Raw genomic sequence first — 103,702 nt, 5'->3', positions numbered from 1 at the left:
CAGGGTGCCCGAAGCGAAGCGAGGGCGGGTCCCCTGTAGGAACAAGGAGGGCACCATCCCTCCTAAACCAAAACTAAAAAGTTAAACACAAAAGCCCTGATTCCGAAGAATCAGGGCTTCATTTGTGCGCGATACTGGGATCGAACCAGTGACCTCTTCCGTGTCAGGGAAGCGCGCTACCGCTGCGCCAATCGCGCTCACAAAACAGTTGTTTTGTTGCGAGGTGAGGACGGGATTCGAACCCGCGTACACGGCTTTGCAGGCCGCTGCCTAACCACTCGACCACCTCACCGCATACGCTCCACGAGGGAACGCGTTCGAACTCTTGGAGTCCTTACGAGCGGTTGACGAGACTTGAACTCGCGACATCCACCTTGGCAAGGTGGTGCTCTACCAACTGAGCTACAACCGCATATCAGCGTATTCAATTTGAATCATGACGAGGAGTTTTTCGCTCCGTCGTGCTGACAGGTAAATACTATACGGGGTTTTTGAGTGTTTGCCAAATCCTTTGCAGAATGCCTTGTGTTCCGCATGTTTCCGGGGCAGAACGGGGTATTTGGGCTCGTTTTTGAGGTGCGCGAGCAAAATTTATTTTCATGGTGCCGGTCACATTTTTGGGGTTTTGGGGTGGTTACTGTTCCCGTGAGGGCAGCAGCGGGCACACGATGTCCTCCACGATGTCTGCAGAACGTCCGCAAAATTTTTTCAAAAGAGAACGAAAAAGAGAGGCGGGGAGCCAAAATTGGTTCCCCGCCCCTCCCCCATGAATTCCGCGCCTGTGATTTTTAGAGTTCTTCGAAGAAGAGGCGTTCGTAGACCTTGCGGGCGTTGCGGGTTTGGCGCAGGTAGTCCTCTTCGAGGGCGCGTGCACTGCCGGCCGGGTATCCGCACCAGCGGGCGATTGCTTCCAGGTCGGCGCGTCCCGAGGGTAGGGTGTCGGATTGGCGCACGCCGCGCAGTACGTTGCCGCCGCGGATCTTCGTGGCGAGCAGCCAGGCGCCACTGAGGATTTCAGCGTCCGCGGCTTCGACCAGCCCCGCCTCAACCGCGGCGTTCAGCGCCTTCAGGGTGGAGGTGGTGCGCAGCCCGGGCACGGCGTGCGCGTGGCGCAGCTGTACGAGCTGGACCAGCCATTCCACGTCGGAGAGTCCGCCGCGGCCGAGCTTGAGCTGGCGGGTGCGGTCGGCGCCGTGAGGCATGCGTTCGTTTTCCACGCGCGCTTTCATGCGGCGAATCTGCTGTACCTGTTCGGGTTCAAAAGCTGCCGGGTAGCGGTACGGGTCGATGAGCTCCACGAAAGCACGTCCGAGCGCCTCGTCGCCCGCGATGGGGCGGGCGCGGGTGAGCGCCTGGAATTCCCAGGTTTCCGCCCAGCGTTCGTAGTAGGAGCGGTAGGAGTCCAGCGAGCGCACGATAGCGCCCTGCTTGCCTTCGGGGCGCAGGTCGGCGTCCACTTCGAGGGGCCGTTCGGCGCGAATGGCGGGCTTGACGGGCTGCTTGAGGAGCGTCAGGGTGCGGTTGACGATTCGTGCCGCCTGTTCCTGTGCGGCGTCTTCGTCGGGCCCGTCGAGGGGTTCGTGGACGAACATGACGTCCGCGTCGGAGCCGAAGCCGTTCTCGGCGCCGCCGAGGCGGCCCATGCCGATGACGGCGATGCGGGTGAGTAGCTTCTCCCCCGCTGTCTCCTCAGCTTCGGCGGGTTCGGCGCCTTCCGGTGCCGTTTGGAGTTCACGCAGGGCAATCTGTAGCGCCGCACCGATCGTGCACTCGTCAATGGCGGCAAGACCGGCGCAGGTGTCCTCAATGTCGACGATGCCCAGGGTCCAGCCCATGGCGGTGCGCAGGGTTTCGCGGCGGCGCAGGTAGCGCACGGCGCGCATCGCCTCGGCGGCGTCCGCGTGGCGTGCCAGCAGGGAGGAAATTTCGGAGGCGAGCGCTTCTTCCCCCAGTGGTTTGAGGTCGGCGACCTTGTCCAGCCAGGCGATGGAGGCGGAGGCGTCCTCAAGCAGGTCGGTCATGGGGCGCGAGCTGGAGAGTAGCTGACTGAGGCGTTCGGCGGCTGCGGGTGAGTCGCGGAGCATGCGCAGGTACCAGCTGGTGCTGCCGAGCGATTCGGAGACGATGCGGAATCCGAGCAGGCCGGCGTCCGCGTCCACGCCGCGGGCGAACCAGCCCAGTAGCACGGGCATGAGGTGCCGCTGAATGTCTGCACTGCGGGAAAGGCCCGTGGTGAGTGCCTTGATGTGGCGCATGGCGCCGCGCGGGTCGCGGTAGCCGAGGGCGGCGAGGCGGTCCTGTGCAGCCTGCTCGCTGAGCACCACTTCGTCGCGGCTGAGCGTGGAGACGGCGGCGAGCAGCGGGCGGAAGAAGATCCGCTCGTGGAGCGAACGGACGTTCCGTTTAATTTTCTGCCACGCCTTGAGCATCTGCTCGGCGGAGAGCGTGCCGTTGCGTTCCGGGGAGAGAATCGAGCGGGCAAGAGCGCGCTGTTCGGCTTCCTTCTCGGGCATCAGGTGGGTGCGGCGCAGCTGCTGCAACTGGATGCGGTGCTCCAGTACGCGCAGCTTCTTGTAGTCGCGGCTGAACGCTTCGGCGTCGGTGCGGCTAATGTAGCTGACGGCGGTCAGCGCCGCGAGAGAATCCACGGTGGACTTGGTGCGCACGGCGGGGTCAGTTCGACCGTGCACGAGCTGCAGCAGCTGCACGGTGAACTCAATATCGCGCAGGCCGCCCGGACCCAGCTTAATCTGGCGGTCTACCTGGTGTGAGGGAATGTTGTCGGTCACGCGGGCGCGCATCGCCTGCACGGATTCCACGAAGGATTCACGGCCGGCGGACTCCCACACGAAGGGGTCAATTGCGCGGGCGTAGCGGGCACCCAGCTGCGCCGAACCGGCGATGGGACGCGCCTTGAGCAGCGCCTGGAACTCCCAGTTTTCCGCCCAGCGCTTGTAGTACTGAACGTAGGATTCGACGGTGCGAACGAGCGGGCCGTCCTTGCCTTCGGGGCGTAGGTTCGCGTCGACTTCCCAGAGGGCGGGTTCGGGTGCGGGGCCCATGATGGCGCGGGTGAGGGCGTGCACGAGTTCCGTGCCGATGGTGGAACATTCGTTCTCGGTGAGCTTGAGCGGGGCGCTCTCCCCCTCTGCCCCGGCATGAGGCGCGGCGCCAGCGGCGGCGGGTTCCACGGGCGCAACCACATACACCACGTCAACGTCAGAGATGTAGTTCAGCTCGCGGGCACCGCACTTACCCATACCGATAATCGCCAAGTCCAGGGCGTCTACGGCTTCGCCTCGGCGAGGAGCCGCCAGACCGGGCCCCAGTCCCTCCGCTACTTCGGTGCGCGCAATAGCGAGCGCGCCCTCCAGCGCGGCGGCTGCCAAATCGGCGAGGTGACGACCGATGGTGGGCATCATTTCGACCGGGTCTTCACAGCACACGTCGAGCAGGGCGATGCGCGCCAGGGCGGCGCGGTAGGCAACGCGCAGGGTCACGTAGCCGTCTTTGCCGGTCTGTTCGGCGGCAGCGCGCGGACGCTCCGCGTGGGGGTCGGCGCCGAGGGCGGTGAGGATATCGCGGCGGTAGGGGGTATCCAGCGGTGCGATGGGGGTCAGGAATTCCCCGTCGGTTTCCGGCAGGATTGACGCCGGGTGCTGGGAGCGAATCAGCGCGCTCTCAGCCGGGTACACCTGCGTGTCGAAGAGCGGATCGATGAGCTCGGGGCGGCGGTAGAGAAAATCGCCAATCGCCTGGGATGCGCCGAGCAGTCGGTACATGCCGAATTCTTTGTCGCCGCGGTTGGCGCGTTCGGCGACCGCCGGGTGCTTCTCGATGAGACGCACGAGGGCGGGCAGGGCAATATCCGGTGAGGGTGCGAGGCGCAGCCCGGCAAAGAGCGCATCCTGCGAGACGTGCTTCAGTTCGGGTGCGTTGAGCCAGCGTTCTGCCTTGGACGGGTCGTGGAAGCCGGTGGCAATCATGCGGGTGTGCAGGCGCAGCTGTGCTTTGCGTTCGGCTTCGGCGCGCTGTTCGTCGTCGAGCGCATCGGGGGCGATGTCGGTCAGCGGCTTGGGTTCTTTGGCGGGGTCAACAATGCGGATGAGCCCGGTGACCGGGTAGTGAGAGCTGTCAGTCATAGCGTGAGAACTGTGGGTAGAGAGTATAAATTTCGGCGGGATAAAAAGCGATGCTGATACACCTGTGGGCGGTACCCGCCGGCGTGTTACCGGTAGCGGGTACCGCCCTGAGGCTGTCAGCGCTCACTCATCCTGTGAGGAGGTGAGAGGATCCAGCCGTTAGAGGATTCCGAGGTTGTGCTTGAGCTCGTAGGGGGTCACCTGAGCCTGGTACTGGTCCCAGTCGGCGCGCTTATTGCGCAGGAACTGCTCGAAGACCTGCTCGCCCAGAACCTCCGCCATGAACTCGGATTCTTCGGTGATATTGATGGCTTCACGCAGGGACGCGGGCAGCGGGTTGTAGCCCATGGCGCGGCGTTCGGCGTTGGTCATGGCGGCGAGGTCTTCGGTCACGGCGGGCATGAGCGGGTACTCGTTTTCGATACCCTTCAGACCGGCGGCGAGAATCACCGCGTAGGCGAGGTACGGGTTCGATGCTGAGTCCAGGCCGCGGTACTCGATGCGGGCGGACTGCATCTTGTTCGGCTTGTACAGAGGCACACGCACGAGGGCGGAGCGGTTGTTGTGGCCCCAGGAGACGTAGGAGGGTGCCTCGCCGCCGCCCCAGAGGCGCTTGTAGGAGTTGATGAACTGGTTGGTGACCGCGGTGAATTCGGGGGCGTGCTTGAGCACACCGGCAATGAAGTGGCGTGCGGTCTTGGACAGCTGGTATTCGGCACCGGCTTCGAAGAATGCGTTGGTGTCGCCTTCGAAGAGGGAGAAGTGGGTGTGCATGCCGCTGCCGGCGTACTTGGTGAAGGGCTTGGGCATGAAGGTTGCGTACATGCCGAGCGAGTAGGCGACTTCCTTGATGACGGTGCGGAAGGTCATGACGTTATCGGCGGTCTGCAGGGCGTCGGCGTGGCGCAGGTCGATTTCGTTCTGTCCGGGGCCGGTTTCGTGGTGGCTGAATTCGACGGAGATGCCGACTTCTTCGAGCATGGTCACTGCCTTGCGGCGGAAGTCCTGCACGATGCCGCCGGGGGTGTGGTCGAAGTAGGATTCGTGATCCACGGGCACGGGGAATCCGTCGGCGCCGAGCTTGGAGGATTCGAGCAGGTAGAACTCAATTTCAGGTGAGGTGTAGCAGGTGAAGCCCATCTCCGCTGCCTTGTTGAGCACGCGCTTGAGCACGCCGCGGGTGTCGGAGGCGCTAATCTCACCGTCGGGGGTGAGCACGTCACAGAACATGCGGGAGGTGTAGTCTTCCTCGCCGCGCCAGGGCAGGATCTGGAAGGTGGAGGGGTCCGGCTGCAGCAGCATGTCAGATTCGTAGATGCGGGAGAAACCCTCAATCGAGGAGCCGTCAAAGCCCAGGCCCTCATCGAAGGCGCTTTCTACTTCAGCCGGTGCGAGCGCAACGGATTTGAGGGTGCCGACCACGTCGGTGAACCAGAGGCGGATGAAGCGGATGTCGCGCTCTTCGATGGTGCGCAGTACAAATTCCTGTTGGCGGTCCATGAGTTGCCCTCTCGGTGCGGGCGCGCATCCGCGTGGTACCCGTCTGCGGGTGGCGGAGGCGCGCTAAATTTGCTGCCGAGGTGAAGAAGACCCTGTTGCGGAAGGCCCTGCATGTCCCTTGGGGTTCCAAGGGGGTTGCGGCGGGTTGTGTACCAGCGGTGCTGGCGCCTCCTTGCCCCGGCGTGTGTCCTGTTGTTATCTAGCCTATCGGGTTCTGCTGTGCGTCGCGCGGGTGGAAGGTTTCGTTTGTGTAAATTCTCTTTTCGTGCGCCTCGGTAGATCAGATTCTGGGCGATGCGAGGAGGGGCGCTCCCCCACTTTTTCTGCGGTGTGGGTTTTACTCAGATGCCAAGCAGGTTCAGATACCTAGCATATGACGGTTCTCGGGGCGGGGAGCGGGGTCGCCTTGCGATAATGGGAGTATGCTACATTCCATTCTTCCCTCGACTGTGCAGTTTCCGTCGGAGCAGTTTCCATTGGCGCAGCTTCCGTTGGCGACCAGCATCGTGGCGGCTGACCCCACCGGTTTAGAGTGGCTGCTACTCATTGCGGCACCGGTTGTTTTCTGCGTTGTTTACCTGGCGTGCATTATGGCGATTGCGGCATTTGGCCCGCTGGTCATGAGGAACAACAAGTCTGGCGGCACAACCTATCTGCTGGACCGCCCCTCCCGTGTGGCGTTTAGGACTCGCACCGTGGCGCTCTTTGCGGTGGTGGGTGCGTTTGTAGAGCTTCTTTGGCTCGGTTATACAGGTCGTTTGGGGTCGAGCGCGGCTATTCCGGTCATTATTTTTAGCTGGTCGTGGAAGTACACTTTCTTCTTCTTGCCGCTTCAGGTAATTCGTTCCTGGTATGTTCACGCAAGCCGCGGCAAGTATGATGCGCTGTCGGCTGAGGGTGCTCAGCGCCGTGAGAAGCTGAACCGTAAGAGCGCCTACGAGGTGTCGAAGATGATGCAGCGTAACCCGCAGCAGTTCGCGATGAGCAAGGAGCTGCATACGCTGGCGCGCGGTCAGAAGATTGCGGGTGTACGTCCGTTCCAGAATCTTGACGAGGCGGGCAAGAAGCGCCGCACGAACTATACGGTGGAGCTGGCTGTGGCGCTCATGCAGGCGCGTGCCATGAACCCCGGCAAGCTTCCTTCGGAGGCGTTCGGTGAGAGCATCCTGGGTATGGGCGTTGGCATTGCTTCTAATCGGGCGGTGGAGCAGACCTGGCTGACTCTGTGCACGGAGCGTGTCAACGCGCCGGATGCACCGAATTACCCGGATTCGCTGTACCCGGTTGCGGCTCGTTTTTCGCTGTTTACCACGATGTCGCTGTTGCATCCGGTGATGGGCCGCCCCTATTCACCATTTACTGCGCCGAATGCGCGCCGTTTCGTGCCCCGTGATTTCTCGGCGGATACTGTGCTGTTGAAGACTGAGGAGCTGGGCAAGAAGGCTCTGGCGCAGAGCGCTATTTTCCGTCAGATTCATGAGCGTCTTTTGCCGTTGCATCGGCAGCAGCCCCAGCTGGTGGATGGCCGCGCCCTGGCGTATTGCGGTGCCCTGCTGGTGACTGTGGCGAAGGCGGAGGCGGAGAGCCAGCGGTTGACGAGCCAGATTCTGGCGGCGGCTGCTTCTGAGCGTGGCATCCTGTCCTTTGGCGTGTTCTCGCAGATCTCTGAGGATTATCAGTGTGTTCAGCGTCTGCTGAATCTGATGGTGAAGGCGACCGCCGACGTTGAGCGTTTTATCAACGCTGTGGAGGCGCTGGTGCAGATGCATTCTGGTCCGGTTCAGCCTTCCGGTATCGCGTACGAGAAGGTGCAGATGGAGTACATCGCTGCTCTTCTGGACGTTATTGTCTTCTCTTCGCACGCCCCGCTTGCCGGTTCTATTCAGGCGTCTTACGCCCTGCTGAAGGCAGACTATGAGGCGTTTACTTTCAACACCACCGATGAGCTGAGCCGTAGCTACTGGTTGCAGTACGCGAAGAACGCGGTGAGCGCCTGCGATACGGGTCTAGCTCAGGGCTACGAGGGTTTCTTCGGCGCTGATGATGCAACAAAGACGGCTGATGCGGCGAGGACGGCGTGGGAGTCCTACGCGGAGGACGTCGTGAAGGAAGTCTGCACCTACTCGATTACGCAGCTGTATTGGGATGCGCTGGTGCAGCAGGCGCTCATTCAGCGCGATTTGCCGCGTGAGTTTAGTGATGCTTCTTCCGCTATTCCGGAGCTGATGAATAAGAACGCCGCTGCGTCGTTCCCGACCTACTACATTAACCTCATCTGGAACTAGGCATAGTTGTTCCCTCGTGGTGGGCGGTACGCCAGGTTGGAGCCGTGCAGGGTTAGAATAGTCAGCATGACTACTGAGCGTTCTTCCGAGATCTCTTCGCCCTACGCGGCACAACCTGCCGCTACCTCCGCGGCTGCTCCCGCGACTGCTTCTGCATCGAAGCCTTTTGACCTGGACACCGTCAAGAAGGTGCGTACCGTTCACCTGGCTCAGGCTAAGGCGACCGGTCAGAAGTTCTCCATGCTGACCTGTTATGACGCTCTGACGGCGCAGATTTTTGATCGCGCCGGCGTCGACATGCTGCTGGTGGGTGATTCAGCGGCGAATGTGGTGCTCGGCTACGAGTCCACCCTGACCATTACCCTGGATGAGATGATTCCTCTGGTTGCGGCGGTTTCCCGCGGTGCATCCCGCGCCATGGTGGTCGCTGATCTGCCGTTTGGTTCCTATGAACGATCCCCACAGCAGGCGGTGGCGAGCGCTGTTCGCCTGATGAAGGAGGGCGGCGCGCACGCGGTCAAAATTGAGGCGGATGCCTCGATGGCTGAGTGGGTTCGTGCCCTGGTGCGTACCGGTATTCCGGTGGTGGCGCATGTTGGTTTCACCCCGCAGTCGGAGCATGCCCTGGGCGGTTTCCGTGTGCAGGGCCGCGGTGATGCGTCTGAGCGTGTTCGTGAGGATGCGGTAGCGCTGGCTGAGGCTGGCGCTTTCTGCGTGCTCATGGAGATGGTGACCGCTCAGACTGCGCAGCTGGTGGATGAGGCTGTGGGCGCTGTGCCGACTATTGGTATTGGTGCATCGAATGTGACGACCGGTCAGGTGCTGGTGTGGCAGGACATGATGGGTGTTCGTTCCGGTCGCGTGCCGCGTTTTGTGAAGCAGTTTGCGCAGGTCGGCCAGGTCATGGAGGATGCTGCGCGTGCTTATCGTGAGCAGGTTCGTTCGGGTGAGTTCCCGGCGGCTGAGCACACTTTTGAGTAGGCTTTAGCCTGAGAAAAGGCTTATGAAGAAAGCTTGAGAAGAAAGACCCCCGTATCCGGTGCTCCGGGTGCGGGGGTCTTGCTGTATCTGTTTTTCTGCCTCTTTTAGATGCCTCTATTAGAGGCATACGTGCAGAACGTTCGCTGGGCTTTAGAGCAAGGCTTTAGAGCAGGCCGCCGTCCTTTTCCCAGGCGTCGTTGCGTTCGCGGGCGCGGTCCATGGCGTGTGCCGCCTCCTCGTAGGTTTTGAAGGGGCCCCACAGGGAGGTGACGGCGCTCTGCTGGCCGCGTTCAACCTCGCCGGTTTTGAGGTTGTACCAGTACTCTTCGGGGTGCGGGCTGGTGGCTTCGGTCGCGGAGTTCAAGGTCTTTTCGACCGCCGATTCGATGGCTTCGCTCAGGCGGTTTTTCTTCTCGCTCACGGGTTCTCCTTCGACGGTGAGGGGTTGGTGTTTCTAGCTTCTCACGCGCCCAGGTTCGTTGCAATGAGGCGGGCGAAGCTTCTCGCGGTGTTCCTCCCCTTTTCTCATGTCTTCTCCTCCGCTTCCCGCCGCGCGGTTTTGCCGCTAGGGTGTATGGAATTTTATTCACAATCTGGGAAAAAGGTACGGCTTATGTATCCGCCGCTTTTTAGCGCCCCCGCAAGGGACACAACCCGCCCACGCCCGGTAAGATGAAACTATGTCTTCAACCAAAACGAATACTTCGCATAATCTTCCCGCAGAGCCCGGTCGAGCACCCGTCGGTTGCCTGACCCCCGGACGCGTCACCCCCATGCGCCCGGTCCCCTCGCACATTGTTCGCCCCGAGTACGTGGGTAAGCCCACCGCCAACGAGGGTAACGACTCGAACATGTACACCCCCGAGGAAGTTGAGCGGGTTCGCGCAGCCGGCAAGATCGCGGCAGGCGCCATCGTTGAAGCATCCAAGATTTGCGTACCCGGCACCACCACCGACGAAATTGACGTGCTGGTCCACGAGTACATTTGCGACCACGGCGCGTACCCCTCCACCGTGGATTACCGCGGCTACCCCAAGTCCGTGTGCACCTCCCTGAACGAGGTCATCTGCCACGGCATCCCGGACTCCACCGTGCTGGAGGACGGCGACATCCTCAACCTGGACGTCACCGCATACCTGGACGGCATGCACGGCGACACCAACAAGACCCTGCTCATCGGCAACGTGGACGAAGAGTCCCGCCTGCTAGTTGAGCGCACCGAGGAGTCCCTGAACCGTGCGATTAAGGCTGTGAAGCCGGGTCGCCAGATTAACGTGATTGGTCGCGTCATTGAGAAGTACGCGGCACGTTTCGGTTACGGCGTGGTTCGCGACTACACCGGTCACGGTGTGGGTCGTGAGTTCCACTCGGGCCTCATCATCCCCCACTACGATGCGGCACCCGCCTACGACACCGAGATTCGTGAGGGCATGATTTTCACCATCGAGCCCATGCTGACCCTCGGCACCATCGAATGGGACCTGTGGGATGACGACTGGACCGTGGTCACCCGCGACCGCAAGCGCACCGCGCAGTTCGAGCACACCCTCGTGGTGACCGCTGACGGCGCGGACATCCTCACCCTGCCCTAAGTTGTTGTCTTAGGCATCTAAGTTTTACGGCTAACCTGCCGGACCATCTATTCATTATCACTCGATAGCGCAGATATGTTCCTCCGCTCAGGCGAAGGAAAGAAAGGAAATCATGGCTAACTACGCTGAGCCCGGCCTCATCAACGACCTGCCCGAACCCACCCCCAAGGACCTGCAGATTGGTGTGGACATTGGAGGCACCGGCATTAAGGGCGGCATCGTCGACCTGCGCACCGGTAACCTCGTTTCGGACCGTTTCCGCATTGACACCCCCAAGCCCGCAACCCCCGCCGCTGTGGCTGAGGTTGTACGCCGCGTAGTCGACGAGCTGCAGGGTCGCGACCTGGCACCGGACCCCGAGTCCGCTGTCGGCATCGACTTCCCCGCAGTGGTGAAGAACGGCATGGTCTTCTCCGCAGCTAACGTGGACGATTCCTGGATTAACACCGACCTGGAGCAGGTCATGAGCGAGGCGCTGGGCGGCCGTACCGTCTACGGTCTCAACGATGCTGACGCAGCCGGTCTGGCTGAGGCAACCTACGGTCAGGGCCGTAACCGTGACGGTCTGATTGCTGTCATCACCCTGGGCACCGGCATCGGCTCCGCCCTCATCAACAACGGCGTGCTGATCCCGAACACCGAACTGGGTCACCTGGAGATTGACGGCCACAACGCCGAGTCTCAGGCTTCCGCGCGTGCCCGCGAGGTGCACGAGCTGTCCTGGAAGAAGTACGGTAAGCGCCTGTACCGCTACTTCGACCACGTTCAGATGCTCTTCTCCCCCGACCTGTTCATCATTGGCGGCGGCATCTCCAAGAACCCGGAGAAGTTCATGCCCTACTTTGAGGACCACATCCGTACCCCTATGGTCATGGCTGCCCTGCGCAATAACGCCGGTATTGTGGGCGCGGCGCTGTGGGCTGGCGGTATGCTGCCTGAGCGTCAGCGCCGCGGCGAAGCGTAAGATTTACTTCCCGCTTTACCCGCGGCCGCGTCAGCGCTGCGGCGAAGCGTAAAGTGTAGCTACGGCTAAAGGGGCTGTTCCTGAGATAGTTATCTCGGGAACAGCCCCTTTCTGTGTGCCAACCGCGCGTATAGCAGCGGCTGAGCTCATGAGCTACTGGGCTAGATAGTTACTCATCTAGCTAGTTACTGGGCAATGCGGTCCTCACGCAGACGGGCAATTGCCTCTTCAAAGTCCTCAAGGTTCTCGAAGGCCTGGTACACGCTCGCGAAACGCAGGTAGGCGACCGCGTCCAGCTTCGACAGCGGCTCCAGAATGGTCAGGCCCACCTCGTGAGCGTTAATTTCCGCTAGGCCGCGGGCACGAATCAGCTCCTCGACCTCCTGGGCCAGCTTGGCGAGGTCGTCCTCCCCCACGGGGCGGCCCTGGCAGGCCTTGCGCACGCCGGCGGCAATCTTGGAGCGGTCGAAGGGCTCGGTCACGCCCGAACGCTTAATCACCGAAATGGTGGTGGTTTCGACCGTGGTAAAGCGGCGAGCGCAGGAGGTGCACTGACGGCGGCGGCGAATGGCGGCGCCGTCATCGGTGGTGCGGGAGTCGACAACGCGCGAATCGGTGTGCTTGCAATAGGGGCAGTACATGCGTTTCTCCTTGGCTGGGCGCTCGGTGTGGCGCCCGTATATACAGCGCTCAAGAATATTTATACCCATTCTAACGCGATAGACGGCGGTTGAGCCGAATAGTGACGTTGAATATACGCAAATATACGCTCAGGGTGGACTCCAACGTTTAAGAACGTTCGGAATCCACCCTGAGCGTTGCCCGCCCCTCGCGGAGGTCTTCTTCTTTTAGCGTCGAATACAGCTCGGGCCGAAAATCGTCTTGATTTCGCCGAAGAGGCTCGGGTTCGGTTCCACGCGCACGCTCGAATCCAGCAGCACCAGCTGTTCCTTATCGCGGGTACGGATGAGCATGCGCACGTCCGCAGTACCCTTGTGGTCGCGCAGGGTCTCCTTCAGCTCGCGCAGCTTCGCCTCGGTCACCAGGTACTCGGGCACCGCAATCGTGATGGGTGCGGCGCGGCCGTCATCGCTGATTTCCAGGATCTGCAGTTCCTGGGCGCTCATGTTCACGCTGCCGTCGTCGCGGCGCTGCACGCGGCCACGAATCGAGCAGATGAGGTCGTCCGCCAGGGCGGCCCCCATCGTCTCGTAGGCGCGGGAGAAGAACATGACCGTGATGGTCGCGCCCGAGGGGTCCTCCAGCTCCACCGAGGCGTACTGGTTACCGCTGGACTTGGCGATGCGGCGCGAAACGCCGGTGAGCATGCCGGCAATCGTGACGGTTTCGCCGTCGCGCACGTGCGAGTCCTCGCTGATGATGTCGTGCACCGAGTGCGAGGCGGCATCCGAGAGGGCGCGCTCCAGGCCGCGCAGCGGGTGGTCCGAAACGTACAGGCCCAGCATATCGCGTTCGAAGTTCAGCTTCTCGCGGCGATCCCATTCGGGCACGTCCGGGATGGTCACGGTCAGCTCGTCGCCCAGGGCGTCGTCCATGCCGAGGGAGCCGAAGAGGTCGAACTGGCCCGCCGCCTCCTTGCGCTTGACGGCCACGGCCGCATCCACCGCCGCCTCATGGATGAGGGACAGCGAACGGCGGGTGTGGCCCAGGTCGTCAAAAGCGCCCGCCTTAATGAGCGATTCGATGGTGCGCTTGTTGCACACCTGTAGCGGCACCTTCTTCAGGAAGTCGTTGAAGGACTCGTAGCGGCCCTTCTCCTCGCGGGCGGCGACCATGCCCTCGACCACGTTCGCGCCCACGTTGCGAATCGCGCCCATGCCGAAGCGGATATCCTCACCCACGGGGGTGAAGGTCAGGGCGGATTCGTTGACGTCCGGGGCGAGCACGGTGATGCCCATGGCGCGGCACTCGTTCAGGTACAGCGCGAGCTTGTCCTTGTTATCGCCCACGCTGGTCAGCAGCGCGGCCATGTACTCCTGCGGGTAGTGCGCCTTCAGGTAGGCCGTCCAGTAAGACACCAGGCCGTATGCGGCGGTGTGCGCCTTGTTGAACGCGTAGTCCGAGAAGGGCAGCAGAATATCCCAGAGGGCCTTCACGGCGCCCTCGGAGTAGCCGTTAGAAATCATGCCGTCGTGGAAGGTGGCGTACTGCTTATCCAGCTCCGCCTTCTTCTTCTTACCCATCGCACGGCGCAGCAGGTCTGCCTCACCGAGCGTGTAGTTCGCGACCTTCTGGGCAATCGCCATCACCTGCTCCTGATACACGATCAGGCCGTAGGTGGTGTCGAGGATGTCCTTGAGCGGCTCGGCCAGCTCGGGGTGAATCGGCTCGATCTCTTGCTTGCCGTTCTTACGCAGCGCGTAGTTGGTGTGCGAGTTCGCACCCATCGGGCCGGGTCGGTAGAGCGCGAGCACTGCCGAAATGTGCTCGAATTCCTCGGGCTCCATGAGCTTGAGCAGCGCGCGCATGGGGCCGCCGTCGAGCTGGAACACGCCGAGGGTGTCGCCTCGGGCCAGCAGACGGTAGGATTCCGGATCGTCCAGCGAGAGGGACTCCAGCTCCAGGTCGATGCCTCGGTTGTTCTTAATGTTCTCGATGGCATCGGAAATAATCGTCAGGTTACGCAGACCCAGGAAGTCCATCTTGATCAGGCCCAGGCCCTCGCAGGTGGGGTAATCGAACTGGGTGATGACCTGGCCGTCAGCCTCGCGGCGCATCACGGGAATCACGTCCACCAGGTTCTTGCTGGACATAATCACGCCCGCGGCGTGCACGCCCCACTGACGCTTCAGGCCCTCCAAGCCCTTCGCGGTTTCGAACACCTGGCCGTAAACCTTATCGACCGGATCCTCGATGAGGGCGCGTAGGTCGGCGGCCTCGGCGTAGCGCTTATCCTCTTCGTTGTACACGTTCGCCAGGGCGATGTTCTTACCCATGACGTCCGGCGGCATCGCCTTGGTCAGGCGCTCGCCCACCGAGTACGGCTGGTCCATCACGCGGGAGGCGTCCTTGAGCGCCTGCTTCGCCTTAATGGTGCCGAAGGTGACGATCTGCGCGACCTTGTCCTCGCCGTATTTATCGGTCACGTAGTCGATGACCTCGCCGCGGCGACGATCGTCGAAGTCCACATCGAAGTCGGGCATGGAGACGCGGTCGGGGTTAAGGAATCGCTCGAAAATCAGGTCGTGGTCGAGCGGGTTCAGCTCGGTGATGCGCATCGCGTACGCCACCATCGAGCCCGCACCCGAACCACGGCCAGGGCCCACGCGAATACCGTTGCGCTTGGCCCAGTTGATGAAGTCCGCCACGACCAGGAAGTAGCCGGGGAAGCCCATGGAGGTAATGACCCCCACCTCGTACTCGGCCTGCTTGCGCACCCTATCGGGAATACCCTGCGGGAATCGGTAGTGCAGGCCCTTCTCGACCTCCTTCACGAACCAGGATTCCTCGTTCTCGCCCTCGGGCACGGGGAAGTTCGGCATGTAGTTTGCCTTGGTGTTGAACTCCACGTTGCAGCGCTCGGCAATCTCGAGGGTGTTCTCGCAGGCGCCGGGAATGTCACCAAAAATGGAGTACATTTCCTCGGGCGAGCGCAGGTAGAAGTTATCCGCGTCGAACTTGAAGCGCTTGGGGTCGGTCAGGGTCGATCCGGACTGCACGCACAGCAGCGCCGCGTGGGCGGTGTGGTCTTCCTGCCGGGTGTAGTGCAGGTCGTTGGTGGCCACGTAAGGCAGGTTCAGCTGCTTGGCCAGGCGGTGCAAATCCTCCTGCACGTTGCGTTCAATGTCGAGGCCGTGGTCCATGACCTCGCAGTAGAAGTTGTCCTTGCCGAAGATATCGCGGAAGTCGCTGGCGGCCTGCAGCGCCTCATCGAACTGGCCCAGGCGCAGGCGGGTCTGAATCTCGCCGGAGGGGCAGCCGGTGGTTGCAATCAGTCCCTTCGAGTAGGTCTGCAGCACCTCGCGGTCCATGCGCGGCTTGTACAGCTGCCCCTCGAGCGAGGCGAGGGAGGAGGCACGGAACAGATTGTGCATGCCCTCGGTGGTTTCAGCCCACATGGTCATGTGGGTGTAGGCGCCACCGCCGGACACGTCATCGCGCGAGCCATCGCCCCAGCGCACGCGGGAGCGGTCGGTGCGGTGCGTGCCGGGGGTCAGGTACGCCTCCACGCCGATGATGGGCTTAATGTCGTGGGCCTTGGCCTGGCGCCAGAAGTCGAAGGCGCCGAAGAGGAAGCCGTGGTCGCTGGTGGCCATGGAACTCATGCCCAGCTCCTTGGCGTAGCTGAAGAGGTCGCCCAGGCGCGCGGCACCGTCCAGCATGGAGTACTCGGTGTGTACGTGCAGGTGCGCAAAGTCTTTGGTTGCCACGGATATCTCCTGAAGGTGTAGGGGGTGTTCCGGCCGATTCGTTTGACGGTCGGCGGGGCGGGGCGGTCCCGGGGTAAGCCGTGCGGCCCCGGGGTGAGCCGTGCGGCCCCGGGGTGAGCCGTGCGGTACCGGGGCCCGGACGGCTCTCTGACTGAGCTAGGTATGCGGTACCTACCCGAGCTGCACGCGGCCCTCGCGCAGGGCGTCAAGCGCGTAGGCCAAATCCAGCGGGTACTCGCTGGTGAAGCTCACACGCTCACCGGTGGCAGGGTGGTCGAAGCTGAGGCGGTGGGCGTGCAACCACTGGCGGGTCAGGCCCAGCTCGGCGCTGAAGCGCGGGTCGGCACCGTAGGTCAGGTCGCCGCAGCAGGGGTGACGCATCGCCGAGAAGTGCACGCGAATCTGGTGGGTTCGTCCGGTCTCCAGGTGCACCTCCACGAGGGAGGCCGGGCCGAAGGCCTCGATGACGTCGTAGTGGGTGATGGAGTTACGGCCGCCCTCAACCACCGCGAACTTCCATTCGTTGCCGGGGTGACGGCCAATCGGCGCGTCAATCGTGCCGCGCAGCGGATCGGGCAGGCCCTGCACCAGCGTGTGGTAAATCTTGTCGACCGTGCGTTCCTTGAAGGCGCGCTTGAGCTCGGTGTAGGCGCGCTCGCTGCGGGCCACGACCATCAGGCCGCTCGTGCCCACGTCCAGGCGGTGCACGATGCCCTGGCGTTCGGCCGCGCCAGAGGTGGCCACGGAGATGCCCTCCCCCATCAGCGCGGAAATCACGGTGGGGCCGTGCCAGCCGGGTGAGGGGTGCGCCGCCACGCCGGCGGGCTTATCCACCACGACGATATCGTCGTCCAGGTATACGATGCCGAAGCCGTCCACCTTCTCGGGGCGGATGTCCGCCAGATCGCGCGGTGCGGGTGCGTCCACGACGACCTCGTCCCCTGCGGACAGCTTGTAGGACTTGCCGATTTTCACGGCCTTGCCGTTGTTGGTCACGGTCACGTGGCCGTCACGAATCCACCCGGAGGTGCGGGTTCGGGGCGCGTCGAGGGCACCGGCGAGTGCGGCGTCCAGGCGCATACCGGCGAGCGCGCCTTCAACGGTGAATTCGGCGCGGATGCGTGCCGTATCTTCGGCGGCGTTGGTGGTTTCGCTCATGCGGCTCTCCTTCGGGTGGTGTTTGCTTAGGTTTTCTGTGTGAGGGGTCGTCTGTGTGAGAACGGCTATAGGCACGTGTAACGGCGATGCAGCCGGGGCGGGGAGCTACTTGGCGTTCTTCTCTTCCGCGTTCTTGTCGTCAGCCGGGGTTTCGTCTGCGAGCGCCTGCGCGCGGGTGCCGTTGAGGTTCAGGCCCTTGAAGTTCAGCAGCACGATGAACGCCATGCACACGCAGATTGCGGAGTCTGCAATATTGAAAATTGCGAAGTTCGGTACGGAAATAAAATCGACCACGTGGCCGGAACCGAAGCCGGGCTCACGGAAGAGACGGTCGAAAAGGTTGCCGCAGATACCGCCGAGCAGGCCGCCCAGCGCGAGGGCCCATGACAGCGCTCGGGTGCGGCGCAGCAGGTAGAGTACAACAGCCGCGGCGGCGACCATGACGAGGGTGAAGATCCAGGTGACGTTCTCACCCATGCTGAATGCGGCGCCGGAGTTACGAATCGAGTACCACCACAGAAGCCCGTCAATAACGGTGATGCGCTCCCCCAACTGCATCTGAGTAACAACCAGGTATTTGGTGCCCTGGTCAATAGCGAACACGACGGCGGCGAGCACGAGCGCGAGAATACCCGCGGAGCGAGCCGAAAGGATGCGCACGCGGCGACCAGTAGATTCTTCGGCGGTGTTTTCAGCGGCGTTATCGCTAGCCTGTGCGACTGAGGATTCAGCAGTCTTGGGGGTGTTGGTCATAGCTCTCCTCTAGTCTGTGCCGGTTGCTGCGGTCTGTTCCGGTTGTTGCGCCTACGGTGCGCCGGCCCTATGGCGCGGAGGCCCCATGGTACGGAGGCCCCATGGTACGGAGGCGGAGTGCGCTCGCGTTCGATAGTGCCCCTCTAGCTTAGCAAATAGGGGTAGCGCATCGAGTATTCGGCGGTGATGTGGCGGGTGCTCTCCCCCGCTTTGCACGCTGGGTTTTTAGGCCGTGCCGGGCGGGCATGAGAATACCGCCCGGTTCTTTCGATCTTCCCCGGTGAATAGCGGTGGAAGAGAAAGAATCCGGGCGGCATACGCTTCAAAGCGTCGTTAGCTTATTTAGGCACGCTGATTTATGCGGAAGCCTCGATGGACTTGAGGTTCTTCAGCTCCTGAACCTGTGCATCCAGGTGCTGCAGCAGCTTGGAGCGGTAACGGCTCTCGAAGCCGCGCAGAGCCTCAACAGCGATCTCCAGCTCTTCCTTCTCGTCGGTGAGGCGAGAGAGAACCTCTTCGCGCTGCTGCTGAGCTTCGCTCACCATAGCGTCTGCCTTCCTCTCTGCCTCTTCAATCAGTTCAGCCTTAGCCTTCTCGCCCTGTGCCACGTAGTCGTCGTGAACCTTCTGTGCCATAGCAAGCAGTGCTGCTGCATCCTGAGGTGCTGCTGCCGGCGCTGCCGAGGACTGTGCGGGTGCCACAGCCGCTGCGGGGGAATCGGGAGCGTTTGCGGAGAGCTGCTCGACCTGACGCTCCAGAGCGTCACGCTCGGAGTACAGTGCGCGCAGTTCGACAACGAGCTCGTCCAGGAAGTCGTCGACCTCGTTGCGGTCGTAACCGGACTCTTCGGTGACGATCTTGAAGCTCTTAGTGATCAGGTCTTCGGGGGTGATTGCCATGGGCTTCTCCTCTGGGTATCCCTACGGGGTTTGGTGGTGATGTTGAGTGCCGCGGATTCACCAGCCAGATAGGGCGTGGCCCCAATATTTTAGGGTCCCGATGATTCAGGGCATGGTTATGCCGCGATGCAGTCGTTGGCACCAATTCTACTATTCTTTGGTTTCTGTGCCCGGTTATACGTCGGTTGAATCGTAAAATATTCGCTCTGCGCAAGGGTGGGATTCACCACGCGCTGCGTTTATCCCTATCCCCGCCGTAATCAAGCTCGATATCTGCTCGCGGGTGCATTTCGCATGATTCGACGCCGGCTGTATTCGTCTCTCCCCCCTCGCGGGAGGTTCTTCTCGGCCCAGAAATTGGGTACAGAAAACCCCGCCAGCACGTCATCCCATGTCAGGATGCCAAGCGCAAGCGGGGCTCTCATGCCTAGTTCTCGTATCTCTCCGATGGAGGGGCTACGTTAGGACAGCTTCGCGGTAATCGTCATCATGATGTTCAGCAGGAAAGACAGCAGAACAATCAGAATCAGGAAGCCGGTGTCCAACGCAACGTTACCCACGCGCACCGGCGGGATCAGGCGGCGCAGCTGGTTCATCGGCCAGTCAGTCACCGCGTACACGCCGCTGGCGAACAGCAACACAATGCCCTTGGGGCGCCATTCCGGAGCGAACATGCGCACCCAGTCAAAGAGCATGCGCAGAAGCATCGCAATGTAGAGAACGTAGACAACAATCGTAATGAGGGCGAAAATATAACCCATCTATCAGTCCTTAGCCCTGGTCGAAGGGGAATTCGCCGTCGGTCTCGAAGCCGGCGGGAACCTCAGAGTTAGCCACACCCAGAACCTCCAGGTTGGAGGGGGTCAGCAGGAACACCTTAGCGGTGACGCGCTCAATGCGGCCTTCCAGAGCGAATGCCAGACCGGAGGCGAAGTCCACCAGGCGCTTAGCGTCTGCGTCGGGCATCTCTTCCACGTTCATAATCACGGGGATGTTCTCTCGGAATGCCTCACCAATGATCTTTGCGTCATTGTAGGAGCGGGGGTGGATAGTGGTGATACGACGCAATTCGTCCTCTTCTTCCTCGTAACCGTAGGTGTATCCGTTGGTTTCTTCGGGCTCGTAGCCCTCTTCGTAGTAGCCGTCGTTGGAGTACGTCTCGGCGTACTGCTCGGTGTATTCGGTATTCGGCACCGGGGTGTCCTCCCAATTGTCTGCGCTGGCGTCGTCCCAGGTCTGTTCGGTTTCGGCCAGGTCAGCTGTGGTTTCAGGTGTATGAGCGGTGGCGTGTGCCGCTGCATCTACGGTTGCTCGTCCGTCGGCAGGTTCTTCTGCGTCCAGATACTCGGTTTCTGTACCGTCATCGTAGCTATCAGCCTGCAGGTACTCTTCCTGTTCAGTATAGGCGGGTTCGTCCTGCGGGTGGTAGGTTTCGCTCTGCGGCTCGACTGCACTGTTGCTGTACTGTGCCGAGCCGGGCAGTGCTGAGAGCCGGTTAGAGCCCTCGGTCTTCTGCACTGTAGCAGCCTGCCCTGCGGAGGCGTTCGCCTCCTTGCGGGTGTCAGCCTGCACAGCCTGCGGGGATTCTTCCGGCGTCGCCTCGGCGTCCTGGTATCGTTCCAGGCCGAGGAAACCCGCCAGACGGCTTTGCTTCGCCATGATTCTCTCGCTGTTCTTTGCTTGTGGTGTACAGGGTCTGCCGTGGTGCTTCGTCAGAAGGTGTGCGCGTGACGGTACGTCATGCACCGGCATGTATATATTACCAGCGCCCACCCCGCGCGGGCGGTCAGGGCACCGATGATTATGCCGCCGCCAGCAGACACCCATCAGCTGAAAAGACTAACGGCTAAAGGGCCTAGAGCGCCGGGCGCTTACCCATGATGTCGCTACCCACGCGCACGCAGGTCGAGCCCCAGCGCACCGCCGCTTCCAGGTCGCCGCTCATGCCGGCGGAAATCTCGGTCGCGTGCGGCACCTGCTCACGCACCAGCGAGGCCAAACCATAGAGCTTCTCAAACGCCGCATCCGGGTTCATGCCCAGCGGTGCCACCGCCATCACGCCACCGCAGCGCAGGTGCTCGTGATTCTCGATGCGCTCCACCAGCTCCAGCAGCTCGGAGGCGCTCGTACCGCCGCGCGCGCCCTCGGCGGCGTGGCCAGCGGTCGCGACCTCCGCCAGGGACACCTGCACCAGGCAGGTCAGCGCACCATGCTCCGCCGCCGCGGGTGCGGGCGCCTCCCCCGCCTCAAAGCGGGAGAGCTGGTTTGCGTACGCCTTCGCCAGCGCATCCGCCAGGGAGGGGCGGTCCACCGAATGCACGCTGGAGGCGTACTTGACCACAGACTTCGCCTTGTTCGTCTGCAACTGGCCAATAAACGCCCAGTGCGGGGGCTGCACCTCACGCTGGGCACAGTATGCGGCAAGCTCGCGAGCCTTCGCGCTCGCCTCCTGGTCGCGGTTCTCGCCGAAGAGGGTCACTCCCCCATCCAGCAGTGCCGCCGCGTCGGAGGCGGGGAAGAACTTCGTGACCGTCACCAGCTGCACCGGGGCGCTCGCCTCGGTACGCACGGCGCTGTGGTCCTGCTCCGCGGCGCGGATACGCTCAAGCACGCGGCGGTAGTTCTGCAGCAGCTGCTCGGCGCGTTCGGGAGTGTACTGTAGGTTCTCTTCTACGTTCATTTCAGACATCTTCTCTTCTTCAGCAGCTCTATCTTTAGCGGCTATATCTTTAGCAACTCTAGGCGGTAGGCTCTGCCGCCTTCTCAATCCACACCAGACCCGCGATACGGCCCGGCTTCTCACCGCGGTTCGTGAACCCGCGATGCGAATACACCTCGGGCTCCTCAAACGTGCACTGCGCACAGTCCATGCTCACCTGCACGCCCGCCTCCTCCAGCACGGCGCGGGCACCGGCGGGCAGATCCAGGCCGGGGGTCTGCTGGCTGGTCACCGAATGCACCTGCGGAATCAGTTCGGTGGACTCAGTGCGCATCTCCTCGGGCACCTCGTAGCAGCTACCGCAAATGCTCGGACCCAGCCAGGCGGTAATTTTCTCCGCGCCGAGCTGACGCATCCGCTGCACGGTCTGCTGAAGCACGCCATCAAGCAGGCCGCGGCGGCCAGCGTGAGCCACCGCCAGGATTGGTTGCCAGTTCGCGACCCGCTCACCCACCAGCACCACGGGAATGCAGTCCGCCACCATAATCGCCAGGGGCACGCCCTCACTGCTAATCGCCGCATCGGCGACCGGGGAGTTCTCCAGCACCGCGCGGGCACGCTCAGCGGTACGCTCCTCGGGTGCACCGGGCGCGTAGGATTCCACCGCGTAGTCTTCCGGGTAGGCAATCTGCACACCGTGCACCTGGTTCAGGTAGAAGAACGGGTCGGTACCCAGCGCCTCCTCCAGGGCGGCACGGTGGTTGAGGGTACGCACCAAGGAGGCATCCATACCGCCGCCAAGCTCATCGTCCACGTGCAAGCCCAGGTTGCCCGCCACGCGGGAGGTGAAACCCACCCGCACACGCCAGGGACCCAGGGTGCGGGTATCGGCAGAGGCAAGTAGCGAAGTTTTGGGGTTATCGCTCATCTTCTATTCCTTATCAGATGTCAGCGGGTATAACGGCGGGTATAGCAAAGGGGAGCCGAGAACAGCACAATGTGCGTGTTTCTCAGCTCCCCTATAGCTTCATAAGACTCTCAGCTGTGCAACGCCTATGCGTTCACAGCCGGGCAGACTACTTCAGGAAGTCAGGGACGTCCAGGGTGTCGCGGCGAGCCGGAGCTTCCTCCACAACCGGGGGAAGGTCAACGTCGAAGCCAGCAGCGCCGGTGGAAGCCGGAGCAGCAGCGGGTGCGTTGTAGCCGTAGCCGTTAGCAGCCGGAGCGGTGGAACCGCCGAAGGATGCCTGGGTGCGCTGAGCCTGAGTAGCCGCAGCAGTGGAAGCGTTGGAGTTGGTCTCCGGGTTCACTGCGTCGAAGCCAGCAGCAATCACGGTCACGCGAGCCTCATCGCCCAGTGCGTCGTCAATAACCGCACCGAAGATGATGTTTGCGTCGGGGTGAGCAACTTCCTGAACCAGGCGTGCAGCCTCGTTGATCTCGAACAGACCCAGGTCAGAGCCACCCTGAATGGACAGCAGAACGCCGTGTGCACCGTCGATGGATGCTTCCAGCAGCGGCGAAGCGATAGCCAGCTCAGCTGCCTTCACTGCGCGGTCCTCACCGGATGCCGAGCCGATACCCATCAGAGCCGAGCCTGCACCCTGCATGACGGACTTAACGTCAGCGAAGTCAAGGTTAATCAGGCCGGGGGTGGTGATCAGGTCGGTAATGCCCTGCACACCGGAGAGCAGAACCTGGTCAGCGGACTTGAATGCGTCCAGCATGGAGACGTTACGATCCGAAATCGACAGCAGTCGGTCGTTCGGAATAACGATCAGGGTATCAACCTCATCGCGCAGAGCAGCGATACCGGTCTCAGCCTGGTTGGAGCGGCGACGGCCCTCGAAGGTGAAGGGGCGGGTCACCACACCAATGGTCAGAGCGCCGAGGGAGCGGGCAATACGTGCCACGACGGGTGCGCCACCGGTACCGGTGCCACCACCCTCACCTGCGGTCACAAAGACCATGTCTGCGCCCTTGAGGACTTCCTCAATTTCCTGCGCGTGATCCTCGGCTGCCTGACGGCCAACCTCGGGGTTTGCGCCCGCGCCAAGACCGCGGGTCAGCTCACGACCAACGTCCAGCTTAACGTCTGCATCGGACATCAGCAGAGCCTGAGCGTCAGTGTTGATAGCAATGAACTCAACGCCGCGCAGACCAACCTCAATCATGCGGTTGACTGCGTTGACGCCACCGCCGCCGATACCAACGACCTTGATGACTGCCAAGTAGTTCTGGGGAGTTCCAGCGTCCATGTATTCCTCGATTGTTCCGTGTTCCAGCTTCGGAAGACCCGCAGCTTAATCTAAGCCTGAAGGTTTCCTCTAAAGAATGACTTTATCTGCTAGGATACCAAACTGTTTTTGTCGGTTCCTAGTCACACAGCGCAATTACCCCCTCTTTTTGCGGATTTTACACAAAAAGGGAGGATAAAGCGCCTGAATGGTTCCCCTAACGGGTCACCGGTACGCGCGGGGCGGACACGTCATAGACGGTCACCTTCTGCGTCTGTGCCTCGGAAGATTTCTCCTCCTGAGCACGCTTAGCAATAGCCTGGCGCAGGGAGAGCAGGACCTTAGCCTTCAACTCGCTCTCTTCAGCGGTTCCCCACTGCACCGTAGTATTATCCCTCAAGGTTAGAGTGATACTTGAGGTTGACGTAGCGCCGGCTTCCTTAACCTGAGCTAGAAGTTCAGAGGGCATCGCCGAAAGCGCGGTAGAAATGGTGCGGAACTCAGCCGAAGTCTTCGGGTCATCACCGCTGAAACGAACCAGCGGCACCGACGTATCGGGCTGAGTCGCCGACTCCAGAAGGCTAACACCATCACTATCAACAGTATGGTACGTATCGCCCTGCTTCACAACCGCAACCGCGGTACGCTCCTTCAGAGTCACCACCAGCTCATGCGGCGGACGGCTCTCCACCTGCACGCTACGAATCACGTTATCCTGCCCGATCAGCTCACGCACCTTCTTCTCATCGATGCGAGTGAGCGGAACGCCGCGCAGAGGCTCAAGCTTCTGCTCCACCTGGGTGGTTTCCAGCAGGGACGCGCCGCGCACCGTAATCTTCTGAGTCGCCAACAGGGGCGAGAAGAAGACCAGCACCACATACAGCACCGCAATAATAGCCAGCGCCGAAGCGGTGTACAGCAGCTTACGGGCACGAGTCAGAGGTGCACGCTCCTTACGGGGGCGCTCCTCAGCACGCAGGCCGTCCAGGCCCGGATCCTGACGCAGACGCTCACGGTGAGCCTGACGGCTCGCACGCTCGCGCTCCTTCTCAATCTCCGCTGCACGCTGCTGCTCACGCTCTGCACGCCAACGACCAAAACGGCTCGCGGGGCGGGGCTCTTCAACAGCCCTCTCCCCCGCCTTATCGGCGCGTTCCTCAGCCTTCTGAGCGGCAGACTCTTCGCAAGATTCAACAGAACCGGCAGAAGACTTCTGAACAGAACTCTTCTGCGCAGCCTTCTGATCGGCTACTTCCTTTTCTGCGCTCTTCACCGACTGCGAGGATGCAGGCTGAGCAGAGGCACCCTTGGCGGATGAAATCTTCGACGAAGAATCCTCAAACGCCTCAACATCAAACAGCTCAGGCGCGTGCTCAACCTCAGACACAGTACGACCGGTCATCAGCGCAGAACGCACCGAATCCTTCAAAGACTGTGCCGAAGAATGAACCGCCGCAGCGCTCTTGGACGCCGAAGAATCAGCACCGTTCTGGCTGTGCGACTTATGCACCACCGGCTTACGCGGCATGTGTCGAACGGAGCTCGGAGGCTGAGTAGCGGAAGGCTGGGTAGCGGCAGACTGCGCGCCAGAAGGCTGAGCAGAAGCCTCCAAGGATGCAGCCTCGACAGGCTTCACGGCCTCCACAGACTTCATAGCTTCCGAGGGCTTTGCAGTCCCAGTAGCTTCTGTGCTCTTCACAACCTGAGGCTGGGTGGCCTGCGGCTGAGTCAGCTGAGACTGCGCAGATTCAGCCTGCACAGACTCGGATTTCTTAGCCTCAACCTGCGCATTCTCAGCTACCTGCTGGGCGCGCAAACGAGCACGCGAACGCGGAGCCTTCGGCGCGCGCGAGGAGGAACGCCCCTCCGAAGAGAGACCAGAACTCATCGGCACAGCCTAAGCCTCCGACTTCTTCGACTCGCCACCGTGACGGATTTCCAGGGACTCCAGCAGACGCGCGCCCAAAGCGGTCACGTCGCCAGCGCCAACGGTCATCACAATATCGCCAGCCTGAGCGCAGGTCACAATATCCTCAATAGCGTCCTCAGCGGTAGCGTAACGAACCTCAGAGAAACCAGCACCGGTAATCAGCTCACTGGTCACACCCTCAATCGGCAGCTCACGAGCCGGGTAAATATCCAGCACATGAGCACGATCAGCCATCGACAGGGCCTGCGCAAACTCCTTCGCGAACTCGCGAGTACGCGAGAACAGGTGCGGCTGGAAAATCACGTACAGGTTGTGGCCATCAGCCACGGTACGGCCGGTCTCCAGAGCGCGGAACACCTCGGTCGGGTGGTGCGCATAGTCATCAAAGACCTTCACGCCCGCAACCTCACCGCGCAGGGTGAAGCGGCGGTCAGCGCCCACAAACTCAGCCAGCGCGCGAGCAATATCGGCAGCCTCGTAACCAGAGATCAACGCCGATGCAAAAGCAGCCGAAGCGTTCAACTGGTTATGAATACCGGGCACCTTCAGCGCAAGATCCTGCTCACCCTCATAACGCACACCGTGGCACTCAAAAGACCACGACAGGTGCGACGACGAGGAAGAACCAGCGCTGGTGATCTCACTAATGCGCAGGTCTGCATCCGCCGATTCACCGTAAGTCACCACGGGCACACCCGCCGCACGAGAACGAGCCGCCAAATCAGCCGCGCCCGCATCATCAGCACAGGTCACCACAACACCGTTAGGCGCCAGCGAACCCACAAAACGGTTGAAAGCCTCAAAGACACGCTCATCCGTCTCATAGAAATCCAGGTGATCCGGCTCAACATTCGTCACCACAGCAATAGCCGGGCGGTAACGCACAAACGAGCCGTCCGACTCATCAGCCTCAGCCACAAAAATCGACTCCGGGCCCTGAGCACCCAGGTGAGCGTTCGTGCCGCGACCAGCAATCACAGTACCCACCGCAAACGACGGGTCAGCACCCAGCTGATCAAACATCACAGAAATCATGGAGCTGGTCGTGCTCTTACCGTGAGTACCGGCAACAGCAACCACCTGAGACTCACCCATCACAGCAGCAAGCGCCTCAGAACGATGCAGCACACGCAGACCCTGCGCACGAGCGGCAACAAGCTCCGGGTTATCCTCACGAATCGCAGTAGAAATCACCACGGTATCAACATCCACAATGTTCTCAGCCTGCTGAGGAACACCCACACGAGCACCCGCAGCACGCAAAGACTCAACAGTAGCCGACTCTGCACGGTCAGAACCGCTCACCGTCACACCAGCCTGCAGCATCAGAGCGGCAATAGCGCTCATACCCGCGCCACCAATACCGATGAAGTGCACACGACCCAGCTCGCTCATCTTCGCACGCTCAGGGAACGGCGGGTTCAGCGGTGCCGGCAACACCATCTCAAGATTCATCAATTCAGTCATTACTTCTCAGCTGCCTTCAATACTGCTTCAGCCATAACGCGCGCCGCGTCACGGATACCAAGTTCATACGCCGCAGCGCCCATGCGCTCCAGCTCCTCCGGGTTCGCCATAAGAGCCGGAATCTCACGGGCGAACCACTCACCGGTGACCTCTGCATCCTTCACCAGCAGAGCCGCAGACGCCTCCACCAGAGAACGAGCATTCAGAGCCTGCTCACCATTACCAATAGGAAGCGGCACAAAAATAGCGGGAACACCCACCGCAGCAACCTCACTGACGGTCGCCGCGCCCGAACGCACCAGCAGAAGATCAGCGGCAGCATACACATCCTGCATGCCGTTGCTGAACTCAATCTGGCGGTAATTCGGGGCGCTCAACAACTCGCCGTTCTCATCCAGAACAGCCTTACCCTTGCCGGTAATATGCAGAATCTGGAAGTCCCACTCCGCAAAGTGGTCACGGCACGCCGCCACCGCATTATTCAGGCTCAACGCACCCAGCGAACCGCCCGTCACAATCACGGTCGGCTTCTGCGGGTCCAAGCCCAGGTTACGGCGAGCCTTCGAACGGTGCGCCTCACGGTTCAGGTAGGCAATCTCATCCTTCATCGGCATACCCACCAGGGTTGCACGCGGGAAAGGAGTATTAGGGAACGCCACACCGGTGAACTCCGCAAACGTACCACCCAGGCGGTTCGCCAAACCGGGCTTCGCATTCGCCTCATGAATCACCACGGGAATCTTAGCGCTCAACGCCGACAGATACGCCGGCGGGCACACGTAGCCGCCCACGCCAACAACCACGTCTGCATCTGCTTCTTTGAGGATGCGGCGGGTCTTCGACAGGCCACCAAAGAACTTAGCGGGGAAAGCCAAAGCGGCACGGTTAATGCTACGAGGGAACGCTGCACGAGGAATGAACTCAATATCGAAACCAGCTGCCGGAACCAGCTCGGCTTCCATCTTATCCGCAGTGCCCAGCATCAGAATCTTAGCGTTCGGTTCAAGATCACGAACCGCACGCGCAATCGCGAGCATCGGATTAATATGACCGGCGGTGCCACCACCGGCGAAGACTATAGAGGGCGCCTTCTTCGTCATAGGTCTTTCTCCCAACACATCGGTACAGCATCATTTTACGCTATCGCACCTGTTCAAAAGAGCGCCCCCGCCATTGAGCTACAACTCAACAGCGAGGGCTTTATCTTATATTCAGCACATATTCATCACGGGTAGAGGTGCGAACCGCAGCTCACTTCCCCGATTGCCAGCCCCCGATATGCAGGCTTCGCGGAGCGGGTTCCGCGGGGTTTAGCCCTGCTTGCGGGTGCCGCGCTGAGCCGAGTTCCGAGCCGCGCCCTGAGCCGGACGCGGTGCCTGCTGAGCGCTGTTCTTCGGAGTACCCTTTGCCTGGGTGCCCTGTCGCGGCGCTGCCTGACGTTGAGCGCCCTGTCGAGGATTACCCAGTCGCTGGGCACGACGCTGACGGTCCTCCGGATGCAACGGCTGCAGACCCGCAGGTAGCGAGCCCGACGGACGGTGCTGTGCGCTACGGGGCTGAGTAGCACGAGGCTGCTGCACTCGCTTCTGAGCAGCAGGTTTCTGAGCAGTAGGCTGCTGAGCGGTACGGGGCTGAGCAGGCTTACCCTGTGCCGCTCGAGTAGAGGCAGTACTCTTCTGAGCAACACGAGTCTGCTGACCGGTACGAGGCTGAGCGGGTGCCTTCTGCGGTGCAGGCTTCTGCGAGGCCTTCTGCTTCTGAGCTTCAGCCTTCTGTTCCGCCTTCACGCGGGCAGCTTCCTCACGAGCCAGACGCGCCTCCTCGCGAGCACGACGCGCCTCTTCTCGAGCCTGCGCCGCTTCCTGGCGCGCCTGTTCCTCCTCACGACGAACCTGCTCCCGAGCCTGGCGCTCCTGCTCCTTCTGCTGCTCACGAGCCATACGAGACAACTCGCGCTGCTGATCCGGCGCAAAACCCAACCAGCGGCGCAACGTGCTCTCCGGACCGAAAACAACCTTCAAAGGATTATGTTCCTTCAACAGGTGGCCACCAGCAGCCGCACGATCTGCCTCTTCCTGATTCAGTACATCCTGCAACGGCGTACGACGCTGCCATTCAGCATTCGCACGACGAACCTCACGCGCACTCTGGGTCTCAATATTCGACGGTTTCGTCGCGCCACGCAACGGAGTCTGCCGCGCAAACGCCAACAACAAACCCGCCGCAAACAACGAGGACAACAGCGACGAACCACCATAGGAGACAAACGGCAAAGGCACACCAATCACCGGCAAAATACGGGACACCATGCCCATATTGATAATCGCCTGAGAGGTCAACCAAATCATGATGCCGCCCGTAGCCAAACGCACCAGCGGATCAGTAGTACGCAGCATAATACGAACCGCGCAATACACCAGGCCCACATACAGCAGCAGAACCGCCAGCGTACCCAGCAGACCCAGCTCCTCACCAATAATGGCGAAAATATAGTCGTTATGCGCCTCAGCCAGGTAGTTGTACTTCTGGCGCGACTGGCCCAGACCAACACCCAAGAAGCCACCGGTCGTCAGCGCCACCTCACCAGAATTCGCCTGGTCACAGTTAGCGTTCGTGCACGAACCCCAAATACCGAAAATACGAGCCACACGGTTCGCGCTACTGAGAACACCCACCAGCGCCAACACCGCAAACGCGCCGCCAATCTTCAGTAGCGAGCTGCGAGAAGCACCCGCCAGCCACATCATGCCCACAAAGATGAAGCCATACACCATGGCGGTACCCATATCGCCACCGAGCATAATCAGTAGCACCAGGGCACCCACACCATAAATCGAGGGGAACAGCGTGCGCCAAATACTGCGAGAAATATCGCCGTGGCGGCTATACACCCATGCCAGCCACATAATAATCGCCAGCTTCGAAAACTCCGACGGCTGAATCTGCACCGGGCCAAGCTTCAACCAGTTACGGTTACCGTTCACCTCAACGCCGACAACCACCACAGCAAGCTGCATGACCAACGCGACAATCAGCATCGCGTACACCACAGACTTCTTGTGGTAATACCCAACAGGGATACGCGTAATACCCGCCATCGCAATCACGCCAAGAACCAAGAACATGATCTGAGACGAAACCTGCGAGAACGGCGACTGGCCCTGCGAAATCATCGTGACGCTCGAAGCCGACAACACCATAATGCAGCCAAAAATAGCCAGACCCAGGGTCGTCACCAGCAACATCACCGGCACATCCCACAGGTCAGCCTTCAAACCACGACGGTACAACCTACCGGCACGAGCACGGAACGGCGCTGAGAAATCCTCCAAACCGGCTCGCAAAGACGCCCAACGACCACTCGCGGTCGAACGCGCCGAAGAAGCCGAACGCTCCGAAGATGCGCTGGTACTCACATGCCCTCCTATAGGCCTCAACTGCCACGGATCCGTCGTGGCGAATACACGAAAAAGGTTCAGGGGTGGGACACCGTTACCATCCCACCCCCGAGAAGAACCCGCAGAAAGCACCCCGGTCACCCAAGACACCCTCTACAGGCAATGTCCTAAGAGTCTGCCAGCTGGGCGGCAACAGCGTTCGCAAACGCATCACCGCGCACCGCATAATTCTTGAACTGGTCCATCGAAGCAGACGCGGGAGCCATCAGCACGGTATCGCCCGGATGCGCCAGCTCAGCAGCCTTCGCAACGGCCGCGTTCATCACGGCAATACCGTCCGAAGAATCAGCCACAGCGGCGGTCATATTGTAGGTCGGAACCTGCGGAGCATGGTTAGCCAACGCCGACTTCAACGCCGCAGTATCAGTACCGATAATCAGTACAGCCTTCAGGCGCTGAGCGTGAGCAGCAATCAGCTCATCGTACTCAACGCCCTTCGACAGACCACCGGCAATCCACACCAGCGAGGGGTAACCGCTCATCGACGCATTCGCGGCGTGAGGATTCGTAGCCTTCGAATCGTTCACCCACATGATGTCGTTCGCATAACCCACCAGCTGGTTGCGGTGCGCACCGGTCTTGAAGGAACGCAGGCCAGCGCCCACAGCCTTCGGGTCAATATCAGCCGCACGGCACAGCGCCGCAGCCGCCAGAGCGTTCTCCACGGTATGCTTCGCGGGCATCTTACCGGGTGCCGGAGCCAAATCCTCCAGAACCGCCAGCTCGTACGCCTCGTTGTAACGGTTCTTCAAGAAGGCGCGGTCCACCATGATGTCCTCAGCCAAGCCGAGCATAGACACGGCAGGCATCTCAGTGGAGCTGAAGCCAATCGCGCGAGCGCCCTCAATAACGTCCGCGTTCTCAACCATGCGCAGGGTGTCCACATGGTCGGTGTTGAAGATGCAGGCAACCTGAGTGTGCTCGTACACGCGAGCCTTATCAGCCTTGTAGCCGTCGAAGGAGCCGTGCCAGTCCACGTGATCCTCAGCGATGTTCAGAACCACCGAAGCGTACGGGGACATCGAGTAGGTCCAGTGTAGCTGGAAACTGGACAGCTCCACCGCGAAGAATTCATAGGGCTCATCGTCTGCAATGGCGTACACGATGGGCATGCCCACGTTACCCACCTGAATAGACTTCTTACCGGCAGCCTTCAGGATGGAATCGACCATGCCCACGGTGGTGGTCTTACCGTTCGTACCGGTCAGGCACAGCCACTTGGGAGTCGGGCGGTCGTTGCGCTCATTCAGGCGCCACGCCAGCTCCACATCGCCCCAAATCTGGATACGGCGCTCATAAGCGTCCAGCATGACCGGGTGGTCGGGACGCACGCCCGGGGAGGTCACTACAAGCTCGGGTTCCTGACCGTCCACGGGGGGTAGTGCACGCATGTGCTCGGGACCGAACAGACCCTCAACGTTGCCGTATGCGTTAGCGTACAGGTCGATGCGTTCACGCTTCTCCGGGGTATCTGCCCCGTCGATGACAACAATCTTCGCACCCAGCTGGGCGAGCACATCGGTCACAGCGTCGCCGCTGGTACCCATGCCCACCACGACCACGCGCAGGTTAGCCCAGGGCGCACCCCAGTGAGTCAGTTCCGCGAGGCGCTCGTTCTCATACACCGGGTTCACCGCAATAGCGGCGGCGTTCGCTTCAATGCGAGCTGTATCCGGCTGTTCATTAGTTGACATTAGTGAATCACTCCAGAAGTCTGCGAGAACCAGTCACCGAAGAACAGCGCCAGGGCAACGAGCACGCAGAGGGCGTTAACAACCCAGAGGCGGAACACGGAGTTCACTTCGCCGCTGCTGACGGTACCGGGGGCAATGCCTCGCTTATCAATTGAGTATTTGCCGTTGACGCCGACCTTCTCCATGTGGTGGTGGAAGGGGGTCATACGGAAGTAACGGTGCGCGTGCAGGGGCTTCTCCCCCGCTGCGACCGAACGCTTACGGCTGGTCTTGAACACGAACTTCTGCACAATCACAGAGAACACTTCCAGCACGGGAATCAGAGCGATGACCAGCAGAAGCAGCTCGGTGCGGGTGAACAGCGCGAAAGCAACCATTGCGCCACCGAGCGCCAGGGAACCGGAGTCGCCCATGAAGATCTGTGCCTTCGACACGTTCCACCAGAGGAAGCCAGCCAGCGAACCCACCAGGGATGCGGCAATCAGCGCCAGTGAACCGGGGTCGCGCACATCGTAGCAGGCGGTGCCAGCGCCAGCGGAGCAGGCGTGTACGTACTGCCAGATGCTGATGGTCAGGTAGCCGGAGAAGATGGTCATCATGATGCCGCCAGCCAGGCCGTCCAGACCATCGGTGAAGTTCACCGCGTTCGTACCGGACAGGGAGATGAGGGTAATCCAACCAACCAGCAGGATGGAACCGAAGACCGCGCCCGCCGCGAACAGGTCAATGGGCAGGTCACGTACGAAAGAGATGGCGGTCGACGCCGGACGAGCACCCGACTCATTCGGGAACTGGAACGCCAGGTACGCAAAGGGCAGGGTCACGCCCAGAAGACCAATGGTCTTCTGCTTCTCGGTCAGGCCCTCGTTGCCCTTATTGCGGAACTTCATGATGTCGTCCGCCGCGCCCACACCGAGCATGCCCAGGGTGAAGGCGATGGTCAGCCACGCGGTAGCGGTCGGTACCGGCGCGGTTCCGAAGAGCAGTGCGCTCACCGCCAGGGTCAAGAAGTAGGCGAGAATCGCCGCGGGGATGAAGATCAGACCCGCCATGGTGGGGGTGCCCGCCTTGTGCTGGTGGGCTGCCGGGCCTTCCTCACGGATGAGCTGGCCAAGGTTGAGGGCCGACATCTTCTTGATGAACACCGGCAGCGCGGTGAGGGAGATGAGGAATCCGAAGATTCCAGCAATCAGCACGGTAATCATAAAGCGCTACCCTTCGTTCGTGGTCTGTTCGGTCGAAGTACGGTCGCCATTAGCGGCACCGTCCAGGTGAGCGGCAAGGTGGTCGCTCAAATCGGTGGTTTCAACAAAGTCACCGGCAGAAAGCCAAGTCGGTGCCTGCTCTTCCTCAGCGCCGAAAGTGTACTCGGCGAAAGCAACCTGGTCGCCCAGAATGCCCAGCTTCGCCCCGTTCGAGGACTTGAAAAGCACAATGTCGCCGGGGCGAACCTCGGCGCGCAGAATCTGCTCTGCCTCCTCCGGGGTCTTCACCCAGGTCGCCTCATTACCCCAGGAGCCTTCCAGGTGAGCCGCATTGTAGGTGGGCTTCGTCTCGTCGCCCACAGCAATCAGCTTAGAAATGTTCATGCGTACCACGAGGCGACCGATGCGGTCGTGCTCCTCCAGGGAGGCGTCGCCGAGCTCCAGCATGGCGCCCAGAACAGCCCAAGTGCGGTGCGGCTGACCGGTCGCCGGGTCAACGGTGCGGCCCAGCTGCGCCAGAGTGCGCAGCGCCGCAGCCATCGACTCGGGGTTCGCATTGTATGCGTCGTTAATGACGGTCACGCCGTCGGCACGGTCGGTGCGAGCCATACGCCACTTCGAAGCTGCCGCCGCTTTGTTGAGCGCGCGAGCAATCTTCTCACCCGAAATACCGCTGTTGTAGGCGATCGTCGCAGCAGCCAGCAGGTTGTGCACGTGGTGCTCACCGATCAGCTGCGAGGAAATCTCGTACTCGCTGCCGTCGGGCAGGCGCAGAGTGAACTCGGGGCAGCCAGCGTCGGTGGTGCGCAGGTTCAGCGCCGCCACGTAGCGTTCGTAGGGCTGACCGTTCGCGTCGGTCTTCTCGCCCACGCCAAAGTAGGTAATGGGTGCAACCGAACGCGAGGCCATGCGCAGCACGCGCTCATCGTCAGCGTTCAGAGCTAGGGAGCCGGTCGGCTGAACGCCCTCAGCCAGCTCGCCCTTGGTGCGCTCAATATTGTCCACGCCGCCGAACTCGCCAGCGTGCGCGGTACCAACCTTCAGGATTGCACCGTGATCGGGGTGCGCAATATTCGCCAGGTACTCGATGTTGCCTACACGGTCCGCACCCATCTCAATGACCAGGTAGCGGGTGGACTCATCCGCACGGAAAACGGTCAGGGGCACGCCCACCTCACTGTTGTAGGAGCCGACCGGGGCAACGGTCGGGCCCTCCGGGGTGAAAATGGCGGCAAGAAGGTCCTTGGTGGTGGTCTTACCTGCAGAACCGGTAATACCGATAACGGTCAGCTCACCCTGAGCGCGCATCTGCTCAATGGAATAGCGCGCCAAATCGCCCATCGCCAGCACCACATCGGGCACCTGGATGCTCGGGTAGGGCATGCCCTGCTCGTCGAGTACTTCGCGCTCGACCAGCGCCAGGGTCGCGCCCCGCTCAAACGCCATGGGGATGAACCTGTGACCGTCAGTGACCGCACCGGGCTTCGCCACGAACAGGGTACCGGTCTGCACCTCACGGGAGTCGGTGGTGGCGAAGTCTGCGTACACCTGCTCCTCACGGCCCTCCAGGCCGATAGCGGTGCCGCCGGTTGCCTCAATAATCTGGGCGGCGCTGAGCTTAATCATTCTTCACCATACCTTCAGCGGTCTTAGAGTCACTTTCTTCGAGCATGCGCTGGTAGTCAGGCAGAATCTCGAAACCGTGCGCACGCAGGGCACGGGCGGTTTCAACGCGGTCGTCCAGGGCGATATCCACGCCGTCAACATCCTGTTCGGTTTCATGGCCGCGGCCAGCAATCAGGATGGCGTCATGCTCGCCCGCCAGGGCAATTGCCGCATCAATAGCGGCGGCACGCGGAGAAATATTCAGGATCTGGGTGGCTCGGCGGTTCTCAGCCTTCTGCGCGCCCTCCTCAACGGCGGCACGAATCGGCTCGGGCGCCTCACCGTGCGGGTCGTCATCAGTCACAACCACAATATCTGCGTACTGTGCCGCAATCGCACCCATAATCGGGCGCTTGAGCTGATCACGCTCACCGGTCGCGCCGAAAACAATCATGACCTTGCCGTCGCCGGGGCGGTCCATTGCTTCCAGGGCACGGGTCAGTCCGTCAGGGTTGTGGGCGAAGTCCACAATCGCGTGCGGAGCCAGAGAAATCAGCTGCATACGACCCGGCACCACCGGAGTCAGAGCCGAACCGGACGCCAGCTCGGGCAACAGGCGCTCACGCTCAGCGGAGTCAGTGTCCAGGTACGCCATGAGCGCCGCCAGCGCAGCATTCGAAACGTTAAAATCAGCGGGCAGACCGGTGTAGCATTCAACGCTCTCACCGGTGCCATTAGCCACGTGGAAGCGGTGGCCCAGACCCTCACGCTGAACCTTCACCACAGCCCAGTCGCGGGCACCAAACTCTGCGGGCACCTCAGCCAGACCGGCACCGCGCGCAGTCACCAGACGGTGCACCTGCTGCGCACCCATCTGCTCGCAAGCGGCGGAGAACATCTTCTCGCCCCACTCGTCATCAGCAGTAATCACAGCCAGCTCGGCACGCTCGGGGGTGAACAGCTGAGCCTTCGAGTCGAAGTAGTGCTCCATAGTGCCGTGCAGATCCAGGTGATCCTGAGTCAGGTTCGTGAAGCCAGCAACCGCGTACTTCACGCCGTCCACACGGTGGTAATCAATCGCGTGTGAGGAAACCTCCATTGCGGCGCAACGCACCTGATGCTGACCCATAATCGTCAGCAAAGAATGCACGTGAGGAGACTCCGGGGTGGTCATCTTCGAAGGAACCGACACACCATCAATCAGAATCTGAATAGTGCCAATCAGACCGGTCTTCACCCCCAGACCGGTGCGGAACACCGACTCCAGCATGTAGGTGGAGGTGGTCTTACCGTTCGTACCGGTCACAGCATAACGGTGAGTGGCGGGGAACGACGCCGAACCATAAATCAGCGCAGCCAACGGACCCACGTACTCGCGGAGGTTCTCCGTCACCAGGACAGGCACCGGCGCCTCGCCCAGCAGCTGCGCACCGGCAGCATCCGTCAAAATAGCGGAAGCACCCAGCTTCAACGCAGCCTCAGCAAACTGTGCGCCGTGCACCTTCGCACCGGGCAGAGCCACGTACAGGTCCTGCGGACGCACGCCTCGGGAGTCCATGCTAATACCGGTAACCTCAACAGAATCACCGGATTCAGAACCCTGAACGCCACTAGCCAGCTGGGAACTCACCTGAGCACCCAATCCCTGCAGATGTTCGCGAAGGTGCGCCAAACTCACCGGGCGCACAGAATTCGGGCGCAGAGTCTGAGCGTCGCCGCCCAGCAGGTTCTGGCCGGGTGCGTGAGATGCGGTATCCATCGTCCTTCTTTCCTCTCCGCTGTCCGAAGCGGTGAGCTCTGTATGGTCAATGCGCTCAAGGCACACAGGGTCATTCAATATTCTACGGGCTTTAGGCTTCGACAGGTGTTCAGTCCCGGGGCTTCTTCATCACGAATCAGCTACCGGGAACCTCTCCCCCGCTCGCCTTTAGCTCGTCTTATTGGGGCTATCCTCAGCAAAAAGCGGAATCAACTCCGGTTCACCGGTAGAACGCGGCACATTATAGGTGTGCAGGGTCTTCTCCATAATCTTGGAGAACTCAGCCGTCGTACCGTTCGCACCCACGCTACCCTCAGGACGCTGCATGGTCACCGCCACCAAGAACTGCGGGTTCTCAATCGGCGCCACACCAATAAAGGACGTCGTGTTGCCGTCGTAGCCGCCCTTCTCACTCGGAGTTTCCGCAGTACCGGTCTTACCGCCCACGCGGTAGCCGGTCACCTTCGCCGGACGGGCGTGGCCTTGCTCCACCACATTCTCCATGAGAGTCAGGCAGGAAGCGGCAGTCTCCTCGCTGACCATGCGTTCGCCAGGCTCTACGGCACGCTTATGTTCGGTACCGTCGGCGTCAATGATCGCGTCCACAATGCGCGGCTTCAGACGAACGCCCTTATTGCCCAGCGCCTGGAAAATCATGGCGGTCTGCAGCGGAGTCTGCGCAACACCCTGACCGAACAGCACAGTGTACTGCTGACGGCCATCCCAATCACGCCAATCAGCGATTATACCCTGCTCCTCACCGGTCAGCTCAATGCCGGTAAACTCGCCGACGCCGTACTTCTTCAACCAGTTGTAGCGCTCTTCCTTGCTGAGCTTCTGACCGACCAGCACCGTACCGGTGTTCATCGAGTCATGAATAATGCCCGAGAAAGTACGCCGCTGCGCCCCGTGCTCAAACGCATCCTTGAAAGTCTGGCCGTCAATCGTGAGGGTCGCGGGCACATCATACACACTAGTCGGAGTCGTCAGGCCCTGCTCAATCAGCGCCGAAGCAGTTAGCATCTTCTCGGTCGAACCGGGCTCCACGCTCTGCGAAATAGCGCGCGGGGTCATGTCCGCCGCGTCCTCAATGGTTGCCGCGCCCGGGTCCATCGTGGAGGAATCAGCAAGAGCCAAAATGGAGCCGTCACGCACATCCATAACAATGGCGGTACACCATTCAGCTTTCAGCTCCTCGGCGCGGGCACGCACCACCTGCTGCGCAAAATACTGCACATCACGGTTAATGGTTAGGCGAATATTCTTACCGTCCACCGCCAGGCGCTGCTCTTCCTTCGCTACGGGGATACGCACGCCATCAGCGCTAATCTCGTAGGTGCGCTCACCGGGGGTACCGGCAAGCTCCTTCTCAAAGACACGCTCAATGCCCACGGAGTAGTTACGGGACACCGTACCGCCCGTACCGTTGCCGTCTGCCTCTTCAACAATGTTGTACTTACCGACCACGGAACCGCCCACACTACCGTTGGGGTACAGGCGCTGAGAGAACGCCTCACCGTAGATGAAGGGCGCACCCAGGGCATCAATCTTATTGAAAATTTCCGGGGTGATATTTGCTTTGATCACCGAGTACTTTGAGGTGCCGTCCAGCTTGGACTTGATGAACTCGTCGGTAATGCCCGGGTCAACGGTCTTGAGAATATCGACCATCTCGTACACCAGCTGGTTGGGGGTGACCTCAACCTTCTGGGTGCGATCCTCGTTGTAGCGTTTGAAGGTCGCCACGGCGCTCTGGTCAGCAGTCAGGTTATAACGCTGCACAGTACGCGCCATGACGTTGCCGTTGATATCGAGAATCTGACCGCGCACAGCAGGCAGCACCTGGGAGCGCAAACGCTTCTGACGGGACGCATTCGCCACTGCACCGGGGTCAAAGCCCTGGCGGATAAACAGGTTCGCACCGATAACGCCCAGAGCGCAGGTGGCTGCGGCGCCTGCGACGAAGCCACGGCGGGTCAGATCCGGCTGACCGGATGCCGATTCGTTCGCGTTCTTACGCGCGTCGGAGCTCATGCGGTGGTCCTTTCGCTGGTCTAGTCTATCGGTGATGCTACGCATCCTGTGGTCAATATTGTTTATCGTGCAACCTGGCTTGCCGCGGGGCTAGCTGCGGGCTGCTGAGCGGCGCTCGGTGCGGCGGAAGCAGCCGGGCTAGCAGGGGCGCTATTCGCCGGTGCGGGGTTGGCCTGCTGAGCTGAGTTAGTTTGCTGAGCAGGGCTCGCCGAGGCGCTTGCAGATGCCTTAGCCGCCGCGCTCGCCTGGCCGTGGCGCTGCTGAACGGACTTGTCCGCGTCCACAATGCTCTTGGCGTAGCTTTCGTTCGAGCCAGCTGCCGGAGGCGAAATCAGATTCTCCTGCTTGTTTCCCTCAGCACCGGTCGGGCTTGCCACCGGGGCGGGGGTGCCCTCAATCGTGGAGGACTGCAGGTTCAGGGTCGCCTGCGAAGAGCTCACAAACATGCCCAGGGTACTGGCGCGTATCGCCAAATCCTGCGGGGCTTCCTTGAAACCAATCTCCTGCTGCAGCGCCTGGTTCTCCTGCACGAGGCGCTGTTCCTGCGCGCGCAAATCCACCATGTCGTACTGTCGGGTCACAATCAGCACGTTAAGCAGCAGAATAAAAATCAGGGTCAGCGGAATTGCCGCAAAAACAGCGAGCATGGTGGGCGGGCTGAGCTTACGGGCTCGGCGGCGCACAGTGGACAGCGGGTTACGCTGCTTGGGCTTCGTTTCGCGTGCTTCTTCGGTGCGTGCTGCCGCACGGACGCTCGAGGGAACACGGCTCGCGTTCGTTGAGGTGCGCTTACCACCGTGAGATGCGGCGGTGCTGACGGGGCGGACCACCGGCTGGGAGGCGGTGACCGGCTCCAGACGCGCGGTACGGGTGCGGCCGGAGTGGGCTCGGGTGGAGGTGCGGCTCGCCCCGGTAGAGCCGCCGGTAGAGCCAGTAGAGGATGCGCGGGTAGAGCCAACGGCGCCGGGGGTGCCGGCGGCAGGGCGCGAGGAACCGGCGCGTCGACTCCGCGGGGCGCCCTGGGTGCGGGTGGGGCGCTGGGATGCGTGCTGGGTGCTCACTCTTCTTCGCTTTCTGTCTTCTACTTGGCGGGGATGCGGATCTTCTCGGCGGCGCGCAGCTTGGCGCTGGCGGCGCGGGAGTTCTGTTCGATTTCCTCGTCGGTAGGCGGTTCGGCGCCGCGGGTAATGAATTTGACGGTGGGCTTGTGTTCTTCAAGCTCTACCGGGAAGCCCTTGGGTGCCTTGGAGGTTGCCTCCGCGGTCAGTGCTCTCTTGACGATTTTGTCTTCGAGGCTGTGGTAGCTCATGGCGACGAATCGACCACCGAGGTTGAGCGCCTCCAGGGCTGCCGGTACGGCGCGTTCGAGGGCTTCAAGCTCGTGGTTCACTTCGATGCGCAACGCCTGGAAGGTGCGCTTGGCGGGGTGGCCGCCGGTGCGCTGCGCGGCGACGGGCACAGCCTTCTGAATAATGCGTACGAGCTCACCGGTGGTTTCCAGGGGCGCGTTGGCGCGGGCGGTGCAGATGGCGCGGGCGATACGCGATGCGAACTTCTCTTCGCCCCAGTTGCGGATAATGCGGCGCAGCTGGTCTTCGCTGTATTCGTTGACAACAATACGGGCGGTGAGCTCATCTTCGGAGTTCATGCGCATGTCCAGGGGCGCGTCGTAGGAGTAGGCGAAGCCTCGGGTGCGTTCGTCCAGCTGCATGGAGGAGACGCCCAGGTCCATCAGGATGCCGTCGATGCCCTGCACGCCGGCGGTTTCCATGGCGCGGTCAATTTCGTCGTAGACGGCGTGGACGGGTACGAAGCGGTCACCGAAGCGTGCCAGGCGTTCGCCGGCAATGGCGTGCGCCTGCAGGTCGCGGTCAATACCGATGAGTACAAGGTTTTCGAAGCGTTCGAGCAGCGCCTCGGAGTGGCCACCCATACCGAGGGTGCCATCAATAACGTAGGCGGTGCCGCGCTCCTCAACGGCGCGTTCAATGCCGGGTGCCAGCAGGTTAATGCAGCGGTCCAGCATGACGGGCACGTGGCGTTCGCTGGCTTCACGCTGGGAGAGGTTCTCAATGGATGCGCCGGTGACCTTGGCGGCAGCGCCGGATGCGGTCGTACCGGTTTCGGGGGCGTGGTCTACGCTCATGGGTGCTCCTGTGAGAGTTTGTCCTGCGGGAAAGCTTACGGAAGAGTGGTGCGGTAGTGGTAGAGAGATGCCGGGCGGTAGCCATCGCACCGGCGGGGTGCCGACTAGAGTAGCGGGCTGAACGGGTCCTCGTCGAGGGCAGCGAATTCAGCTTCGGTGCGGGCGAGGTATTCCTCCCAGGCGGCTGCATCCCAGATTTCTGCGCGGGTACCGGATCCGATGACGACGAGGTTGTCGGTCAGTCCTGCGTATTGGCGCAGTATCGGCGGGATGGTGATGCGTCCCTGCTTGTCGGGCAGTTCGTCTGAGGCTCCTGAGAGGAAGACTCGCAGGAAGTCTCGGGCGGCTCGTCCGGGCAGGGGCGCGGTGCGCATCCGTTCGTGGATGCGTTCAAATTCTGCGGCGGGGAAAACGTACAGGCATCGTTCTTGACCGCGGGTCAGAACGAGGCCTGCTGAGAGTTCCTCACGGAATTTGGCGGGAAGGATGATGCGTCCTTTGGCGTCCATTCGTGGTGAGTAGGTACCTAAGAACATTCACTTCACCTCCCCGATGTGTGCCCCTGATGTGTGCCGTTGTGCTGAAGCCTGCGGGAGCGTGGTTGCTCCACACATCCTGTAGGTGCCGGTGGCGGGGTGTGCCGGGCCGACGCCTCCGCCGTCTGTTTGAGGGCACGGCGATAGGACTGACTTTCAGCTTTCCCCTCCACTTTACCCCACTTTCCACCACCTACCCCACCCGGCAGAGTATCTTTTAGTGTTTTTATGCTCTCTTCTGCATTTTTAACGCTGCCGCACAGCTTCTACACAGCTTCGGGCGTATTCCCGCTCAGTGTGCAACCCTCAGATTGCCTGCTTCGAGGGGGCTCAGGTCTGTTCACCGTTCGGGTCTGTTCACGGTTCGGGGCACAACACCCGGCACCGGGAACTGAGTGCAGAAAATGGGCACAAGAAAGCGGAGGTAAGAGAATTCTTACCTCCGCTTAATCAGTCTTGAGTTTTGAGATGTTCGCATCGGGGGTCAGCTCTATGAGCTAAGCCGCGAAGCTTCTGCACCCTAAATGCTTTAGAGCTGGCCGTTATTACGCTCGTCCCAGCGGTTCTCCAGGCGGTTCATGAAGGAAGACTGATCCTTCTGCTCGCGCTGACGCACACGGGCTGCGCCTTCTGCCTTACCGCCGAGGAAGGAATCCACCGGGGTCTTCTTGCTGGTGGTTGCGAAGTACACGCCACCGGCCGCGAAGAGGAAGCCGAATACGCCCAGCCAAATCATGTTAGATGCGACCGCGCCAATAATGATGCCCAGGCCGATGAGAACGAAGAGAATACCGAGAGCCAAATGGCGAGCACTAAAAACCGGCGCAGTATTGCCGGTTGAAGACATGGAGGAGGCAAAGTGCGGATCCTCATTGCTCATGAGTTCTTCAAGCTGGTCCAGAACCTTCTGTTCGCGCTCGGACAGTGCCATCGTTTTCTCCTTTGAGGTGTCTCTGCTCAAGATGACGTCGGTATCAGCCGGGTTAGCTAGTGCATCAGCTGGCGCGGTGAGCGCTTCTTCCCGTCGTATGCTTCCCATGGTACCGCGCCGGGTGGGGTTGGCGCATTCTTTTCAGGCAGAAGCGCCTTAAGGTCTTCTGCGGAGGGTGCCATCCTTTCGGCGGAGCTTTCCTCAGCATAGTTCCCTTCCTCAGCCTTTTGCCCAGTCTTTTACTTGGCTTTTTGTCCAGCCTTTTCCTCGGCTTTCTGTTCCGGCCCAGCCACCCCGGAGGCGGGTTTGAGGCTTTCGCGGCTGTACTTGCGGTGAATGGCGTCCATGACATGCTCCACCTCGGACCATCTGCCGCTTTTCACGAGGCGCGCGCCAGATCCCAAGTGAATACCAGACCCCGAGTAAATACCAGCCCCTGTGCGAGTACCGTTCTGCGGACTATTACCAGCTCCCCCGCCGCGTCGTTGTGCGGAGCCAGTTTGTATGGAGCGCGAGTTTGCCCCACTCTCGATGGAGTCGAAGAGAGTTTGTTGCACCCCGTCTTCTGCGCGGGCAAGCTTTTCGGCACGCACGCCGATAAGTCGCAGGGCGCGGGGCGCCGCTTGCCCTACCAAGATTTCATCTGCGCGCAAGGCTTCCAATGCCAAGGAAGCAATCTGCATGCCGGAGTCTACGGGCACGTTCAGGGCAATAGCGCGGGTGTGCGTTTCGAAGGTGCTGTAGCGGATTTTGAGGCTGAGCCCTCCGGCGAGTTTCCCGGCGGTGCGCAGGCGCTTTCCCAGTTTGAGACTCAGCTCCCGAATAGCAGCGCTCACCTCCTGGGCATCGGTCGTATCCGTCTCGAAGGTGTGCTCGCCACCCATGCTTTTCTCTTCACGTTCGGTGATTACGGGGCGTTCGTCAATGCCGCGCGCCATGGCCCAGAGGTGCTCGCCCTGGGCGGTACCGAAGCGTTCTTTGAGCCAGTCCAGGCTCATGGACCTCATCTGGGCGATGGTGTGAATACCGTATCGGGAGAGCTGCTCGGTACTCTTCGCACCCACTCCCCACAGGTCGGAGACTTTTCTCGGGTCAAGAAATTCTTGAACGCGCTCGGGTGGAATGACCCACAGCCCGTTCGGTTTACTACCGGTGGACGCCATTTTGGCAAGCAGTTTATTGGGCGCAACCCCCGCGGAGGAGGGCAGGGAGAGTTCCTGCGCGATGCGGTCGCGAGCGCGCTGCGCCAGGGCGACGGGATCGTGGCCGTGCAGATAGGCGCCGGTTAGGTCCACGAAGGCTTCATCCACACTAACCTGCTCAACGTAGGGACTCAGATTGTTCAGGATTGCCATGACGGCACGGGAGTAGTGCCGGTAGTCGCCACGCAGCGGCAGGACGGTGGCGTTGGGGCTGAGGTTCCGGGCGCGGCTAAGCGGCATGCCGGAGCGCACCCCGTGGGCGCGCGCCTCGTAGGAAGCGGAGCATACAACCGAACGGGGTCCCAGCGGCGCCACGATAATGGGTTCGCCACGCAGAGCGGGGTTTTCGAGGAGCTCGACGTTGACAAAGAAAGCGTCCATGTCCAGGTGCATAATGACGCGGCCGTTCCTTGCGCCGCTGTTCTTGCCGGTTCGCGCCTGCCCCATGTCGCCTCCTCTCATAGCTTCTACGCCCACCTACCGAAAATATAGCACATTTCTACGAAAAATGGGAGTAATCTATCGTAAACATGTTCGTAAATGCGTTCTCTTGGACTTTTCTCCACTAAGCTAGAAGAAGTGCACACCGCACCGCATCAGGACCGTACACAGCGACCATCAGCAAGGATAGTATGACTCCCCATTCTCCTTCCGGAGCACCCACTCCCCAGGCGACCGAGAGCCTCACCGTAGCGGCGCCGAATATCCAGGCGGATTCTGCGCACCTCGCTGAGCGCATTGCTGAAGAGCAGCGAGCCTACCTGCACGCTTTTGACACTCTCATGGCGGAGTTTTTTGCCCGCCAGCGCGAGTTACTCGAGGGTATCTCCCCCGAAACCCTGCCCCTGCTGGAGGCCATCGAGTCCCTCTCCACCGGCGGCAAGCGCCTGCGTGCCCTGCTGAGCTACTGGGGTTGGCGAGGTGCGGGCGGCGCACCCGTAACCGAGAACCGCGCATCCTGGTCTATTGTGAAGGCCGGCATGGCGGTGGAGCTGTTCCAGACCTCCGCACTGATTCACGACGACATTATCGACCGCTCCGATACCCGCCGCGGCGCTCCCTCCGTGCACAAGCGTTTCGAGGCGGCGCACGAGCAGAATGGTTGGCGCGGTGATGCTTTCAACTACGGTCTGACCGGCGGTATTCTTGCCGGCGATCTGACCCTGGCGTGGTCTGCCGAGGTTTTCGCGTCCCTGGGTGAGGGAGCGATTTATGGCGCCCCTGCACGCACTATTTTTGACCGGATGCGCACCGAAGTTCTGGCGGGTCAGTACCTGGACGTCTACTCCGAGGTTCTCGAAACCGAGGACGCTCAGGCGGCTCTGCAGCGTGCCCTGAACGTGATTCGTTTCAAGTCCGCCAAGTACTCGTGCGAGCACCCCTTCACGATTGGTGGTGCTCTGGCTCTGCAGGCTGCCGCGCTGGAGAGCGGTGCATGTGCCGTGAGCGAGCAGCACCCGGTACTTGCCGGTTACCGTGCGTTCGGCCTGCCGCTGGGTGAGGGCTTCCAGCTGCGTGATGACGAGCTGGGCGTCTTCGGCCAGCCCGAGGTGACCGGCAAGCCTGCTGGCGATGACCTGCGTGAGGGTAAGCGTACCGTGCTGGTGGCGCTCACCTCCGCCGCTATTTCTGAGAGCGATGCGGCACTCCTACACGATAGCCTGGGCAACCCCGAGCTGAGCGATGAGCAGGTGGAGCGCATCCGCGATCTGATGGTTTCTTCGGGCGCTTTCGCCAAGCATGAGCAGCTGATTGAGCAGAAGTCTCAGGCTGTGTTTGAGGCGCTGGAGGCGATGAACCTGGACGAGCTGACGCATGCGGCACTGACCGATATTGTGGGCCGTGCGTTGCGTCGCAAGGCATAGATGCGCTACGTCGCAAGGCGTAGAGGTTCAACACAGTTAGAACGTTAAACAAGTTGAGGCGGCATACCGAAGTATGCCGCCTCAACCTATTTAGCTATAGTACTGAGCCGCTATTACCAAGCCAGATTACCAAGCCAGTGCCTGCGCACGGCGACGGATCTCGGTCTTACGACCGTCAATCAGCGCGTCGATGGGGCGGCCGGGCAGAGAGTCGTCGTTGGTGTACAGCCACACGATAGCTTCTTCATCGCTGAAGCCGGAGTCCTTCAGGACAGCGAGGGTGCCCTTGAGGGATTCGAGTACTCGCGAACCGTTCATGAACAGTGCGGGTACCTTGCGCACGTTGGTTTCCGGGTCGCGCAGAGCGATGAGCGTACCGTCAGAAATCAGGTTGTGAACGCGGGTCACCTTCAGGTCGAGTGCCTGCGCAATTTCGGGGATGGTTACCCAATCGCCGACGAGGGCGAAGGTCTGAGCAATATTTTCGTTAGTCACCTTTTAAGAGTGCCAGAGCTGGCACGTATTTACCACTTTTGACCCGCCGCAGGCTTTGGAGCCTTGCCATATATCTTTCGTTCTTGTGCCCTGTCCGTTGTTCTTGCGGTGGAGTCGGGTCCACCGGCACTTTGTAAGAATTCGCTGAGTGTTCACCTGCCCGGCGCCCTTTGGCATCGCTTCTGCCCAGGTGGGCGGGCTAAAATGTTGAGACGTATGAATACTCCCAGCCCACGCCGGATTTCTCCTGTGAACCCTCGTTCTTCTGCAAATACTCCTGTTCCTCCCGCCACTCGTCCCGCTGCCCCGGATACCGCTATTGGTTCTTCGCAGTGGCTCAGTGGCGCCATTATTGAGGGTCACTACCAGGTGGGTTCGCTTATTGGCCGCGGCGGCATGAGCGAGGTGTATTATGCGCTGGACCTGTGGTCGAATAACCCGGTTGCTCTCAAGGTTCTCTCCCCCGCTTTGGCTGAGGATGCAGCGAACCGTCAGAAGTTCCACCGTGAGGAGCGCTCGATGCGCCAGGTGGGTGGCGGCGGGCATACAGTGGGTGTGATTTCGTCGGGTACCGAATATTTTTCGGGTCAGATGGTCATGTATATCGTGCTCGAGTACGTGCACGGTTGTACGCTGAGCCAGCTGCTACGTGTGCGTAATGCGCTGTCCCTGGGTGAGGCTCTGGATATCCTCATTCCGGTCGTGGAGGCGCTCTCGGAGGTGCACGCTAACCGCTACCTGCACGGCGATATTAAGCCGGGCAATATTCTTCTCGACGCTAACGGCCAGGTGAAGCTGACGGACTTTGGTCTCTCCCGCCGTGACGATCAGGTGGATGCGGGCGCCCCCATGGGCACCCCCGCCTACGTAGCGCCGGAGGTTCTTGATCCGAAGGTGAAGGTCGGCGCGCAAGCCGATATTTTTGCACTCGGTGTGATGATGTACCGCATGCTTTCAGGTCGTCTGCCCTTTGTGGGTTTGGAGAACGACCAGCAGGTGCTCTACCACAACGCCAATATTGAGATGCCCGCGCTGACCGATGTGGCGCCGGGTGCAGACCGCGACATTGCGGGGCTGATTTCGTGGTGTACCCGCAAGCAGCCTCACGCCCGCCCGGAGGATGCGACCGAGCTGTTCACGGCTCTGCTGGAGATTTCTGAGTCGTTGGGTGAGTCTGAGCGTGCTTGGCGTGCCCCCTCGTGCCCGGAGCCGGAGCTTCCTCTATGGGAGGCTGTTGCCGATATTGCGGAGCGTAGCGGTGCCGCGCAGATGGTGCGTAACACCCCGATTAGCGCGTTTAGCGATGCCCGCGATCTGCTCGCCTACGATGTGTACTCCCCCGACAGCCTCGTGTACGATGCTTCGACGGCGGGTCAGGGCGTGCACCTTGCCGACGTGGATGCTGAGGACTCCGTGCTCAACCGCCAGGGCATTCCGCCTCTGGTGAGTTCCGCCTCCGATAATGACGATTCTGACACTGATCAGGAGCAGGAAGGCTCAAAGGGCAAATCCGGCAAGCGTGGTCTGGGCTCATTCATGAGCCGCCGTACCGCCGCGGCGAAGGGCCCGCTGACTCAGTCCGTTGGCATTGGCCCGCAGACGGAGCAGGAGTTCATCTCGGCTCATGGCGAGTACGCCCCAATCCATGCGGAGCGTTCGTTGAGTCCCTCCGGCACGCGTCGCTCGAAGTCTAAGGGGGCGGCGAGCGCGTCGGAGGCTTCACCGGCAGAGGAGGCCGCTTCTTCTCAGGAATCCGAGCAGTCTTCGCAGAAGGATCCTCGCCTGCCCGCCAAGCAGTTTAGGACCCCGCCCTCGGGTATGGCGGTGGGCGGTTGGGCTCTGGCGCTGATTCTGCTGGGCATGGGTTCGAGCTTTACCGGTTGGTGGCTTGCGACCTCACTGGTGCAGTCGCAGTGGTGGCGCAATATTGAGGCGTTCCTGACCTTCTAGTAGTGCTCCCCCTCGAGCGCTCTGTCCTCGTCTGTGCACTCCGTCCTCGTCTGTGTGGTGCACAGGTTAAACGCAATGCCCGGGTCTTCATTCACAATGAGTGAAGACCCGGGCATTGTTTTTCTGCTATTTCTCACCGACTAGTACGGCGAGGCGTATGAACGTTTTATGCGCGGTTCTTGAGGTACTCGGAGACCAGGAACGCGATTTCCAGGGACTGCGAGTGGTTCAGACGCGGGTCGCACAGGGACTCGTAGCGGTCAGCCAGTGCTGCCTCGTCGATAGCGTCGGAGCCGCCCAGGCATTCGGTCACGTCGTCGCCGGTCATCTCCACGTGGATACCGCCGGGGAACGAGCCCAGAGCCTCGTGCACCTCGAAGAAGCCGCGAACCTCGTCGAGCACGTCGTCGAAGCGACGGGTCTTGTAGCCGGAGGGCACGGAGATAGTGTTGCCGTGCATCGGGTCGGTAACCCAGACGACCTTCGCGCCTTCAGCCTGCACGCCTTCAACGATTGCGGGCAGCTTCTCGCGGATGTTCTTCGCACCCATGCGGGTGATGAAGGTCAGGCGGCCGGGCTCGCGGTTCGGGTCGAGCTTGTCGATCAGTGCGAGTGCATCCTCAGCGGTGGTGGTCGGGCCCAGCTTCACGCCGATGGGGTTGCGGACCTTGGAGAGGAAGTCTACGTGTGCATCGTCGATGCCGCGGGTGCGCTCGCCAATCCACAGGAAGTGTGCGGAGGTGTCGTAGGGCAGGTGGGTGCGCGAGTCGATGCGGGTGAGGGCACGCTCGTAGTCCAGCACGAGTGCCTCGTGGCCGACGTACATGTCGGTGGTCTTGAGGGCTTCGAAGTTCACGCCGCATGCTTCCATGAACTTGAGGGCGCGGCCGATTTCGTTGGCGGTCTTCTCGTAGCGCTCGTGGGCGGGGTTGGAGGTGAAGCCGCGGTTCCACTGGTGTACGGCGCGCAGGTCTGCGAAGCCGCCCTTGGTGAAGGCACGCACCAGGTTCAGGGTGGATGCGCTGGTGTGGTAGCCGCGCAGCATGCGCTTGGGGTCGTGTACGCGAGCTTCGGGAGTGAAGTCGAAACCGTTGACGGTCTCGCCGCGGAAGGAGGGCAGGGTGACGTCGCCGCGGGTTTCCATGTCTGCGGAGCGCGGCTTGGAGAACTGGCCCGCCATACGGCCCATCTTCACCACGGGCATGGAGGCGCCGTAGGTGAGCACTGCAGACATCTGCAGGATGGTCTTGATGCGGCCGGAAATCTTGTCGGCGGTTGCACCCGCGAAGGTTTCTGCGCAGTCGCCGCCCTGCAACAGGAATGCGCGGCCTTCAGCAACCTCACCGAGTGCCTGGCGCATGGCGTCGACTTCACCGGCGAAGACGAGCGGCGGTACCGAGTTCAGCTCGGCGATGGTGCTCTCAAAATCTTCGTGCTCGCTCCAGGTGGGCTGCTGGTCAATGTGCAGCTGACGCCAGGTGTCTAGGCCGTGGTCGGTGGCCTGCGAGGTGTTGAGGTTTTGATTGCTCATCTTCACTCCATCGGGATGGTCTTGTGCGTTTTCTGATTCAGCCGCGTTTCGGGTGCTCGGCGCGCCGCGTACGGCGTGCTGTCTTGCGATTCTTCAGACTGAATAGACCCAATTGTACTCTTGCTTGCTTCAACACCTAACCCCGAGGTCAGGTACATCTCACATGTTTAGATAGCGTCCCGGTGTCGGTGGTCAGCGGGTTAGTGTTCAGGGGGTTGAGATGAGCAGCAACAGGCTGAAAAGCACCGTCGTACAACGGCAGACGAAAGGGCGGGAGGCGGCACGTACCGCATCCCGCCCTCTGGCGTATGTGGGCGCCCGGGGAGCTGTCCCAGGGAGCTGGAGCTGTCTCAGGGTGCTGTCTCAATGTTTAGTGCTGCAGGTGTGCGATTGCCGCCTCAGCGCTCATGTTCTTATCAGCCATGAGCTTCTTGACGCGGTCGGCGTACACGTCCACGTATTCCTGGCCGCTGAGGGCACGGATCTCGGAGCCAATACGGTCGGCGATTTCACGCTGAACGCGGTGGCTCAGGTCTGAGCCGTCGGTGTATTCCTCGAAGGTGAGGGGCTTGCCGATAATGGTGCGCACCTGGATGGGCTTGCCGTCGTGGCGCAGACGGATACGGTTCGAGCCGGAGGGCTGAATCAGGTCGGTACCGATCTGTCCGATGGGCACTACGGGCACGCCTGCTTCAACTGCGAGGCGGGCGACACCGACCTTGGGGCGGTAGCCGCGTCCGTCGGGACTACGGGTGCCTTCGGGGTAGATGCCAATCACGCCGCCGTCCTTGAGGACCTGCGCACCGGCGTTGAGGGATTCCTGGCTCTTCTGGCCGCCGGAACGGTCCATGGGAAGCTGACCGACACCACGGAAGAACGCCGCCATAGCACGACCCTTCACACCGGGGGTGGTGAAGTAGTCGCTCTTGGCGAGGAAGTTCACGGTGCGCGGCATGGCGAGAGGAATGAAGATAGAGTCGCAGAACGCCAGGTGGTTGCTGGCGACGATGTAGGGGCCCTCGGGCAGATTCTCTAGGCCCACCACGTCATGGTGGTACAGTCTCTGCAACAGGGGGGAGCCAAGAATCTTGAGCGTTGAATAGAGGGCGGTGTTAGGCATGGGGTCTCCTCTCTGAATGTTCCCGGCTCAATTCTAGCGTGTCTGGAGAGGCACGAGGGAACGCGCGATAATTAAAAAGAAAGGGAACGATTTTTCTGCGCACCGGTGTATTCGGGTGCGCTGGAGGCGATATACCGGCATCGGCGCTGTATCTGTGGCGCCCCACCGGGGTACGCTATAGAGCCTGCACCTGCGTTCATATTCTCGCAGGTTGGCGAAGGAGGACCATGAGCATTTTTGATAACTCGTTGGAGCCGCTCAAGCGGATGCGCCGCAAGGCTCGCGAGCGCAGGCTTCTAGCAACCCAAAATGTTAAGGACTCCCTGGCGCGTCGCCTCGAGGGCGACCAGGAAGCGTTCGATCACTCCCCCGTTTCTTTTAGTCCTGACCCGGCGCAGCATTCTGTGGGTATTTTGCTGGTGCACGGTTTTACGGGTTCACCGCATAGCATGCGCCCGTTGGCTCAGCATTTTATGGAGCTCGGGTATGCGGTGGAGATGCCGTTGCTGACCGGTCACGGTACTCATTGGAAAGACTTGCGCGATAGCACCTATGAGCAGTGGCTGGCTTCTGCTGAGCAGGGGTACCGTCGCCTGACCGCCCAAGGTCTGCAGGTGGTGGTCATTGGTATGTCGATGGGTGGCACGGTGGCGACTCATCTGTCGGCGCGTCTGCCGGTGGCGGGCACGGTGCTGATTAACCCCTACATGGTGGATGTGAACCCGATGATGCGCCACGCGGGTAAGGTCTCGAAAGTTCTGCCGGTCCTTAAGGCAATCGGTTCCGATATTGCGGTTCCGGGTGTGAGCGAGGGTGCTTATTCGCTGGTTCCGACGGCGGCGGTGCATCAGCTGCATCTTTTGGGCGCTGAGACTCGTGCTCTGATTCCGCAGTTGAAGTCGCCGGTCCTGTATTTGCGTTCACTGGGCGATCATACTGTGTCGGATAGCTCCCACAAATATTTTCTCGAACATTGTTCAGTTCCTGTAGAATTTAGATGGCTGACCCGCAGCTACCATGTGGCAACGCTCGACTACGACGCCGAGTATCTTCTCTCTACTGTTCAAGCTTTTGTCGCATCCCTAAACCACTAAATTCTGAAGGTTCCACCCGCTGCAAACAGGCGAATGCATCACCCGCCGCGGTGGGCAGAACCATCAGAAAGCCATCACGGCACCTCGAGAGATCGAGGACAGCCCGCGGCCCGGACCGCCCCGAGCTGACGCCCTGATTTGAAAGGCGCATTATGAAAGTCTTCTCCACTCCCGCTGAGGTTCTTGTCGACCCCTCGCTGAACCTGACAAGCATTGTTGAGCGACACCGTGCCGATAGCTCCAACCCGGTGCTGTACCGTCGCCAGATGTCTCCCGGTAACTGGCAGCCGGTTCGCGCCCAGCAGTTCCACCAGATGGTGACCAACCTGGCTAAGGGCATGATTGCCTCCGGTATCCGCCCGGGTGACCGTGTGGGTATTATGAGCCGCACCCGTTTTGAGTGGACTGTCATTGACTTCGCGATTTGGTATGCCGGTGCTGTCTCCGTGCCGGTATATGAGACGAACGCTGCCGCTCAGGCTGCGTGGGCACTGTCCCATTCTGAGGCTGTCGCCATCTTCGTCGAGGATGAGAAGCTTCTGGCGCGCATCGCGGAGGCTGAGGAATTCGCCTCCACGACCCAGGAGCCCATGCAGTTGAAGCACCGCTGGGTCATTGAGAACGGTGACCTCGATACCCTGAGCACTCGCGCCTCCGAGGTAAGCGATGAGCGGCTGGAGCAGGTACGTTCCGCAGCCGGTTGTGACGACCTCGCGACCATTGTGTACACCTCCGGCACGACCGGCCGCCCCAAGGGTTGCCCGCTCACCCACGGCAATTTCCTGAACCTGAGCGCCAACACGCGCTTCGTGGAAAGCGAAATTGCGAACCCCCGCAACTCGTCGATTCTCTTCCTGCCGCTGGCCCACGTGCTGGCTCGCCTGATTCAGGTGCTGGCCCTGGACGCCGGTGTGGTTATCGGCCACTCCCCGAACATTAAGAACCTCGCGGCCGACCTTGATAGCTTCAAGCCGACCATGCTGCTGGTGGTCCCCCGAGTCTTCGAGAAGGTGTATGAGGGGGCCAAGGCCAAGGCAGAGAAGGGCGGTTCTCTCAACAAAGCTCTTTTCGACCGCTCGGTGGACATCGCGATTGCCTGGTCGAAGGCGAAGGTCACCGGACATGTATCTTTCAAGCTCGCGGCGCAGTACGCCCTGTACGACCGTCTCGTGTACTCCAAGCTGCGTGCGGCTCTGGGCGGGCAGCTACACTACGCGGTCTCCGGAGGCGGCCCGCTGGGCGAGCGCCTCGCGCACTTCTTCCACGCGGTGGGCGTGCAGGTCATCGAGGGCTACGGCCTGACTGAGACCTGCGCTCCCATCGCGGCCGGGCGTATCACCCCGTATCAGATCGGTAGGATTGGCCCGCTTCTTCCAGGTGCCGAGGGCACCATCGCCGAGGACGGCGAGCTACTGGTGCGCGGTGTGGGCGTCATGAAGGGGTACTACAAGAACCCCGAGGAGGACGCCCAGGCGTTCACCGAGGACGGCTGGCTCCGTACCGGCGACCTGGCCGAGTTCGACGAGGCCGGGTTGCTGAAGATTGTGGGACGCAAGAAGGAAATCATCGTCACCGCCGGCGGCAAGAACGTCATTCCGGGCATTGCGGAGAACCATCTGCGTACCTCTCCCCTGGTCTCCCAGGCCATGCTGGTGGGGGATGAGAAGCCCTTCATCGCGGCCCTCGTGACCCTGGATCCGGATACCCTGCCCGAGCAGCTCGAGCACCTGGGGCTGCCGCGCTCACTGTCCATCCCGGAGGCGGCCGTGCATCCGGCGGTACGCGCCGCCGTGCAGCGAATTGTGGACGAGGCGAATCAGCTGGTCTCGCGCGCCGAGGGTATCCGCGAGTTCCGCATCATGAACCGCGATCTGACCGAGGAGGACGGCTATCTGACCCCCTCGCACAAGATTCGCCGCGCGAAGGTGCTGCAGGATTTCTCCTCCTACGTGGACGAAATGTACGGCAAGGTTTCTGATAGCACGTCGGATTCTTTGGCTCGTCTGCAGGAGTACGCGGCGGAGCAGTCTGAGAAGTTCGCTGAACTGCGTGAGCAGGCTGCCGAGCGTCTGCACGAGTATGCGGACCACCAGGCGGAGCGTCTTGCCGAGCTGCGCGAGCAGGCGGCTGAGAAGTTTGAGGAGCTGCGTGAGCAGACCGCCGAAATGATGCAGAAGCCTCAGGAAGAGAAGGTTGAGGCTAAGGACGACGCTAAGAAGTCCGATAAGTCTGAGAAGGCTGAGGATTCTTCCGCTGAAGCTCCGGCTGAAAAGACAGAAGCTAAGAAGGCTGAGAAGAAGTCTGAAAGCGACAACGCCTAACCGGCTCTAGCTACCGAAACGAGAGGAGGGGGTCGTACCGCTGTGGTACGACCCCCTCCTCTCGTATATTGGCTCGTGTATGTTGACCGCCCATAGCATTCGGCTTCCGGGCGTTATCTAGCCGGCGTTAGTTGGCGGGCTCGTTGAATTCCAGACCGAGCAGCGCGTTCTCAACGATTTCGGTCAGTGCCGGGTGAATCCAGTACTGGCCGCGTGCGAGGGTGCGCGCATCCATGCCGAAGCTCATTGCCTGCAGGAGCGGCTGGATGAGCACGGAGGACTCTTCACCGACCAGGTGTGCACCGAGCAGCTCACCGTTGTCCTTACGGGCAATGAGCTTGCACAGGCCAATCTTGTCTTCCATTGCCCAGCCGTAGGCGGTGTCGCCAAAGTTCTGTGCCTTGACGGTAATCTCAAAGCCTTCACGTTCAGCCGCCTGGCGCGCCTGCTCTTCGGTCATGCCGACCACAGCAATCTGCGGGTTGCTGAAGACGGCAGCCGGTACGTAGCGGTGGTCGCTGGCACGCAGGTCCTCGGGGTGGCTGAGGTTGTGCTGCACAACGCGTGCCTCGTGGTTTGCCACGTGCTTGAGCTGGTAGCGGCTGGACACGTCGCCGAGGGCGTAGACGCCGGGTACGGGCGCGCCGTTGTAGAGCACGCGCTGGTACTTATCGACGCTGAGCTGGCCGCCGTCCTGCACGTCGAAGTAGTTCTTCGCGTTGAGGGTGTCGGTGTTGGGGCGACGACCGGTTGCCACGAGCACAGCGTCTGCCGGGATTTCGAGCAGTTCTTCACCGTTCTCGGTAGTGTGCTTAGCTACGACGGTCACACTGCCGTCGGCGTTCTCACGGATTTCGGAGAGGGACGCATCCTTGACGATGTTCCACTGCTTGCTTGCGGCTTCTTCGAAGCGTGCCACGACCTCTTCGTCCACGCCACGTAGCAGGCGGGAGGAGCGGTTCAGCTGGGTTACTTCGGTACCGAATGCGGAGAAAACGTGGGAGAATTCTGCCGCAATCACGCCGCCGCCGATGACGACCATACGGGCGGGCAGCTCGTCCATGCGCATGACGTTGTCATTGGTGTAGACCTTGGAGGAGTCGATACCGGGTACGGGAGGCAGCACGGCGCGTGAACCTGCCGCAACAACAATCTGGCGGCCCTGCAGGCGGGTGCCGTCGGTCAGCTCGACGGTGTGGGAGCCGACGAAGCGCGCGTACTGGTCGTAGAAGTCGACGTTGGGCAGACCGGCACGCCAGTTGCGGCCGCCTTCAACAATCTGGTCAATGCGGGAGGCAAAGATACGGTCACGAATCTGCGCCCAGTGCACGGCGTCTACGTGTGCGTCGACGCCCAGGTGCTTGACCTCGCGGGTCTTCTGCGCGATGGTCGCCGGGTAGACGTACATTTTGGTGGGGATGCAGCCAACGTTCAGGCAGGTGCCGCCGAAGATACCGCCGTCGATGAGGGCGACCTTCTTGTCGTCCCATTCGGGGCCGATGAGGGTGTTGCCGGATCCGGAGCCGATGACGATGAGGTCGTACTGTGCTACGCCGTCAATGCGTTCTACGTTCTCGATGCTCATGTGGTCCTCTCGTTGTTGGTGTTGAGGCTGGGCTCGTTCCCAGCGTGCCCCTCGATAGCGGGGTTATTTCTGTTACTGCCACTATAACGCGTGGAGGCTACCGGCTATTCCCACTATCTGGTGTCAATGTTGACGGATATGCGAAAGGTGCGCCGTCCCAAAGAACCACAGCGCTGAGAACACAGCGGTTCTTTGAGAAGACGCACTCAAGCGTTGAGAACTATTCGAGCCCGCGGATTAGTGACGCGTATATGTCTGCGCTAAGAGGTCAGCGATTAGATGTCTGCCATAAGCCCAGCCAGCAGACGGGTGAAGTCAATGGCGGGATCAACCGATTCTTCGTCGGGCCAAAAATGAATCGGGTACGCCGCACCCTGGGCGCGTTGCAGCACGGGGCTTTCAGCGAGCACCGGCTCTGCGACAAGATCGCCGAAAAGGGAGCGCATTTCGTCGCGTCGGTAGCGGTGTTCGCTATCGTTGGGGCGCATCTTATTGATAACTACTCCCGCACCGTCAATGCTGATGCCGCTTTCCTGCTGAAAACGCACGATGGCGCGCAGGGTTCGTTCGGTGCCCGCTACAGAGAAAAGGGAAGGCTCAGCGACCGAGAGGATGCGCTCACTAACCGCCCAGCCCATCGAAGACAGGGTTCCGAGGAACGGCGGGCAGTCGATCAGGATGACGTCGTAGGCGTCCGCAGCCGCCTCCACCATGCGCTTGAATCGGCGGATGAACGGCGCGGCTTCCTGCCGGTCCACGAGGGTGGAACGAGCCGAACCGCGCGCCACCTTCACGCTACCGGTGGTCACGGGGTTATTGGTCAGCAGGGTGGGTTTGCCGACGAGCGAGTTCCAAGAGGAGCTACCGGCTTCCTCCGCGAAGGCACGTTCATTGGAGCTAGCGATTAGAGAGGCGACGTCGGGGATGGTTTCATCCACTGCCAGGCCGGTGCTGGCGTCGCCGTGGGGGTCGAGGTCAATAACGAGTGTGGAGAGTCCGCTGTGTAATGCCGCGGAGGCGAGCCCCAAAGTGATGGACGTTTTGCCAACGCCACCCTTGAGGCTGCTGATACTGACGATGCGGGGCATGCAGGTCCCTTTTATGAGTGAGGTGTAATGCCCCTTTATTTTAGCGAATCTTCGCTTTTCTTCTGGCTCTGACAGGGGTGTATCTTGAGTTTTTTCTCAAGTGAGCATTGAATATTCCCTCGCATTTAAAGCTTCAGCCCGCGCTCGCTACCCGATAGGTAGTGAGCGCGGGCTGATTCACGTTTTGTGTTTTATGCCTGTGCGCGGCGGGCACGGCGGGCGGCAAGTTCGTCGCCTTCGAAGTTTTCGTGCATCTCTTCGCCGGGCTGGCCGTTGAGGTTCATTTCGATTTCGCGCCAGACGCGGCCAATCGCGATACCGAAGACGCCCTGACCAGCCTGAACCAGGTCGATAACCTCGCTCGGGGAGGTGCATTCGTAGACGGTGGTACCGTCACTCATCAGGGTGATGTTCGCGAGGTCGTCAATGCCGCGGGTACGCAGATGCTCGATGGAGGTGCGAATCTGCTGCAGGGACACGCCGGTGTCGAGCAGTCGCTTCACAATCTTAAGCACGAGCACATCGCGGAAGCTGTAGAGGCGCTGGGTACCGGAGCCGGAGGCGCTACGCACGGTGGGTACAACCAGGTCGGTGCGTGCCCAGTAGTCGAGCTGACGGTAGGTGATGCCTGCTGCCTTGCAGGCGACGGCGCCACGGTAGCCGAGGTTTTCCTCGACGACAGAGACCGGGTCGGTGAAGAGTACGCCTTGTTCACCGCGCGGAGGCGGCGCTACGGGGAAGAGGGTGTCGAAGCCATCCAGGGGCTGGTCGAAGCCCTGGGGTGCCTCATGGGTGCCTGCGGCCTCGCCTGCATTTTCGGCTACCTGCTGCTCTAGCACGGTCCCTCCTTTTCGTTAACCCGTTTAATGCGATTCACCGCGCCCTATCAAATGTGGTCGACTTCGTTCCGGTGTAGCCCCGATTTTCGGGGTGAGATTCTAGGGCTAGGCCTTAGAATCTGCATCTATGATTCGCGTGGCTTCCCTCTGCGAGGTTAGCTACGCGGTTTTCAATACTACACATTGGCTCGACTATTCGGTTCGTAGAACACGATTCGATAGTGCGACCGATGCGCGATAGGCGCGGTTGTTCAATCTATTTTAACTGATAGAGGGCTCTACTTAAAATTGAACCCACCGAAGCGAATGATCTTTTCAGATTCATTCGTACCTCTTTAACGCCCTGTGGGGGTGCTCCTCCCCCGCTATTCTCCTCGCTTTTTCTGGGTATCCATCCCACAGGGGAGTTTAAAAAGTAAATGCGTACGGAGCAGTCCGTACGCATTTACAGCTGAGTTGAGTGAACAGCCTTGGCAGGCCGGGAGCCCCCTGGTGAGAAAGCTCTTCGTGTTGGACGAAGGGGTAGAAATTCCGAGCGTGCCAGCGTCGGCTTCGTCCAAGTCTAGAGGCCGCTACCCGTTGGTAAGGGGTAGGGACTATAGAGGGAATCACCATGGTCAGTGGTGTTTCCCGAGGGAAATCCCCGTTTGGGGTGTGGTAGAACCGCTGAGGGTTTACGAGCAGCAGACTGTCCGGTAGTCTGCGTCTTCGTGCGCCTACTCGTAGGTAGGCATCGCCGATTCGACCAGAGTTGCGTGCAGCTGCAAGCACAACTTGCGGATCTTGTCGGCTCGTTCCTGCGCCTGAGCCTGAGAGGCTGCGTCGCGGCGTGATGCCAGCGGAGCCACCGCAATTTCCACGAGGGAAATTTCGCGGTCTGCCGCTGACTTGAATGCGCGCAGGTGACGAGGCTGAATGCCGTGCTGGGTCAGTTCTGCACTAACGCGGGCAATCAGCACATCGTAATCGGTGTACTCCACATCCGAACCGTCTTCGAGCAGTCCAAAGTCAATCAGCTCGCGAATCAGTTCGGGGGTGGTGTTAGCGTATTCTGCCAGCTCGCGGAGAGTGTAGGTGCGACCTTCCTGCTCGTTCGGGCCAAGGACGGTGTCTAGCACGTCTTCGCTTACGGTGGCAGGCATGGAGTTCAGTACGCGACCGGCTTCCATGTCCTCCAGGTGCTGACGGATTACCTTGAGCGGCATGTAGTGGTCGCGCTGCATGGTGAGGATGTAGCGCAGGCGCTCAATATCCGTCTGGGAGTACTTGCGGTAACCGGTTTCGGTACGGCTGGGGTGCACGAGACCGCGCTCCTCCAGGAAGCGGATCTTGGATGCACTAATTCCGGGGAACTCCAGGTCAAGCTGGCTAAGAACCTGACCAATGGTCCGGCTCTTAACGTCACGCGGGTTACGGTCAGAGCCGCCGTTCTCCACGTCCTCTAGTTGAACCTCAGCGTTAGTGAGGTTCTCATCGATGCGTGAGGTCATCTATGTCTTTCGGGTACTTGTTCAGACGATGTCGATACGAGCCGAAATTTGAGTGAGTGGCTCGTTCCCCCGGTCGGGGGTCTCGCTCCGTGCCGAACATCTTTGCTTAGTGTTGAGAGTGTGATAGATAAGTTTAGTTGTTTATCACGAAATGATAAACCGCAAACCTTCGAGACAATCTTATAGCCTCACAAGGCATTTTGCTATTTAGTTCGCCCTTTTCAGGGGCTTTTTGAACCCAAAAATAGCCACACAATCAAACATTAATCAGTAGAGACAGTACCAATTTTAGCAAAATTCCAATACTTCGAACACATATATCTCATATTGGACTGCTTTACGAGGAAAATTTTATCTTCTCGCGATAGTTGAAGTTTTCATCACATTTAACTTGAAAGAGGCTCCCACTAGGGGTTTAGTCATCCTTCAAGCCACTTTAGTGAATTCCTACACCTTCAAGACGAACCTTAAATGCGCCCAACTATTTGCGTTTGTGTGCATTTTAAAAGAAAAACGGCGAGACCAATCGGTCTCGCCGTCTCACCACTACATACCTCTTATCCGAGGCCTATAGAAGGTCTTAGAGTCTATCGACTTAGAGCTTGTCCAGCTCAGCCTTGTACGCCTCTGCATCCAGCAGGTTCGCCAGGTCATCAGCGTTCTCGGGGCGAATCTCAATGATCCAGCCCTCGCCGTAGGGATCGGAGTTAACCAGTGCGGGGTCATCCTCCAGGCCCTCGTTCACTGCGACAATCTCGCCCGCAATGGGAGCGAAAAGATCAGAGACAGACTTGGTGGACTCAATCTCACCGAAGCTATCCTCAGCAGCTACAGAGTCGCCGACAGAGGGAAGGTCGACGTAGACGACGTCACCCAGTGCATCCTGAGCGTGGTCGGTAATACCAACACGTACGGTGCCCTCGGCGGTGAGAGCGGAAACCCACTCGTGCTCAGAAGTGTACGAGAGTTCTGCGGGAACGTTGCTCATAGCAGCGGTGTCCTTTCAGTGTGTTCTTGCGTAGCGCGGACCGTCCCGCGCACGGTGTCGTTCCGTATGTGGGATGACGGAACGTCCTACACCAATTATCACATAAGAAGTAACGCGGGGCACGTCCAAACACCCCCGTACCACTTCTATGACACTATATTTTCCTTATCCTATCTAACCGCTCAACAAGCGCCCCTTCCCAAGGCCCTAGAAGCACCCCTATTACTCACCTCCAGCAGGGAGCCATCAGACACACCAAAAGGCTCAGGGCCCCACACCATGATGGTGCAGGGCCCTGAGCCTTAGGCTAGAGAGCTAAACTCTCACAGCGCCTTAGCGGGAAGAAATGACGCGCTCGGAGAAGCGGTTCGGGTTACCGAAACGGTGTGCGGTAATCGAAACAGCCTGCTCGCGGAGGAAGGGCAGCATCTCGATACGGCCAGCCTCGGTGACGGGTGCGAAGTACACTGCAACGTCCGGGCGACCACCCAGTGCGGTGTAGAGGGACTTCTCATCGTTACCGATGTAGCGGATACGGGTGCCTTCCAGCGGGGTACCAGCCAGTGCGCGAACCGGGGTCTTAGCGTTCGAAGCCAGGTACTCGCGGAACTGAGCGTCCGACTTGACTTCGTACTTGATGCCCTTGTTCTCGAGGACGCCACGGACGTCGACCGGCAGGTCCTTACCGACGGACAGAGCAACCGGTGCGTTAGCTGCCAGACCGGCGAGCACAACGCGCAGGGTCTCTGCTGCGGATGCGGACTCGTCTGCACGAACCAGAACCTGGGTGGGTACGTAGCGCAGGATGTTGCGCTCCACGCCCAGCTTCGAGGGATCGTGACCGAAGCCGAACTCGGTGTCCCAAGCGTGTGCGTCAGAGGAGACACCGCGCTTGATGAATGCGAAGTCCTCGCGCTTGCCCAGCTCGGAGTTCTCGATGGTAGCCAGGGTCTCGCGGACGGTCACGGACTGGGTGACAGCGGTTGCGGTTGCCTGTGCGGGCTCCCAATCGGACAGAGCGATCAGGTAGCTGGGGCCACCAGCCTTGGTACCGGAGCCAACGGTGGACTTCTTCCAACCACCGAAGGGCTGACGCTGAACGATTGCACCGGTAATTGCACGGTTGACGTACAGGTTACCTGCCTGGACCTTGGAGAGCCACAGCTCGAGCTCATCAGCATCCAGCGAGTGCAGACCTGCGGTCAGACCGTAATCGGGTGCGTTCTGCAGCTCGATTGCCTCTTCCAGGGTGTCAGCGGTCATGATACCCAGGATGGGACCGAAGTACTCGGTCATGTGGTACTCAGAACCGGGCTTGACGCCTTCACGAACACCGGGGCTCCAGAGGCGACCGGTCTCGTCCAGTTCCTTGGGCTGAACGAGCCAGCGCTCGCCCGGGCCGAGGGTGGTCAGACCGCGCAGCAGCTTCTCTTCCGGCTTCTGAACAACGGGGCCCATCTCGGACTCAATGTCCTGCGGGTGTGCCACGTGCAGGGAACTGACGGAGTCAAGCAGCTGACGGCGGAAACGCTCGGACTGTGCCACGGAGCCAACCAGGATGACGGTGGAGCCAGCGGAGCACTTCTGACCTGCGTGACCGAATGCCGAGTAAACGACGTCCTTGACGGCGAGGTCGATGTCAGCGTTCGGGGTGACGATGATGGAGTTCTTACCCGAGGTCTCACCGAACAGGGGCAGGTCATCACGCCAGGAGCGGAAGAGCTCAGCGGTCTCGTAACCACCGGTCAGGATCAGGCGGTCAACCTCGGGGTGCGAGATGAGCAGCTTGCCTGCAGCGCGGTCAACAACCTTGACGAGCTTCAGAACTTCCTTGGGAACGCCTGCTTCCCACATGATCTCTGCGATCAGGGCACCGGTGCGAGCGGTGATGGTTGCGGGCTTGAAGATGACAGCAGAACCTGCAGCCAGACCAGCCAGAACACCACCAGCGGGGATAGCGGTCGGGAAGTTCCACGGGGGAACAACCAGGGTCAGGTCAACAGACTTGGGCTTTGCGCCGTCGATCTTCTCGAGGTCCTCAGCCAGCATTGCGTAGTAGTATGCGAAGTCGATTGCCTCGGAGACCTCGGTGTCGCCCTGCTCCAGGGTCTTGCCAGCCTCAGCTGCCATAACCTCCAGCAGGTCACCGCGGCGCAGTGCGATAGCCTTACCGACCTTGCGCAGAATCTCTGCACGCTCGTGGCCGGAGAGCTTGCCCCATGCCTTGCCAGCCTCTTCGGTTTCCTTGATCAGCTTCTCAGCCTCAGCCTCACTGGTCAGCTCGTTAGCCTTGAGGGTGTCGATGCCCAGCTTGGTGGTCTTGGAACGCTCGAGGATTGCGCGGCCCCACTCGCGGTTACCGGAGAGTGCGGGGTCGGTGTCGGGGGTGTTCTCGAAGCGGCCTGCCGGTACGAAGACGTTGTCCTCGTTCTCGGTCAGACGGTTCTGGGTGCGCTTGGATGCGGGAACCTCGTCGGTGACGGAGTTCAGTGCACGCATGAAGCGGTCCTCTTCGCGCTTGAAGATGGACTCGTCGGTTGCCAGGTCGAAGATACCGGACATGAAGTTCTCGGAGGAAGCGTTCTCCTCGAGACGACGGATCAGGTATGCGATAGCAACGTCGAATTCCTTGGGGTTCACGACGGGCACGTACAGCAGCAGGTGGCCAACGCGACGGCGGATGATCTCTGCCTGCTGCTCAGCCATACCAATCAGCATCTCGAACTCGACGCGGTCCTTCACGCCGCGGTCCTCGGACAGCAGCAGTGCGAAAGCAACGTCGAAGAGGTTGTGGCCTGCAATACCGAGGCGAACGTTCTTCACGTGCTCGGGGCGCAGTGCGTAGTCCAGAACGCGCTTGTAGTTGGTGTCAGCAGCCTGCTTGGTGTCCCAGGTGGTCAGCGGCCAGCCGTGCATAACAGCTTCGACGATTTCCATGGAGAGGTTTGCGCCCTTAACCAGGCGGACCTTGATGCCTGCGCCGCCAGCAGCAACGCGCTTTGCGGACCACTCCTGCAGGTGCTGCATTGCAGCCAGGGTGTCGGGCAGGTATGCCTGGAGCACGATACCGGCTTCCAGGTCCTTCAGGTGGGGCTGGTCCAGGATCTTGGTGAACACCTCAATGGTGAGGTCCAGGTCCTTGTACTCCTCCATGTCCAGGTTGATGAACTTCTTGGGGGAGCTGGATGCAGCCAGCTCGTACAGCGGGGTCAGGCGGCGAACAGCGGTCTCAACGACCTCGTCGAATGCCCAGTGCTGGTGGGGGCCGGAAACAGCGGACACCTTGATGGAGACGTAGTCAACGTCGTCACGTGCCAGCAGGCGCTTGGTCTCAGCCAGGCGGTGCTCTGCTTCCTTGTCACCCAGAACTGCCTCACCGAGCAGGTTGACGTTCAGGCGGTTACCGGTCTTGGTCAGCTCTGCAATTGCGTCGCCCAGCTTCTCCTCGGAAGCGTCGACGATCAGGTGACCAACCATCTCGCGCAGCACGCGGCGTGCAACGGGAACGGTGGGCCATGCGACCTTGCCAGCCAGCTTGCCACCGAAGCCAACAGCGGACTTCATGTACCAGGGCAGGAAGGAAGGTGCCAGGCCGGAAATGCGGGAGAGGTTGCGGCCGGAGACGTTGTCGTCTTCGGGGCGAATAACGCCATCAACAAAGCCGACGGTGAAGGGAAGACCATTGGGGTCCTTCAGAACACCGGCGAGCTGCTCAGCCGCGAAGGTGGGCTTGATCGACTGGGACTCATTTACCCACTGACGAACAAGCTGACGAGCTTCCAGAGCCATCTTCTGGTAGTGCTCAGATGCGAAAGGATGGGTCATCCTTGACTCCTAACTATCTCACTGTGTGCGGTGCACACCACGTTTGGCGATGTCTCTATTTCACCACAAAAGGGTAATAAATACCTCATTAGAAAAACTGAATGTTTTTTCCAAAATCCATTTAGTTTTTCTAAATGATTGTGCGGTGAGGTTTTCACCCCGCGCCCCCTCCGAACCTCCTGTTCGAAGAGACAAGGTGAAGTTTGTAGCGACATCGCTATCCATCTCTCTCAGGCTAGCACTTTCAGAAAGCAAATACCGAACCGATTTCGTAACAATCGAACACTTCAAAACCAGTCCCAAAAGCATCTTCGGCTCTAAGAATCATCACATTCAGCGCGAAAATACTCGCTACACAAGCCAACATGCCGGCACCCCACTTCAGGCGTCTCAAAAAGAGCCAGCCGGAAGCCCACGCGGTACCATAGACAAGAGTCCACGATGAGAGACGCACCACGGAAGAACTCAGAGGCACAATCTGCAGAACAACCGGGCGCGCCAGGGAGGAAAATATGTCCATCTACGACATCCGACGTATGCAGATGCTCCTCGAAATCCAAGAACGCGGCACTGTCATCGCCGCAGCCGAAGCACTCAGCCTCACCCCCTCCGCCGTCTCCCAGCAGATTGCCACCCTCGAAAAAGAAACCGGCACCCCGCTTTTGCAGCGCATCGGCAGGCGCGTACAGCTCACCAGCGCCGGACTCATCATCGTCGACAGCGCCCGCAGCATCCTGCGCGAACTCGACCGCATGCAAACCTCCGTCGCCAACCTCACCGGCGAACCCGCAGGCATGGTCCGCCTCGCCATCTTCCAGTCCGCAGCCTTCGCACTGCTACCGGAAACCCTCAGCTACCTTACCGAACACGCACCCTCACTCACCCTGCAGGTACTGCAAATCGACCCCGAAACCGGAACCTCCCTGACTCGAAGCCGCGAATACGACATGGTGCTCTCCGAAGCCTACCCGCACCACCACATCCCCGAATACCCCGAACTGCACTCCGAACTACTCACCGAAGACCCGCTCAGCCTGATTGTGCCCAGCACCTCCACCATCACCTCAATCGAGGAGGCGCACGCACTGCCCTGGGTTCTCGAAATGGAACAGAACACCTCCCGCAGCTGGGCGCTCAACCAGTGCCGCACCGCAGGATTCGAGCCGGTCATCCGCTACAGCGCCAATGACATGATTACGAACTCCAACCTCGTCAAAGCAGGATTCGCCGTCACCATCGTGCCCGGCTTCATCCTCTCCTCCCTCTCCACCACCGAGGGGCTACGCATCGTAGAGCTACCCGGCAAGCCCTGCCGCAAAATCTTTACCGCCGTGCGCCGAGAGTCCGCCGCCAACCCCGCCATCGCCATGGTGCGTGAAGCACTGCACCACGCGGTCAAGGTAGCATTCGGCGAGCATGAAAAGACCGAAACCGCATAAGAAAAACCAGCTGCCACCCATGCCGGCAGACTAGACAATGCAAAGGTCGGGGCCGTTCCCAGGAACGACTCCGACCTTTCAACATACCTTTTTGAACAGGCGCCTATATATAAGGTATAAAAACACACAACGGAGCCATTCCCCCGCCGTGCCTATCCTTCACAGGGTCAGCCCAACTGCTAGTTCAGCGAAGCAACCACAGCCGAGCTCTGCACCTCGTAGAACGAAGATGACAAACCAGCTGCCGCCATATCCAGCACAGCGCTCACATGAACCTGCTTCAACGCAGAACCGGCAACATCCGAAGCCACCTGATAATTCAGCTGAACATCCAAGCGGTGACCGCGAGGAATAGCAGTACGCAACTCCAGAACGTTCTCGCTGCCGGCACCAGCTTGACCGGTCTGCTCGCTACGGCGCACCGCATCAAGATTCAGAGCATCCACAGGAGCCACCAGGGCTGAAGCACCCAGGCTACCCGAAGGCAGCACCGCCTGCCCCGAGGTGACACGAAGAGTCACCGCGGGATTCAACAACAAACCAGTCTTCGGATCCTGCGCGCGAGCACGCACCATCAGGCGAGTACCCACCGGCAGCGTCGAATTACCTTCATTAATAATGCTCAGGCGAGTCGGCAGATTCCGGAAAGCAACAGTACGCGCAGGCTGGCTCTGCATAGACACAGCCTGCACACCGTTAGCAACCTTCAACTCCAGGCGGATGCATGACTCGTTATAGCGCATCGGAACCTGCACCAGCGCAGAACTCGCCGCGCCACCGTGCTGTCCACCGCCGCGCTGTCCGCCAGGACGCTGGGTCACCGGGGTCACGCGAGCGCGCTTACCGCCCGAACGAGTTGCCGCCTCCGCAGCGCTCACGCCGCCAGCTACCAGGGCAGCCGAAGCGCCCGCAACCTTCAACGCGGTACGGCGAGAAGCGTTCATCAGATTATTCTTAGTCATTTTCTACTCCCCTAGGCCTTCGCGATACGGTACACGCCGCTAATCGTGCCTTGCCACCAGGTGCCGTAACGGTCAATCGTGCCCACCATCTGCAGGGTGTCACCACCGCCAAGCAGCAGGCTCACATGCTGAGGCAGGCGCTGCTCGTGCATCGTCTTACCGGTTTCCATGTCCAGCGCGACAGCCCACGCGTAGGCACCATTCGCCAAACCAGCCGGACCGCGGCGACGCTCACAGGTATAAATCAGGCCGTCAGCGGTGGAATAGCGAGGAACAGCCGAAGAGTACACGTCCTTACGGTCCCAGATCTTACGCAGACCGCGGTCGGTAATATCCCAACGCTCCATACCGGGGGCAAAAAGCGCATTCGCAGGAACCGACGGGCCGGCACCCTCCGGGTACTTCGGGTAGGGGTAGCCGTAGGTGCTTGCACCCACCATCGTGTTACCCACACCGATCATGGAGTTCTCAGTGCCAGAGGTACCGGCAGTAAACAGGCCGGCGCTACCGACCTTCGCACCGTTATCGGTGCGGTACACAATGACCGACTCCTGAATATCAGAGTTATCGGTCAGCATCACGTAATCGGAGCCGTTCGGGCCAAAGAAGGTCGGGGAGGCGCCAGAACCCCACGCGAGCTTGCCCGGCTTGCGGGCGCTACCGCGGTCGTAGGCATGCCACCACTTGAGGGTGGGCGCACCGGTTGCGGTAGCGTTCAGCATATAAATAGCGTGGGAAGTAACCACACTCACGCCCTGCGGGCACGCCGAAATCGAGTTATCGATACGTTCACCCGCAATCGACGCCTTATTCAGGCGCATCGAGCGAATCGTGCCGCGGGCAGAATCAATCACCGCAATGTAGCCGTTCTTCGTCGCAACCCAAATGCGACCGGACCAGTCGGGTACCAGGCCAACCACAGCGTCATTGGCGCTCTGGGCGAGCATGCGGCTCAGGTCAATACGCTCATCAACGCGGATGCTGCGTCCGTCAGCAGAGTGGGAGAGGCGCAGCAGGCACTGAGAGCCATCCACCAGAACCATACGGTCCTGCGCGTCAAGGTAGGCGTACACACCACCGAGCAGCGCGCCCTTCGGGATGTCCAAGTGGGAGAGCTCGCGGCCGGTATGCGGGTCAAGGATAGAGAGCTTCGGGGTGATGAACTCGCCGTGGGCGAAGACCTGGGTGCAGAGCACCTGAATGAAGCCGTCACGTCCGGCAAGAATCGTCGGGCAGGCGCCGCCGAGCTTCGTGCCGGTAATCTTCCAGTCACCGGCGCCGGGGCCGGCAAGAGGAGTAGCGTCGGAAGACTGGGCATCACCGTGCATGGTGGTAATGCCGGGTGCGCCCAGGTGCGGATTCGCCTGGGCGTTATAGGTGGGGGTCATGGTTGGTTCTTTCTAACGGTGAGTGGCGCACACCTTCAATGGAGTGCACAAATATGCGCTTTCACATGCGCAAACGTTTCACATTGTAGGGTCAGAAAGCAGTTTTTGACGACACTAAAGGACACCTTGAAACATTGTTCAGGCGACGCTTGAGATCTTCACCTGGAAAGCTCTCAAGCACTACCTTTCAGATTCAAGGCGCCCCTTTACCCCATCACCACGGACTCTCATACCCGCGGCGATTATTTTTAGCTATTTCTCCATGAGCGCCTTTGCCAGGGCATCATCAAGAACCAAGTCAGTAATTGCGCCCGTACGCAACGCGCCGCGCAAAGCACGCACACGGTGAGTACCGGACGCAACGCAAATACGGCGCGGAATGCGGGCAAGCTCCTTCGGAGTCGGACCGGACGCACGCTTATTCAACTCAAGATCAGCCCACGAGCCGTCCTCACGCAGAAGAATCGTGCACATATCCCCCACAACGCCCAGCTCACGCAACTGACGCTGCTCCTGCACCTCAAAATAGCCACCCGAATACACGTGAGAAGGAATAGGTCCACCAAAAGCACCCACGCCAAAAATAGCGAGGTCAACATTCTGCTGGGCATGCAGATTCTTCTGCACGCTACGCTCACGCCACATGGCGGTCTTCGTGTCCGCATAGTCAAAGAACGCGGGAACCGGAAAATGGATAGTCTGCGCATCATAGGCATTCACCAACTGCCCCAGCAGGGAACCCAGGTACGGAATGCCCGAATGGTGCGCGTTACCGGCACCATTCATCTGCACCACAGTCACGCCCTTCAGAGGGCGGCGCGGCAGATGACGAGAAATCTCGGTCATCGTTGAACCCCACGCCACACCCAGGCTCGTTCCATTATCAATCAGGGAATCAAGTAGAGCCGCCGCAGTACGGGATACCTGGCTCATGCGGGCGATGGGGGTGGCGTCCGAACGGACATTCACGAGAGTAACGCGCACCTTATAGCGCTCACCGATGCGGCGCTCAAGCTCGCTGCGGGCACGGAAGGAATCATCTAGACGGATCTGCACCATGCCGCTCTCACGAGCACTTTTAAGCAGACGCGACACAGTGGCTCGAGAAACCCCCAGACGAGCCGCGATAGCGTCCATCGTCATGTTGTGGATGTAGTACAGCTGTGCCGCCTCGTAAGTGTGGTTAGCGCGTTCGTTCATCGACCCCAGACCCCCAGTGAAAATCCGTTCAAACTACTTGGTTATTATTTCACCATTGGGTTTTACTATTTGCAAGATGAAACCCCACGCCGCGCACGCGGCACGACAAGAAAGAGCACTACATGAGCTCCCAGCACATTGCACAGCAGTCTCAGCTGACCGCCGAGTCCCGCGCCAAGGCGCTCAAGAGCATGGTCAACGAAGAACTCGACATCTTGGTCGTCGGCGGCGGCATCACCGGTGCAGGCATTGCCCTCGACGCAGCAACCCGCGGTCTGCGCACCGGTATCGTCGAAGCAGGCGACTGGGCTGCAGGCACCAGCGCATGGTCCTCCAAGCTCGTTCACGGCGGCCTGCGCTACCTCTACAACCTCGACTTCAAGCTCGTGACCGAAGCACTGACCGAGCGCGGCCTGCTGCTGAACAAGATCGCACCCCACCTGGTGCACGCACAGCCCTTCCTGTGGCCCCTGAAGATGCCCGTCATCGAGCGCGCATACTCCGCAATCGGCATCGGCATGTACGACACCCTCGCATTCCTCGGTTCCCGCGGCAACAAGGGCGTCCCCTCCCAGCGTCACTTCACCAAGACCGGCACCAAGACCGTCTTCCCCGACATCAAGGACTCCGCATTCAGCGGCGCAATCCAGTTCTACGACGCACGCGTTGACGACGCACGCCTCGTCATCGACGTCGTCCGCACCGCTGCAGGCTACGGCGCACTGGCTGCATCCCGCACCCAGGTTGTCGGCTTCACCAAGGACGCATCCGGCCGCGTCATCGGCGCAGAGCTGGCAGACCTGGAGACCGGTGAGCGCCTGAACGTACGCGCAAAGCACGTCATCAACGCAACCGGCGTGTGGACCGAAGAGTCCGAGTCCCTGGCTAACCCCGATGCAGGCCTGGAGGTTCTGGCATCCAAGGGTATCCACATCGTGGTTCCCCGCGACCGCATCAACGCAACCAGCGGTATCTTCACCAAGACCGAGAAGTCTGTTCTCTTCATCATCCCCTGGCAGCGTTACTGGATCATCGGCACCACCGACACCCCCTACACCGAGGACCGCGAGCGCCCCGTCGCAACCAGCAAGGACATCGACTACGTCCTGATGCAGGCGAACAAGCTGATCGCTAACCCGCTGACCCGCGAGGACATCATCGGCACCTACACCGGTCTGCGCCCGTTGCTGCAGCCCAAGGTCAAGGACGGCGCAGCATCCACCAAGGTTTCCCGCGAGCACACCGTGACCGAGGTTGCACCCGGCATGAGCGCTATCGCAGGCGGCAAGCTCACCACCTACCGTGTCATGGCTGCCGACGCTGTCGACTTCGCACTGGGCGAGCAGGCTAAGCAGAACCCCTCCGTGACCGCAACCATCGGCCTGGTCGGCGCAGACGGCTACCACGCAATCGCTGCTAACCGTGCACGCTACGCAGAGCGTTACGGCTGGGATGAGGACCGTATCACCCACCTGCTCGAGCGTTACGGCGCGCAGATTGAGGACCTCGGCGCTCTCATCGACGCTGACCCCTCCCTCGGTGCTCCCCTGGCTAAGGCACCCCAGTTCCTGCGTGCAGACGTCGTCTTCGCTGTCCGCTACGAGGGTGCCCTGCACCTGGAGGACGTTCTGGTCCGCCGCGTACGCCTCGACCTCGAGCAGCGCGACCGCGGCCTGGCAGCAGCAGACGAGATTCTCGACATCATGCGTGCCGAGCTCGGCTGGGACGACAAGAAGGTTAAGGAAGAACTCGACCTCTACGCCGCACGCGTGCAGGCTATCCGCGAGGCGGAGTCCACCTCCACCGACGCTGAGGCATCGGCAAAGATTGAGGCTGTCACCCCCGTGGCACCTCGTGTGAAGCTCTAATCTTTAGAGATTCCACGCACCTTTCGTAACCGATTATTTGGTACGAACCGACCGTTCACCCCTCACCGTTATGGGCTAACTCAATATTTTTCGGTGAGGGGTGGACGGACGGTTAAATAACCGTTTACGATAAACCCCTGCATAAGAAGCAGAGCGCTAAATACGGAGCTAACCCACAGTGCAATCTGCTTCCCACTCAGACGTTCAACCAACATTTTCGTAGCAACCGCTACACATTTCAGCACAGCGTTGTGCCCCGATCCGCCCGTGCGGTGAGGATGCACGGGAACATGCAAGCAAAGGTTCGCTTGCCTTCCAGACGCTTCGTCTTCAAGGAGCAACAATGTCTCTTCTTGCTTCCGCAGGAACTGTACTTGCAGCCGGCTCTTCCGCTCTCGTGGATGCATCCGGCGCCCCCACCACCCTCGGAATCTTCGCTTCCGAGTTCTTCGGCACCTTCATCCTGATTCTGCTCGGTGCCGGCGTATGCGCCGCAGTGACCCTCAAGAAGTCCTACGCTAAGGACGCAGGCTGGGGTGTTATCACCTTCGGATGGGGTCTGGCAGTGTTCACCGCCGTGTACCTCTCCTTCCATTCCGGTGCACACCTGAACCCCGCAGTGACCGTCGGCCTGGCAACCGCAGGCCGCGACCTGGCAACCGGTGTTCCCGCAACCGCAGGCAACATCGCCCTGTACATCATCGCTCAGATGCTCGGCGCAATGGCCGGCGCAACCGGAGCGTACCTCACCTACAAGAAGCACTTCGATGAGGACCCGGGCGACCGCCTCGGCATCTTCGCAACCGGCCCCGCCATCAAGTCCTACGGCTGGAACTTGCTCACCGAGATTATCGGCACCTTCGTCCTGATTGGCTGGATCATCGCATCCGGTAAGACCCCCGCCCAGACTGGCCCCTTGGCTGTTGCCCTGGTCGTTGTATCCATCAGTATGAGCCTCGGTGGCGCAACCGGTTCCGCTATCAACCCCGCACGTGACCTCGGCCCCCGTATCGCCTACACCTTCCTGCCCATCCCCGGTAAGACCGGTTCCAACTGGTCTTACGCATGGGTTCCGGTTGTTGGCCCAATCATCGGCGCTATCCTCGCAGGCCTGATCGTTCCGGCAGTTCTGCCCCTCTAAACCTCTCTAATACCCCCCCGTTCTTTTGTTCTAAGGAAAAATCAATGACGACTTCTCTGCACTCCGCAACCCTCAACGTCGAGCGCAAGTACATCCTCTCCATCGACCAGGGCACCACCAGCTCCCGCGCGATCCTGTTCAACAAGGCGGGCGAGAACGTGGCTCAAGGCCAGCTCGAGCACGAGCAGATCTTCCCCAAGGCCGGCTGGGTCGAGCACAACGCAACCGAAATTTGGCAGAACGTCCGTAAGGTCGTAGCAATGGCTATGGCAAACGGCGAAGTCAACCACCACGAAATCGCTGCAGTCGGCATCACCAACCAGCGTGAAACCACCGTCGTGTGGGACAAGAACACCGGTGAGCCCGTCTACAACGCAATCGTCTGGCAGGACACCCGCACCCAGGAAATCGTTGAAGAGCTCGCAGGCGAAGAGGGCGTTGGCAAGTACCACGACATCGTCGGCCTGAACCTCTCTACCTACTTCTCCGGCCCCAAGATCAAGTGGATCCTGGACAACGTTGAAGGCGCACGCGAGCGCGCAGAACGCGGCGACCTGCTCTTCGGCAACACCGACACCTGGCTGGTCTGGAACCTGACCGGTGGTGTTGACGGCGGTGTTCACGTCACCGACGTAACCAACGCATCCCGTACCCTGCTGATGAACATCCGCACCCTCGAATGGGATCCGCAGATCGCTGCAGACATGGGCATCCCCATGAGCATGCTGCCCGAAATCAAGTCCTCCTCCGAGGTGTACGGCTTCGGCCGCGCAACCGGTCTGCTCGCAGGCACCCCCATCGCGGGCATCCTGGGCGACCAGCAGGCCGCAACCTTCGGTCAGGCTTGCTTCGAGAAGGGCATGGCGAAGAACACCTACGGTACCGGTAACTTCATGCTCATGAACACCGGCAACGAGCCCGTCTTCTCCAACAACGGTCTGCTGACCACCGTCGCATACAAGATTGGCGACGCAGCACCCGTCTACGCTCTGGAAGGCTCGGTCGCAATGAGCGGCTCCCTGATCCAGTGGCTGCGCGACAACCTGCGCATGATTGAGCACGCTGCAGAGTCTGAGGAACTGGCTACCTCCGTCAAGGACTCCGGTGGCTGCTACGTTGTTCCCGCGTTCTCCGGCCTGTTCGCACCTCACTGGCGTTCCGACGCTCGCGGCGTCATCGTTGGTCTGACCCGCTACGTGAACCGCGCACACATTGTGCGTGCGGCACTGGAAGCAACTGCATTCCAGACCCGCGAGGTTCTCGACGCAATGAACGCTGACTCCGGTGTTGAGCTCTCCGAACTGCGCGTGGACGGCGGCATGACCGCTAACGAGTTCCTCATGCAGTTCCAGGCTGACATCCTCGGCGTTCCCGTGATCCGCCCGAAGGTTGTTGAGACCACCGCTCTGGGCGCAGCATACGCTGCAGGTATCGCTGTTGGTTTCTGGAGCGGCAAGCAGGACGTTGTGGACAACTGGGCTGAGGACAAGCGCTGGCTGCCCTCCATGGAGCCCGCAGAGGTTGACCGCCAGTACCGCCTGTGGAAGAAGGCTGTCTCCCGCACCCTCGAGTGGGTTGACGAGGACGTTCCGACCGCCTAATCGCAGCACCCGTTGCCTGACGGCACGGCCCGCGTACTAGCGAAGCCCCGGTTGCTTCTCCCCCGCTATGGGGTTGAGGTAGCCGGGGCTTTCCGCTGTTTTATGACGCTCAATTCAACGTTTATTGCGGCGTGATTTCTACAAAAATTAGTGCTGGGGTACCGTTGGTTTTTGTAAATTCGGTATCTTCCGCCGGTCACCTGGCGCGGTGTTGTTCGTGAGGTGTCAGTACCGCACAGGACGCGTACGCGACATATTCATGCGCTGTCCTGACAGGAATTGACGGTTCGCGCTGATACTTTATTTACGTTCCCGTCCGCCACGGTGCTTCACGTACTGCGGCGGACGGACTTTTATCTCTTGTTACTGGGTTCTCTGCATTAACGATGAGTGGGGTTCGCTTTTCGTGTTGCAGTTCTCGCTGTAAAAATCACTGGTTTTATGCCCCTTGTTGAGATACCCGTTTACATGTTGTGTGGGGTTGGTCTAACAGCGTTTGTGTACCTTTGATGTCCATTTCAAGCGCCGTATCATAGATATATAGGCTTATTGGTCCTATTCTGGCCGCCGAAGATGGCGGCTGGTTATGCATCTGGCACCTTCCGGTGCTCATGAGAACGGAGAAAGGCTCCGTTGAAAGGAGGGAGCGGGTTTCCCGCACCGATTATGGTTGATGTCCGTCGCCGCAAGCTTGCAATTATTGCCATGAACGTTTCGGTTCTTGCAGCTGCTCTCTCCTGGCTGTTGGTGCTCTTCTCCGTCATGTATTCTGCCGCCGCTGTGCCGTGGGCGCTGGGCGTTGCTATCGTGCTGACTGTGATTGGTGCCTACGCACTGTACCGCTACTACTCCAAGTACTCGCATGTGCTCCCGAACGAGGACCCGGACGCGCACGATGTGCTCGGTCACGACCTGCACTCGACTCACCTGCCGCATCTGCACCACACGGAGGGCAACGCTGACCGCGCGTAATTCTGACGGAGCGTAATTCTGACAGGGCAGCCGCTAAGTAGCGAGCTTCTCTAGCCTTAGACAGCATAAATGTGCCGCCTCACTGATACCGGTGAGGCGGCACATTTACTTTAAGATTGCGGTTCAGAGTCCGGTCCTGCAACCATGTCTGAACGGTTCGATTCAGCGCTTTGACGCGATTCAGCTTCGGCTCTGGCTAGTTCTATCTTCTTGTTCTCTTGAACGATAAGAGCATTATATTTCCAGCCGGGGATTCGTTCAACAAGCCACCCAACCCAGATGAGCGCAGCGGTAATGAGAGCGACAGGAATCAGGTAAATAAGGGCTCTCGGGTCGCGGGTGTGGTCTGAGGTGCTCCCCGCGCTGAGTTCCCACAGCGCAATGATTGGTACCGCCATTATGGGCATCACTATAAAAAGGATGAGGGCATAGTAAATGCCCATCATGCTACCGGGCCTACCTCTATTTATACGAGCTTGGGTAACGGCTCTGTCCAGGCGTTTGTATTCCTCCAGAGTTTCGCCGTCTAGAAGCGAAGCGTCAGGGATTTTGGCCATGACGTACTGTACGGCTTCAAAATCTGAGGGCGAGCAAATAAAGATATGCCCCTGGGACATAACGGTGTATTCTTTCGCGATGTTGAGGCACGCCTGCGCGTAACGGTTATTGAGCTCTCGACTCTCCGGGTTTTCCTTGAGTTCCCGGCGGAGGTCTTTCAGGTCTTCCATGTTTCTCCTTGCAATTTCAGTCGTCGTTGAACCCAACGTTGGGGTACGAGAAACACAGGTCATCCCCCACCCGGTGCGGGGTGGAGAAGCCGGAGTATTGAATTGCGGTGTATCGGTGTGTACTTCACAGAATGCCAGCTCTTGGGGCTCAGACAAAATTGACCGGGCATCCTGAGATGTTTCAACGGCGGTGCATACATCTCATATATAGCGGTCAGTTATAGACAAAACCCGCTACGGGTACGGTACGGAGGTGCCCCTCCCCTATGATGGTTGAAAGGGATATTTACCTCTAATACCATCTGCAATACACGCCTACGAGCCAACGAGGAAGAGCATGACCAAAGCGACCGATTCGCCGCAGCCGCCGGAAGCGCTCGCGCGCTGGTACACTCGCTATTCGAGCCCCGTCGGCGTGCTCTACCTTGCCGCCCGTGCGGATGCGATTGTGGGCATCTGGTACGAGGATCAGGCGCATTTTCCGCTCCCCCATGAGCTCGGTGAACTAATCGAGAATCCCGTCACCTACCTACGGGAGCACAACACGGCGGAAGAGGAAGAGCCAACCGGTGAGTATGCTGCGGCGCGGCTGCTGTCGCGTGCTGAGGCAGAGCTCTCCGAGTACTTTGAGCGCAAGCGCACTTCTTTTACGTTGCCCCTAGATCCTGAGGGCACCGATTTTCAGCTGATTGTATGGGAGCATCTGAAGACTGTTCCTGCCGGGTACACCACCACTTACGGTGAGATTTCGCGTGCGGTTGGTCCCGGTGCTCCGGCGCAGGCGGTGGGTCAGGCGGTCGGCCGCAATAAGGTTTCTATTATGATTCCGTGTCACCGCGTTATTGGTGCTGATGGTAGTTTGACTGGCTACGCTGGCGGGGTTGAACGTAAGCAGTTCCTTCTCAATCTGGAGGAGCCGGAAGAGGTGCGGGAGGCGCGGCTCTTCTAGCGATGTCACCCGGCGGTGATTGAGACTTGTCAGAGGGCGGAGCGTGCATCGGATGCGGGCTCTGCCCTCTGTCGTACCTATTTTCGGTTTCGTTGCTCTGCACCACGACATATAATCGAATATACTTGCGATTTACTCACGCTAGGGCTACTGTTTAAGTAGAACATGATTCCGAAACACTCGGATCGGCTCAGCAATCTCAGAGAGGAGAAACCGTGACCTCGCAACCTAACATTCCCGCCAAGCCCCTCGAAAACACCCCGAACTACCCCACGTGGGTGACCGATGAGCTTCTGCGCGACTACTACGACACCGAATGGGGCATGCCCGTCACCGATGAGCGGGGACTCTTCGAAGCCCTGAGCCTCGAGGCTTTTCAGGTGGGACTCTCTTGGCGAACGATTCTTGCCCGCCGCGAGGCATTTCGTCACGCTTTTGAAGGCTTCGATCCCGAACGCGTGGCTGCGTTCACCGACCAGGATGTTGCGAGACTCCTCCAGAACGAAGACATTATCCGTAACGAGCGGAAGATTCGCGCGGTCATCTCCAACGCACGGCTGACCCTTCGGATGCGTGAGCTTGCCGCCACGCCGCGTGACGCCTCCGCGGAGGATATTCATCTTCCCCTTATCGCGCCCTCTTCTACCCCGGCCAAAGAGGATAGCAGCGAGGCGGCAGACACTCGCCGCCGTCGGGTTCGCACCCTGAGCTTCGAGGATCTGGAACGGATGCGCGAGCGCACCCTATCCGACGGCACGCGTGTACCGGGCGGGCTACCGGCGTGGCTGTGGTCCTTCGCGCCGCACGAGACTATCGCGCCGCATACCCTGGAGGATATTCCTACCGATACACCCGAGTCCGCGCTTCTTGCCAAATCTTTTAAAGCTCTAGGAGGTGTGTTCTTGGGTCCGGTGACCGCCTATGCGCTTATGTGCGCGGTCGGTATGGTCAACGCGCACCTGGTGGACTCGCATCGGCGAGGCTGTTCGGGGCTCTTTACCTAAGCCCCCTCGCCCTAAGCTCCCCACGCTTGGCGTGCTTGCGTGCAAGGGCGCAGAAAAGCCGCGCGCCACTTCGTAGAAGTAAGCACGCGGCTTCTATACGTTGAGAGGTTCCGCTCTGAATTAGATCGCCACAGGGTTAGATCATCACGAAGAGGAAAATCAGCGCCAGCAGCGGCGGGGTCAGCTGAATCAGTGCCGGCTTGCGCTTATCCGGGGAGGTGAGGAACAGGTAGACACCGGCAATCGCCATGGAGCCCAGGCCTGCGAACATGAGCGCCACGCCCACCTGCGGGGAGCCGAACCAGAAAGCCAGCAGACCGGTTGCGGCGATCCAGGCGAGCATCAGGTTGTACAGGCCCTGGTTTGCCGCCATCTCTTTGGTAGACTCGGCGAATTCTTCGGTCATTCCGAAGGTTTCGCGGCCCTTGGGCTTAGTCCAGAGGAAGGATTCAATAATCCAGATGTAGACATGAATAGCAATTGCTACGAAGGCAAAGACAGTAGTAATCGTTGCGAGCGCCTGCATTGTTTCTCCTTGAGTAGTAGGTGTTCTATGAGGCACCTGCCCGGTCTTTCTTCTGGAGCACAATCTGTGGTGATGTGCAGAATCATGCGGGAGCAAGCACAAGAAGTAATTCTACGCCTCTTCCCGGTCTGTTGAAACTTCCCTGAATATGCGTGAAACCCCTCGATTCGTCTTCTGCAGAGAAAGTGCAGGGTTCTCCTCGAGGGGTTTCTTATGCGGGGTGACGCCGAATCCGGTATCGGCCTTTAGCCCATCATGAGCGACAGAGCGAAGGACCAGACGCAGACCAGGCCCAGCAGAATAGCGCTGTACTTGATGGACATGGAGGTAATCTTCGATTCCTCACCGGCGCTGTTTACTGCCGCCGCCGCGATTGCGATGGACTGCGGGGAGACGATCTTACCCATCACGCCACCGGCGGTGTTTGCGGCCACGAGCAGGGTCGGGTCAACAGCAATCTGGGCTGCGGTGGTGGACTGCAGACCCGCGAAGAGCACGTTAGCGTTCGTCACGGAGCCGGTCACGAACACACCAATCCAACCGATGATCGGGGACAGTAGCGGGAAGACCGGGCCGGCTGCTGCGAGCGCCAGAGCGATGGAGGTGGTCATACCGGCGTGGTTCATCACGTTTGCGACAGACATGACCAGGCAGATCATGAGGATCGGCATCTTCAGCTGGTTCCAGGTGCCGCCGAGTTCTTCGAAGGCTTCGCCCCAGCTGATCTTCGAGGTCAGAACGGTGATGATTGCAGCCACCAGAATTGCGGTACCGGAAGCACCAAGGATGTTCCAGGAGAACATCGCGGTCACGGTCTTGCCGGCACCGGTGGTGATGGCTTCGTGAATGCCGGGGATGGGGAACGCCAGGGTTGCGGCACCAAGCGGACCGGTGGTTGCGAACACGGGCTTGAGCGCGGTGGACCAGAGCAGGATGGTTGCGGAGAGGAAGATGAAGGGGCTCCACGCCTTAACAATCTCAGCGCCGGTGTGCTTGACGCCCTGCTGCGCCTGAACTTCTTCGAGGCTGGGAGCGGTAGGTTCACGGTAAATGTGCTTGGGCTGCCAGGAACGCATGACGAGTGCCAGCGCTACCAGGGACAGCAGCGGCGGGATGATGTCGACCAGTTCGGGCGAGCCGAGCAGTATCAGGATAGCTGCCTGACCGCCGGAGAAGATCACGCCGGTCATGAGCGCTACGAGACCGACTTCGCGGATGCCGCGCATACCGTCCTGGATTGCGACCATCAGCAGCGGCACGAAGGCGACGAAGATCTGCAGTACCGGTACCATGCCTGCGGACAGGTGTGCGGTGTCCAGGCCGCCGACCTTAGCTGCGGTGGTCACGGGGATACCGATAGCACCGTATGCGCCGGACGCGGCGTTGGCTACCAGCGCCAGCATGGATGCCTTGAGGGGGTTGAAACCCAGAGATACCAGCAGTGCCGCGGATATAGCGATCGGGATGCCGAAGCCTGCCGCGCCTTCGATGAAGCCGCCGAAGCAGAAGGCAATCAGCAGCACCTGGATGCGCTGGTCGTTTGAGATGGAGGAGACGGAGGAGCGCACGATATCGAAGTTACCGGCGCGCACGGCGATGCGGTAAAGCCACACAGCCATCAGCACAATCCAGCCGATGGGCCACATGCCCGAGAGGAAGCCGGAGAGGATGGAGCCGGCACCTGCGGTGATGGGCAGGCCGAAGACGGCGCAGCCGATGATGAGGGTGGTGCCGAGGGTCAGCAGTGCTGACTTGAGGCCGCTGAGTTTCAGGACGGTCAGGCCCAACAGGAAGAGGATGATGGGTACTGCTGCGACCAGTGCGGAGAGCACCGGTGAGTTCAGCGGGTCGTAGGTTTGCTGCCACATAGGGCGGGTGGTCCTTTCGGTCTGTGTGTATTAGCGGTCGCTTCTTCCGGTACGGCGCCTGCGCTGTATGGAAGCGTTAGGCCGCATAAAAACCGATGGCCCCGGTCCTTGCGTCGTGGAGGGGTCCATCGGTGAAGCGTGATGGTCTTTAGCTGCCGGGCGTTTGGTTGTATGACGTGGCGATATGCCGAGGCAATATACCGGGGCCATATACCGGGGCGCGGCGGCGGTGAGCGGGACCCTTTCCCTCTCACTAGGTGCTCTTGACTTTATCTGTCTAAGCTAACAGGTCTTCTCCGAGACTTCAGGATAGGGCGACCTTAAGTGTGCACAAATGAAACTTATGTGCATAATTGCGCTCCTTAGCCGCGAATCTCCTCCCCAGCGCACAAAACACAGAAATGCGAAAACCCCCTCCTACCGAAGTAGAAGGGGGCTTTTGCTAAACCGTGTCGCGGGTACCTCACCTTTCAGAGAAGGTAGGTTACACGCATCAGGTACTCACACTGTTTACAGGCCGACCAGGGACAGGACGTAAACCCAAACACAGGTGATAGCCAGCAGTGCTGCACTGTACTTGATCGCCATGGAGGTAATCTTGGATTCCTCGCCGGAGCTGTTCACAGCAGCCGCTGCAATTGCGATGGACTGCGGGGAAACAATCTTCGCCATCACACCACCGGCGGTGTTAGATGCAACCAGCAGGGTCTGGCTGACGCCAATCTGCTGTGCGGTGGTAGCCTGCAGGCCAGCGAAGAGGATGTTGTTGTTCACCACGGAGCCGGTCACGAACACGCCAATCCAACCGATGATCGGGGACAGCAGCGGGAAGATAGCACCCACAGCGGCAACAGCCAGTGCGATGGAGGTAATCATACCCGCGTAGTTCATGACGTTAGCAACGGACATGACCAGGCAGATCATGAGGATCGGGGTCTGCAGCTGCTTCCAGGTTGCGCCGAGCTCCTCGATAGCCTCACCCCAGCTAATCTTGGAGGTCAGGATGGTGATGATGGTAGCCACCAGAATTGCGGTACCGGATGCGCCCACAATGTTCCAGGTGTAGGTCACGTCGATAGGCTTGGGGGTTGCAACAATCGGTGCCGCCTGCGAGATGCTCTGGTGCAGCCAGGGCAGGGGGAAGGAGATGTTGGTGAAGCCGAGCGCGCCCTTAGCAGCGAAGAGGGGCTTCAGAGCGGTGGACCAGAGCAGAATCACGACGGACAGGTAGACGAAGGGGCTCCATGCCTTGAGGATTTCACTACCGGTGTGCTTGACGCTCTGCTGAGCCTGAACTTCTTCCAGGGAGGGAGCGGTGGGCTCGCGGAAGATGTGCTTGGGCTGCCACTTCTGCATGACCAGTGCCAGAGCGACCAGTGCCAGCAGCGGCGGGATGATGTCAACGAGCTCGGGGTTACCCAGGGTTGCGAGCAGAACGGACTGGCCACCGGAGTAGATAACGCCGACCATGAGAGCTACCAGACCGACTTCGCGGATACCGCGGATGCCATCCTGAATAGCAACGAGCAGTACGGGGATGAGCGCTGCCATGATCTGGATAACCAGGACCATTTCGATGGACAGTGCGTGCAAGTCCACGCCACCGCGGATTGCAGCGGTGGTCACGGGGATGCCGATAGCGCCGTATGCGCCGGAGCTCACGTTAGCAATCAGTGCGAACATTGCGGCCTTGAGCGGGTTGAAGCCCAGGGACACGAGCAGTGCAGCACAGATAGCAATCGGGATACCGAAGCCTGCAGCACCTTCAAGGAAGCCGCCGAAGCAGAATGCAATCAGCAGCATCTGGATGCGCTGGTCGGTAGAGATGGAGGAGATGGAGGAACGAACGATTTCGAAGCCGCCGGAACGCACGGAAATGCGGTAGAGCCACACTGCCATGAGAACGATCCAGCCGATGGGCCACAGGCCCGAGAGGAAACCGTAGAGGATGGAGCCTGCACCTGCGGTGACGGGCATACCGAAGATAGCGCAACCGATGAGGAGAGCTAGAACGAGGGAGATAACGGCAGATTTAATACCGCTGAGCTTCAGGACGGTGAGGCCCAGAAGGAAGAAAATAATCGGGACTGCTGCTACAAGTGCGGAGAGCGCGCTCGAGTTCAGCGGGTCGTAGACTTGCTGCCACATGGTTTATTGCGTTCCTTTCCACGCCCACGGGGGCGGGATCGAGTTGTGCCGTAAAACCTTCCCAGCGACGCTTGTGGCGGCGTGTGTGCCGTGTGTTGCAGGTGCGTGCACCTAGCTGTTTTATGCGTTATGGGCGCTATCCTCTGGGGATATATGCCTTCACTTGGGTTCGTGTTGGTTTTGCGGCTATGAAATTCAGTGTGTATGAAGTCGTGTTTTAGTCACAGAAACCTAATTAATCCTTGATTTGTCAAGGAAAAATCAGTATCGAAGTTGGAGTTTCTGGTTCCTAAAACGCGGTTCCTTGTTTACCAATGTACCACCCGTCACCCACAAAATCGGGCATATTCCAACATTTAGATTGAAGCTCATAATTGCACACTAACCTAAAGGTGCCGCTGTTCGAACGTCCAAACGCCGCTCTCCCCCGCTATTTCAAGGGAAAAGGCGCCCTGCACCTTCGCATCCCCGCCAGCACGCGCACCACAGCGCTATTCCATCCGCGTCGTAAAACGCAACAAACCCCTCAGAACGCACAAAAAAGCTCCGGAAGGAAAACCTTCCGGAGCTTTATCTGTCGGGTTGACAGGATTTGAACCTGCGACCCCTTGACCCCCAGTCAAGTGCGCTACCAAGCTGCGCCACAACCCGATTCGTTATTCACGATATTGTTTTCAAGGTTTCCCCTGAACACTCGAATAACTATACCGGGCTTTCAACCCCCGCGCAAGCCAGAATCCCCATTTTTAGAAAAAATCTTAAAAATCTTTTTTTGCAGATTTTCTGCACAGGATCCAGCGCGTGGGGGCCCAGCCCAGCAACACGGCATCAAGCAGACACCCCGCTACTAGCGGCGGCCGCCCTTACCCTTCTTAGCCTTCGCGCTCTGACGCTCACCCAGGGAGCGGCGCTCACGCACACGCATCGAAATCTCAATCGGAGTACCCGTGAAATCAAAAGTCTCACGCAGACGACGCATAATGAAGCGACGGTAACCCGGATCCAAGAAACCGGTAGTAAACAGCACGAACTTCGGCGGACGCGAAGACACCTGAGTACCGAAGAGAATACGCGGCTGCTTACCACCACGCAGCGGGTGCGGATGCGCGGCAACAATCTCGCCCAGGAACGCGTTCAGGCGACCGGTCGGAATACGCGAATCCCACGACTCCAGCGAGTGCTCCAGGGCGGGCACCAGCTTGTCCTTGTGCCAGCCGGTCTTCGCCGAAATGTTCACGCGAGGAGCCCACTGCACGTGCGCCAGGTCGCGCTCAATCTCGCGCTCAAGCATGTCGCGGCGATCCTCATCGAGGGTATCCCACTTATTGAATGCCAGGACCATCGCACGACCCGAATCAATCACAGTCTGCACGATACGCACATCCTGCTCAGAGATCGGCTCGGAAACATCCAGCAGCACCACGGCAACCTCAGAACGCTCCAGAGCAGTCTGAGTACGCAGCGAAGAGTAGAACTCCGCACCCTTAGCCATGTGCTGGCGACGGCGAATACCCGCGGTATCCACAAAACGCCAGGGGTAGCCGCCCAGCTCAATAATCTCGTCAATCGGGTCACGAGTCGTACCAGCCAGGTCATTCACCACGGCACGCTCAGAACCAGCCAGCTTATTCAGCAGCGACGACTTACCCACGTTCGGGCGACCCACCAGAGCCACACGACGCGGGCCGCCCAGCGCCTCCGGCTGAGCGAACTGCGAGTGCTCCGGCATGACCTCAAGAATCTCATCCAGGGCATCCGCCAGACCACGGCCGTGCAGACCCGACACCGGGAACGGCTGACCCATACCCAGCGACCAGAGGTTATAAATCTCCGGCTCCAGGTGAGCGTCGTCAATCTTGTTAGCAATCAGAATGATCGGCTTCTTCACGCGGCGTAGCATACGCACGATCTGCTCGTCCGAAGCGGTCACACCCACGCGGGCATCCACCACCAGGACCACAACATCGGCCTGCTCCACAGCAATCTCAGCCTGCTCAGCAACCTGAGCATCAATACCGCGAGCGTCAGACTCCCAACCACCGGTATCAACCAGGGTGAAGCTCTTACCCAGCCACTCAGCCTTATAGGACACGCGGTCACGAGTCACACCCGGCTTATCCTCAACCACCGCTTCACGGCGGCCCAGAATACGGTTAATGATGGTCGACTTACCCACGTTCGGGCGGCCAACAATCGCCACTACCGGATCAGCGAGCTGCTCTTCCTCATCCTCAATGTCGAAGCCCCAAGCACCCAGCAGGGCGCGGTCCTCTTCATCCAGGTCGTAGTCCTCAAGACCCTCAAGAAGAGCCTGAGCACGCTGATCAGCGGTCTCATCATCAATCTCAGCGAGGCGCTCGATAACGTCGTCCTCGCCACCGCCCAGGTACTTATCTTCGTAATCGTCGCGGATAGCGTCCTCAGCCATGCGCATTCCTTTCTCTACCCGCCCCACGCCCAACCCGAGGGTCAGCACGCGAGCGCGGCTCAACGTCTTATCGGGAGCGGATGCACCACTCCCCCAGCGTTTCGGCGGGGCCTAGCCCGCGCGCTTCGCCTTCAACTGGTCATTCACAGCGTTAATCACTGCAGAGACCGTCGCATTAAAATCAAGATCCGAGCTGTCCACCAGGGTCACACCCTCGGCAGCTTCCATAAAGTTATTGACCTTCGAATCCTTCGCATCACGCTCAGCGATCTGCTTGCTCAAGTCACCCGAAGCGCCGGACTTCTCGGAGTTCTCCAGGCCGCGGCGCGCCATGCGCACCTCTTCAGAAGCAGTCAGCAGGATGCGCGCATCAGCGTCGGGAGCAACCACGGTAGTGATGTCGCGACCCTCAGCGACCATGCCGTTAATAGCGTGGTTAATCATCCAGCGCTGCAGGCCAATCAGGTGCTCACGAACCGCCGGAACCGAAGCCACAGCAGAAACGGCCGAAGAAATGCGCTCGCTACGAATCTCCTCACGGATATCGGTCGAGCCCATCAGAATCTCTTCTTCCTTAATGTTCGTACCGAACACCAGGGGCATCTCCTCGACAGCCTTCGCGATCGCCTCAGCGTCGTTCAGGTCAATGCCAAGTTCCAGCACACGGTAGGTTGCGGCACGGTACATTGCACCGGTGTCCAGGTACGCCAGGCCAAAGTGGCGTGCAACTTCCTTCGACACAGACGACTTACCGGAACCGGAGGGACCGTCAATAGCAATCGTCAGTTTAGGGTTCTCGTGCATCAGCACTCCTTCAAATTCGTCTCAAACTTTATGCCGGAAAATACAGCTTTAACTCTACTTCACAACACGCCAACCGCGAGCCGACAAATCGCGGACCAGCGCCTCATGAATAGACGGATTGACCGAGATTTCAGCCATACCCACCGGGGCGCCCGTCGAGTGCTCCAGACGCAAATCCTCAAGGTTAGCGCCCAGCTCACCAATCTCGGCAAGCAAACGAGCCAGCGTGCCGGGGGTGTCGTCCACCAGCACCGTCATCTTTGCGAACGCGGCGGGGGCAGTACCGTGCTTACCCGGAATACGGCTCACGCCCGCGTTGCCTTCGCTCATCAGCTGCGCCAAATCCAGGCGAGCACCGGATGCCGTCGGGTTCTCCAGCGTCGCAATGAGGCGGTTCAGGTCATCACGCACCCCGTAGAGGGTCTGCACAATCGGGTCAGCGTTCGCCGCAAAAATCTGCACCCACAGCGTCGGGTCCGAAGCTGCGATACGCACCGTATCGCGCAAACCCTGACCCGCCAGGGACAGCGCATACAACGGAGTGTCCTGCAGACGCGAAGCCAACAGCGAACTCATCGCCTGCGGCACATGAGAGATCAGGGCAACCGTCTGATCATGCTCCTCAACGCTCAGAGAAGTCACAATCGCCCCCAGCTCCACCGCCACAGAACGCACCAGACGCACGCACTCGGGGCGAACCGAATCGTGCTCGCAGATAATCCACGGACGCGCCTGGAACAGCTCACCGCGAGCAGCCACCGGGCCCGACTTCTCACGCCCAGCCATCGGATGCGAACCCACGTAACGGGACGCATCCGCACCCGAAGCAAGCACATCAGCCAGCGGCTGCACCTTCACCGAGGCAACATCCGTCACCACGGCGCCGGGGTAGCCCGCCTCCGGTCGAGGCGCATAGGTGTTCAACGCGCGAGCGCACACGGCACCGGCACTATCCGGAGGCGCCGCCACCACCACCAGCTGCGGGGCGAAGGCGGCGCGCTCCTGCTCCGACAGGGTGGAGAAGCTTGTACCTGCACCAATATCCTGCGCCACAGCCTCGGCGGTGGGTGAAATATCTTGGACGTACACGTCCTCGCATCCTGCCGCACGCAACCCCAAACCAATGGAGGCACCCAGCAGACCCGAGCCGATAATGAGCACCGGTCCGGTCAGTGTTGAGTCGATGGGCAGCTCAGATGCGGAAAGCTCAGCGGGCGAGCTCATGACAACTCCTTAGCGTTATTACATGTCCACCGAAGCGAGCAGGTGACCGATCTCGACCTTGGAGAGGTTACGGACGGTACCCTGCTTCTGCGAACCGATACGGATCGGGCCCATTTCAACGCGGACCAAGCGCTCGACCGGGTAGCCGACGGCGTCGAAGAGGCGGCGCACGATACGGTTCTTACCGGAGTGGATGGTCACTTCAACGAGCACGTGGCCGGGGGTGGAGTCCACCAGCTTGAACTCGTCCACGCGGGTCACACCGTCTTCCAGGCGAATGCCCTTCTTCATGGCTGCGCCGACGCCGGGCTCCATCGGGCCGGGAACCTGCACCAGGTAGGTCTTGGGCACCTCGTAGGAGGGGTGGGTGAGGCGGTTCGCCAGTTCACCGTCGTTGGTCAGCAGCAGCAGACCCTCAGTTTCGACGTCCAGGCGGCCCACGTGGAACACGCGCTCGCTCATGGAGGAACGCAGGAAGTCGGAGATGCAGGGGCGACCTTCGGGGTCTTCCATGGTGGAGACCACGCCGGCGGGCTTGTTGAATGCCATGTAGACGAGCTTGTCGTTGGTCTGAACGGTCATGCCGTCCACCTGCACGGTCACCTTGGAGGAGTCCACGCGCACACCCAGCTCGGTCACGACTTCACCGTTGACGGTGACGCGGCCTTCGGTAATCATTTCTTCGCAGACGCGGCGGGATGCCACACCGGCCTGAGCCAGCAGCTTCTGCAGGCGCACGCCGTCGTGGTCGTAGAACTCGTAGTGGTCTACCGGGGCGTTGCGGGGGCGGCGGGGGCGGTGCGGACCAGCGTAGTTGCTGACGCGGTATTCGCCGCGCTCGTGGGCGAAGGCTTCGCCGGAGCGGTAGGGGCGGCCCGGTGCGCGGCGTTCGCGCTTGGGCAGTTCGGTGCCGCGGCCTCGGCCGGAACCTGCGCGGCCTGCGCCGAACTTCTTCTCGCCAAACTTCTTGTCACCGAATTTCTTCTCGCCGAAGCCCTTTGCGCCGCCCTTGCCTGCGCCACTCTTCGGTGCGCCGGGACGACCGCCGCGTGCGGATGCGCCCTTAGCGCCGGGCTTACCGCCCTGACCGGGACGAGCAGCGCCGGGACGGCCACCGCGGGAGTTCTGGGGGCGACCGGATGCAGAGCGGCCGCCGCGGGAGGAGTTTCCATATGCCATGGTGTTCTTCTCTTTTCTGTCGTTGTAGTTCTTGTTAGTCTTTGTGCCCGGCACCGAATATGCGGTGTTTATGTCAGCGCCAAGGGCGCTTATCCGGGTAGTTCTGCCGCAGGTTTTCAGCAGAACCGTTGGACGTTTCGTTATTGCCGAAACGGCTGTAGCTGGCGGGCTAGTCGTTACCTTCGGCGAGGACCGCCGCCTCCGTGTCGTCGGGCAGGAAGGGCGCAAGCGCCGGCAGCTCCTCCAGGGAGTTCAACCCGAGCTTCACCAGTAGCAGCTCCGTGGTTTCGTAGAGGGTCGCGCCGCTTCCGGATTCACGACCAGCCTCACGAATCAGCTGCCGTTGCAGTAGCTGACGGATTGCCGCGTCCGCGTTTACGCCTCGAATGGAGGCTACCCTCGCCCTGGTCACCGGCTGCTGGTAGGCAATCACGGCGAGCGTCTCGTAGGCGGGCTTGCTCAGCGTCGCGCTCTTGGAGCGGGTCACGAAGCGTGCCACCCAGGGGGCGAAGTCGTCGCGGGCGTAGAGCTTCCAGCCTCCTGCGATGTTCCGCAGCTGGAATCCGCGCGGTTCGGGCGCCACCCGGTTTTCGTCTTCTCCGTAGCCGCTTTCTTCGCCGTTGTACTCGCGGTACAACTGGTCGAGCGCGTGCTCAACAGCGCGTTCGCTGACGATGAGAGCGGCGGAGAGTTCACGCACGCTCACGGGCGCTTCGGCAACGGCGAGGATTGCCTCGATGGCGCTTTTGACGCCACCGGGGATTGCCTCGACCTTGGAAAATTCGGCTTCGGCATCGACCGCCACACTGGGTGCGGTGGAGGGGCCTCCCGCCGGAATCTTTGCCGATTTCGCTACCGATTTCGCTTCCGGTTTCTTCGACTCGCGGGGCGCAGTTTCCTGCGATTCCTCAGGGATTTCGGAATTATCGGAGTCCTCTACCGTTTCAGCGTCCTCAGCTTTTTCGGCAACCTCAGTGCCCAGAGGGGCTGCTGCTACCTCGTAATCAGCAGGCTCAGCGTCCGCCTCAGCAGGCTTTGAGCTCTCAGTCTCTACCGTCTCTGCTACCTCTACCGGCGCCGAGTCAGCCTGTTCCGAATCCTCATCCGCGTTCGGATCCCAGTAGCCCATGTTCACGATGGCAAGGTCATCAGGGGTGAATTCACGGTCAAAGCGTGAGCCGTGAATACTCATAATCCTCCTCTACCGGTTCCGTGTTAGCTTCAGATTCGTTCACTTCGGGTGATTCAGACGCTTCACCGATTTCATGCGCATCCTGAGTGTCTGTTGCTTCGCGAATCACGAACTGTGCAGCGCTCGCGCTCGCACGTACCCGAATGGCTCCGAGCGGTGTGTCCTGTTCCACGTGCAGGGCGCCTTCTTTGTAGAGCTCGAGCAGGGCGAGAAAACGAACCACCGCGATTTCTAGTTCGCCGGATCCTTGAACCAGTTCGGCGAAGCTCAGCTCCCGCGCCGCGGTATCGAGCAGGCTGTGCAGAATGTAGTGTTCTTCAGCCGCGATGGTGGTTAGCGGAACGTGCAGGTGCTCGTTGAGTTCTTCAACGATTTCTTCGGGTTCCGGTTCGGGCTCTTTGGGGGTTCGACTCAGCGCTGTTGCGGCGATGCGGGCGAACTCTTCGGCGCCTCCGGTGAAAACCAGCTCGGGTAGCGCCTGGGCGAATCGTTCTTCGAGGGCTACCGCACGGGGAAAACGCTGTGATTCTTGCGCCCAGCGTTCAGCAAAAATATCGGCGACTTCGCGGTAGGCACGGTATTGCAACAGACGGGCGAAGAGCAGATCGCGCGCCTCCAGCAGTGCAACGTCCTCTTCGAGGGGTTCACGATGCTGCGGGAGCAGGCGTGCGGTTTTGAGTTCCAGCAGGGTTGCGGCGGTGACCAGAAATTCACTGGCTTCGTCGAGTGCGCGTTCGGTGCCTTCAGCGTAGAGGGCGTGCAGGTATGCGAGGAACTCGTCGGTAACCTCTGCGAGCGCCACCTCGGTAATGTCGAGTTTGCGGCGCGAAATCAGGGTCAGTAGAAGGTCAAAGGGACCCTCAAAATTACTGAGGGTGAGGGTGAAACCCGGGTTCTGCAGGCCGCGGCCCTCAGTCCGGGCGTTTGCGGCGGTGTCTGCGTTCGGTGTCGGTACCCTCACGGCAGCGACGTTCGTGGTCATAAACGACCTATTCTCCTTAGGTTTATTCTCCCCGGCTGTGTTGGTACCGTCTCAGATGCGGCTTTTACTTCGCCTACTTTTCGGCGTAAGCAGTGTGCGGGGGTCTTTAGAATCCACACAATTATACGCCCTCTGCCGGTGTGACTCAAGGGTGAGAGTCACCTCAGCAGAGGGCGTATAGGTGTGGGGGCTTTAGCGTGCGCCGCCCTTGTAGATCAGTTCGCGTGCCACCTGGCGGTATGCTTCCGCACCGGGGTGGCTGGAGGCGTAGCTGAGAATCGGCTCAGCGGACACCGATGCGTCCGGGAACTTTACGGTGCGCTTGATGACAGTGTCGAAAACCTTGTCGCCGAATGCGTCCACGATGCGTGCCAGAACTTCCTTGGAGTGGATGGTACGCGCATCGAACATGGTGGCAAGTACGCCGGAGATTTCGAGGTCGGGGTTCAGTCGATCCTGAACCTTCTCGATGGAGTCGACCAGCAGTGCGACGGCGCGTAGTGCGAAGAACTCACAAATCAGCGGAATAATGACGCCTTCGGAGGCGGTCAGTGCGTTGACGGTCAGCAGGCCCAGGGAGGGCTGGCAGTCGATGAGGATGACGTCGTATTCGTCACGGACCTTGCGCAGTGCCGAGGCGAGAACCTGCTCGCGAGCCACTTCGTTGACCAGCTGAACTTCAGCTGCGGAGAGGTCAATGTTGGCGGGCAGCAGGTCAATGTTCTCCACGCCGGTGGGCAGGATGACGTCCTTGATGTCGACCTTGCGGTCCATCATGACGTTGTAGACGGTCAGGTCCAGTTCGTGCGGGTTCGCACCGAAACCTGCGGAGAGAGCACCCTGCGGGTCGAAGTCGACCAGCAGCACCTTACGGCCGCATTCTGCCAGTGCCGCGCCCAGGTTAATGGTGGAGGTGGTCTTACCCACGCCGCCCTTCTGATTCACCATAGAGATAATGCGGGCGGGACCGTGGCTGCTCAGCGGAGCCGGGTCGGGGTATACGCGCAGGGGTCGACCGGTGGGGCCGAGTTCTTGAGCCTGAGCTTCAGTCAATGGTTCACCTTCATCAATGAATTCGAAGTTTTAAAGTTTAAGCGTTGTCTATAAGGTTACCTCAAGAGCGGCTGTTCCGCGGATTGACGGGGTTTTATCCCCTCTCGTGAGCACGCGGATGCGCCATGCGGTACACCTCCATGAGCCCCTCGGGCGTGACCTTCGTGTACACCTGCGTGGTCGCGATGGAGGCGTGCCCGAGCAGTTCCTGCACCACACGAATATCGGCTCCGCCCTGCAACAGGTGCGTTGCGAAACTGTGGCGCATGGAGTGCGGCGAGAAGTCGGAGCTGAGCCCGGCGGCTTCGGCGGCTTCTTTGAGGATGAGCCAGGCGCCTTGGCGTCCGAGTCTGCCGCCTCGTCCGTTGACGAAGAGCGCGGCGGTGCCTTTACCGTGAGCTACGAGGGAGGGGCGGGCACGCACCAGGTAGTCTTGGATTGCTTTTTGGGCGTAGCTACCAATGGGTACGAGTCGCTCTTTGTTTCCCTTACCGAAGAGTCGAACGTAGCCGGGCAGAGTGACCTGGTTGCCGTCTTCGTCGGTGAGGGTTCCCTCGAAGTGCACGTCGTCGATATCGACATTAAGCATTTCGCTCACACGCGCGCCGGTGGCGTAGAGGAATTCGAGGATGGCTCGATTGCGTAGCCCAGTGGCGGTTTCGCGGTCAGGTACGGCGAGTAGCCGCTGGATGTCTTCTACGCTGACTGCTTTGGGTAGGCGCTTAACGTTCTTGGGCGGGGTGACCGGTGCCGCCGGGTCGGTGGGCACGATGAGCGCGGAGACCCAGAAGGCGTGTGCTCCGCGGACTGCCGCCATGGTGCGGGCGATGGAGTTCGACCCCAAGGGCAGGGGCAGGCTCGGCGAACCTTCAACGGTTGGCGTTTCTTTTTCTGGTGCCCCGGCTTTCTCCGGCTGCCCGACACGACCTTTCTCAGCACGCCCGTTTCCTGTCCCTCGCCCCGATTCGGAGGCGATCATCAGCGCCAGCGATTCTGCGGCTTCTTCCTGCGCTTCCCGAGCTTCCCGGGCGTTCTGGTTGTCCTTCTCCCCCGCTTCGAATCCGGCAACGAATCCAGCAAGGGGCACGGTGGGGGCGGCGAGTTCCCGCATGAAGGAACGCACCTGCGCGGTGGTGATGCGTTCGGGGTCGATGACGCCGAGGGTCGCCATGTAGGCGCTGTATCGTCGCAAGTCGCGCGCGTAGGAGGCGATGGTGTGCTCGCTGCTTCCTCGTTCCACGCGCAGGTGGATGAGGTACTGCTCGATTGCTCTCTGGAGCGGGGTCTGCGCCTCCTGGTGGGAAGCACCCAGGGCAGAAGAACCCAGCACGGAAGAACCGGCAGAAGAGGTCACGCCGAGCAGACCCGCGCCGCGGAATGTCTTGCTCACCGTGCTTTTTGCCTGCTTCACGCTATCTCCTCTGTCGGTTCTGTTGATGTTTGGGCCTCTTGATATTTGGGCTTGCCGTAGGCGAGGCTACTCCCCCGCCCCCCTGTTCCGTTCTTAGTGGTTGCGGAAGTTCTCCGGCTTTTCGCGGCGCTGTCCCATGTAGGGGTGGAACTCCCAGCCACCCTCGGCGGGGCGCAGGCCTTCAAAGTTGTTCTGCGCAGCCGCGTAGGTGGCGAGTACCGCCTGGATAGCGAGCGCGTTATGAACCTTTCCGCCCAGCACCAGCTGTACTGCCTCGGTGAGGGGCACCCAGCGGTAGGTCATTTCTGCTTCTTCATCGGTGCGTTCGCTACGTTCTTCGGCGGGCAGTTCCGAGAGGTTACGCGCCAGGTAGACGCGGCCTGCTTCGCTGGTTGCGCCGGGGCTGCTGAAGTAGTCGGTCAGTGCGTTCCAGGTTTCTGCCTGCAGGTCTGCCTCTTCGGCGAGTTCGCGCTGCGCGGCGACCAGAGGGTCTTCACCATCGATGTCGAGCAGTCCAGCGGGTACTTCCCAAAGGTTCATGCGCACCGGGTGGCGGTACTGGTTTAGCATCAGCAGTTCGTTGTTGTCGTTGAGGACCGCCACGGCGACGGCGCCGGGCATTTCCACGACGTCGCGGGTCAGCACGGTGTTTTCGTTAAGCTCGTACTCTTCAACGGTCGTTTCGATCACGTAGCCGCTGTACTTCACAGTGCGGGTGCGGATGGTGCGTTCGGAGGGTACATCAATAATCTGCTGGTTGTTGCTCATTCTTTCATTGTAGGCGGCTTCTTAGCCCCGCTACGTTTGGCGCGTCAGGTGCGGGCACGGTTTAAAGCACGTTCGGGTTTAAACGAAAGCATCCCGCTGACCCCTGTGCGGGGTGAGCGGGATGCTGAACGTTTGTACCTAGATGTTAGGTACCACGGATGTTAGGCGCCGCGACGCTCCAGAGCAGCCTTAATCAGACCGGAGAAGAGCGGGTGCGGGCGGGTCGGACGCGAGCGGTACTCGGGGTGTGCCTGAGTTGCCACGTAGTAGGGGTGTGCCTCTGCGGGCAGTTCCACGTACTCGACCAGCGAGGAGTCCGGGGAGGTACCGGAGATACGCAGGCCTGCTTCTTCAAGCTGCTCGCGGTACTCGTTGTTCACCTCGTAGCGGTGGCGGTGACGCTCTGCAACCTCGGTTGCACCGTACGCCTTAGCAACCTGAGAGCCGGGAACGAGGTTTGCCTTGTACAGGCCCAGGCGCATGGTGCCGCCCAGGTCGCCTGCACCTTCGACGAACTGCTTCTGCTCTTCGATGGTTGCGATGACCGGTACGGAGGTTTCCGGATCGAACTCGGTGGAGGATGCTTCGGTCAGACCCAGTACGTTGCGTGCGTACTCGATGACCATGGACTGCAGGCCGAGGCAGATGCCCAGGGTCGGGAGCTTGTGCTCGCGTGCGTACTTGAGGGCGCCGATCTTGCCATCCAGGCCGCGGATGCCGAAGCCGCCGGGCACGAGGATTGCGTCCATGTTGCGCAGCTGGTGGTCTGCATCTTCGTCGGTTGCGCACAGGTCGGCTGCAACCCACTTGATGTTGACCTTCACGTTGTTTGCGAAGCCGCCGGCGCGCAGAGCCTCGGAGACGGACAGGTATGCGTCGGGCAGGTCGATGTACTTACCGACCAGACCAACGTTGACCTCTGCTGCGGGGCGGTGCACTGCGTCGAGCAGGCGGTCCCACTGGGTGAAGTCCGGTGCGGGAGCCTCAATGCCGAAGTAGTCGAGGATGTAGTCGTCGAGCTTCTGGCTGTGCAGGGTCTTGGGAATGTCGTAGATGCTGGGTGCGTCGGCGCAGGAGATGACTGCGTCGGTGTCCACGTCGCATGCGTTACCGATCTTGGAGCGGTGCGATGCGGGGACCTCACGCTCACAGCGCAGGATCAGGCCGTCAGGCTGGATGCCCAGGCCGCGCAGTGCTGCGACGGAGTGCTGGGTCGGCTTGGTCTTGAGCTCGCCGGAGGGGCCGATGAAGGGCACCAGGGAAACGTGCAGGAAGAAGACGTTTTTGCGACCAACATCGCGGCGTACCTGGCGTGCTGCTTCCATGAAGGGCAGGGACTCGATATCGCCGACGGTACCACCGATTTCGGTGATGATGATGTCGGGTGCGTTGTCAATTTCCGCTGCGTGACGCATGCGGGCCTTGATTTCGTCGGTAATGTGAGGGATGACCTGGACGGTGTCGCCGAGGTATTCGCCGCGGCGTTCCTTTGCGATGACGGAGGAGTAGACCTGGCCGGTGGTCACGTTAGCGGACTGGTCGAGGTTCTCGTCCAGGAAGCGCTCGTAGTGTCCGATGTCGAGGTCGGTTTCAGCACCGTCGTCGGTGACAAAGACTTCACCGTGCTGGAAGGGGTTCATCGTACCGGGGTCGACGTTCAGGTAGGGGTCGAACTTCTGCATGGTCACAGAGAGGCCACGTGCGCGAAGAAGCTGACCGAGGGAAGAGGCCGACAGGCCCTTACCGAGAGAAGATGCAACGCCGCCGGTCACGAAAATCTGGCGGGTTACCTTGTCGTTAGAGGACGCGTTCAGAGCGTTATTTTTTTCATTCACCACGGAATTCAAGCCTACCATTTTCTTGTCTGCTATCCAAGCAGAGGGTTTTGCCGCGAGAGGATTCTCTCAGGCGGCTTTCCCTCCCCTATTTGTCCTTATCACCACTGTAAACGGAGCCGGGGATTTATTATTCCCGCCGCGCCGTGTAGAAGCAGGTGTAGGAGCATTCACAGAGTATCTCACATCCTCTGGGCTCCATGCGCCGCTGCTGGTCACCGGCACGGGCTACACCGACAACTTTCCGAGGCATGCTCTCGCACTTCAGCCCCTTTGATGGTCTTTGGTGCGAAAGATGCCGCCTTTCGGCGCTTTTGCCAGCACTTTCCTCATGCTTTTCCCTGCCGGTTTGCCGTCAGTTTCAGCGCCCCTGGGGCACTTCTCGACCGGCGGCCAGCAGCTCTCGGGCGTGCTCTCGCGCTGATTCTGATTGATCGTGTCCGGAGAGCATTCGCGCAAGTTCCACCACGCGTTCCTCTTCGGAAAGTACCTTGACCTTTGAGAGGGACGCGTCATCGTTTTTCAGCACGAGGATGTGCTGGTCCGCGAAAGCTGCAACCTGCGGCAGGTGGGTGACCACTAGAACCTGCACGTGTCGGGCGAGCATGGCGAGGCGGCGACCGATTTCGATAGCGGCCTTACCGCCCACGCCGGAGTCCACCTCGTCGAAGATGAAGGTGGGCACGGGGTCCACTTCGGCAAGCACTACCTCCAGGGCGAGCATCACGCGGGAGAGCTCGCCGCCGGAGGCGCCCTTACCGAGCGGGCGCGGCACGGCGGTTCGGTGGGGCGCCAGCATGAAGGTCACGGTGTCTCGGCCGTGTACCGAGAACTTTTCGGCTTCGGCAACTTCCACGACCAGGGAGGCGTTCGGCATGGCAAGAGCAGTGAGCTCCTCACTGACGGCGTCCGCCAGTTTCTGCGCGGCGGCACGGCGCAGGGCGGTCAGCTCTTCTGCTTGGGCACCAAGCACCTTGCGTAGCTGTACCAGCTCGGTTTCCAGGGTTTCCTGTCGCTGCGGGTCATCCACCAGGGTCTCGAGGCGTGCACGGGATTCTTCGGCCCATTCGAGGACCTCGGCAATATCGGCACCGTACTTGCGGGTGAGGGTCGCCAGCTGGGCGCGGCGAGTCTGCACCTGCGCCAGACGTTCGGGGCCTTCAACATCCAGGGAGGCCATGTAGGAGGACAGCTCCGAGGAGATATCGGTGGCAAGAATCAACAGTTCGTTGACGCGCACCGCGAGGGAGGCAAGCTCTTCGTCAGCGCCTGCCTGTGCCTGTAGCGCGGAGCGGCTTGCATCGAGCAGGCTCATGACGCTCTGCTCGTCGCCGGTGGAGTATTCGCTACCGCTGAGCGCCGCGGAGGCGGTTGCCGACGCAATGCGTAGCGCTTCAACGTTCATGAGCTTCACCATTTCGGCTTTGAGCTCTTCTTCTTCACCCGCCTGCGGGTTGACGGCGCTGATTTCTTCGAGGGCACCCTGCAGGGTCTGCGCTTCGAGGGCTCGTGCGCGCGAGTTTTCGCGTACTTCCTTCAGCTCTGCGGCGGCGGCGCGGTATCGCTCGTAGTTTTCACGGTACTTCTCCAGCAGGTTGGAGAGCTCTTCGCCGGCGTACAGGTCGAGGGACTGGCGCTGCTCTGCCGCTGATTTGAGGCGCAGCTGATCGGACTGGCCGTGGACTGCAACAAGAGTCTGACCAATCTGAGACAGGGTTCCGATGGGTGCGGAGCAACCGCCGACGTGGGCGCGGGAGCGTCCCGAGGCGTTGACGGTGCGTGCCAGAAGCAGCTCGGAGGTCTGTTCGTCAATGTCTTCGGCGGTGCCTCCGGCTTCTTCGGCAAGCTCGAGGGCGCGGTGCCCGTGGGGCAGGCGAATGACTGCTTCGGCGAGGGCGCTCTTGGCGCCGTTGCGCACGCTGGATGCGTCGGATCGGGCGCCCAGGAGCATGCCGAGGGCAGTGACGACCATGGTTTTACCTGCGCCGGTTTCGCCGGTCAGCACGGAGAATCCGGGTTCGAGGGGGAGCCTCGCATCGGTGATGATGCCGAGGTCTCGAATATGGATTTCCTCAATCACGAACGTTCATTCCTTTTCTTTAGTGCTTCTCGGTATCCTGCGGGCCGCGCCAGCCACGGATCGGAAGCTCAAATTTACGCACCAGTCGCTCAGAGAAGGGAGCCGGATGGATACGGGCGAGCAGCACCGACTTCTCGGAGCGTCGCACCTCAATACGGGAGCCGGGGTCCAGCTCCACGGTTCGGCGGCCATCGCACCAGAGCACGCCGGAGGCGCCGTTTCCGGGCATCATTTCTACCGCCAGGGTGGAGGTCGGCGCCGCCACCAGCGGGCGCGCGAAGAGCGCGTGAGCCGAGAGCGGCACCATGAGAATTGCTTCAACTTCGGGCCAGACGACCGGGCCGCCACCGGAGAAAGCGTAGGCAGTCGAACCGGTGGGGGTTCCCATGACCACGCCATCGCAGCCGAAGCTGCTGAGCGGGCGGCAGTCCACCTCGATAATGACTTCAATCATTTTTTCGCGGTTGCCCTTTTCGACGCTGGCTTCGTTCAGCGCCCAGTCGCTGTGCACGCGTTTGCCGTCATTCCAGACTTCCACGTCGATTGCCATGCGTTCTTCAACGGTGTATTCGTTGTTGACGATGCAGCGAACGGTTTCGGTCAGGTTGCTCTCTTCGGATTCGGCGAGGAAGCCGACGTGCCCTAGGTTCACACCGATGAGCGGAACACTGGTTCGGCGCACCATTTCTGCGGCGCGAAGAATCGAACCGTCACCACCGAGCACCACGCCGAGTTCAATATCGATGAGCGCCACGGATTCGTGGACGACCTGCACGGGGACGGGCTCGTCCCAGTTTTCACTCAGGGTCTCCAGATCGGAGCGAGTCATGACGGGCGCGAGTCCCGCTTCGTAGAGCTGGGTGCATGCCTGTCGGGCGGCATCTCGTGCTTCTTTGCGCCCCACGTGGGCGAAGACGAGAATCTTACGGTGACGTTGTTCCACCGAGTCTTCGGAACCATGACGTTCGAAACTGTGGTGTTCGGAACCATGACGCGCACCCGCGGAAGCTTCCTGCGCGGTTGCTTCCTGCGGTGCGTGGCTTTCGTGTTCTGCCATAACGACTCTCTCCCATCGAGGTGTTGAGATCGGGGTGTTGAGATGGTGTATCTACACCTATCATACCGAATATGTTCTCGAAGATTTTCTAAAGAACTATATTTTTAGAAGATTATTTCGAATAATGTACAGCTGGGGTATCTCTAAAATACCTGTAAAAATACCTGTGAATAGCGCGGCAGCCTGAGAAAGCCCCACCCTCAACGCGTCCTGCGTTACCGAGCGGTTTTCTCAGACTGCCAATACCACTATTTATTTTCGGCACTATATTTACTTTCGACACCGTTGAATAGGGAGTTGTAAAAAAGTTCCCTTAGCCTGCACAGCAAGATAATTTCGAAACATCTTTGTCAAAAGTTAGGGCAGCCAGCTTCAATCCTTCTGCCATTGTTAGATATGGAGCCATCGTTTCTCTCAGATCTCCAACAGTTAAACCGAATTTCACAGCTAATGTTGCTGCATAAATTACGTCTCCTGCGTTTTCTGCCACTACATGCGCCCCTAACACTTTCAATGTTTTCGCGTCTGCCACTAATTTGAAAACACCTGTTGTTTCCCGATTAACGAGCGCTCTTGGAACAGCATCCAACGGCAATACCGATGTTTTCACTTCATATCCTTTTTCTTTTGCCTGTTGCTCCGTTAAACCAACCGTTGCAATCGATGGAGAAGTAAACGTAACGCCTGGAACCACTTCTAAATTGACCTTTTGATTTAGTCCTCCGATTGCATTACGAGCAGCAAGTCCACCTTCATAAGCAGCTACATAAACAAATTGGGGACCGAGAGTGACATCTCCAGCTGAATAAATTCGGGAATTGGTCGTTTTAAGATAATCATCAATGACAATTTCACCACGGGAACCAACTTCAACGCCTGCTGCATGTAAGTTTAATGATTCTGTATTTGGTTTTCTTCCAGTGGCAATTAGCAATTGTTCTGCTTCAATAATTCGCTTTTTACCATTTATCTCAACATGAACTTTTTTAATGTCTCCATCTTGCTCAACTCGTTCATAGGTTGCACCTGTTACTAAATTAATTCCCTGTTCTGTTAAGGCCTTAGTAATGGCTTCTGAAATTTCAGGATCGTATTCTTTTAATAGACGCTCGCTTCTTTGAATCAAAGTGACTTCTGACCCGAGGTTATGAAATAGTTGTCCTAATTCCATGCCGATATATCCTGAACCAATTACGGTAAGACGATTTGGAACCTTCTTTAATTCCAATAAGCTAGTGCTTGTTAAATAATCTACTTCATCTAATCCGGGAATATTAGGTGCAGTTGAAGAAGCACCTGTAGCTATTAAAAATCTTTTGGCTGTGATTTGATTGCCATTTACTTCAACTGTATTTTCATTTACGAATTTTGCTTCACCTTTTATTAATTCAAAACCATAATCATCAATTAAATTCACATATTTTTCATTTCGCATCTCGGTTACTAAATCATTCTTTTGTTTTACTAATGGCGCTAAATCAACATTTGAAGCCGAAGTGTGTAATCCTACAAATGGATTATTTTTTGCTAGATGATTGATTTCCCCTGCTCTTAATAAGGTCTTAGAAGGAACGCATCCGACATTAACGCAAGTTCCACCCACCGTTCCACGCTCAATCATAGCCACTTTTGCGTTCAAAGTAACGGCTTCAATGGCAGATGAAAAGGCAGCTCCACCAGAACCGATGATGATGTAATCATAATCATAGTTACCTTCATCATTTAAACTTACATCTGTCCTTTTTTCCGATTGCACTTGTATTTCTTCTGCTTCGCCCGGGTGATAATTTGCGTCAGCAATCGCCTTTATTGCACTTTCAACCTCAATATCATCGGACAGTTCAAATACTGCTTCACCACGACGATAACTAGACTCAATATTTTTAGCACCTATCTTTTCAAGTGCTGATTCTACGTGTTTTTCACAACCCGTACAAGTCATTCCTGAAATGTTTACCTTAAATTTATTCATAAAAAGCTCCTTTCGTTTGTTAATGTTTCTATTATAACATAGTTTCAATTCGTTTCAAATCCTCTATTTGTTTTCGCACTTCCTTTTGTTTTTTAGAAACAAATTCGAATATATCTTGACAACGAACTTCATCTTTATCTACAACACCAAGTAATTTATAAATCTCGCTTAAAGAGAAACCAAGTTCCTGTATTCGTTTAATAAACCCAACACGCTTAACGTCATCATATGAATATATCCGATAACCAGCTTCCGTTCGGTGAGGTTCTTGTAATAAATTTTTTCGCTCGTAATATCTGATCGTTTCTTTATTAACTCCACATTTATCTGCAAACTCACTAATGCGATAAATCATCTTATTTCACCCCCTGAATATTATAAACCATGTACCATAGTACACGGTCAAGTAAATTGGACTATTTTATTTTTTTCCCAAAGTATCACTCGTATGTGATTGATACTTTTATATAATACTATTGATTATCCTAACATCCCACCAGAAAATCCGATTTAAACACCAGTTGTTTTTAAACTATTAAGAAAGTAATTCCACTATATATTCCGAAGACCCTTTATTTTTTGCACCATAGGAAGTACTCTACGTTGCCGTCCTGTCCGGGGAGCGGGCTGGGTTCCATACCCATCACACGCAATCCGTGGCTGACCGCAGATGCCTGAACTTTTTCTACTGCTTCACGGCGGGCGGATTCTTCGTGCACCACTCCCCCACGTCCGATGCGGTGCTTGCCGACCTCGAACTGCGGCTTGACCATGAGCACCAGGTCGCCGCCGGTTTCGGTGGCGTTCGCTAGCGCCTCCATAACCAGGGTCAGTGAGATGAACGAGAGGTCAGAAACCGTCAGTTCGACCTGCCCACCAATGTCTTCGGGCTTCATGTAGCGAACGTTGAGTCCTTCGTACACGCCGACTCGCGGTTCTTCGCGTAGCGTGTCCACGAGCTGCCCGTGTCCGACGTCAACTGCGGCTACGTGGGCGGCTCCTCGACGAAGCAACACGTCGGTAAAGCCTCCGGTGGATGCTCCCGCATCCAGGCAACGCTTGCCTTCTACCTCGATTTCGGGGAACGCGTCGAGGGCACCGGCGAGCTTGTGCCCTGCGCGGCTGACGTATTCGGTCAGCTCGCTCTGGCGCACGTAGAGGGTATCCTCCGGGCCCACGAGCATGGACGCTTTGCGCGCCACCTTGCCGTTGACCTGCACGTCCCCGGCGGCAATGAGCTTTGCGGCGAGGGTTCGGGAGCTCACGAATCCGGCTTCGACCAGGTATTTATCGAGGCGCACGGTGTCCTTGTCTTCTTTCTGTCATCGTCTGGTGACGGGGTTATCTAGTAACGGTGAACCCTCAGAACATTATAGTCTGAGGGTTCACCGTCGCGAACTAGGAGAGGTTTTCGAGGTCCTTCTCCAGCTGCTCACTCATCGTTTCGAGGCGCTTGACGCGCTCTACGGGGTCCATGTCGAGGGTCGCCGCGAGTTGGCGCTCGAATTCTGCATCAAGCTCAGCGGTTTCCTCTGCCGTGCTATTAGTCTCCGGTTCTTTAGGCACCGGGGATCCCCTGGATGTTGGGGCGTGCGCCCTGTTCGGGGTTTGCCGCCCACCATGCCGCGCAGGCTACACGCCATGCTTCGGCTTCGCTCTCGCTGCCCGCGAATGCTTCGGTGTCTTCAATCTCGGGGCCGGTCAGGCTCAGGTTTTCACCGCGAACTCGGGCCTGCCAGGTGGGGCCGGTTGCGGTGACTTCATAGCCTTCGTAGAGCACCTCAATTTCGGGGTAGGGTGCGAAGAAGTCCTCGAGGGTGCGCAGAATATAGGTCGGACGCTGGTTCGGCACGGCCTCGATGACGTCCTGGTAGGTCTGTACGCCGGTTAGGACGAGGGCGCCGTCCATCTTTGCGTTGTTGGCGCCGAGAATGTCGGTGTCCAGGCGGTCACCCACAATGACGGGGCGGCTGGAGTTTACTGCCTGCGCTGCGGTGTGGAAGATGGGCGCTTCGGGCTTGCCCGCGACGAGCGGGGTGCGGCGGGTTGCGCTTGCTACGGCTGCTACGAGGGTTCCGTTGCCGGGTGCCTGGCCTCGTTCCTTGGGGATGCTCTGGTCGGTGTTGGTTGCAATCCAGAGGATGTCGGGGTTTGCGAGGGTGTAGGCGGCTTCCGCGAGGTCTTCCCAGCCGATCTTGGGGTCGAAACCCTGGATGACGGCTACGGGGCCTTCTTCTTCCTTGCGTACGGTTTCGAGGCCTGCGTCGCGCACACAGTCGGCGAGTGCTTCGGTGCCGGTGATGAGTACTTTGGAGCCTGCGGGTACGTGCTGTGCGAGCAGTGCGGCGCCTGCCTGTGCGGAGCTGACGACTCGTTCTGCTCGGGTGTGCACGCCCAGTTCACGCAGGTGCTCTGCTACGGATTCTACGGAGCGCGATGCGTTGTTGGTGACGAAGATGACCGGTACATTGAGTTCTTCTTCGGCGCGGTTGAGCGCTTCGGGTGCACCTTCGATGGCGAAGGGACCCGCGTAGACTACACCGTCCAGATCGGAGAGGAGGGCATCGTAGCGGGATAGGAGTGCGTTCGTGGTCATAGAGTGTTCCTCTCGGGGTCTCTGGCGGTTGTCGCTATTAATCGTACCTGTTAGACACTCTAGCGTTGTCGCCTTCGGGCGATTATATGGAAAACCGCTGGACGCTCTCCCCTGCTTGGGTGTGGCGTCCAGCGGTTTCACGCTGACACTTAGGTCACGTATTTAGAATTCTTAGATTCTCTGCAGTCTTATTCTGCGGAGGTTTCTTCTGCTTCTTCAGTCTTGGGAGCTTCGGTCTTCTCGTCCTCAGCTACTTCTTCTGCAGTTTCGATTGCTTCCTCTTCTGCGGAAGCTTCAGCGGTCTCTTCAGCTTCTTCTGCGGTCTCAGTGAGTTCTACGGACTTCTCTTCCTGCTCGAAGAGGCCAGCTTCACCGAACATGTCGAAGATTTCGGGTTCTGCGAAATTGCCCTGGCCCAGTGCTGCTTCTGCCATGAAGGCGAGGCGTGCCCAGCGTTCTGCTTCCTGGTTACGGCCTGCGTTAGCCAGCGCGTCGGAGTATGCGCTGAACAGGCGGGGGCTGTACTCGAAGGCACGCTTGGGGTTCAGCTGAGGAATCTGCAGCGCTACGACGGCCTCGGACTTCTTGCCCTGATCGCTGAGGATACCGGATTCAACGATGGCGAGCTCTACGCGCACGTTAGCGGGCAGTTCTTCCTTCTTGAATTCTGCAATCATTTCCATTGCCTTGGGCAGGCGGCCGAGCGCGCGTTCGCAGTCCACCAGCAGTGCCAGGTGGTCTACGGAGCCGCTAATACGGCGGTGGGTGCGCAGTTCGCGCAGTGCCAGTTCGAAGTCTTCTGCAACGTATGCGGCGACGCCAACGGCTTCGCGTACTGCGGCAATACGGCCTGCACTGCGGGATGCGGCAACGGCGTGTTCCAGCGCAAATTCGGGGTCGATGTCGAGGTAGCGACCAGCCATGGCGAGGTGCTTTGCGACGGTTTCTGCGTTGCGAGGTTCCAGGGCGCGCAACTGACGGAAGGTTGCGCCGTCCAGCTCGCGACCGGTGATGTCGTCATCAATTTCCGGTGCCTTGGGCTTTGCGGGGCGGTAGCCTGCACGGCCACCGATGCTGCGTACTTCTTCGCGAGGTACTTCAGCCTCGGGACCGTTGGAGCGAGGTGCCTTGGATCGGGAGTCGGAGCGACGGCCGTCGAACTTCTTGCCTCCGCGGTCGTTACGCTTGAAACCGCCCTTGCCGCCAAAGTTCTTGCCGCCCTTCTTGGAGCGGAAGTCCTTTCCTCCGCTGTTCTTGCGGTGCTGGCGGGGGCCGGAGCCGTTAGACTCGTGACGGGGGGTCTCAGACATGAATCTCCTTGGGAGGTATCCGCCAGTGTGGGCGGGTAGGGTATGCAGTCGATTCGGGCGAACCGCTGCCTGAGGCATCAACTCTATGAGGGGTGCTTTAGATACACCCGCTAATGCCTAAACATAAGCCATACCATTCTAGTATAGAGAGCACCTTCCGCGCACCCGTACTGATGGGATGTTAAAGACAAATGGGGAGGCCTAACGACCTCCCCAAACAAAAATAGCCCCGGCGAAGCCGGGGCTATTGAATAATAAAGCGGCAATAACCTACTCTCCCACACCCACAAAAGTGCAG

General features: G+C 59.9%; 75 protein-coding genes, 4 tRNA genes and 1 pseudogene. 15 read left to right on the top strand and 65 right to left on the bottom strand.

The window, feature by feature from the left end; all coding sequences use genetic code 11:
* Nucleotides 1-125 precede the first annotated feature (125 nt).
* From HMPREF2765_RS05570 to glnA, 5 genes are all read right to left on the bottom strand, one after another.
* Nucleotides 126-197: transfer RNA gene (locus HMPREF2765_RS05570), tRNA-Val, on the bottom strand.
* Between the two features lie 24 nt (nucleotides 198-221).
* Nucleotides 222-292 (bottom strand) — tRNA-Cys (locus HMPREF2765_RS05565).
* A gap of 47 nt (nucleotides 293-339) precedes the next feature.
* Nucleotides 340-412, bottom strand: a tRNA-Gly gene (locus tag HMPREF2765_RS05560).
* A gap of 376 nt (nucleotides 413-788) precedes the next feature.
* A complete protein-coding gene (locus HMPREF2765_RS05555) occupies nucleotides 789-4,142 on the bottom strand; it encodes a bifunctional [glutamine synthetase] adenylyltransferase/[glutamine synthetase]-adenylyl-L-tyrosine phosphorylase (RefSeq protein ID WP_210390885.1) in 3,354 nt (1,117 codons plus the stop codon).
* Between the two features lie 159 nt (nucleotides 4,143-4,301).
* Nucleotides 4,302-5,642, bottom strand: coding sequence for a type I glutamate--ammonia ligase (gene glnA / locus HMPREF2765_RS05550; RefSeq protein WP_049362897.1), 1,341 nt, complete (start codon nucleotides 5,640-5,642; stop codon nucleotides 4,302-4,304).
* A gap of 422 nt (nucleotides 5,643-6,064) precedes the next feature.
* Here glnA and HMPREF2765_RS05545 point away from each other — a divergent pair, with 422 nt between their 5' ends.
* Entirely contained in the window at nucleotides 6,065-7,927 is a 1,863-nt protein-coding gene (locus HMPREF2765_RS05545; protein ID WP_070604607.1) for a geranylgeranyl pyrophosphate synthase, read from the top strand.
* A gap of 66 nt (nucleotides 7,928-7,993) precedes the next feature.
* Nucleotides 7,994-8,908 (top strand): 3-methyl-2-oxobutanoate hydroxymethyltransferase, encoded by a 915-nt coding sequence (gene panB, locus HMPREF2765_RS05540; RefSeq protein WP_070604605.1) that lies wholly within the window; start codon nucleotides 7,994-7,996, stop codon nucleotides 8,906-8,908.
* A 163-nt stretch (nucleotides 8,909-9,071) separates the two neighbouring features.
* Here panB and HMPREF2765_RS05535 read toward each other — a convergent pair whose 3' ends face one another.
* The gene (locus tag HMPREF2765_RS05535) at nucleotides 9,072-9,329 is read right to left on the bottom strand and encodes a hypothetical protein (protein ID WP_080975013.1); all 258 of its coding nucleotides are present in this window, start codon (nucleotides 9,327-9,329) and stop codon (nucleotides 9,072-9,074) included.
* Between the two features lie 259 nt (nucleotides 9,330-9,588).
* On the opposite strand from HMPREF2765_RS05535, the gene map reads away from it, so the two are divergent.
* Nucleotides 9,589-10,500: a type I methionyl aminopeptidase gene (map, locus tag HMPREF2765_RS05530; RefSeq protein ID WP_049350342.1), complete on the top strand. Its 912-nt coding sequence runs from the start codon at nucleotides 9,589-9,591 to the stop codon at nucleotides 10,498-10,500.
* Nucleotides 10,501-10,612: 112 nt separating this feature from the next.
* Nucleotides 10,613-11,464 (top strand): polyphosphate--glucose phosphotransferase, encoded by an 852-nt coding sequence (gene ppgK, locus HMPREF2765_RS05525; RefSeq protein ID WP_012903794.1) that lies wholly within the window; start codon nucleotides 10,613-10,615, stop codon nucleotides 11,462-11,464.
* Nucleotides 11,465-11,649: 185 nt separating this feature from the next.
* Here the strand turns inward: ppgK and nrdR are convergent, their stop codons facing one another.
* From nrdR to dinB, 24 genes are all read right to left on the bottom strand, one after another.
* Nucleotides 11,650-12,105 (bottom strand): transcriptional regulator NrdR, encoded by a 456-nt coding sequence (nrdR, locus tag HMPREF2765_RS05520; RefSeq protein WP_005506525.1) that lies wholly within the window; start codon nucleotides 12,103-12,105, stop codon nucleotides 11,650-11,652.
* Between the two features lie 207 nt (nucleotides 12,106-12,312).
* A complete protein-coding gene (gene dnaE / locus HMPREF2765_RS05515; protein ID WP_049332671.1) occupies nucleotides 12,313-15,855 on the bottom strand; it encodes a DNA polymerase III subunit alpha in 3,543 nt (1,180 codons plus the stop codon).
* Nucleotides 15,856-16,026: 171 nt separating this feature from the next.
* On the bottom strand, nucleotides 16,027-17,013 hold the full coding sequence (locus HMPREF2765_RS05510) for an RluA family pseudouridine synthase (RefSeq protein ID WP_070604603.1): 987 nt from the start codon (nucleotides 17,011-17,013) through the stop codon (nucleotides 16,027-16,029).
* Between the two features lie 105 nt (nucleotides 17,014-17,118).
* A complete protein-coding gene (lspA, locus tag HMPREF2765_RS05505) occupies nucleotides 17,119-17,766 on the bottom strand; it encodes a signal peptidase II (protein ID WP_070604601.1) in 648 nt (215 codons plus the stop codon).
* A gap of 356 nt (nucleotides 17,767-18,122) precedes the next feature.
* Nucleotides 18,123-18,665 carry a DivIVA domain-containing protein gene (locus tag HMPREF2765_RS05500; RefSeq protein WP_049352995.1) on the bottom strand — a complete coding sequence of 181 codons (543 nt, stop codon included), beginning with the start codon at nucleotides 18,663-18,665 and terminating at the stop codon, nucleotides 18,123-18,125.
* A gap of 461 nt (nucleotides 18,666-19,126) precedes the next feature.
* The gene (locus tag HMPREF2765_RS05495; protein WP_070604599.1) at nucleotides 19,127-19,426 is read right to left on the bottom strand and encodes a YggT family protein; all 300 of its coding nucleotides are present in this window, start codon (nucleotides 19,424-19,426) and stop codon (nucleotides 19,127-19,129) included.
* Between the two features lie 10 nt (nucleotides 19,427-19,436).
* A complete protein-coding gene (locus tag HMPREF2765_RS09465) occupies nucleotides 19,437-19,919 on the bottom strand; it encodes a cell division protein SepF (RefSeq protein WP_371326263.1) in 483 nt (160 codons plus the stop codon).
* Nucleotides 19,920-20,520: 601 nt separating this feature from the next.
* Nucleotides 20,521-21,354, bottom strand: a complete 834-nt coding sequence (locus HMPREF2765_RS05485; RefSeq protein ID WP_070604597.1) for a YggS family pyridoxal phosphate-dependent enzyme — start codon at nucleotides 21,352-21,354, stop codon at nucleotides 20,521-20,523.
* Between the two features lie 49 nt (nucleotides 21,355-21,403).
* Nucleotides 21,404-22,252 carry a purine nucleoside phosphorylase YfiH/LACC1 family protein gene (locus HMPREF2765_RS05480; protein WP_070604595.1) on the bottom strand — a complete coding sequence of 283 codons (849 nt, stop codon included), beginning with the start codon at nucleotides 22,250-22,252 and terminating at the stop codon, nucleotides 21,404-21,406.
* Between the two features lie 148 nt (nucleotides 22,253-22,400).
* Nucleotides 22,401-23,582 carry a cell division protein FtsZ gene (gene ftsZ / locus HMPREF2765_RS05475; RefSeq protein WP_005506541.1) on the bottom strand — a complete coding sequence of 394 codons (1,182 nt, stop codon included), beginning with the start codon at nucleotides 23,580-23,582 and terminating at the stop codon, nucleotides 22,401-22,403.
* Nucleotides 23,583-23,778: 196 nt separating this feature from the next.
* Entirely contained in the window at nucleotides 23,779-25,449 is a 1,671-nt protein-coding gene (locus HMPREF2765_RS05470; RefSeq protein ID WP_246824926.1) for a cell division protein FtsQ/DivIB, read from the bottom strand.
* 9 nt (nucleotides 25,450-25,458) lie between these two features.
* Nucleotides 25,459-26,958: a UDP-N-acetylmuramate--L-alanine ligase gene (gene murC / locus HMPREF2765_RS05465; protein WP_049352998.1), complete on the bottom strand. Its 1,500-nt coding sequence runs from the start codon at nucleotides 26,956-26,958 to the stop codon at nucleotides 25,459-25,461.
* Nucleotides 26,958-28,058: an undecaprenyldiphospho-muramoylpentapeptide beta-N-acetylglucosaminyltransferase gene (gene murG / locus HMPREF2765_RS05460; RefSeq protein WP_005506545.1), complete on the bottom strand. Its 1,101-nt coding sequence runs from the start codon at nucleotides 28,056-28,058 to the stop codon at nucleotides 26,958-26,960. The genes murC and murG overlap by 1 nt, the downstream gene beginning before the upstream one ends.
* A gap of 210 nt (nucleotides 28,059-28,268) precedes the next feature.
* The gene (locus HMPREF2765_RS05455) at nucleotides 28,269-30,374 is read right to left on the bottom strand and encodes an FtsW/RodA/SpoVE family cell cycle protein (RefSeq protein ID WP_070604592.1); all 2,106 of its coding nucleotides are present in this window, start codon (nucleotides 30,372-30,374) and stop codon (nucleotides 28,269-28,271) included.
* Between the two features lie 149 nt (nucleotides 30,375-30,523).
* Nucleotides 30,524-32,110: a UDP-N-acetylmuramoyl-L-alanine--D-glutamate ligase gene (gene murD / locus HMPREF2765_RS05450; protein WP_070604589.1), complete on the bottom strand. Its 1,587-nt coding sequence runs from the start codon at nucleotides 32,108-32,110 to the stop codon at nucleotides 30,524-30,526.
* The gene (mraY, locus tag HMPREF2765_RS05445) at nucleotides 32,110-33,315 is read right to left on the bottom strand and encodes a phospho-N-acetylmuramoyl-pentapeptide-transferase (protein WP_049353001.1); all 1,206 of its coding nucleotides are present in this window, start codon (nucleotides 33,313-33,315) and stop codon (nucleotides 32,110-32,112) included. The genes murD and mraY overlap by 1 nt, the downstream gene beginning before the upstream one ends.
* A gap of 6 nt (nucleotides 33,316-33,321) precedes the next feature.
* A complete protein-coding gene (gene murF, locus HMPREF2765_RS05440; protein WP_070604588.1) occupies nucleotides 33,322-34,941 on the bottom strand; it encodes a UDP-N-acetylmuramoyl-tripeptide--D-alanyl-D-alanine ligase in 1,620 nt (539 codons plus the stop codon).
* A complete protein-coding gene (locus HMPREF2765_RS05435; protein WP_070604586.1) occupies nucleotides 34,934-36,679 on the bottom strand; it encodes a Mur ligase family protein in 1,746 nt (581 codons plus the stop codon). The genes murF and HMPREF2765_RS05435 overlap by 8 nt, the downstream gene beginning before the upstream one ends.
* Before the next feature lie 168 nt (nucleotides 36,680-36,847).
* Nucleotides 36,848-38,713, bottom strand: coding sequence for a peptidoglycan D,D-transpeptidase FtsI family protein (locus tag HMPREF2765_RS05430; RefSeq protein WP_049345236.1), 1,866 nt, complete (start codon nucleotides 38,711-38,713; stop codon nucleotides 36,848-36,850).
* A gap of 62 nt (nucleotides 38,714-38,775) precedes the next feature.
* The gene (locus HMPREF2765_RS05425) at nucleotides 38,776-39,774 is read right to left on the bottom strand and encodes a cell division protein FtsL (RefSeq protein ID WP_049345237.1); all 999 of its coding nucleotides are present in this window, start codon (nucleotides 39,772-39,774) and stop codon (nucleotides 38,776-38,778) included.
* Between the two features lie 20 nt (nucleotides 39,775-39,794).
* Nucleotides 39,795-40,859, bottom strand: coding sequence for a 16S rRNA (cytosine(1402)-N(4))-methyltransferase RsmH (rsmH, locus tag HMPREF2765_RS05420; protein WP_070592910.1), 1,065 nt, complete (start codon nucleotides 40,857-40,859; stop codon nucleotides 39,795-39,797).
* 104 nt (nucleotides 40,860-40,963) lie between these two features.
* The gene (gene mraZ, locus HMPREF2765_RS05415; protein ID WP_005506565.1) at nucleotides 40,964-41,395 is read right to left on the bottom strand and encodes a division/cell wall cluster transcriptional repressor MraZ; all 432 of its coding nucleotides are present in this window, start codon (nucleotides 41,393-41,395) and stop codon (nucleotides 40,964-40,966) included.
* Nucleotides 41,396-41,924: 529 nt separating this feature from the next.
* Nucleotides 41,925-42,326, bottom strand: coding sequence for a DUF3040 domain-containing protein (locus tag HMPREF2765_RS05410; RefSeq protein ID WP_049350360.1), 402 nt, complete (start codon nucleotides 42,324-42,326; stop codon nucleotides 41,925-41,927).
* Between the two features lie 239 nt (nucleotides 42,327-42,565).
* Nucleotides 42,566-43,975, bottom strand: coding sequence for a DNA polymerase IV (dinB, locus tag HMPREF2765_RS05405; protein WP_049350361.1), 1,410 nt, complete (start codon nucleotides 43,973-43,975; stop codon nucleotides 42,566-42,568).
* A 185-nt stretch (nucleotides 43,976-44,160) separates the two neighbouring features.
* On the opposite strand from dinB, the gene HMPREF2765_RS05400 reads away from it, so the two are divergent.
* A complete protein-coding gene (locus tag HMPREF2765_RS05400; protein WP_070604584.1) occupies nucleotides 44,161-45,393 on the top strand; it encodes a polyprenyl synthetase family protein in 1,233 nt (410 codons plus the stop codon).
* 126 nt (nucleotides 45,394-45,519) lie between these two features.
* Here the strand turns inward: HMPREF2765_RS05400 and HMPREF2765_RS05395 are convergent, their stop codons facing one another.
* Nucleotides 45,520-45,888, bottom strand: coding sequence for an Rv2175c family DNA-binding protein (locus HMPREF2765_RS05395; protein WP_070506761.1), 369 nt, complete (start codon nucleotides 45,886-45,888; stop codon nucleotides 45,520-45,522).
* A 249-nt stretch (nucleotides 45,889-46,137) separates the two neighbouring features.
* Here HMPREF2765_RS05395 and HMPREF2765_RS05390 point away from each other — a divergent pair, with 249 nt between their 5' ends.
* On the top strand, nucleotides 46,138-47,838 hold the full coding sequence (locus tag HMPREF2765_RS05390; protein ID WP_246824925.1) for a serine/threonine protein kinase: 1,701 nt from the start codon (nucleotides 46,138-46,140) through the stop codon (nucleotides 47,836-47,838).
* A gap of 166 nt (nucleotides 47,839-48,004) precedes the next feature.
* On the opposite strand, the gene HMPREF2765_RS05385 is transcribed toward HMPREF2765_RS05390, so the two are convergent.
* Nucleotides 48,005-49,369 carry a class II 3-deoxy-7-phosphoheptulonate synthase gene (locus HMPREF2765_RS05385; protein WP_070604580.1) on the bottom strand — a complete coding sequence of 455 codons (1,365 nt, stop codon included), beginning with the start codon at nucleotides 49,367-49,369 and terminating at the stop codon, nucleotides 48,005-48,007.
* Nucleotides 49,370-49,739: 370 nt separating this feature from the next.
* Nucleotides 49,740-50,489, bottom strand: coding sequence for a lysophospholipid acyltransferase family protein (locus tag HMPREF2765_RS05380; protein WP_070604578.1), 750 nt, complete (start codon nucleotides 50,487-50,489; stop codon nucleotides 49,740-49,742).
* 227 nt (nucleotides 50,490-50,716) lie between these two features.
* On the opposite strand from HMPREF2765_RS05380, the gene HMPREF2765_RS05375 reads away from it, so the two are divergent.
* Both HMPREF2765_RS05375 and HMPREF2765_RS05370 read left to right on the top strand, forming a co-directional pair.
* A complete protein-coding gene (locus HMPREF2765_RS05375) occupies nucleotides 50,717-51,583 on the top strand; it encodes an alpha/beta hydrolase (protein WP_070604577.1) in 867 nt (288 codons plus the stop codon).
* A 152-nt stretch (nucleotides 51,584-51,735) separates the two neighbouring features.
* Nucleotides 51,736-53,904: an AMP-dependent synthetase/ligase gene (locus tag HMPREF2765_RS05370; protein WP_070604575.1), complete on the top strand. Its 2,169-nt coding sequence runs from the start codon at nucleotides 51,736-51,738 to the stop codon at nucleotides 53,902-53,904.
* 127 nt (nucleotides 53,905-54,031) lie between these two features.
* Here the strand turns inward: HMPREF2765_RS05370 and HMPREF2765_RS05365 are convergent, their stop codons facing one another.
* The 6 genes from HMPREF2765_RS05365 to HMPREF2765_RS05340 form a co-directional block, all read right to left on the bottom strand.
* Entirely contained in the window at nucleotides 54,032-55,489 is a 1,458-nt protein-coding gene (locus tag HMPREF2765_RS05365) for a mycothione reductase (RefSeq protein WP_049340759.1), read from the bottom strand.
* A gap of 275 nt (nucleotides 55,490-55,764) precedes the next feature.
* Nucleotides 55,765-56,577, bottom strand: a complete 813-nt coding sequence (locus HMPREF2765_RS05360; RefSeq protein WP_049340760.1) for a ParA family protein — start codon at nucleotides 56,575-56,577, stop codon at nucleotides 55,765-55,767.
* A gap of 191 nt (nucleotides 56,578-56,768) precedes the next feature.
* On the bottom strand, nucleotides 56,769-57,416 hold the full coding sequence (locus HMPREF2765_RS05355; RefSeq protein ID WP_070604573.1) for a MerR family transcriptional regulator: 648 nt from the start codon (nucleotides 57,414-57,416) through the stop codon (nucleotides 56,769-56,771).
* 716 nt (nucleotides 57,417-58,132) lie between these two features.
* The gene (locus HMPREF2765_RS05350; RefSeq protein WP_049337539.1) at nucleotides 58,133-58,906 is read right to left on the bottom strand and encodes a transcriptional regulator FtsR; all 774 of its coding nucleotides are present in this window, start codon (nucleotides 58,904-58,906) and stop codon (nucleotides 58,133-58,135) included.
* A gap of 595 nt (nucleotides 58,907-59,501) precedes the next feature.
* On the bottom strand, nucleotides 59,502-59,894 hold the full coding sequence (gene gcvH, locus HMPREF2765_RS05345) for a glycine cleavage system protein GcvH (protein ID WP_049337538.1): 393 nt from the start codon (nucleotides 59,892-59,894) through the stop codon (nucleotides 59,502-59,504).
* A gap of 333 nt (nucleotides 59,895-60,227) precedes the next feature.
* Nucleotides 60,228-63,719 (bottom strand): bifunctional proline dehydrogenase/L-glutamate gamma-semialdehyde dehydrogenase, encoded by a 3,492-nt coding sequence (locus HMPREF2765_RS05340; protein ID WP_049326875.1) that lies wholly within the window; start codon nucleotides 63,717-63,719, stop codon nucleotides 60,228-60,230.
* Nucleotides 63,720-64,231: 512 nt separating this feature from the next.
* On the opposite strand from HMPREF2765_RS05340, the gene HMPREF2765_RS05330 reads away from it, so the two are divergent.
* On the top strand, nucleotides 64,232-65,158 hold the full coding sequence (locus HMPREF2765_RS05330) for a LysR family transcriptional regulator (protein WP_070604569.1): 927 nt from the start codon (nucleotides 64,232-64,234) through the stop codon (nucleotides 65,156-65,158).
* Nucleotides 65,159-65,337: 179 nt separating this feature from the next.
* Here HMPREF2765_RS05330 and HMPREF2765_RS05325 read toward each other — a convergent pair whose 3' ends face one another.
* From HMPREF2765_RS05325 to HMPREF2765_RS05315, 3 genes are all read right to left on the bottom strand, one after another.
* On the bottom strand, nucleotides 65,338-66,120 hold the full coding sequence (locus HMPREF2765_RS05325) for a hypothetical protein (protein WP_049354896.1): 783 nt from the start codon (nucleotides 66,118-66,120) through the stop codon (nucleotides 65,338-65,340).
* Nucleotides 66,121-66,131: 11 nt separating this feature from the next.
* Entirely contained in the window at nucleotides 66,132-67,508 is a 1,377-nt protein-coding gene (locus tag HMPREF2765_RS05320) for a hypothetical protein (protein WP_005506593.1), read from the bottom strand.
* A 252-nt stretch (nucleotides 67,509-67,760) separates the two neighbouring features.
* Nucleotides 67,761-68,708, bottom strand: a complete 948-nt coding sequence (locus HMPREF2765_RS05315) for a sugar-binding transcriptional regulator (protein ID WP_049359844.1) — start codon at nucleotides 68,706-68,708, stop codon at nucleotides 67,761-67,763.
* A gap of 122 nt (nucleotides 68,709-68,830) precedes the next feature.
* Between HMPREF2765_RS05315 and HMPREF2765_RS05310 the strand changes: the two genes are divergently transcribed.
* From HMPREF2765_RS05310 to HMPREF2765_RS05295, 4 genes are all read left to right on the top strand, one after another.
* Nucleotides 68,831-70,576: a glycerol-3-phosphate dehydrogenase/oxidase gene (locus tag HMPREF2765_RS05310; protein WP_070604567.1), complete on the top strand. Its 1,746-nt coding sequence runs from the start codon at nucleotides 68,831-68,833 to the stop codon at nucleotides 70,574-70,576.
* A gap of 343 nt (nucleotides 70,577-70,919) precedes the next feature.
* A complete protein-coding gene (locus HMPREF2765_RS05305; protein ID WP_049332597.1) occupies nucleotides 70,920-71,717 on the top strand; it encodes an MIP/aquaporin family protein in 798 nt (265 codons plus the stop codon).
* A gap of 44 nt (nucleotides 71,718-71,761) precedes the next feature.
* Entirely contained in the window at nucleotides 71,762-73,318 is a 1,557-nt protein-coding gene (gene glpK, locus HMPREF2765_RS05300; RefSeq protein ID WP_070604565.1) for a glycerol kinase GlpK, read from the top strand.
* Between the two features lie 666 nt (nucleotides 73,319-73,984).
* On the top strand, nucleotides 73,985-74,290 hold the full coding sequence (locus tag HMPREF2765_RS05295; RefSeq protein ID WP_246824924.1) for an N-acyl-D-glutamate deacylase: 306 nt from the start codon (nucleotides 73,985-73,987) through the stop codon (nucleotides 74,288-74,290).
* A 110-nt stretch (nucleotides 74,291-74,400) separates the two neighbouring features.
* Here the strand turns inward: HMPREF2765_RS05295 and HMPREF2765_RS05290 are convergent, their stop codons facing one another.
* On the bottom strand, nucleotides 74,401-75,018 hold the full coding sequence (locus HMPREF2765_RS05290) for a hypothetical protein (RefSeq protein ID WP_070604561.1): 618 nt from the start codon (nucleotides 75,016-75,018) through the stop codon (nucleotides 74,401-74,403).
* 337 nt (nucleotides 75,019-75,355) lie between these two features.
* On the opposite strand from HMPREF2765_RS05290, the gene HMPREF2765_RS05285 reads away from it, so the two are divergent.
* Both HMPREF2765_RS05285 and HMPREF2765_RS05280 read left to right on the top strand, forming a co-directional pair.
* Nucleotides 75,356-75,967 carry a methylated-DNA--[protein]-cysteine S-methyltransferase gene (locus HMPREF2765_RS05285; RefSeq protein WP_049353021.1) on the top strand — a complete coding sequence of 204 codons (612 nt, stop codon included), beginning with the start codon at nucleotides 75,356-75,358 and terminating at the stop codon, nucleotides 75,965-75,967.
* A 215-nt stretch (nucleotides 75,968-76,182) separates the two neighbouring features.
* Nucleotides 76,183-76,971, top strand: coding sequence for a DNA-3-methyladenine glycosylase I (locus HMPREF2765_RS05280; RefSeq protein ID WP_049340787.1), 789 nt, complete (start codon nucleotides 76,183-76,185; stop codon nucleotides 76,969-76,971).
* A 136-nt stretch (nucleotides 76,972-77,107) separates the two neighbouring features.
* Here HMPREF2765_RS05280 and HMPREF2765_RS05275 read toward each other — a convergent pair whose 3' ends face one another.
* The 22 genes and pseudogenes from HMPREF2765_RS05275 to HMPREF2765_RS05180 form a co-directional block, all read right to left on the bottom strand.
* Nucleotides 77,108-77,497 carry a DUF1304 domain-containing protein gene (locus HMPREF2765_RS05275; RefSeq protein WP_049340790.1) on the bottom strand — a complete coding sequence of 130 codons (390 nt, stop codon included), beginning with the start codon at nucleotides 77,495-77,497 and terminating at the stop codon, nucleotides 77,108-77,110.
* 245 nt (nucleotides 77,498-77,742) lie between these two features.
* On the bottom strand, nucleotides 77,743-79,365 hold the full coding sequence (locus tag HMPREF2765_RS05270; protein WP_070604560.1) for an L-lactate permease: 1,623 nt from the start codon (nucleotides 79,363-79,365) through the stop codon (nucleotides 77,743-77,745).
* Nucleotides 79,366-79,875: 510 nt separating this feature from the next.
* Complete coding sequence (locus HMPREF2765_RS05265; RefSeq protein ID WP_070604558.1) at nucleotides 79,876-81,513, bottom strand: L-lactate permease; 1,638 nt, start codon at nucleotides 81,511-81,513, stop codon at nucleotides 79,876-79,878.
* Between the two features lie 577 nt (nucleotides 81,514-82,090).
* Nucleotides 82,091-82,164 (bottom strand) — tRNA-Pro (locus HMPREF2765_RS05260).
* 196 nt (nucleotides 82,165-82,360) lie between these two features.
* Nucleotides 82,361-83,941, bottom strand: coding sequence for a ribosome biogenesis GTPase Der (gene der / locus HMPREF2765_RS05255; protein WP_070592932.1), 1,581 nt, complete (start codon nucleotides 83,939-83,941; stop codon nucleotides 82,361-82,363).
* A gap of 111 nt (nucleotides 83,942-84,052) precedes the next feature.
* Entirely contained in the window at nucleotides 84,053-84,745 is a 693-nt protein-coding gene (gene cmk / locus HMPREF2765_RS05250; protein WP_049358673.1) for a (d)CMP kinase, read from the bottom strand.
* Between the two features lie 54 nt (nucleotides 84,746-84,799).
* Nucleotides 84,800-85,969 carry a prephenate dehydrogenase gene (locus tag HMPREF2765_RS05245; RefSeq protein WP_005507700.1) on the bottom strand — a complete coding sequence of 390 codons (1,170 nt, stop codon included), beginning with the start codon at nucleotides 85,967-85,969 and terminating at the stop codon, nucleotides 84,800-84,802.
* Between the two features lie 18 nt (nucleotides 85,970-85,987).
* Nucleotides 85,988-87,148, bottom strand: a complete 1,161-nt coding sequence (locus HMPREF2765_RS05240; RefSeq protein WP_070604556.1) for a pseudouridine synthase — start codon at nucleotides 87,146-87,148, stop codon at nucleotides 85,988-85,990.
* Nucleotides 87,149-87,317: 169 nt separating this feature from the next.
* Complete coding sequence (gene scpB / locus HMPREF2765_RS05235; RefSeq protein ID WP_070592934.1) at nucleotides 87,318-88,340, bottom strand: SMC-Scp complex subunit ScpB; 1,023 nt, start codon at nucleotides 88,338-88,340, stop codon at nucleotides 87,318-87,320.
* The gene (locus HMPREF2765_RS05230; RefSeq protein WP_070592936.1) at nucleotides 88,315-89,322 is read right to left on the bottom strand and encodes a segregation and condensation protein A; all 1,008 of its coding nucleotides are present in this window, start codon (nucleotides 89,320-89,322) and stop codon (nucleotides 88,315-88,317) included. Before HMPREF2765_RS05230 ends, scpB begins: the two co-directional genes overlap by 26 nt.
* A 192-nt stretch (nucleotides 89,323-89,514) precedes the next feature.
* Nucleotides 89,515-90,375, bottom strand: coding sequence for a ParA family protein (locus HMPREF2765_RS05225; protein ID WP_005506637.1), 861 nt, complete (start codon nucleotides 90,373-90,375; stop codon nucleotides 89,515-89,517).
* 94 nt (nucleotides 90,376-90,469) lie between these two features.
* The gene (locus HMPREF2765_RS05220) at nucleotides 90,470-91,786 is read right to left on the bottom strand and encodes a tyrosine recombinase (protein ID WP_070600475.1); all 1,317 of its coding nucleotides are present in this window, start codon (nucleotides 91,784-91,786) and stop codon (nucleotides 90,470-90,472) included.
* Nucleotides 91,787-91,879: 93 nt separating this feature from the next.
* On the bottom strand, nucleotides 91,880-92,554 hold the full coding sequence (locus tag HMPREF2765_RS05215; RefSeq protein WP_049358681.1) for an NUDIX domain-containing protein: 675 nt from the start codon (nucleotides 92,552-92,554) through the stop codon (nucleotides 91,880-91,882).
* 161 nt (nucleotides 92,555-92,715) lie between these two features.
* The gene (locus HMPREF2765_RS05210; RefSeq protein ID WP_070604554.1) at nucleotides 92,716-94,410 is read right to left on the bottom strand and encodes a CTP synthase; all 1,695 of its coding nucleotides are present in this window, start codon (nucleotides 94,408-94,410) and stop codon (nucleotides 92,716-92,718) included.
* Nucleotides 94,411-94,750: 340 nt separating this feature from the next.
* Complete coding sequence (gene recN, locus HMPREF2765_RS05205) at nucleotides 94,751-96,469, bottom strand: DNA repair protein RecN (protein ID WP_070604552.1); 1,719 nt, start codon at nucleotides 96,467-96,469, stop codon at nucleotides 94,751-94,753.
* Nucleotides 96,470-96,488: 19 nt separating this feature from the next.
* Nucleotides 96,489-97,526, bottom strand: coding sequence for an NAD kinase (locus tag HMPREF2765_RS05200; protein WP_141749092.1), 1,038 nt, complete (start codon nucleotides 97,524-97,526; stop codon nucleotides 96,489-96,491).
* Nucleotides 97,527-97,839: 313 nt separating this feature from the next.
* On the bottom strand, nucleotides 97,840-99,498 hold the full coding sequence (gene merA, locus HMPREF2765_RS09090) for a mercury(II) reductase (RefSeq protein ID WP_080974505.1): 1,659 nt from the start codon (nucleotides 99,496-99,498) through the stop codon (nucleotides 97,840-97,842).
* Nucleotides 99,499-99,532: 34 nt separating this feature from the next.
* Nucleotides 99,533-99,853 (bottom strand): annotated as a pseudogene (gene merR, locus HMPREF2765_RS09085) (Hg(II)-responsive transcriptional regulator); the annotation flags it as partial.
* A 217-nt stretch (nucleotides 99,854-100,070) separates the two neighbouring features.
* Entirely contained in the window at nucleotides 100,071-100,799 is a 729-nt protein-coding gene (locus HMPREF2765_RS05195) for a TlyA family RNA methyltransferase (RefSeq protein WP_049340817.1), read from the bottom strand.
* 97 nt (nucleotides 100,800-100,896) lie between these two features.
* Nucleotides 100,897-101,064: a GTPase gene (locus tag HMPREF2765_RS05190; protein ID WP_070604549.1), complete on the bottom strand. Its 168-nt coding sequence runs from the start codon at nucleotides 101,062-101,064 to the stop codon at nucleotides 100,897-100,899.
* The gene (locus HMPREF2765_RS05185; RefSeq protein WP_049340819.1) at nucleotides 101,057-102,094 is read right to left on the bottom strand and encodes an HAD-IIA family hydrolase; all 1,038 of its coding nucleotides are present in this window, start codon (nucleotides 102,092-102,094) and stop codon (nucleotides 101,057-101,059) included. Before HMPREF2765_RS05185 ends, HMPREF2765_RS05190 begins: the two co-directional genes overlap by 8 nt.
* A 188-nt stretch (nucleotides 102,095-102,282) precedes the next feature.
* The gene (locus HMPREF2765_RS05180) at nucleotides 102,283-103,404 is read right to left on the bottom strand and encodes a tetratricopeptide repeat protein (protein WP_049345317.1); all 1,122 of its coding nucleotides are present in this window, start codon (nucleotides 103,402-103,404) and stop codon (nucleotides 102,283-102,285) included.
* Nucleotides 103,405-103,702: the final 298 nt, after the last annotated feature.

Origin of the sequence: Rothia sp. HMSC062H08, from assembly GCF_001810775.1 — a bacterium.
GTDB lineage: Bacteria > Actinomycetota > Actinomycetes > Actinomycetales > Micrococcaceae > Rothia.
This window is presented reverse-complemented; position numbering and strand designations above follow the sequence as displayed.

Bases quoted from the DNA above. Each gene is read 5' to 3' on its own strand.
- HMPREF2765_RS05555 (WP_210390885.1), bottom strand. From the start codon at position 4,142: ATGACTGACAGCTCTCACTACCCGGTCACCGGGCTCATCCGCATTGTT.
- glnA (WP_049362897.1), bottom strand. From the start codon at position 5,642: ATGGACCGCCAACAGGAATTTGTACTGCGCACCATCGAAGAGCGCGAC.
- HMPREF2765_RS05545 (WP_070604607.1), top strand. From the start codon at position 6,065: ATGCTACATTCCATTCTTCCCTCGACTGTGCAGTTTCCGTCGGAGCAG.
- panB (WP_070604605.1), top strand. From the start codon at position 7,994: ATGACTACTGAGCGTTCTTCCGAGATCTCTTCGCCCTACGCGGCACAA.
- map (WP_049350342.1), top strand. From the start codon at position 9,589: ATGTCTTCAACCAAAACGAATACTTCGCATAATCTTCCCGCAGAGCCC.
- ppgK (WP_012903794.1), top strand. From the start codon at position 10,613: ATGGCTAACTACGCTGAGCCCGGCCTCATCAACGACCTGCCCGAACCC.
- nrdR (WP_005506525.1), bottom strand. From the start codon at position 12,105: ATGTACTGCCCCTATTGCAAGCACACCGATTCGCGCGTTGTCGACTCC.
- HMPREF2765_RS05510 (WP_070604603.1), bottom strand. From the start codon at position 17,013: ATGAGCGAAACCACCAACGCCGCCGAAGATACGGCACGCATCCGCGCC.
- lspA (WP_070604601.1), bottom strand. From the start codon at position 17,766: ATGACCAACACCCCCAAGACTGCTGAATCCTCAGTCGCACAGGCTAGC.
- HMPREF2765_RS05500 (WP_049352995.1), bottom strand. From the start codon at position 18,665: ATGGCAATCACCCCCGAAGACCTGATCACTAAGAGCTTCAAGATCGTC.
- HMPREF2765_RS05495 (WP_070604599.1), bottom strand. From the start codon at position 19,426: ATGGGTTATATTTTCGCCCTCATTACGATTGTTGTCTACGTTCTCTAC.
- HMPREF2765_RS05485 (WP_070604597.1), bottom strand. From the start codon at position 21,354: ATGTCTGAAATGAACGTAGAAGAGAACCTACAGTACACTCCCGAACGC.
- HMPREF2765_RS05480 (WP_070604595.1), bottom strand. From the start codon at position 22,252: ATGAGCGATAACCCCAAAACTTCGCTACTTGCCTCTGCCGATACCCGC.
- ftsZ (WP_005506541.1), bottom strand. From the start codon at position 23,582: ATGGACGCTGGAACTCCCCAGAACTACTTGGCAGTCATCAAGGTCGTT.
- HMPREF2765_RS05470 (WP_246824926.1), bottom strand. From the start codon at position 25,449: ATGAGTTCTGGTCTCTCTTCGGAGGGGCGTTCCTCCTCGCGCGCGCCG.
- murC (WP_049352998.1), bottom strand. From the start codon at position 26,958: ATGACTGAATTGATGAATCTTGAGATGGTGTTGCCGGCACCGCTGAAC.
- murG (WP_005506545.1), bottom strand. From the start codon at position 28,058: ATGACGAAGAAGGCGCCCTCTATAGTCTTCGCCGGTGGTGGCACCGCC.
- murD (WP_070604589.1), bottom strand. From the start codon at position 32,110: ATGTCAACTAATGAACAGCCGGATACAGCTCGCATTGAAGCGAACGCC.
- mraY (WP_049353001.1), bottom strand. From the start codon at position 33,315: ATGATTACCGTGCTGATTGCTGGAATCTTCGGATTCCTCATCTCCCTC.
- murF (WP_070604588.1), bottom strand. From the start codon at position 34,941: ATGATTAAGCTCAGCGCCGCCCAGATTATTGAGGCAACCGGCGGCACC.
- HMPREF2765_RS05435 (WP_070604586.1), bottom strand. From the start codon at position 36,679: ATGGATACCGCATCTCACGCACCCGGCCAGAACCTGCTGGGCGGCGAC.
- HMPREF2765_RS05430 (WP_049345236.1), bottom strand. From the start codon at position 38,713: ATGAGCTCCGACGCGCGTAAGAACGCGAACGAATCGGCATCCGGTCAG.
- rsmH (WP_070592910.1), bottom strand. From the start codon at position 40,859: ATGAGCGTAGACCACGCCCCCGAAACCGGTACGACCGCATCCGGCGCT.
- mraZ (WP_005506565.1), bottom strand. From the start codon at position 41,395: ATGTTCTTAGGTACCTACTCACCACGAATGGACGCCAAAGGACGCATC.
- HMPREF2765_RS05410 (WP_049350360.1), bottom strand. From the start codon at position 42,326: ATGGCACTGTCCGAGCGCGAACAGAAGGTTCTGGACCAGCTTGAAGAA.
- dinB (WP_049350361.1), bottom strand. From the start codon at position 43,975: ATGGGGCAGGCGCGAACCGGCAAGAACAGCGGCGCAAGGAACGGCCGC.
- HMPREF2765_RS05400 (WP_070604584.1), top strand. From the start codon at position 44,161: ATGACTCCCCATTCTCCTTCCGGAGCACCCACTCCCCAGGCGACCGAG.
- HMPREF2765_RS05385 (WP_070604580.1), bottom strand. From the start codon at position 49,369: ATGAGCAATCAAAACCTCAACACCTCGCAGGCCACCGACCACGGCCTA.
- HMPREF2765_RS05380 (WP_070604578.1), bottom strand. From the start codon at position 50,489: ATGCCTAACACCGCCCTCTATTCAACGCTCAAGATTCTTGGCTCCCCC.
- HMPREF2765_RS05375 (WP_070604577.1), top strand. From the start codon at position 50,717: ATGAGCATTTTTGATAACTCGTTGGAGCCGCTCAAGCGGATGCGCCGC.
- HMPREF2765_RS05370 (WP_070604575.1), top strand. From the start codon at position 51,736: ATGAAAGTCTTCTCCACTCCCGCTGAGGTTCTTGTCGACCCCTCGCTG.
- HMPREF2765_RS05365 (WP_049340759.1), bottom strand. From the start codon at position 55,489: ATGAGCATCGAGAACGTAGAACGCATTGACGGCGTAGCACAGTACGAC.
- HMPREF2765_RS05360 (WP_049340760.1), bottom strand. From the start codon at position 56,577: ATGCCCCGCATCGTCAGTATCAGCAGCCTCAAGGGTGGCGTTGGCAAA.
- HMPREF2765_RS05350 (WP_049337539.1), bottom strand. From the start codon at position 58,906: ATGACCTCACGCATCGATGAGAACCTCACTAACGCTGAGGTTCAACTA.
- gcvH (WP_049337538.1), bottom strand. From the start codon at position 59,894: ATGAGCAACGTTCCCGCAGAACTCTCGTACACTTCTGAGCACGAGTGG.
- HMPREF2765_RS05340 (WP_049326875.1), bottom strand. From the start codon at position 63,719: ATGACCCATCCTTTCGCATCTGAGCACTACCAGAAGATGGCTCTGGAA.
- HMPREF2765_RS05330 (WP_070604569.1), top strand. From the start codon at position 64,232: ATGTCCATCTACGACATCCGACGTATGCAGATGCTCCTCGAAATCCAA.
- HMPREF2765_RS05325 (WP_049354896.1), bottom strand. From the start codon at position 66,120: ATGACTAAGAATAATCTGATGAACGCTTCTCGCCGTACCGCGTTGAAG.
- HMPREF2765_RS05320 (WP_005506593.1), bottom strand. From the start codon at position 67,508: ATGACCCCCACCTATAACGCCCAGGCGAATCCGCACCTGGGCGCACCC.
- HMPREF2765_RS05315 (WP_049359844.1), bottom strand. From the start codon at position 68,708: ATGAACGAACGCGCTAACCACACTTACGAGGCGGCACAGCTGTACTAC.
- HMPREF2765_RS05310 (WP_070604567.1), top strand. From the start codon at position 68,831: ATGAGCTCCCAGCACATTGCACAGCAGTCTCAGCTGACCGCCGAGTCC.
- HMPREF2765_RS05305 (WP_049332597.1), top strand. From the start codon at position 70,920: ATGTCTCTTCTTGCTTCCGCAGGAACTGTACTTGCAGCCGGCTCTTCC.
- glpK (WP_070604565.1), top strand. From the start codon at position 71,762: ATGACGACTTCTCTGCACTCCGCAACCCTCAACGTCGAGCGCAAGTAC.
- HMPREF2765_RS05295 (WP_246824924.1), top strand. From the start codon at position 73,985: ATGGTTGATGTCCGTCGCCGCAAGCTTGCAATTATTGCCATGAACGTT.
- HMPREF2765_RS05290 (WP_070604561.1), bottom strand. From the start codon at position 75,018: ATGGAAGACCTGAAAGACCTCCGCCGGGAACTCAAGGAAAACCCGGAG.
- HMPREF2765_RS05285 (WP_049353021.1), top strand. From the start codon at position 75,356: ATGACCAAAGCGACCGATTCGCCGCAGCCGCCGGAAGCGCTCGCGCGC.
- HMPREF2765_RS05275 (WP_049340790.1), bottom strand. From the start codon at position 77,497: ATGCAGGCGCTCGCAACGATTACTACTGTCTTTGCCTTCGTAGCAATT.
- HMPREF2765_RS05270 (WP_070604560.1), bottom strand. From the start codon at position 79,365: ATGTGGCAGCAAACCTACGACCCGCTGAACTCACCGGTGCTCTCCGCA.
- HMPREF2765_RS05265 (WP_070604558.1), bottom strand. From the start codon at position 81,513: ATGTGGCAGCAAGTCTACGACCCGCTGAACTCGAGCGCGCTCTCCGCA.
- der (WP_070592932.1), bottom strand. From the start codon at position 83,941: ATGGCTGAGGACGCTATCCGCGACGATTACGAAGATAAGTACCTGGGC.
- cmk (WP_049358673.1), bottom strand. From the start codon at position 84,745: ATGCACGAGAACCCTAAACTGACGATTGCTATTGACGGTCCCTCCGGT.
- HMPREF2765_RS05245 (WP_005507700.1), bottom strand. From the start codon at position 85,969: ATGAGCTCGCCCGCTGAGCTTTCCGCATCTGAGCTGCCCATCGACTCA.
- HMPREF2765_RS05240 (WP_070604556.1), bottom strand. From the start codon at position 87,148: ATGGCATATGGAAACTCCTCCCGCGGCGGCCGCTCTGCATCCGGTCGC.
- scpB (WP_070592934.1), bottom strand. From the start codon at position 88,340: ATGAGTATTCACGGCTCACGCTTTGACCGTGAATTCACCCCTGATGAC.
- HMPREF2765_RS05230 (WP_070592936.1), bottom strand. From the start codon at position 89,322: ATGACCACGAACGTCGCTGCCGTGAGGGTACCGACACCGAACGCAGAC.
- HMPREF2765_RS05215 (WP_049358681.1), bottom strand. From the start codon at position 92,554: ATGAGCAACAACCAGCAGATTATTGATGTACCCTCCGAACGCACCATC.
- HMPREF2765_RS05210 (WP_070604554.1), bottom strand. From the start codon at position 94,410: ATGGTAGGCTTGAATTCCGTGGTGAATGAAAAAAATAACGCTCTGAAC.
- HMPREF2765_RS05200 (WP_141749092.1), bottom strand. From the start codon at position 97,526: ATGGCAGAACACGAAAGCCACGCACCGCAGGAAGCAACCGCGCAGGAA.
- merA (WP_080974505.1), bottom strand. From the start codon at position 99,498: ATGAATAAATTTAAGGTAAACATTTCAGGAATGACTTGTACGGGTTGT.
- HMPREF2765_RS05185 (WP_049340819.1), bottom strand. From the start codon at position 102,094: ATGACCACGAACGCACTCCTATCCCGCTACGATGCCCTCCTCTCCGAT.
- HMPREF2765_RS05180 (WP_049345317.1), bottom strand. From the start codon at position 103,404: ATGTCTGAGACCCCCCGTCACGAGTCTAACGGCTCCGGCCCCCGCCAG.